At 44.6% G+C, this 115,343-nt stretch carries 105 protein-coding genes, 4 pseudogenes, 2 riboswitches and 1 other annotated feature (2 of these 112 running past the window's edge); of the genes and pseudogenes, 23 read left to right on the forward strand and 86 right to left on the reverse strand.

Features of this window, described 5'->3' with window-relative positions; all coding sequences use genetic code 11:
- Positions 1-208, reverse strand: the beginning of a protein-coding gene (locus M1E03_RS17660; RefSeq protein ID WP_020450499.1) for an aldehyde dehydrogenase family protein. The gene continues 1,250 nt to the left of window position 1, outside the view; 208 of the gene's 1,458 nt are visible here — the first part of the coding sequence; it begins with the start codon at positions 206-208; the stop codon falls past the left edge of the window.
- Between the two features lie 223 nt (positions 209-431).
- Positions 432-1,202 carry a hypothetical protein gene (locus M1E03_RS17665; protein ID WP_020450498.1) on the reverse strand — a complete coding sequence of 257 codons (771 nt, stop codon included), beginning with the start codon at positions 1,200-1,202 and terminating at the stop codon, positions 432-434.
- A 306-nt stretch (positions 1,203-1,508) separates the two neighbouring features.
- On the opposite strand from M1E03_RS17665, the gene M1E03_RS17670 reads away from it, so the two are divergent.
- Positions 1,509-1,847 carry an ArsR/SmtB family transcription factor gene (locus tag M1E03_RS17670; RefSeq protein WP_095292926.1) on the forward strand — a complete coding sequence of 113 codons (339 nt, stop codon included), beginning with the start codon at positions 1,509-1,511 and terminating at the stop codon, positions 1,845-1,847.
- Positions 1,834-2,052 (forward strand): hypothetical protein, encoded by a 219-nt coding sequence (locus tag M1E03_RS17675; protein WP_020450496.1) that lies wholly within the window; start codon positions 1,834-1,836, stop codon positions 2,050-2,052. Before M1E03_RS17670 ends, M1E03_RS17675 begins: the two co-directional genes overlap by 14 nt.
- Before the next feature lie 446 nt (positions 2,053-2,498).
- On the opposite strand, the gene M1E03_RS17680 is transcribed toward M1E03_RS17675, so the two are convergent.
- From M1E03_RS17680 to pdxR, 5 genes are all read right to left on the reverse strand, one after another.
- Positions 2,499-2,813 carry a DUF2178 domain-containing protein gene (locus M1E03_RS17680; RefSeq protein WP_105980793.1) on the reverse strand — a complete coding sequence of 105 codons (315 nt, stop codon included), beginning with the start codon at positions 2,811-2,813 and terminating at the stop codon, positions 2,499-2,501.
- On the reverse strand, positions 2,806-3,015 hold the full coding sequence (locus tag M1E03_RS17685; RefSeq protein WP_020450493.1) for a helix-turn-helix transcriptional regulator: 210 nt from the start codon (positions 3,013-3,015) through the stop codon (positions 2,806-2,808). The genes M1E03_RS17680 and M1E03_RS17685 overlap by 8 nt, the downstream gene beginning before the upstream one ends.
- A 144-nt stretch (positions 3,016-3,159) precedes the next feature.
- Entirely contained in the window at positions 3,160-3,879 is a 720-nt protein-coding gene (locus tag M1E03_RS17690; protein WP_003179658.1) for a YebC/PmpR family DNA-binding transcriptional regulator, read from the reverse strand.
- A gap of 119 nt (positions 3,880-3,998) precedes the next feature.
- Positions 3,999-4,916 carry a DMT family transporter gene (locus M1E03_RS17695; protein ID WP_023855789.1) on the reverse strand — a complete coding sequence of 306 codons (918 nt, stop codon included), beginning with the start codon at positions 4,914-4,916 and terminating at the stop codon, positions 3,999-4,001.
- 101 nt (positions 4,917-5,017) lie between these two features.
- A complete protein-coding gene (gene pdxR, locus M1E03_RS17700; RefSeq protein ID WP_026578912.1) occupies positions 5,018-6,439 on the reverse strand; it encodes a MocR-like pyridoxine biosynthesis transcription factor PdxR in 1,422 nt (473 codons plus the stop codon).
- Between the two features lie 136 nt (positions 6,440-6,575).
- On the opposite strand from pdxR, the gene M1E03_RS17705 reads away from it, so the two are divergent.
- A complete protein-coding gene (locus M1E03_RS17705; RefSeq protein WP_106071147.1) occupies positions 6,576-7,463 on the forward strand; it encodes a DMT family transporter in 888 nt (295 codons plus the stop codon).
- Between the two features lie 199 nt (positions 7,464-7,662).
- Here the strand turns inward: M1E03_RS17705 and M1E03_RS17710 are convergent, their stop codons facing one another.
- From M1E03_RS17710 to M1E03_RS17760, 11 genes and pseudogenes are all read right to left on the reverse strand, one after another.
- On the reverse strand, positions 7,663-8,583 hold the full coding sequence (locus M1E03_RS17710; protein WP_020450488.1) for a DUF5655 domain-containing protein: 921 nt from the start codon (positions 8,581-8,583) through the stop codon (positions 7,663-7,665).
- Between the two features lie 20 nt (positions 8,584-8,603).
- Positions 8,604-11,477 (reverse strand): AAA domain-containing protein, encoded by a 2,874-nt coding sequence (locus M1E03_RS17715; protein ID WP_020450487.1) that lies wholly within the window; start codon positions 11,475-11,477, stop codon positions 8,604-8,606.
- 178 nt (positions 11,478-11,655) lie between these two features.
- On the reverse strand, positions 11,656-12,414 hold the full coding sequence (locus M1E03_RS17720) for a class I SAM-dependent methyltransferase (protein ID WP_020450486.1): 759 nt from the start codon (positions 12,412-12,414) through the stop codon (positions 11,656-11,658).
- A 162-nt stretch (positions 12,415-12,576) separates the two neighbouring features.
- Entirely contained in the window at positions 12,577-12,699 is a 123-nt protein-coding gene (locus tag M1E03_RS17725; RefSeq protein ID WP_011197633.1) for a PhrK family phosphatase-inhibitory pheromone, read from the reverse strand.
- Positions 12,696-13,808: a Rap family tetratricopeptide repeat protein gene (locus M1E03_RS17730; RefSeq protein WP_458110541.1), complete on the reverse strand. Its 1,113-nt coding sequence runs from the start codon at positions 13,806-13,808 to the stop codon at positions 12,696-12,698. Before M1E03_RS17730 ends, M1E03_RS17725 begins: the two co-directional genes overlap by 4 nt.
- 263 nt (positions 13,809-14,071) lie before the next feature.
- On the reverse strand, positions 14,072-14,920 hold the full coding sequence (locus tag M1E03_RS17735; RefSeq protein WP_095292935.1) for a PRD domain-containing protein: 849 nt from the start codon (positions 14,918-14,920) through the stop codon (positions 14,072-14,074).
- Positions 14,921-14,949: 29 nt separating this feature from the next.
- On the reverse strand, positions 14,950-16,416 hold the full coding sequence (locus tag M1E03_RS17740; protein ID WP_161513113.1) for a glycoside hydrolase family 1 protein: 1,467 nt from the start codon (positions 16,414-16,416) through the stop codon (positions 14,950-14,952).
- Between the two features lie 5 nt (positions 16,417-16,421).
- Complete coding sequence (locus M1E03_RS17745) at positions 16,422-18,287, reverse strand: beta-glucoside-specific PTS transporter subunit IIABC (RefSeq protein ID WP_445604631.1); 1,866 nt, start codon at positions 18,285-18,287, stop codon at positions 16,422-16,424.
- Positions 18,288-18,752: 465 nt separating this feature from the next.
- Positions 18,753-19,866 (reverse strand): annotated as a pseudogene (locus M1E03_RS17750) (MrcB family domain-containing protein).
- 355 nt (positions 19,867-20,221) lie between these two features.
- Positions 20,222-22,168 carry a hypothetical protein gene (locus M1E03_RS17755; RefSeq protein WP_238548659.1) on the reverse strand — a complete coding sequence of 649 codons (1,947 nt, stop codon included), beginning with the start codon at positions 22,166-22,168 and terminating at the stop codon, positions 20,222-20,224.
- 302 nt (positions 22,169-22,470) lie between these two features.
- Entirely contained in the window at positions 22,471-23,652 is a 1,182-nt protein-coding gene (locus M1E03_RS17760) for a protein kinase domain-containing protein (protein ID WP_051303743.1), read from the reverse strand.
- Between the two features lie 458 nt (positions 23,653-24,110).
- On the opposite strand from M1E03_RS17760, the gene M1E03_RS17765 reads away from it, so the two are divergent.
- Positions 24,111-24,362 carry a hypothetical protein gene (locus tag M1E03_RS17765; protein ID WP_026578923.1) on the forward strand — a complete coding sequence of 84 codons (252 nt, stop codon included), beginning with the start codon at positions 24,111-24,113 and terminating at the stop codon, positions 24,360-24,362.
- Positions 24,363-24,415: 53 nt separating this feature from the next.
- Here M1E03_RS17765 and rlmD read toward each other — a convergent pair whose 3' ends face one another.
- Complete coding sequence (rlmD, locus tag M1E03_RS17770) at positions 24,416-25,798, reverse strand: 23S rRNA (uracil(1939)-C(5))-methyltransferase RlmD (RefSeq protein ID WP_458110542.1); 1,383 nt, start codon at positions 25,796-25,798, stop codon at positions 24,416-24,418.
- A gap of 48 nt (positions 25,799-25,846) precedes the next feature.
- Positions 25,847-26,761, reverse strand: a complete 915-nt coding sequence (locus M1E03_RS17775) for a diacylglycerol kinase (RefSeq protein WP_023855610.1) — start codon at positions 26,759-26,761, stop codon at positions 25,847-25,849.
- 199 nt (positions 26,762-26,960) lie between these two features.
- Between M1E03_RS17775 and M1E03_RS17780 the strand changes: the two genes are divergently transcribed.
- Together M1E03_RS17780 and M1E03_RS17785 are read left to right on the forward strand one after the other, a co-directional pair.
- Positions 26,961-27,914, forward strand: a complete 954-nt coding sequence (locus M1E03_RS17780) for a nucleoside hydrolase (RefSeq protein ID WP_145654457.1) — start codon at positions 26,961-26,963, stop codon at positions 27,912-27,914.
- A 13-nt stretch (positions 27,915-27,927) separates the two neighbouring features.
- Positions 27,928-28,470, forward strand: a complete 543-nt coding sequence (locus tag M1E03_RS17785) for a GNAT family N-acetyltransferase (RefSeq protein ID WP_130569466.1) — start codon at positions 27,928-27,930, stop codon at positions 28,468-28,470.
- A gap of 98 nt (positions 28,471-28,568) precedes the next feature.
- Here the strand turns inward: M1E03_RS17785 and M1E03_RS17790 are convergent, their stop codons facing one another.
- Together M1E03_RS17790 and M1E03_RS17795 are read right to left on the reverse strand one after the other, a co-directional pair.
- Positions 28,569-28,769 (reverse strand): hypothetical protein, encoded by a 201-nt coding sequence (locus M1E03_RS17790; protein ID WP_039073296.1) that lies wholly within the window; start codon positions 28,767-28,769, stop codon positions 28,569-28,571.
- A gap of 131 nt (positions 28,770-28,900) precedes the next feature.
- Positions 28,901-32,059 (reverse strand): efflux RND transporter permease subunit, encoded by a 3,159-nt coding sequence (locus M1E03_RS17795; RefSeq protein WP_023855607.1) that lies wholly within the window; start codon positions 32,057-32,059, stop codon positions 28,901-28,903.
- Positions 32,060-32,205: 146 nt separating this feature from the next.
- Between M1E03_RS17795 and M1E03_RS17800 the strand changes: the two genes are divergently transcribed.
- Positions 32,206-33,054: a TetR/AcrR family transcriptional regulator gene (locus tag M1E03_RS17800; RefSeq protein ID WP_020450471.1), complete on the forward strand. Its 849-nt coding sequence runs from the start codon at positions 32,206-32,208 to the stop codon at positions 33,052-33,054.
- Positions 33,055-33,178: 124 nt separating this feature from the next.
- The gene (locus tag M1E03_RS17805; RefSeq protein WP_023855605.1) at positions 33,179-34,261 is read left to right on the forward strand and encodes a glycoside hydrolase family 26 protein; all 1,083 of its coding nucleotides are present in this window, start codon (positions 33,179-33,181) and stop codon (positions 34,259-34,261) included.
- 72 nt (positions 34,262-34,333) lie between these two features.
- Here M1E03_RS17805 and M1E03_RS17810 read toward each other — a convergent pair whose 3' ends face one another.
- The 5 genes from M1E03_RS17810 to gatC form a co-directional block, all read right to left on the reverse strand.
- Positions 34,334-34,615, reverse strand: coding sequence for a hypothetical protein (locus M1E03_RS17810; protein WP_020450469.1), 282 nt, complete (start codon positions 34,613-34,615; stop codon positions 34,334-34,336).
- The gene (locus M1E03_RS17815) at positions 34,612-34,914 is read right to left on the reverse strand and encodes a DUF2089 family protein (protein ID WP_025810340.1); all 303 of its coding nucleotides are present in this window, start codon (positions 34,912-34,914) and stop codon (positions 34,612-34,614) included. The genes M1E03_RS17810 and M1E03_RS17815 overlap by 4 nt, the downstream gene beginning before the upstream one ends.
- A gap of 167 nt (positions 34,915-35,081) precedes the next feature.
- Positions 35,082-36,512 (reverse strand): Asp-tRNA(Asn)/Glu-tRNA(Gln) amidotransferase subunit GatB, encoded by a 1,431-nt coding sequence (gene gatB, locus M1E03_RS17820; protein WP_020450467.1) that lies wholly within the window; start codon positions 36,510-36,512, stop codon positions 35,082-35,084.
- A gap of 13 nt (positions 36,513-36,525) precedes the next feature.
- Positions 36,526-37,983, reverse strand: a complete 1,458-nt coding sequence (gene gatA, locus M1E03_RS17825) for an Asp-tRNA(Asn)/Glu-tRNA(Gln) amidotransferase subunit GatA (RefSeq protein WP_458110543.1) — start codon at positions 37,981-37,983, stop codon at positions 36,526-36,528.
- 22 nt (positions 37,984-38,005) lie between these two features.
- Positions 38,006-38,296 (reverse strand): Asp-tRNA(Asn)/Glu-tRNA(Gln) amidotransferase subunit GatC, encoded by a 291-nt coding sequence (gene gatC / locus M1E03_RS17830; RefSeq protein ID WP_003179590.1) that lies wholly within the window; start codon positions 38,294-38,296, stop codon positions 38,006-38,008.
- A gap of 441 nt (positions 38,297-38,737) precedes the next feature.
- Between gatC and putP the strand changes: the two genes are divergently transcribed.
- Positions 38,738-40,219 (forward strand): sodium/proline symporter PutP, encoded by a 1,482-nt coding sequence (putP, locus tag M1E03_RS17835; RefSeq protein ID WP_020450465.1) that lies wholly within the window; start codon positions 38,738-38,740, stop codon positions 40,217-40,219.
- 219 nt (positions 40,220-40,438) lie between these two features.
- Entirely contained in the window at positions 40,439-41,131 is a 693-nt protein-coding gene (locus M1E03_RS17840; RefSeq protein WP_020450464.1) for an MgtC/SapB family protein, read from the forward strand.
- A 262-nt stretch (positions 41,132-41,393) separates the two neighbouring features.
- On the opposite strand, the gene nagB is transcribed toward M1E03_RS17840, so the two are convergent.
- From nagB to M1E03_RS17920, 16 genes are all read right to left on the reverse strand, one after another.
- Positions 41,394-42,122: a glucosamine-6-phosphate deaminase gene (gene nagB, locus M1E03_RS17845; protein WP_229129499.1), complete on the reverse strand. Its 729-nt coding sequence runs from the start codon at positions 42,120-42,122 to the stop codon at positions 41,394-41,396.
- A 142-nt stretch (positions 42,123-42,264) separates the two neighbouring features.
- Positions 42,265-43,416 carry a YhfX family PLP-dependent enzyme gene (locus tag M1E03_RS17850; RefSeq protein WP_229129500.1) on the reverse strand — a complete coding sequence of 384 codons (1,152 nt, stop codon included), beginning with the start codon at positions 43,414-43,416 and terminating at the stop codon, positions 42,265-42,267.
- Positions 43,416-44,642, reverse strand: a complete 1,227-nt coding sequence (locus M1E03_RS17855; protein WP_075213008.1) for a phosphopentomutase — start codon at positions 44,640-44,642, stop codon at positions 43,416-43,418. Before M1E03_RS17855 ends, M1E03_RS17850 begins: the two co-directional genes overlap by 1 nt.
- The gene (locus M1E03_RS17860) at positions 44,635-45,783 is read right to left on the reverse strand and encodes an aminotransferase class V-fold PLP-dependent enzyme (RefSeq protein ID WP_316250808.1); all 1,149 of its coding nucleotides are present in this window, start codon (positions 45,781-45,783) and stop codon (positions 44,635-44,637) included. Before M1E03_RS17860 ends, M1E03_RS17855 begins: the two co-directional genes overlap by 8 nt.
- Positions 45,780-46,664, reverse strand: a complete 885-nt coding sequence (locus M1E03_RS17865; RefSeq protein ID WP_020450459.1) for a phosphotriesterase family protein — start codon at positions 46,662-46,664, stop codon at positions 45,780-45,782. Before M1E03_RS17865 ends, M1E03_RS17860 begins: the two co-directional genes overlap by 4 nt.
- Positions 46,665-46,690: 26 nt before the next feature.
- Entirely contained in the window at positions 46,691-47,992 is a 1,302-nt protein-coding gene (locus tag M1E03_RS17870; RefSeq protein ID WP_025810329.1) for a YhfT family protein, read from the reverse strand.
- 144 nt (positions 47,993-48,136) lie between these two features.
- Positions 48,137-48,496 carry a DUF2620 domain-containing protein gene (locus M1E03_RS17875; protein ID WP_020450457.1) on the reverse strand — a complete coding sequence of 120 codons (360 nt, stop codon included), beginning with the start codon at positions 48,494-48,496 and terminating at the stop codon, positions 48,137-48,139.
- Between the two features lie 12 nt (positions 48,497-48,508).
- Positions 48,509-48,874 (reverse strand): PRD domain-containing protein, encoded by a 366-nt coding sequence (locus M1E03_RS17880; RefSeq protein WP_020450456.1) that lies wholly within the window; start codon positions 48,872-48,874, stop codon positions 48,509-48,511.
- 95 nt (positions 48,875-48,969) lie between these two features.
- Entirely contained in the window at positions 48,970-49,896 is a 927-nt protein-coding gene (gene yhfZ, locus M1E03_RS17885) for a GntR family transcriptional regulator YhfZ (protein ID WP_262723273.1), read from the reverse strand.
- A gap of 193 nt (positions 49,897-50,089) precedes the next feature.
- On the reverse strand, positions 50,090-51,280 hold the full coding sequence (locus M1E03_RS17890) for a CamS family sex pheromone protein (protein WP_023855598.1): 1,191 nt from the start codon (positions 51,278-51,280) through the stop codon (positions 50,090-50,092).
- A gap of 15 nt (positions 51,281-51,295) precedes the next feature.
- The gene (gene ligA / locus M1E03_RS17895) at positions 51,296-53,299 is read right to left on the reverse strand and encodes an NAD-dependent DNA ligase LigA (RefSeq protein ID WP_023855597.1); all 2,004 of its coding nucleotides are present in this window, start codon (positions 53,297-53,299) and stop codon (positions 51,296-51,298) included.
- Between the two features lie 34 nt (positions 53,300-53,333).
- Positions 53,334-55,553: a DNA helicase PcrA gene (gene pcrA / locus M1E03_RS17900; RefSeq protein WP_025810325.1), complete on the reverse strand. Its 2,220-nt coding sequence runs from the start codon at positions 55,551-55,553 to the stop codon at positions 53,334-53,336.
- A gap of 59 nt (positions 55,554-55,612) precedes the next feature.
- Positions 55,613-56,299 (reverse strand): heptaprenylglyceryl phosphate synthase, encoded by a 687-nt coding sequence (gene pcrB, locus M1E03_RS17905; protein ID WP_020450451.1) that lies wholly within the window; start codon positions 56,297-56,299, stop codon positions 55,613-55,615.
- A 150-nt stretch (positions 56,300-56,449) separates the two neighbouring features.
- A complete protein-coding gene (locus M1E03_RS17910) occupies positions 56,450-56,761 on the reverse strand; it encodes a YerC/YecD family TrpR-related protein (RefSeq protein WP_003179568.1) in 312 nt (103 codons plus the stop codon).
- Positions 56,762-56,763: 2 nt separating this feature from the next.
- Entirely contained in the window at positions 56,764-57,753 is a 990-nt protein-coding gene (locus M1E03_RS17915) for a DUF3048 domain-containing protein (protein ID WP_267493501.1), read from the reverse strand.
- 25 nt (positions 57,754-57,778) lie between these two features.
- Complete coding sequence (locus tag M1E03_RS17920) at positions 57,779-59,518, reverse strand: adenine deaminase C-terminal domain-containing protein (protein ID WP_095292965.1); 1,740 nt, start codon at positions 59,516-59,518, stop codon at positions 57,779-57,781.
- Between the two features lie 125 nt (positions 59,519-59,643).
- Between M1E03_RS17920 and M1E03_RS17925 the strand changes: the two genes are divergently transcribed.
- A complete protein-coding gene (locus tag M1E03_RS17925; RefSeq protein ID WP_020450448.1) occupies positions 59,644-59,874 on the forward strand; it encodes a YgaP family membrane protein in 231 nt (76 codons plus the stop codon).
- 76 nt (positions 59,875-59,950) lie between these two features.
- On the opposite strand, the pseudogene M1E03_RS17930 reads toward M1E03_RS17925, so the two are convergent.
- From M1E03_RS17930 to M1E03_RS17945, 4 genes and pseudogenes are all read right to left on the reverse strand, one after another.
- Positions 59,951-60,122: pseudogene (locus tag M1E03_RS17930) on the reverse strand (transposase); the annotation flags it as partial.
- Positions 60,102-60,336: pseudogene (locus M1E03_RS17935) on the reverse strand (transposase); the annotation flags it as partial. The pseudogenes M1E03_RS17930 and M1E03_RS17935, both read right to left, overlap by 21 nt.
- A gap of 116 nt (positions 60,337-60,452) precedes the next feature.
- Positions 60,453-60,899: a DUF6376 family protein gene (locus M1E03_RS17940; protein WP_229129502.1), complete on the reverse strand. Its 447-nt coding sequence runs from the start codon at positions 60,897-60,899 to the stop codon at positions 60,453-60,455.
- A gap of 784 nt (positions 60,900-61,683) precedes the next feature.
- On the reverse strand, positions 61,684-62,907 hold the full coding sequence (locus tag M1E03_RS17945) for a cytochrome P450 (RefSeq protein ID WP_458110544.1): 1,224 nt from the start codon (positions 62,905-62,907) through the stop codon (positions 61,684-61,686).
- Positions 62,908-63,042: 135 nt separating this feature from the next.
- On the opposite strand from M1E03_RS17945, the gene M1E03_RS17950 reads away from it, so the two are divergent.
- Positions 63,043-63,621, forward strand: coding sequence for a TetR/AcrR family transcriptional regulator (locus M1E03_RS17950; RefSeq protein ID WP_324254422.1), 579 nt, complete (start codon positions 63,043-63,045; stop codon positions 63,619-63,621).
- A gap of 49 nt (positions 63,622-63,670) precedes the next feature.
- On the opposite strand, the gene purD is transcribed toward M1E03_RS17950, so the two are convergent.
- The 23 genes from purD to M1E03_RS18065 all read right to left on the reverse strand — a co-directional run bounded on the left by purD (position 63,671) and on the right by M1E03_RS18065 (position 88,446).
- Positions 63,671-64,939, reverse strand: a complete 1,269-nt coding sequence (gene purD / locus M1E03_RS17955; protein ID WP_229129505.1) for a phosphoribosylamine--glycine ligase — start codon at positions 64,937-64,939, stop codon at positions 63,671-63,673.
- Between the two features lie 13 nt (positions 64,940-64,952).
- Complete coding sequence (purH, locus tag M1E03_RS17960) at positions 64,953-66,491, reverse strand: bifunctional phosphoribosylaminoimidazolecarboxamide formyltransferase/IMP cyclohydrolase (RefSeq protein WP_020450442.1); 1,539 nt, start codon at positions 66,489-66,491, stop codon at positions 64,953-64,955.
- Complete coding sequence (gene purN, locus M1E03_RS17965; protein WP_035337045.1) at positions 66,488-67,075, reverse strand: phosphoribosylglycinamide formyltransferase; 588 nt, start codon at positions 67,073-67,075, stop codon at positions 66,488-66,490. The genes purH and purN overlap by 4 nt, the downstream gene beginning before the upstream one ends.
- Complete coding sequence (gene purM, locus M1E03_RS17970) at positions 67,072-68,112, reverse strand: phosphoribosylformylglycinamidine cyclo-ligase (protein ID WP_035337048.1); 1,041 nt, start codon at positions 68,110-68,112, stop codon at positions 67,072-67,074. The genes purN and purM overlap by 4 nt, the downstream gene beginning before the upstream one ends.
- A 124-nt stretch (positions 68,113-68,236) precedes the next feature.
- Positions 68,237-69,667, reverse strand: a complete 1,431-nt coding sequence (gene purF / locus M1E03_RS17975) for an amidophosphoribosyltransferase (protein ID WP_458110545.1) — start codon at positions 69,665-69,667, stop codon at positions 68,237-68,239.
- Positions 69,643-71,871 carry a phosphoribosylformylglycinamidine synthase subunit PurL gene (purL, locus tag M1E03_RS17980; RefSeq protein WP_020450438.1) on the reverse strand — a complete coding sequence of 743 codons (2,229 nt, stop codon included), beginning with the start codon at positions 71,869-71,871 and terminating at the stop codon, positions 69,643-69,645. The genes purF and purL overlap by 25 nt, the downstream gene beginning before the upstream one ends.
- Complete coding sequence (gene purQ / locus M1E03_RS17985; protein WP_035337050.1) at positions 71,855-72,538, reverse strand: phosphoribosylformylglycinamidine synthase subunit PurQ; 684 nt, start codon at positions 72,536-72,538, stop codon at positions 71,855-71,857. Before purQ ends, purL begins: the two co-directional genes overlap by 17 nt.
- A complete protein-coding gene (purS, locus tag M1E03_RS17990; protein WP_003179532.1) occupies positions 72,535-72,789 on the reverse strand; it encodes a phosphoribosylformylglycinamidine synthase subunit PurS in 255 nt (84 codons plus the stop codon). The genes purQ and purS overlap by 4 nt, the downstream gene beginning before the upstream one ends.
- 1 nt (position 72,790) lies before the next feature.
- On the reverse strand, positions 72,791-73,507 hold the full coding sequence (gene purC / locus M1E03_RS17995) for a phosphoribosylaminoimidazolesuccinocarboxamide synthase (RefSeq protein ID WP_035337053.1): 717 nt from the start codon (positions 73,505-73,507) through the stop codon (positions 72,791-72,793).
- A gap of 74 nt (positions 73,508-73,581) precedes the next feature.
- Entirely contained in the window at positions 73,582-74,877 is a 1,296-nt protein-coding gene (gene purB, locus M1E03_RS18000) for an adenylosuccinate lyase (protein ID WP_020450435.1), read from the reverse strand.
- Positions 74,874-76,016 (reverse strand): 5-(carboxyamino)imidazole ribonucleotide synthase, encoded by a 1,143-nt coding sequence (gene purK / locus M1E03_RS18005; protein WP_025810313.1) that lies wholly within the window; start codon positions 76,014-76,016, stop codon positions 74,874-74,876. Before purK ends, purB begins: the two co-directional genes overlap by 4 nt.
- On the reverse strand, positions 76,009-76,497 hold the full coding sequence (gene purE, locus M1E03_RS18010; protein ID WP_020450433.1) for a 5-(carboxyamino)imidazole ribonucleotide mutase: 489 nt from the start codon (positions 76,495-76,497) through the stop codon (positions 76,009-76,011). Before purE ends, purK begins: the two co-directional genes overlap by 8 nt.
- 136 nt (positions 76,498-76,633) lie before the next feature.
- Positions 76,634-76,736: riboswitch (purine riboswitch) on the reverse strand.
- 78 nt (positions 76,737-76,814) lie between these two features.
- The gene (locus M1E03_RS18015; RefSeq protein ID WP_020450432.1) at positions 76,815-77,012 is read right to left on the reverse strand and encodes an NETI motif-containing protein; all 198 of its coding nucleotides are present in this window, start codon (positions 77,010-77,012) and stop codon (positions 76,815-76,817) included.
- Entirely contained in the window at positions 77,012-77,533 is a 522-nt protein-coding gene (locus tag M1E03_RS18020) for a DUF2179 domain-containing protein (protein ID WP_369878949.1), read from the reverse strand. The genes M1E03_RS18015 and M1E03_RS18020 overlap by 1 nt, the downstream gene beginning before the upstream one ends.
- A 219-nt stretch (positions 77,534-77,752) precedes the next feature.
- Positions 77,753-77,941 carry a hypothetical protein gene (locus M1E03_RS18025; protein ID WP_020450431.1) on the reverse strand — a complete coding sequence of 63 codons (189 nt, stop codon included), beginning with the start codon at positions 77,939-77,941 and terminating at the stop codon, positions 77,753-77,755.
- 108 nt (positions 77,942-78,049) lie between these two features.
- Positions 78,050-78,805 carry a BAR domain-containing protein gene (locus M1E03_RS18030; RefSeq protein WP_020450430.1) on the reverse strand — a complete coding sequence of 252 codons (756 nt, stop codon included), beginning with the start codon at positions 78,803-78,805 and terminating at the stop codon, positions 78,050-78,052.
- Between the two features lie 217 nt (positions 78,806-79,022).
- Positions 79,023-80,345, reverse strand: a complete 1,323-nt coding sequence (locus tag M1E03_RS18035; protein WP_020450429.1) for an NCS2 family permease — start codon at positions 80,343-80,345, stop codon at positions 79,023-79,025.
- A 133-nt stretch (positions 80,346-80,478) separates the two neighbouring features.
- A riboswitch (purine riboswitch) is annotated at positions 80,479-80,580 on the reverse strand.
- A gap of 115 nt (positions 80,581-80,695) precedes the next feature.
- Positions 80,696-81,247, reverse strand: a complete 552-nt coding sequence (locus M1E03_RS18040) for a hypothetical protein (RefSeq protein WP_229129506.1) — start codon at positions 81,245-81,247, stop codon at positions 80,696-80,698.
- Positions 81,248-81,287: 40 nt separating this feature from the next.
- The gene (gene guaA / locus M1E03_RS18045) at positions 81,288-82,829 is read right to left on the reverse strand and encodes a glutamine-hydrolyzing GMP synthase (RefSeq protein ID WP_020450427.1); all 1,542 of its coding nucleotides are present in this window, start codon (positions 82,827-82,829) and stop codon (positions 81,288-81,290) included.
- Positions 82,830-83,017: 188 nt separating this feature from the next.
- Entirely contained in the window at positions 83,018-85,240 is a 2,223-nt protein-coding gene (locus M1E03_RS18050) for a DUF4129 domain-containing transglutaminase family protein (protein WP_219192613.1), read from the reverse strand.
- Positions 85,241-85,244: 4 nt separating this feature from the next.
- Entirely contained in the window at positions 85,245-86,456 is a 1,212-nt protein-coding gene (locus tag M1E03_RS18055) for a DUF58 domain-containing protein (protein WP_229129507.1), read from the reverse strand.
- Positions 86,456-87,418 (reverse strand): AAA family ATPase, encoded by a 963-nt coding sequence (locus tag M1E03_RS18060; protein ID WP_020450424.1) that lies wholly within the window; start codon positions 87,416-87,418, stop codon positions 86,456-86,458. The genes M1E03_RS18055 and M1E03_RS18060 overlap by 1 nt, the downstream gene beginning before the upstream one ends.
- 155 nt (positions 87,419-87,573) lie before the next feature.
- The gene (locus M1E03_RS18065; RefSeq protein ID WP_020450423.1) at positions 87,574-88,446 is read right to left on the reverse strand and encodes a cation diffusion facilitator family transporter; all 873 of its coding nucleotides are present in this window, start codon (positions 88,444-88,446) and stop codon (positions 87,574-87,576) included.
- A gap of 451 nt (positions 88,447-88,897) precedes the next feature.
- Between M1E03_RS18065 and M1E03_RS18070 the strand changes: the two are divergent.
- Both M1E03_RS18070 and M1E03_RS18075 read left to right on the forward strand, forming a co-directional pair.
- A pseudogene (locus M1E03_RS18070) lies at positions 88,898-89,242 on the forward strand (DUF4064 domain-containing protein); the annotation flags it as partial.
- Positions 89,237-89,815: a DUF4352 domain-containing protein gene (locus tag M1E03_RS18075; protein WP_458110812.1), complete on the forward strand. Its 579-nt coding sequence runs from the start codon at positions 89,237-89,239 to the stop codon at positions 89,813-89,815. The pseudogene M1E03_RS18070 and the gene M1E03_RS18075, both read left to right, overlap by 6 nt.
- 36 nt (positions 89,816-89,851) lie before the next feature.
- Here M1E03_RS18075 and M1E03_RS18080 read toward each other — a convergent pair whose 3' ends face one another.
- Positions 89,852-90,859 carry an acyltransferase family protein gene (locus M1E03_RS18080; RefSeq protein ID WP_229129508.1) on the reverse strand — a complete coding sequence of 336 codons (1,008 nt, stop codon included), beginning with the start codon at positions 90,857-90,859 and terminating at the stop codon, positions 89,852-89,854.
- A gap of 274 nt (positions 90,860-91,133) precedes the next feature.
- On the opposite strand from M1E03_RS18080, the gene M1E03_RS18085 reads away from it, so the two are divergent.
- Together M1E03_RS18085 and M1E03_RS18090 are read left to right on the forward strand one after the other, a co-directional pair.
- Positions 91,134-92,675: a multicopper oxidase family protein gene (locus M1E03_RS18085; protein WP_229129509.1), complete on the forward strand. Its 1,542-nt coding sequence runs from the start codon at positions 91,134-91,136 to the stop codon at positions 92,673-92,675.
- Between the two features lie 108 nt (positions 92,676-92,783).
- Entirely contained in the window at positions 92,784-93,656 is an 873-nt protein-coding gene (locus M1E03_RS18090) for an AraC family transcriptional regulator (protein ID WP_257475303.1), read from the forward strand.
- A 43-nt stretch (positions 93,657-93,699) separates the two neighbouring features.
- Here M1E03_RS18090 and M1E03_RS18095 read toward each other — a convergent pair whose 3' ends face one another.
- The 3 genes from M1E03_RS18095 to lepB all read right to left on the reverse strand — a co-directional run bounded on the left by M1E03_RS18095 (position 93,700) and on the right by lepB (position 95,928).
- The gene (locus tag M1E03_RS18095) at positions 93,700-94,344 is read right to left on the reverse strand and encodes an SDR family oxidoreductase (RefSeq protein WP_023855576.1); all 645 of its coding nucleotides are present in this window, start codon (positions 94,342-94,344) and stop codon (positions 93,700-93,702) included.
- A gap of 355 nt (positions 94,345-94,699) precedes the next feature.
- Entirely contained in the window at positions 94,700-94,963 is a 264-nt protein-coding gene (locus M1E03_RS18100) for a hypothetical protein (protein WP_033155046.1), read from the reverse strand.
- 416 nt (positions 94,964-95,379) lie between these two features.
- Entirely contained in the window at positions 95,380-95,928 is a 549-nt protein-coding gene (gene lepB / locus M1E03_RS18105; protein ID WP_020450416.1) for a signal peptidase I, read from the reverse strand.
- Between the two features lie 290 nt (positions 95,929-96,218).
- Between lepB and M1E03_RS18110 the strand changes: the two genes are divergently transcribed.
- From M1E03_RS18110 to M1E03_RS18120, 3 genes are all read left to right on the forward strand, one after another.
- Positions 96,219-96,476 carry a hypothetical protein gene (locus M1E03_RS18110; protein WP_023855575.1) on the forward strand — a complete coding sequence of 86 codons (258 nt, stop codon included), beginning with the start codon at positions 96,219-96,221 and terminating at the stop codon, positions 96,474-96,476.
- Positions 96,477-96,592: 116 nt separating this feature from the next.
- Entirely contained in the window at positions 96,593-96,901 is a 309-nt protein-coding gene (locus M1E03_RS18115; protein ID WP_020450414.1) for a hypothetical protein, read from the forward strand.
- A 94-nt stretch (positions 96,902-96,995) separates the two neighbouring features.
- Positions 96,996-97,988 carry a DUF4003 domain-containing protein gene (locus tag M1E03_RS18120; RefSeq protein ID WP_035337070.1) on the forward strand — a complete coding sequence of 331 codons (993 nt, stop codon included), beginning with the start codon at positions 96,996-96,998 and terminating at the stop codon, positions 97,986-97,988.
- 44 nt (positions 97,989-98,032) lie between these two features.
- On the opposite strand, the gene M1E03_RS18125 is transcribed toward M1E03_RS18120, so the two are convergent.
- Positions 98,033-99,052, reverse strand: coding sequence for a PD40 domain-containing protein (locus M1E03_RS18125; RefSeq protein WP_023855572.1), 1,020 nt, complete (start codon positions 99,050-99,052; stop codon positions 98,033-98,035).
- A gap of 56 nt (positions 99,053-99,108) precedes the next feature.
- The gene (locus tag M1E03_RS18130) at positions 99,109-99,489 is read right to left on the reverse strand and encodes an RlpA-like double-psi beta-barrel domain-containing protein (protein WP_020450411.1); all 381 of its coding nucleotides are present in this window, start codon (positions 99,487-99,489) and stop codon (positions 99,109-99,111) included.
- A 192-nt stretch (positions 99,490-99,681) separates the two neighbouring features.
- Between M1E03_RS18130 and M1E03_RS18135 the strand changes: the two genes are divergently transcribed.
- From M1E03_RS18135 to tyrS, 4 genes are all read left to right on the forward strand, one after another.
- Entirely contained in the window at positions 99,682-100,083 is a 402-nt protein-coding gene (locus M1E03_RS18135; RefSeq protein ID WP_206761178.1) for a hypothetical protein, read from the forward strand.
- Positions 100,080-100,646: a hypothetical protein gene (locus tag M1E03_RS18140; RefSeq protein ID WP_105980762.1), complete on the forward strand. Its 567-nt coding sequence runs from the start codon at positions 100,080-100,082 to the stop codon at positions 100,644-100,646. Before M1E03_RS18135 ends, M1E03_RS18140 begins: the two co-directional genes overlap by 4 nt.
- Positions 100,647-100,843: 197 nt before the next feature.
- A complete protein-coding gene (locus M1E03_RS18145; RefSeq protein WP_223254891.1) occupies positions 100,844-101,290 on the forward strand; it encodes a MarR family transcriptional regulator in 447 nt (148 codons plus the stop codon).
- Positions 101,285-101,502: a binding site (T-box leader), on the forward strand. Its footprint overlaps the gene before it by 6 nt.
- A 42-nt stretch (positions 101,503-101,544) precedes the next feature.
- Positions 101,545-102,798 carry a tyrosine--tRNA ligase gene (gene tyrS, locus M1E03_RS18150; protein ID WP_105980761.1) on the forward strand — a complete coding sequence of 418 codons (1,254 nt, stop codon included), beginning with the start codon at positions 101,545-101,547 and terminating at the stop codon, positions 102,796-102,798.
- Between the two features lie 215 nt (positions 102,799-103,013).
- Here the strand turns inward: tyrS and pgmB are convergent, their stop codons facing one another.
- The 10 genes from pgmB to amyS all read right to left on the reverse strand — a co-directional run.
- The gene (gene pgmB / locus M1E03_RS18155; protein ID WP_020450406.1) at positions 103,014-103,694 is read right to left on the reverse strand and encodes a beta-phosphoglucomutase; all 681 of its coding nucleotides are present in this window, start codon (positions 103,692-103,694) and stop codon (positions 103,014-103,016) included.
- On the reverse strand, positions 103,691-105,397 hold the full coding sequence (locus tag M1E03_RS18160; RefSeq protein WP_458110546.1) for a glycoside hydrolase family 13 protein: 1,707 nt from the start codon (positions 105,395-105,397) through the stop codon (positions 103,691-103,693). Before M1E03_RS18160 ends, pgmB begins: the two co-directional genes overlap by 4 nt.
- Positions 105,339-107,675, reverse strand: coding sequence for a glycoside hydrolase family 65 protein (locus M1E03_RS18165; RefSeq protein WP_458110547.1), 2,337 nt, complete (start codon positions 107,673-107,675; stop codon positions 105,339-105,341). The genes M1E03_RS18160 and M1E03_RS18165 overlap by 59 nt, the downstream gene beginning before the upstream one ends.
- Complete coding sequence (locus M1E03_RS18170) at positions 107,653-108,537, reverse strand: DUF1189 domain-containing protein (protein ID WP_458110548.1); 885 nt, start codon at positions 108,535-108,537, stop codon at positions 107,653-107,655. Before M1E03_RS18170 ends, M1E03_RS18165 begins: the two co-directional genes overlap by 23 nt.
- 4 nt (positions 108,538-108,541) lie before the next feature.
- Positions 108,542-109,393 (reverse strand): sugar ABC transporter permease, encoded by an 852-nt coding sequence (locus tag M1E03_RS18175; protein ID WP_023855564.1) that lies wholly within the window; start codon positions 109,391-109,393, stop codon positions 108,542-108,544.
- The gene (locus M1E03_RS18180; RefSeq protein ID WP_020450401.1) at positions 109,394-110,701 is read right to left on the reverse strand and encodes a carbohydrate ABC transporter permease; all 1,308 of its coding nucleotides are present in this window, start codon (positions 110,699-110,701) and stop codon (positions 109,394-109,396) included.
- A gap of 41 nt (positions 110,702-110,742) precedes the next feature.
- Positions 110,743-111,996 carry an extracellular solute-binding protein gene (locus M1E03_RS18185; protein ID WP_026578955.1) on the reverse strand — a complete coding sequence of 418 codons (1,254 nt, stop codon included), beginning with the start codon at positions 111,994-111,996 and terminating at the stop codon, positions 110,743-110,745.
- 94 nt (positions 111,997-112,090) lie between these two features.
- Entirely contained in the window at positions 112,091-113,854 is a 1,764-nt protein-coding gene (locus tag M1E03_RS18190; RefSeq protein ID WP_458110549.1) for a glycoside hydrolase family 13 protein, read from the reverse strand.
- A gap of 115 nt (positions 113,855-113,969) precedes the next feature.
- Positions 113,970-114,920: a LacI family DNA-binding transcriptional regulator gene (locus tag M1E03_RS18195; protein ID WP_020450398.1), complete on the reverse strand. Its 951-nt coding sequence runs from the start codon at positions 114,918-114,920 to the stop codon at positions 113,970-113,972.
- Positions 114,921-115,087: 167 nt separating this feature from the next.
- On the reverse strand, positions 115,088-115,343 hold the 3' end of the coding sequence (amyS, locus tag M1E03_RS18200; RefSeq protein ID WP_458110550.1) for an alpha-amylase. 1,283 nt of this gene lie beyond the right edge of the window; 256 of the gene's 1,539 nt are visible here — the last part of the coding sequence; its start codon lies beyond the right edge, outside the window; it ends in the stop codon at positions 115,088-115,090.

A 115,343-nucleotide genomic window follows, 5' to 3' on the forward strand; every position in this document is an offset into this window, starting at 1 on the left:
TTTTTTCATAGGGATTGACGTTATCCCATTTCTTTTTCGCCTCAAGCGCAGCTTTGTACGCCGCATCGACATCCTCCCGCGTCGCTTTCCGAAAAGAGGTAATCGTTTTATGGGTAAAAGGATTCAGATCGGCCAAGACGCTTTCACTTTGGCCGTCTCTCCATTCCCCTCCTATGTATTGACGGTTGAGGTCAGTTATTTGAATCATTCAGTCCATCTCCTATCAAACAGTTTTGGGAAAAGTTAGACTACATCTTATGTATCGGCAGTCTTTCAAGAAAATTCAATCTCATGAGTCTTTTGGATATAAAAAAAGATTTTACCGATAAATCGGTAAAATCCGGAATCGATCATCAAACTCTGTTTTCATAAATCTGAAACAGTCTGACATTTGTCTTTTCATCTTTTTTCAGCTGATGTTTAAGGCATGATCACTCAGTAAATTTGTAATTTTGATATACAACAGCAAATTTCTTTTTCTTATTTAGCTTATGTAACTTGATTGTACTGTATATTTCTGATGTAAAAGATGCATATATACCTGAAATACCTAGTTTCCATTTATACGAACCTCTTGCATTCATATCATACCCTACCTTTTCAGCTTTACCGTCAGGAACCGATGTAGAAGAACTTGTGATAATCATTAAAGGATCTATTCCAGATGTTCCACTATCGGATGCATACCTCATTTTCAATCCAAAATTCCCCACTGTATAGTGGTTTCGTAGCACTAAAGATCCTAATGTGATGCCAAGGGATTTCACACTAACCCTACATGTAAATCTTCTAGCACCATATTTTTTTTCGAGTACATTTCCTTTTGAAAAATCATATCCAGAAGTCTTTACTAATTCATCTTCAGTTGACTCTATAACATCGGAAGACTCTAATTCAATAGTCGTCCCCATGCCTAAATCTATTTCTTTATTTTCACCTAATTGAACATCAACTTCACTTAAAGTATTTTGTACTCGCTCTCCTACTTCTTCAAGATATTCAGTCTTCTCCTCATCAGTTGAATCCTCCAAAGCTTGGATAAACTTTTGTTTTTTAACTTGTTTTGATAAATCATCACTTTTATCAATTTCAAAAATTTTTTCTTCCAAACTTAAACCTTGCGTTTTTTCCTTTGCAATGGCAGTCCCATAGGCAGTAGGGAACACTAGCAAAAAGGATACTAATAATAAGAATCTCTTCATTCAAATCACCCTCCGAATAAAGTAATTTTTTTAGGTGTATTTAACTGGAATTCTATTCAACTATTGTTAATATTATCATGTATAATACTTAGAGACAATAACAAATCGGAAAAAATATACTTTAATTGCATTTATATTAAAATATACTTTTAATTTTATCTTTCTTCTCTATAAAATTTATTTTTTGATTAAAATGTGTTTTAAGATAATGCTCCTTTTTATGATTCACATAATATAACAAATGAATCATTTTTTTGAAAAAACACCTTTTTTTTTAGATGCACATGTGTTAAATTATTGTTACATATGAATAAAATAAATGAACCAAACCAATTAATCTTAATTGCAAAGGCACTTGGAAACCCAATTCGCTTACAAATTCTAACCATCTTATCAAAAGGAGGTTGCTATGTTAGTGAGCTTGCACGCAAGTTAGAAATCAATAGGACATTACTTTATTTGCATCTAACCAAGCTCGAGGAGACAGGAATTATATTTAGTGAAATGAAAGTTTCATTAGATGGTAAAGCTCTTAAGTACTATTATCTAAAAGAATTTTCCTTTACGATTGATAATGATTTAATCGAGAATTTGGGGAAACAACAATCTACAGAATGTAAGGAGACTAAAGATGGGGACAGTTGATATTATCACAATTTTAATACCAGTATACTATTTTGTAATGGCAGCACTTGTCATTGCGGGTATCGTTGCCTTAACAAAGGTTGTCAAAAGATATTTAAGGAACGGCAAATTGGCCGAAGAGAAATTGAGACTTGAAAACGAGGAAATAAAGGATATCAAGCAGCGGCTTGAGAAAATTGAAGCCATACTAAAAGACGTAGAATAAAAATTTTCCCAATTCAGTCATCTGTATGATGGGGATTTGTTTGCAATAATCTTCCCCTCAAGATGATATCCAGCTGAATGACTTGATTGGGTGACGGGCTTAATGGTTCGTTTTAATGTACCACTTTAGTGGCAAGCTCAAAGGTCTTTTCTTATTTTTGCTTCCTTTTCTTGACCTTTTCATCTACAAAGGATTCCATATATCCCTTAAATCCCCACGCGACGATATTATCTTCGATCTGATTTCGTATATATGTTTCTATTACTTTTTGTTTCTTCCTACTTTATCTACGTAATGTCCAGCACACCGAAAATACCGACTCGTATCTGTATTTCAGATTTGCGTGTCGATCGGAACCCTAGGCCTTGCCTCGGGTTTTCTTTTCCACAAAAAAAGATTTTACCGATAAATCGGTAAAATCCGGATACAAGGGGAACAGCACCATCTTAGTTTTTCTGTGCAAGGTAAACGGTTGTGATCAGCATTGATAAGCATTGCAGGATATATAAACCTGTTATTAAGAAAAATGAAAAGGATATCCCTTGGAAAATGATCACCAATGCCCAGGCCATTAAAATAGCCGCCATTGTAATGTTCCAGGAGAGCGCCTTAGCCTGATAATTAATTTTCTGCTGGCGTTCATCGAACAGCCTCTCTTTTTTTCCAATCCGTCTGTTTACACTGTATATAATTACGATCCCGAGCACGCCTATTCCTAAACCTGCTAAAGCGATCAGTGTGTTTGTCATCGTTTCAGTCAATATTTTCATCCCCCTCAAAAATAAATAAATCTTCAATCAGACATTCAAAAATTTGAGCCAGTTTATGCGCCAGAACAAGTGAAGGTTTATACTTCCCCTTTTCAAGGGAAATCACCGTTTGCCTTGACACATCGAGCCTTTTAGCCAGTTCTTCTTGTGTCATGTTCAGCGAAGTGCGCTTTTCCTTTATTAACGTTTTCATCTTTCCTCCATCGGAATGTAAAGTTTACTATACGTAAAGTATACTTAACAAAAAATCAGGTGTCAAGTTAACTTTACAAATAAAAAAAGATAGACAAAACAGACTTTCGCCTGTTCATCTATCTTTTTACTTCACGATTTCTTTTTACGCCCCTAAATCGACATTATGGTAAACTTGCTGAACGTCTTCCAAATCTTCCAGCGCGTCAATCAGTTTTTCAAACTGCGCACGCGCATCCTCAGGAAGGGCGACGTCATTTTGCGCGAGCATGGTCAGCTCGGCCACCGTGAACTCAGTGATACCGGCGTTTTGCAGCGCCTCCTGTACGGCGTGGAACTGATCGGGCTCGGCATAGACGATCACCGCATCGTCTTCTTCTAAAATATCACGGACATCAATATCCGCTTCCATCAATAATTCGAGCGTCTCATCAGCCGTTTTCCCTTCAAAGCCGATGACGGCCGTCGGATCAAACATGTAAGCGACAGATCCGCTCACACCCATGTTTCCGCCGTTTTTGCCAAATGTGGAGCGCACATCGGCAGCCGTGCGGTTGACGTTGTTTGTCAACGCGTCAACGATCACCATCGCTCCGTTCGGCCCGAAGCCTTCATAGCGCAGTTCGTCATAATTTTCTTCAGAACCGCCCTTCGCTTTTTCAATCGCCCGCTCAATAATCGCTTTCGGGACATTGTATGTTTTGGCGCGCTCTAGCACGAATTTCAGGTTCTGGTTCAGTTCGGGGTCGGGCTCTCCCTGCTTTGCCGCCACATAGATTTCGCGGCCGAACTTGGCGTAGATTCGGCTCGTATTCGCATCCTTGGACGCTTTCTTCTCTTTTATATTGTTCCATTTACGGCCCATGATGTAACCACTCTCTTTCAACATTGAATCTTTCATTCACAAAATCTATTATACCGCAGGGCCAGGCGATTTCATCAAATTGATGCATCGAATTTACGACATTTTTTTGGAAATCCGTCTTAAGATGCGAGTTTTCCGCTGTCTTTCTTCTGCTCTTTTTTCAAAACAGTAATGAAAATTCCTGCAATTACAAACACGATTCCAGTCAAATGAACCAGTGTGAATTGCTCCTTCAAAATGACGCCTGAGAGCACAACGGCCGATACGGGGAGAACCGAAGTGAAAATCCCGGAAACGCTCGCCGGCACTTTCGTCACGCCGTTGTACCATAAGTAAAAAGCAAGCACCGTAACAATCAGCGCGTAATAAAGGACATATGACCAATCAAGAAGCCCGGGCCCGCTAAAATCAAACGAGACAGCCTCAATGACCGCAAACGGCAGAAAAAACAAAAAACCGAACAAGGAAACAAACGCCGAAATCGCCAATGCGGAAATATGGGGCGACAGCAATTTTGCCATTAGCGTAAACATCGCTTCACCGATCACTGCGGCCGCGATTAACAGATTTCCCATCAATGCATAAGGGCTCCCCGCTTCGCCGCCGGCCCCGAACAGGTTGATCGCCATCACGCCGATAACGGCAAGTACGATACCGGCAGCCATTCTTTTTTCTATTTTTTCTTTTAATAAAAAGAAAGCCAAAACACCGACAGCCATCGGCGTCGTGCTCGTAATAATGCCGCTCTCCATCCCCGTCGTCAGCTTAACCCCGTAAAGCATGCAGATGCTGAACAGAAAGACACCCGTAAAAGACTGCAGCAAAAGAACAAAGACATCTTTTTTCGATAGAGCGGGAATACCTTTCTCAATCCAAAAAAGCAAGATCATTAAAACGGCAGCCGCGATAAAAAAACGAATGCCAGACGACAAAAACACCGGAATCGTCTTCACCATCAGCTTGCCGACAACAACCGAACTCCCGACGATCGCCATGGCGAGAGCCAGAGAAAAATAAACCGACATTTGGTTCCGCATGAGTTTTCTCCTGTCATAATGTATTTAAAATCCTTTTTAAGTTTAACAAAAATAAGGTAAAATTTATTTCTTTTGGAATAAATATTTTCAACTCTTGCACATCAACCAGACAGCATTTTAATCAGTCCGCTTAATTGCGTAATCCCTTTCTTCAGGTCTTCACAGGAAGCAAATGCATATGACAGCCTCATGTAATCGCCTCTTTCCTGCCCGTATATGGCCCCAGAATTAAAGAGAATTCCTTTTGAAAGTGCTTTGGCATAAAGAGTTTTCATCGATACCGGCGGCAATATCTTCAGCCAAATAAAGAAGCCGCCTGCTGGAACGCTCCATTCCGCGAGTCCTTCCAACTCTGTTTCTAACACATGCAACACAAAGCTTCTTCTTATTTTTAGCTGTTCTCTGACGTTTTCCAAATGTTTCTGGTAAAGCCCAGATGTCAGCCATTCGGCTGCGACTCTCTGAGACAGTGAACTCGAGCCGTAGTCCGTCTGCATTTTAATATCTGATAAACGTTCAATGACCGGCTCCGGGCCGACGATCCAGCCGATTCTTAATCCCGGGCTCAACGTTTTCGAAAAACTGCCAATGTATAAGACGCGGCCGTTTTTGTCCATCGCTTTCATTGGAGCAGGCGGCGGTGCATCAATCCATAATTCGCGGTATATATCATCTTCAATGATAGGCAGGTGGTGTTGTTCGCTGAAAGCCAGAATCTCTTCCCTCCGCTTTTTGGACATTAACACTCCGGTCGGATTTTGAAAACAAGGGTTGGTGTACAAAATGGCTCTCGTCCGCATGTTTGGCGTCATCTTGATGCTTTCTGGCATGAGGCCTTCTTCATCCATTTGCAGTCCGGCCATCCTCATTCCCGCAGATTGAAAGACATGCAGCGAATAAAGGTAAGACGGCTGATCAAGAAAAACGGTTGATCCGCTTTGCAAAAGCCCCATGGCGATTAACTGCAATGCTTGCAGCGCGCCGGAAACAATTAAGATGGAAGACGGGGAAGCGTGGATGCCGACCGTTTGTAAATAGCTGCTCAACGCCTCTCTTAAAGGAAGATAACCTTTCGGCTCCTCATACCCAAAGGCATCCATGTTATGAGCAACCTTCTCCATCATCTCCTTCATAATGTCCAGCGGAAACAATTCATTTGAAAGTTCGCCTTTGCTGAGCTGTATCAATGTTGAATTCGATTCAGATTGATTAATCTCCTGAACCGTTTTCCGGCTGGGCTGCTGGAATCCGGCTGCCACGTATTTATCCCAATCAGGGGTCGAATGTTTGGCCAACAATGTCCATGTATTGTTTATAACGATCGTGCCTTTCCCCATTCTGCCTTCTATTAATCCATCGGCTATTAATTCTTCCAAAGCTGTAATCACCGTGCTTCTGTTCACAGCGAAATGTTTGGCCAATGAACGCTGACTCGGAATTTTGGTGCCGATCGGCCATTCTCCATTTGCAATCTTCTCTTTTATAAATTGAATGATTTGTTTGTATTTTGGCACGCGGGGCATAAATGGATCTCCTTTTATCGATAAGTGGTTGGGTTTATATTCTCAAAACTGGTTGAAGCCATTTTACCAAACGTCCATTAAGATGGATACACACATTTAAACCGGTTGGTTTTTTTAAAAAGGAGATTGAAAAATGATGAAGAAACAGAGGATGTACATCATGTTGTCATACTGCCTGATGATCGGCTTTTGGGCTTCGGCTTTTCCGGGGATTCGAGTCGGGCTGGAGGATTATACGCCTCAGCACCTCACATTGCTTCGGCTGCTGTCAGGTTCTTCGGCTCTAATATTGCTGGCTGCTGCCGTCCGGATGCGCCTGCCGGAAGCAAAGGACATCCCCATCATTTTGCTGCTCGGTTTTTTAGGATTTTCCGCTTACCACACATTTCTCAATCAAGGCGAGGAAACGGTCAGCGCCGGAATGGCAAGCCTCCTGGTCACGACAACGCCTATTTTTTCAGCATTGTTAGCGAGGCTGTTTTTCGCAGAACGATTTGGTGCAGCGAAATGGCTCGGATCAGGGATCAGCTTTTTAGGCGTCATGCTTATATCACTCGGCGTCGGAAACTTTGAAAACACGGCGGCTGGGGTGTTGTTCATTTTACTGGCCGCGATATGTGAAAGCATCTATTTCGTTTTTCAAGAGCGCTACATTCAAAAATACGGTTTTATCCCTTTTGTTTCATACGCGATCTGGGGAGGAACGATCCCCATGCTGTTCTTTTTGCCCGGGCTTTTCGAAGAGCTTTCTCATGCTTCCACTCAATCTACTGCAAGTGTCGTTTATTTAGGATTGCTCCCTACAGTTGTCCCATATTTCGCGCTTGCTTATATCACCTCGTACAGAGGATCTTCAGAGGCCGCGATTTCGCTTTATTTAACGCCAGCCGCAACACTTTTCATATCATGGGTATGGATAGGCGAAATTCCCGCTTTCCTATCACTTGCCGGGGGAATCATAACGATAGGCGGCGTACTGTTTACATACAGAGGAACGAAAAATAGCATTTACAAACTCGAATAATTTAATTCTGCTTATCTCCAAGAAAACTAGAAAGGATGTCCGGACCCGGGGGCATCCTTTTTCAATGGAATGGGCGCCGCTTGCGAAAACGAAAATTTCCCAATGGATGCTGCAATCTCGTTTCATTTTTTAATCGATCAGTTGTCAGGCAAAGAATGGTTTCACATTAGAAAAAAGCCTTTTTATATGGAAAAGGCTCTTAAACTTTATTTTTCTCATAAACTTGTTTAACCAAATCAACGATATATTCGATATGTTTTTCATCATCGATTTGAATTTCATAATCACCGTTCCCCCAGTGGCCGGTGTTTGCGACATCCCTAAATAAATCCATGGGATCATCTAACTCGCCTCTTTTGGCATTTATCCAAATTTTTAAGCCCTTTTTTAAGAGAAGAACGTCTACCATGTTACGCTTATGAACAGTAAATGCGATATACAGCTTTGTTGCTTTGACAGATATGTTGTCACCCACATTTAAAATCTCTTCTTTTAACTGCTGGTATAGATCAATCACCTCATCAGGCTTACGGACTAGATGATCTTCTTCTGTGAAAACTTTGATTTCCCTGCTCACTTGTTCGATTGCTTCACTTTGATTCGAAATTGTGTTTATCGACCCCGATGCCCCATTTGGTCTAATAGGATTCATTTGTAGCAGGTCATTTTCATACCTTTTGATTTCCCACAATTCCATCGGCAAATCTCTAAAATTAATGGATTCCTTTTGGTGTGTAGTAAACTCAGGCGAAATAAAGATGACCCTTGATTGCGACCAATCGACACTGTTCCTTTTTAAAAGCTTCTCTTGATTTTCATTATATTCAAGAATAAAGTCAGCTTTATTATTAAGCATGATGGACAGATAAGCATAGCCTTGATCTATTACGCTGGAATGTTTCTTGTTTTTATATTCAATAATAACAAACGATTGTGTCTGGTCATCAAATGCTAGCGTATCAATCCGAAATCCGGCGACTCGAAACTCAGAGGCAATGAACTTGAGGCCTAATAATTGCTTTAAATTTTTTTCACATAGGTGCTGTATGTCTTTTTCTTTCTCAAACGGTATTTCCCGGATTTCTTTCATATCTTGATGGTGTAATTGAAAGAGATTCATGGCTGCGCTCCTTACCTTCATTAAGAATGAACAACGTCATTTTCTAAAAGCATCCTCTTCAACAATCCACTCGGTTTATTCGCGCTGTCTGATAAACAATTCATATCACCCATGACAAGGAAGCTGTCCTTTGCCCTTGAAACTGCGACGTTTAGAAGGCTTTTATTGGCGTCTATAAAAAAGCAGCCGTCATTTTTCCCGTACACCGTCGACATGATGATGACCTTTCTTTCGCCGCCTTGAAAGGTATGGACCGTTCCTACGTCGATAAACGGTTTAACATCGGGTGATAGCGCACGCTTGATGATGCCGACTTGCATTTTAAAAGGGGTGATGATGCCAATGAGACTTTTTGGATCATCTTCATGATATGCATTTCGGATGTTGTAGAAATGCTCATTGATCCATGTGGCGATGGCCCTTGCCTCTATTTCATTATATCGGCTGCCCGCTTTTTTGCTTGACTGGTATGAGTCAACCTGCATATGACCAAGAGGTGGAATCGATAATTGAACAAGCGGATTTTTCTTATCCTCTGCCGCTTTGCCTCTCATTGGCTCAAGTTTTCCTCTATACACCAGATTGTTGCAGTATTCAATAATTTCATCATAACAGCGCCTATGTTCGCTCAAAAACAAACCGCGTTGCTGATGTTTTTCGTATTTACAGCTTTTGCACGCTACCCTCATCACACTAGATTCTGACGTATTCAAGCCGAGTTCGCGAAGCTTCTCAAACTGTTCGATCGAAGTAATAACATCATTTGAAAGAGCTAATGAAATATCCAATGTTTCGTTGATATTCCACACCGGTTCAATCTGATAAACATCTCCGACAACAACTGCCCGTTTCGCAAGCGAAAATGAACATGCCGCAATCTCAGGAGTCACCTGTCCTGCTTCATCTACGATTAGTAAATCAATATAATTGTAGAGAAAATGCTCCTTCCCATTGTTATAGGCCAGCAGCATTCGCGGAAGCTGATAAAAAGTCATCACAAAACAAGGGGTCAACATACTTAAATTTGTATAAAACTGATTTAACACATTATCGAAATTTGTGCCTCTTTGTTTTTCCGACAGTCTTTTCTCTAAAAGCCATCTGCACTCATAGTAATGAACTGCTAGCCAAAAAGAGGCGTATTTTATGGTTGTATCTAAAAATTCATTCGCCTTATCTAAAGAAGAAAATGAACCAGGATATTTCTCAAGAATGTTCAGTGATATAAGTTCCACCATTAATTGTTTATATTTTGTGTTCAATTTGCTGACTTGTTGGTATGTCGCATCGATCTGCTTTATTTTTTCTCTCGTCTCTTTTGCTTTTTCGCTATACAGAGAGAGAATTTTATCGAGATTCATTGACTCATCAATAAATTCTTCATCCGGCTGAATAAAATATCTGACACGACTGACTAATTTGCTCTTGAAGAACGGCAGAAACTTGAATAAGCGAACAAAGAACGGCAAGTTTGAAAAGTGCGTCTGCCACTCTTTTATTCTTTGTTGTATCGATTGAAACGTGCTTTCCCACTCGGTTTTTTCCTCGGTCAATTGCGTCATGTATGTATCTAAAGAAACGCCTTTGGGAGCTATTTGATCATATTCGGAGAATAAGGATAAAACTTTTTGTCTGATTTCTTCAAGCGCTGTTAACCGATTTGAAATCGTATGCTCACATTGCTTAATATCAGTATGGTTTGTTTCAAAATATCGACTGCATTCTTTGAGCATCTTTTCGGTTGATCGCTCAATGTTCTCGTTGCTTTCAACTTCGTCAAAAAAGTTTTCTCCCCGAGGGTTCGTATATTGAAATCCTTTTTCTTGCGCCTCTTTCTCCTTGCTGCCGGACGGAAAATAAACAGCAAAGCTGTCGACTCCTTCGATCCATCGCTGCTCTAAATGATTGTTTTCCCATTTTGGTTTAATCTTTCCGAATGATTCAATAATATTGGTTACTGCCTGATTGTTTGTTGATGAAGCGACAATGACAGGAGGATCTTCCTTTTTTAATGCTCGTTCGACATAAAGATTGGCAACGAGCGACTGCAATAACGTCGTTTTCCCCGTACCCGGCGGACCGTTGACTGCAAGAATTTCTCCATCTTCCATATTGTTGAAATGGTTCAGGCACTCCCTTTGCGATGGCGACAAAGGATATTCCCCGCCCATTTGTCCGACATGCTTCTGCATTTCTGACATCCGGTTTGGAATAAGCGGCGATAAAGAAGTGAATTTTTGGTTGATAAAATTTTGATAAAGCTGCAGATGATTCGGCTGGCTGGATAAAAGGTGATCATATAACTTTAATATATTTCTGGTTGCATTGATGGAATCATCCTTAAAGATATAAACATTTTTCTCTAATTCTATTTCTTTAACTGTATTTGAAGTTATTTCGGTTTCTGTAACTGACTCATACATATCTTTTGCAAACTCAAAATAGCTTTTCCAAGTGAGGTTGCTTTCCAACCTCTGATAATTGTTGCTCATATATTCATCAAAGTCATTGACATAGCCGATCGCAAGCTCTTCGTCAATGATTGGATGAAGATGCTCTCTCGGAATCCATGGATATTTGTCTTCTGAAGGCAACAACATACCATTGGCAGTCAAAACTGCCGGGATATAAAGAATGCCGGTCATATCTTCAATATTTGTCTCAACCCTTTGCTGCACGTCGAATTTCGTCTTGATCGTCTTTGCCACAACGATAACATCGAGTTTACCGGAGACATTTTTGTGGTCTGAAAGAACCGCGTAGTACTTACTGTCTATCTTTCCTTGTATAAGGCTATTCAAATCTGAAATCATAAAACGACTGTTTTTAAAGTTGATTTTTAGTTTCGCAGCGACACTATCGCGAAAATACTTGGTTACAGTTTGGGATGCCATCGCTTTTCCTCCTGATGTATGAAAAAAACATAATACTGGTAATAACATTAAGTAGTAACAATTATATCCTAAATGAATATATGGATAAATAACTGGCTTTACAAAAATATAGGAAAATAAAAAAGGATGTCACCATATAATATGAGACACCCTTCATAGGCAAATCTTTGATCAAACTCTAAATCGCTTCCGCTAAAATCATAAACCGGTACTGTGTGACATCAAAATAACCCTTTTCTTCAATCATTTTATGAATCGCGTACAATTCATCCGTGTATTGATCCACTTCAAAACCGGGCGCCTGCCAGGGAATGGCTTTTAAGTAATAGACCAGAGCTCCAATATCATAAAACCTTTGAGTCGGACACTCTTCCCTGCTTTTTAAAACCTTAAAATCATGTTTTTCTATTTCTTTTAACGCTTTTTCCAAGTTCCAGTCCTTAAATTCTTCATTTAGCGGTACACCAAGTTTTTCATTGATTTCTTCGCAATCATGCCCGCCGACTTGCTGAGTGAGAAACAGTCCTCCTTTTGAAAGGATTCTCCTCACCTCTTGTGCTGAATATGACTCGTGTTTATTGATGACCAGGTCAAATTGGCCGGATTCAAATGGAAGATCTTCATCATCATCAATTTGGACGACCTGAACCCCTAAAGGCGTCAATCGTTCCTTTGCAACTGGCACATTGGGCAAATAGCATTCAGTAGCGTATGCTGACGAAGGAAACGGCCCCAATTTCGATAAAAATTCTCCGCCGCCTGTCCCCATATCGAGCATGGATTTGGAATCTTGAATAAGAGACAGAGCCATGCTTCCGTATGACCATGAAAGCAGGTCGCTTTTCATTCTTCCCGTATCGTCAATGAAAGAAAAATCCCAGCCGCTGAAAGGCTTATCTGCGTGTTTTAAATATGAAAGAAATGTTTTGTCATTCATAGTATCCCCCTCCAATTTTAATGTTTAAATATGTTTTAAACGATTGGAGGGCCTCTCGCGAATTTGGAAGGTTTTTATATTTCATGCTCTTGTAGATTCACTGTAATCGCACCCCATTTCATGGCTTTAAAAAAGAAGCCTGTAAAAGGACTTCAGCAAATATTAACCTCCAACCGGCAGCTCAGCTGTTTGAACGCCGCCTGACGCCTGATTGTGGCTTTGGGATAAAGCAGCTCCGCCTAAGACCATAGCAGTTAACGATAAGCAAAGAATCAATTTTTTCATGACAATACCTCACTCCCTAATGATCTCATTTTGTTTTCGGCTTTCATGAATATTTTAACAAATTCCAGCGCTTCCTTGAAATCTCCTTTTTTCTCAAAATAGCTTGAGATGAGCAATGAAAGGTCACAGACACCGTCTAAATCATTCATCTCGTCCAAGGAATCGATGTCGTCTTTGATGCTTTTAACGTTTTCATGGCAATAAAGCTCATACATAATATTTATTTTCTTTTCATAATGCTTATTCCCGTTTTTCTCTAATTCCTCCTGTCCTTTTTTATAATAGAACAGGGCCGCTTCTGTTTCGCCGATTTTGAAAAACTCTCTGATCAGCATGTAAAGCGAGTTGATATAGTAGCTTGACTCGCACCATTCGGGGTTGCTCAACGCATGCTGGACGGCGAGAATGCATTCCTGAGACCGGCCGGAATTGGAATACAGAATGCTGATATTGTGATGAAGCATCGCTTCTAAAAACGAATCGTCGATCTTTTTGGAAATTTCAATCGATTCTTCGAAATACTTCTCCGCATCTTTAAAGCGCTGCATCTGCATGTAATTTGTCCCCATCACAACCTGGGATATCGCCAGCTTTTTTTCGTACCCGTCATGCATTTTGTAAATATTCATCGCGTCTCTCGCATAATTGAGAGAAACCGCATTTTGCCGAAGAGACATATACAGCCAGGACACTTTAAAATAAAACTCGGCCGCTTCGATCTGATCGGGCACCTTCGCCAGTTTTTTCTCGGCAACCTTGTACAGGCTGATCGCCCGCTCAACATTCTTGTTGTACGCTTCATGCATCGCCTCAAAAAAGTAGAAATAGTAATCGATCATATGATCCGTCTGCTCGATGCACTCGATTTGCGAATCATTAAAGTAAGACTCCCGCGGCAGCCGCTCTCCCCTCGCATCATAAAGCATCATCCGATACCGCTCCTCAAGAAGCGAAAAATAAGCCAGCACATTCTGATCCTCTTCCATCCCGGAAAACATCGACTTCGCCTCTTCAAAAAGATGCTTTGCCTGCTCAATATCATGCTTTTTAATTGCCAAATGGAATTCGTTCAACACCCCCGCAACCACTTCTGAAGCGACCTTGCTCATGCCGAACCCCCTCTTTCTCTTTAAGATTGTTCTCTATCTGTAAAATGATCTTATCACATGTGTAAATTTTTGTAATGACCTTTTGTCAATTAGTGAGAGATTTTTGTCAACAATTCAATATGAGACTTTTCTCGACTGAGAAAAAAGCCTTTTTTAACTGTTGGTATAGATCAATCAAGTCATCTGGCCTATAAACAGAAATGCTCCTTCTTTTTCAAAAACAAGAAACCACTCGCCTTCCACAAAGGCAAGTGGTTCTTCATTTATTTTAATTGCTGATAAGAAATCAATCGATGAATATGGACTCCCAAGTATGTTAGTTCATCGTTCGGAATGACGATTCCGTGTACCTGTTTGATATAATCTTTGATTTTGAAAGCGACATCCATTGCTTGCGGATATAAATTAGCAATTTGCTCAAACAATTCATTCTCCTGATCTGCCAGCAATTTATCAGCGTAAAATCTTTCAACAAAAAATTTAACGTGTGTGATAAATCGGCTGTAATGGATATTTTCTTGATCCCATTTCATATTTAATGTGTACCGGACAAGATTGACAATGCTCCCGATCATTTTTGCATACTTCATTCCATTTTTTGATTCTGTTTCTTCACCTAATGCATTAATTAAGTGGAACGCAATATTTGCCGCTTCCTCTTTCGGTAATTGGATCCCCAGTTTTTCATTGATGAGCTGCAGTGCATAATTCCCTGCCTCAAACTCTTCTGTATAGTAGTTTTTAATTTCCCAGTAGACGCGATTCGTAATATTGATGTTCTTTTTATAACGCTCTACTGCAAAATTTAAGTGATCCATTAATGTGAAGTAAACGCCGGAATTTAGCTTTGTTTTTAATTTTTCTTCTGCATAATGAACAATTTGCTGTGTCAATTCAATAAATTCTTGCGGTATTGAATCCAACAGTTGAAGAAATTCTTTTGCCTTCATATTGTCTACTGGCATAAACACTTGATCAGCTTGTTTTTCTTCAATCATATGCCCAGGTTTTCGTCCGTAACCGATGCCTCTGCCGCATAAAACCATCTCCTGTCGGTTCTGATCTTCAGCCAGTACCACACTCGAGTTTAAAACCTTTTTTATTTTAAACATCGCCATCACCTTTTCATGAATGCGGTTTTTTAGTCTAATACTTCTCCATTTGACTCGATCACTTTCTTATACCAGTAGAATGAATCTTTACGTGAGCGCTTCAATGTCCCGTTGCCATCGTCATCTTGATCAACATGGATAAATCCATATCGTTTGGACATTTGAGATGTTCCCGCACTAATAATGTCAATGGATCCCCAGCTGGTATATCCGAAGAGATCTACACCTTCTTCAATGGCTTCTTTCATCTGACGGAAATGTTCTCTGAAATAGTTAATACGATAATCATCATGGATCGATCCATCGCTTTCAACAACATCTTTCGCACCCATGCCGTTCTCCACAATAATGAGAGGTTTTTGATAGCGATCATACAATTCAATGAGCGAAATTTTTAAACCGACCGGATCGATTTGCCAACCCCAATCTGTTGAAGGCAAATAAGGGTTTTTCACACCGCGAATCGTATTGCCATCTGTTTTTTCCAGCCCTTCTTGTGCAGATTCTGTCAGGGACATATAGTAGCTAAATGAAACGAAGTCTACCGTATGTTCTTTCAAAATGGCAAGATCGTCCGCTTCCATCTTAATATTGATATTTTTTCGTTCCAGCATACGTTTGATCAATGGCGGATATTCGCCAAACACTTGAACATCTGCATAGAAATAGTTATCAAGGTTTTGCTTCAGTGCGCGTTCGACATCATTCGGATGACAAGTGTGCGGGTAAGTCGTGAGTTTCGTTAGCATACATCCCACCTGACTTCCGGGAATGATGCGATGACAATCTGCAGTCACAAGAGCGGATGCCACAAATTGATGGTGCAATGCTTGATAAACGGTTTCTTCTACCTTCCCCTCTGGACAGCGGTCAGGAATGATTCCCGCTGTAATGAAAGAATGGCGGTGTATACTGTCTATTTCATTAAAGGTAAGCCAATATTTCACAACATCTTTATAGCGTTCAAAACACACATTGGCGAATTTCACAAAGAGGTTGATCACTTTTCTTTCAACCCATCCGTTGTATTTCACACTAAGTGCTAATGGCATTTCATAATGTGACAGCGTCACGATCGGTTCAATGTTATGTTTTTTCATTTCTTGAAACAGACGGTCATAAAACTGAAGACCTTTCTCGTTCGGCTCAGCTTCTTCCCCTGTCGGAAAAATTCGGCTCCATGCAATCGATATACGCAATGTTTTAAAACCCATTTCTGCAAAAAGAGCCAAATCTTCTTTATAGTGATGATAAAAGTCAATGCCTCTGCGCTTCGGATATTTTTTTACGTCCGGGTCTTTCATTGCGCGTTCAATGTTTTCAGAAGTAACAGCAAGGTGTCCTTCGTAATCTTCTACACTCAAATTCGAACGGTACATGGCAATATCTGCAACAGACGGTCCTTTTCCATCAACATTCCAAGCTCCTTCTGCTTGGTTTGCGGCAATCGCACCGCCCCATAAAAAATCTTTCGGAAATCCTTTTGTCTTTGTCATCATGATTACCCTCCTAATTGTGTGACAACCATCAACGTATCTTGACGATTGACCTGTTTTAAATGCGTTACTTTTATATCATATTGATCCGTATTCGTAATAACTGCTAGTGTAACTGGATCATAACCTGCTTCTTTAATTTTTTCTAGGTCAAATTGAATGAGCAGATCACCTGCTTTGACTTTGTCTCCTGCTTGAACCAAAGGTGTAAAGAACTTGCCCTCTAGCTGAACGGTGTCAATCCCAATATGGAAAAGAACCTCAACTCCGTTTGCTGTTTTCATGCCGAGCGCATGATTTGTTTCAAAGAGAAGTGAAATCTCGCCATCTACCGGTGCATATAGTTCACCCTTTGAAGGAATAATGGCAATTCCTTCTCCCATTACCTTTGAAGAAAATATGTCATCTTCTACATCAGATAGTGAAATCATTTGACCGATGACTGGACTTTTGAATGTCTCATCTGCGCCAAGTTTTTCAGCGAAAACACCTTGCTCTGCTTCTTTTTCCGTTTCTTCTGTCTTTCGATCTTTTCCTAAAATAAAGGCGGCAGCAAAAGCAACAACAAATGAGATGGCAAAACCGATAACTGCAAACATAAAGTTGCGTGGAAGCTCGTCAGATATGAACATCGACATACTTGCAAGCCCAGGTCCAACAAGAACAAACGCTTGAAGTCCGACAAGTCCAATGAAGATTCCGCCGATGAAAGAACCGATCATGACACTGCTAAGCACACGTTTATTTTGCAGTGTCACCCCGTATAATGCCGGTTCGGTAATCCCAAAGAATGCGGAAATCCCTGCAGAAATGGCAGTTGAACGAAGCACTTTATCTTTTGTGCGAAGGGCAATTGCGAAACACGCTCCGCTTTCAGCGAGATTGTGTGCAAGTGAAGCAGGCAAGTAAAGTGCTTCTTTTCCGAGATTGCCCATTGTTGTTACAGCGTACGGCACCATCGCTTTGTGCATCCCTGATGCGACCATAAATGGAAGGACTGCTGCCAGAATCGCAACCGCAACCCAGCCCACTTTGTCAAACATAGCAAGGATGATTGCTGTGAAGCCTTGCCCAGCTGTAAAACCGATTGGTCCCAGCAGCAGGAGAGTGATCGGAACTGTCATAACCAAAGACATCATCGGTACGAAGAAGATACGAATGGGTTTTGGCGAAATACGAGTAAACCATTTTTCCATCTGTGCATACAACAGAACAGATAAAATCGCCGGAAACACTTGATAGGCATACGCAATATTTTTCACATCGAATGAAAATAATTGAGCGCCTTCTGTCAGCATAGCCGTCATGTTTGGCAGAATAAGAGCGCCGACTGCCGATAATGCAACAAGCGGATTCACTTTTAGCTTATTGGCTGTCGTCACGGCTACCAGCAATGGCAGGAAGTAAAGCGGCGCATCGCCAACCATATTTAAAATCTGATACGTTTGCCCTTTGGCATCCATTAATCCGAATAACGAGAAGAGGAGGAGAAACGATTTTAAAATCCCTCCGCCCGCAATGGCTGGAACAAGCGGTTGGAAAACACCAACAATGAAGTCTAATAGTACAGTCCCCACTTTTCGCTTTTCCTTTGGCTGATTGCTAGACCCATTTTGTCCAGAAGGTGATCCGCCGAGAAGGCCGGTCAATTTCTCATAGACTTCAATGACATCGTTTCCAATTACAACCTGGCATTGGCCCGACATACGGACAGCGATGACACCCGGTGTTTTCTCAAGCGCCGGTACATCCGCCTTGTTTTGATCAATCAATGTAAAACGGAGTCGTGTCGAACAATGCTCCAAGTGGGCAATATTCTCTTTACCGCCTACATGCTGCAATACGTCTCTTGCTGTTTGTGTATAATTCATTGTTTCTCCCCCTTTTCTGAAACATGAGACCTATATTTAGGCAATAAAAAAAGGACCTAAACCGACAAATTAAAAAATTTATCGGTTTTAGATCCTGCCTGCATGACCAGTCACATGTCTAATTTATCAATATTGGATTTGATTAAAGTATATATCGGTTTGATGAAAGCGTCAACATTTATTTTGGTTTTTTGGAAAGAAGGAAATTTCTTGGTCGAATGGCCTGCAATTTATTCCTAGCTCAGAAGTGGTTGCGGGGGGTGTTGAACGAACTCCTTTTGGCAATTAAAAAGCATAAATATTGAACAGGCGAAGTCAATATTTTTCGATATGGAAGATAACCGGAATTACTTCTCGTTGCTTGAGGAACGGTATTACATGTGTAAATTTTTGTAATGGCATTTTGTAAATTAGGTTAAACATCAAAAAGCCTTGGTACGCTTGACCAAAGCTTTTAATCTGAATCTAAATATTCGATATTTCATATATTCGTTTAAGTTCTGAAAAGGTAATTTCAATTCCTACCTTTTTCAAATAATCCTTCCGCTGATCATACAATTTTTTCAACAGTTTTTCCTTCTCCTCATCTTGACCATAATGAATAAGACGATGACAGTGTGGGCATAGGCTTACCAAGTTTGCCAGTTGATCTAAGTCATATTTGAACTCCTCTTGCTTGGCGATAGGGATAAGATGATGACACTCAACATAAGGCATGTTGGTAGATTTAGAGATAAAAGTTTTGTGGGAATGGTCAATTTCACAAGTATAGTTTGAAAGCATCATAGCTTTTGAGGCAAGACTTGCATTTCTTGTCCATTGCCTTTGACCACCTTGATTAATGATAGGTTGCGGGCGTTCTCTCTTTTGATTGATTTCATATCCGACATTCGAATTCTCGGATATGATGAAGGTTTGAGCCGCTATCTGATACTCCTCTTCGTTAACCCGGTCTTCTAAAAATTGGCCGTCTTCCTGCAACAGAATAAAGTCATTAAACTGTTCTATCGATCGTTTTCCGATAAGACCTTCTATTTCTTTGTATGTAACTAATAAAGCTTGTAAATCACTTATGATATCTTCTGAACTTGGAAAATTGCTTACATCATAAAAACGACCACATACATGTCCTAACTCATATCCCCTTGCAAGATCACCTTCACCCTTTAAATCGATATTTGAAAGGTTCATATTTTGAGGGATGGTATTTAGTTTTTCTCTAATAATAGAAGCTGTTTTTTGGATTTTGGCCCTAGCTATTTTTGTTCCATACTTTTCTTTAAAGTAGGTCCATCCTTGATTCAAACTAACGTAAACACCGCTTCCATCTGCACTAAATAAGTAAACAATATAGTAGCCTCTTGTCGCCGAAGTCGTTAAGTTCTTTATAAATTGAAACCCAAGGAATCTCAGCCCAACGGCCTTTTCCAACAGAACCTGCTACATGATATAAATTAGGGTCTAATTCAGCCACTTTAAAAAGAGTGTCCTTTATTTCATGACAAATAAGCTGTAACAAAGGGTGCCGCTTAAATTCCTCATTTTTTGCTTGTTGATATGTTGATAAAACGCGCTTCATTTGTTCACTAATCGTTAGTTGATTCGAGATTTTGTGTTCTATTTTAATACACCTCTTTATTCAGTAGGACTTTATGCAAGAAATGGAACCTTCATATAACATTATAAGCCTCTCCAACCCAGGAGAGGCTTATGTTTTTAGATTTTTATTTATCTTTTTTGACAAGCACATCCACACATTACAAATTGAATGAGTGCTGACTGTAGAAAAATCAATCGTGATGTTTAGTGTTCACCCACATATATCTAATAATGATTTTGAAATTCTTACTTTTTGATTTGACCACACAATAAACCAACTAAAATTTTATCAAGTCCAGTTGCTCGTGACGCTCTACTGCCATTAAGATCTGTCTTTAGACATTAGCTTTTTTTAGTAGACTTATTTCAGCAGATGTACAAATATCATCATTAATTTTGATTAGTGATACAATAAATAATCGTAAAAATATCATGTAATTTTGGTTATGTAGCTTTTCATCGTCACTACTTTTGGGCTGTGTATGACTGTATCTGTTTCTTAAATCTAATCCGTTGTTGAATTGTGATTTGTTAAGAGTGTAGTTAAAATAGTCTTGTTCAGGTCTTGAAAGTAGCGTGGATTCAAAGATAATAACCTTTTTATCCTTAAGTTTATTAATAATTTTTCTTCCCGACTCCGAGTATCTCCAATAACTGATTACTTCATTAAAATATAGATCTTTAAGAATCATAATAAGGAGGACGTCATTAAATATAATATTTCCTTTTTCATCGGTAGCCAAATATTTATGGTCCAAAAGCCAATTAAGTTTAGGGGTATCATAATCGGGATAGTCGGTTATTTTTATTTTTTCATTTCGTACCAATTCAAAAAAGGTATCATATGTTCTTTTTACTTTTTCGTTATACCCCAAACCACTTTGATCGGAAAAAAGCAAAAGAGTCGCAGTATTAAACTCTTCGCCTTGACCGTAGACATATTTTCTTTTTACTAATGATGGAATATTTTTATATATAAGATGTTCAGAGCGAATTTCAAGCAAATCAAAGTCAATTTGTCCCTCTTGAACAAAGAGTGAAAATTGTTTAAGCACCGATTCTAATGCAGGCATAATATTGGTACACTTTTCAAGAAAGGTAGAATTTGCTGAAGGCATAGTTACTTTGAAATTGTGAGCATTCAACTCGTTAGCAAGATATTCTTCAAAAAACCATTCAACCACTTCTTCTAATCTTATGCCTATACTAAATAACTGATGGTAATATCCTTCTATTTGAAGTAATGATAAGATATTCTTTTGCTCAAAAACAATTCCTTTCATGTAAGCATTTTGGGAAGAAATAAAAAGCCGCTCTAAAACACCCATTTCGTTATATTTGTTCACTAAAGTGCATCTCATTTGATTATCAACAAAGTTAAACAAATAAATAAAATTATTTAATAAAGTAGGGTAATCATTATTATCTTCAAGCCATTTTGTGCTATATGTTGCGGTTATTGATTGGCCTTCTATAGTTAAAGTAGCTTCTTCATTCTGAGATTTGGAGAAGTTAACTGTTGTTTCCATAACCATTCCTGAATTCTCTTTGAAAATTTGTTTTTCTTGAACTTCGACTTTTCTTTTTGCTCTCAACAAAGTTTTCGGAGATATTTCAAGTTTATCTTTATTGCTTTGTATATTGGCTATAAGACTTAAATAATTAATGTTGGAGTCTTCACTATCAATGTAATTGCTAATAATAGTTTCCTTGTCAAAGGTACTTAATTCTTTCGGAAAATAAATAGGATCTTTTTCCCGAAAATGTTTTAGTTCGTATTTATACAAAAGAATTTCGGCGGATGAGGTATGCTCAAGCATATATTCCCTAATAATGCCACCAAAGTGCTCTGTAATGTTTTTGTATTTGAGTAATTCATATAGCGACACTTCTGTACTATACAAAATCTCCTTAAATCTTTCCTCAGCAATGCTTTCATACACATTAAATTTCTCGATTAATTCCCAAAAATCACTTTTGTAAAAGATATCAACATCAACATAGAGTGTAATAAGGCTATCGTTGGTTATGGCTTTAAAAAATTTAGCTACAGTCCCCAGAAATGTTTTCACTATTTTCTCGTAATGATTTATATCATCCGCAGCCCAATTTGTTAGGAATATTTTCTTGTCGAAATACTTCTTAACATTATATAGCTCAATTATGTCGTTAATATCCTGTGCTTCTTTTCCTGCTTCGTGTTCTTTAATGAGACTTTCACACATTCTTAGATTACGGCCAAATGTAATATCGTTTAATGAATAAAACTTTACCCTTTCCAATTACTTCACTCCTTCCTTGACAATTTTCAATTCCTATTAGATTCAAGAATAACCTTAAACTTATACTATTATTATAGGTACTTATTTTTGTTTATTCAGTGGGCATACACCTATAGTTATCTTACACCAAAAAGAAAAGTCGCTTATAAAACTATTATGCCTGTTAATCCATCAGGTAATATACCAAGTTTTAGAATTATAATAGGGATTATGAAAGTACCAAATTATTTATTTTTAAATATCTCTTTAATAATCAGTTCCTTATGCCCGTCCCTTCGCTCTCTATTTGCTTTAACTTCTAATTAAAAGCTTCTTATCTTAAAAAAATTATTACGGAGTTCCTCAACGTCTTTATATCGTTCGTTGATATTATCAGAAATACCTTTCATAACAAAATTTTCGAACTCTTCACTATTAAATGAACCTAATGTTCTTCTTCCAGTCATTACGAAATAAATTAATCTTGTTAGTGCATATGTCTCGTGTATTGCCTCATATTTATCAAATCCAATGACTTCTAATTTAGGGTCATTTAAAGAACCTTTAAACTCAGTGTTCTTACTTGTCAAAGTACTATCAGGTATTTTTACCAAACCAAAGTCAGAAACTTTTATGATGTCTACTCCCTCAAATTTTTTTATTAGAATATTCTTTGTACTTATATCTCTATGTAAGACTCCTTTACTATTTATATAAATAAAGGCTTGAAGAATTTGTCTCACTAGACTAATTCTTTTGTTTACATTCAATTTTTCATCATTTTTTGAAATGAAATCTTCTAGTGTTTCATCAGCATATTCCATAGTATACTGATGATTGTCTTCATCAAAATTGTAAACTTCAATAATATAAGGAGAATTTAATTTTTTCATCTCCTCAAACTCTCTTCTAAACCTCTCTAACTCCTTTTCATTTAGGTTTTTTAGTGCTTTTTTAATAACAAAAAATCGGTCGTAGTATTCATCCTTATACTTATACACTCTCGCATAAGAACCTTTACCAATCACCTTTGTTTGATATAGTGTCATTGCTCCCTTTCTAGGAATTTTGACAGCTGTACGGATATAAAATATAGGTTCATTTTCGATAATATTTACTTTCTCAAATTCACTAGGAATAGAACTCCCATTACTTTCTCTCAAGAAGTCTCTGCATTCGGTTAGTCGTTGCTTGTAATCCTGAGTTAAATCAAAATCTAATTCAGACCCCTTTAAATTCGATTGAATAGTTCTGACTTCATCAATTAGATAAATTAGTTCTCTGCTCTCATAAGCATTATAGTGTCCATTTTGTAGTCTGCTGTTTAAATATCTAAGTAACCGATTAAATTCATAGTGAAAAAGTGATAATAACCTCTGTAAACTAACAGGAAACGCTTCATAAAAATCTATATATCTGTTTATATTTTCATCACCAAATCTTTCAATTAATTCTTTTAATTTATTTATTGAATATATTGAGTTTCCTTTTTCAGAAGATATCATTTTCTTACTCCCTTTCTGTAATATGTAAATTTATATTAACAAAATATCAGATTACTTTCGACTAAATTGGCTAAATTTATAGTGTCATGTCATTCTACTTATTGACAATCCATCAGTGCCCAAATCCGGTATCTCCTCAGAACAAAACTTTTCCAAAATTTTAGGAGCGTACAACTGGTTTAAAAATATCAATCTCAATAAAGACAGATACCAACATTTTATTTAGGTGAAAAACTATATGTTCGTTCCCTCCCTTGCCTATATAATTTATGTCATGTACGTCAAAAAAGAGAAGTTTTTATATATTGTATTGTTTTACGCCGTATTGTTACTATAATGATTGTGTCATGGGGATAATATATTACAATTAAGAGGTTTTAACAGGAAGATCATTAGCAAACCTTCTCGACATATCGGAACAAACGACTTATAAGCTGTTCGAGAGGGAATAATTCTGGATGGTGTTAATGCAGGGAAATCTGTGCATTTGTGGGGGCTATGCCAAGTTTACAACCGCTCATTATCACTCCCATATCATTGAGGAAAGTATTCTTTTACAGACTGTTAAAGATGACCTCAGAGGTCTAATTAAAGACAGTCTAAAACTTCAAAAGCTTTACGGTCTTGCAGAAAAGAAAGCTAGTTCTGTAAGTTCAAACTTTGAAAAGGAAATTAAGCAAACTGAAAGACAAGTTTTAAAGCGGAAATAAAAGGAAAGGTTAAAATACATTACAACCTTTCCTCTTAGCTAAGTACATTTAATTCACTGTACCTTCAAAACCAACTTCGCCACACACTCCACATGGCTAGTATGCGGAAACATATCAACAGGCTGCACTTCAAGCGTCTCATACCCGCCATCCTCAAGCACCCGCAAATCGCGCGCCAAGGTTCCCGGGTTGCAAGACACATAAACCACACGCTTCGGCTTCATCTCCAAAATCGTCCGCAGCAACGCCTCATCGCAGCCTTTGCGCGGCGGGTCAACCACTAGCGTGTCAGCCGTAATGCCTTCCTCATACCATTTCGGAATCACGGTCTCCGCTTCGCCAACTTCAAACTCAGCGTTCTCAATACCGTTCAACTCGGCATTCCGCTTCGCGTCCTCAATCGCTTCCGGTACAATTTCGACGCCGTATACTTTTTTCGCCTGCTTCGCCAGAAACAGCGAGATCGTGCCGATGCCGCAGTAGGCGTCAATGACTGTTTCTTCGCCGTTCAATTCGGCGTATTCAAGCGCTTTGTCATAGAGCACCTTTGTTTGCTCAGGGTTGACTTGGTAGAACGATCTGGCGGAGATGGCGAATTTGATCTCTCCGATTGTGTCGTAAATGTATTCTTCTCCCCAGATGACGGTTGTTTCGTCGCCGAAAATGACGTTTGTTTTTTTCGGGTTGATGTTTTGGACGATCGATTTGACGTGCGGGAATGCCGCGGTGATCTCCTCGACGATTTTCGCTTTGTGCGGGAAGTCGTTTGTTCTTGTGATGAAGACGACCATCATTTCGCCTGTGACGGCGCCGTATCTGACCATGATGTGTCTGAGCCAGCCTTTGTGGCGTTCTTCGTTGTACGCCTTGATGCCGTATTTGCCGCAGATTTCTTTAATCGCTTGAACGACGCGGTCGTTTTCCGACTGCTGGATCAGGCATTCGTTCATGTCGATGATTTCATGGCTGCGCTGCTGGTAGAAGCCTGCGATCAGACCGCCTTCTCTTTCGCCGACAGGGACCTGCGCTTTGTTTCGGTAGTTCCACGGGTCTTCCATGCCGAGGGTCGGGTGGACGGTGATCCGGCTTAAATCGAGCTTGCCGATTCGCTCAAGCACGTCTTTGACTTGCTTCTGCTTGTAGAGAAGCTGGCCTTCGTAGTTGATGTGCTGAAGCTGGCAGCCGCCGCACTGCTTGTAGATCGGGCACGGCGCGTCTGTACGAAAGCGGCTTTCTTCTTTCAAGTCGATAAGGCGGCCGAAGGCGAAGCCTTTTTTGACCCGGGTCACTTTGATCTGAGCCTTTTCTTCAGGGAGTGCGTTCGGCACGAAAATCGGGAAGCCGTCGACTTTGGCGACGCCGGCTCCTTCGTGTGTTAAATCTTCAAATACGACATTGTAATATTCATTTTTTTGAACGGGGGCTTTTTGTTTCATCTTTTTCACCTGCTATAAGAAAAACTTGGCCAGCTCTTTAGACCAAGTTCAATCATCCAATTTTCTCGCTTTTTCTTTTGACATGACGACATCGATATGGCGGTAGAGGTTTTCGAATTCGCCTGGCAGTTCGCCGCCGTATTCGCCGTCAAGGTTGAGGAGCATTTTGTCTTTGACCGTCACTTTGACGCGGTTTGCTTTCGTGTAGATGATATGCTCGTCATTGATATGTTCGCCGCGGAGGGCAAGTCCGACAAGTCTGATGAATTCGGCGAGGTTTGCCCGTTTTAAAATAACGAGGTCAAACATGCCGTCATTCAAGCTTGAGTCTGGAGCGAGCTTCTCAAAGCCGCCGACGGAGTTCGTCAGCATGACGAGAAACAGCATCACTTCTCCTTCAAACAGCTTGCCGTCGTATTCGATTTCGACCTCGGTCGGCCTTAGCGAAGGAAGGAGCATTTCCATTCCTTTTAAATAATAGGCAAGATGGCCGAGCATCGTCTTCAATTTGCTTGGTACGTCATATGTCAGTTCGGTGAGGCGTCCGCCGCCGGCAATATTGATGAAATATTGGCCGTTGACGCGGCCGATGTCAATCGGACGGGCTTCTCCCTCTAGTATTGTGTTTACCGCCTTTAAAATATCCTCGCGCGGAATGCCGAGCGCTCTCGCAAAGTCATTCGTCGTTCCGACCGGAATGACTCCGAGCTTGGGACGGTGTTCCAACGGCGCCAGTCCGTTGATGACTTCATTTAATGTGCCGTCTCCTCCGGCCGCAACAATCAAGTCAAATTCCCGCTCAGCGGCGTTTCTGGCGGCCTGTACGGCATCCCCTTCCCCTGTTGTCGCATGGCAAGACGTTTCATAGCCTGCCTGCTCGAATTTCTGCAGAACTTGGGCAAGGTTTTTTTTGAAAATTTCGCGTCCGGAAGTCGGATTGTATATGATTCGTGCACGTTTCATGTTTTCATCATCCTATTAGAGTATCCGTATCATTTCTTTACCAACAACCTTTAATTATACTAGTTGTTGAAAAAATCGCAACAAAATGGGTTTTATTATTTGTTTAATTTTAGATAAAATGCCCTAATTCATGGTAAAAAAGACTTCAGGATCTAATTGATGTAAAATAATTAATATTAAGAAAAAAGGAGCTGTTGCTGTGAAAAAGCCCGTTTATTTTAACCATGACGGAGGCGTCGATGATCTCGTCTCTTTATTTCTGCTATTGCAGATGGAAGATGTCAAATTGATCGGAGCATCCGTCATACCGGCGGATTGCTATTTGGAGCCGGCTCTCAGTGCCAGCCGAAAAATCATTGACCGCTTCGGTTCGTACCAGGTCGAGACTGCGGCATCCGATTCGAGAGGGGTGCATCCGTTCCCGAAGGAGTGGCGCATGCACGCTTTTTATGTCGACGCCCTGCCGCTTTTAAATGAAAAAGGCGAAGTCCGGACCCCTGTGTCAGACCTGCCCGCTCACCTCCATCTCATTGAATGCGTCAAACAGAGCCCGGAACCGGTGACGCTGCTGTTCACCGGCCCGCTGACAGACTTGGCGAGGGCGCTTGAGGAAGAACCGGCGATCATCAAGCACATTGCCAAACTTGTCTGGATGGGCGGTACCTTCCTTGAGAAAGGAAATGTGGAAGAGCCTGAGCACGACGGGACGGCGGAATGGAACGCCTTTTGGGACCCTTACAGCGTCAAGACGGTGTTTGAACGCGATATTCAGATCGAAATGGTCGCGCTTGAAAGCACGAACCAGGTGCCATTGACAAACGATATCCGCTCCCATTGGGCAAGCCTCAGAAAGCATGTCGGGATCGATTTTATCGGCCAGTGCTATGCGATGTGTCCGCCGCTTGTCCATAACGAGACGAATTCGACATACTACCTTTGGGATGTGCTGACGACGCTGACACTCGGCACAGTCGATATGACACGCTCGCGCAGCGTCAAGGCGGTTGTCCATACGGAAAGCCCGCGCCAAGGAACGACAGAAGAGCATCCTCACGGCAGAATGGTCGAAGTCGTCGATCAAGTCGACAGGGATCAATTTTTTGCGTATTTTGAAGAGTTGATGAAAAAAGCCGACCACATTCCATCTTTATAAAAGGAGACTTTCCATGATCAAAAAAGGGACAAACATTTATATCAGGCCGCTCACGGCTGAAGACGCCGAGGCTTGCCTTGACTTGCAGAACGCAAACCGCCCGTTTTTTGAACAGTTTTCAATGGAGCGGAACGAAGAGTTTTATACAATCGAAGGACAACAGAAGAGGCTTCAAAGGTTATATGAAAATATGCAGAACGATGTAGATTATTATTTTGGCATCTTTGATCCTGCAAACGATACGCTGATCGGAACGATCAACCTTTTCCAGGTACTGCGCGGCTCCTTGCAAAGCGCCTTCATCGGCTATTTTTTGGATCAGAAACACAACGGCAAAGGCTACACGACAGAAGCCGTCAAGCTGATGGTCGAGTTCGCCTTTCAAGATCTCAAGCTCCATCGCATCGAAGCCGGCGTCATGCCCCGTAATCTTGCCTCGATCCGGGTGCTGGAGAAGGCGGGCTTTCACAAAGAAGGCATCGCCCGGAAAAACGTTAAGATCAACGGAAAATGGGAAGACCATCAGCTGCTGGCGGTAATCAATCCGCATGATTAACCGCTTCTTTGCGGGGCTGGAGAACGAAATCAGCAGCATTAAAAAAGCTTGTCGATGAAGATCATTTCAACCTTTATCGACAAGCTCATAACATGCTTTCATCTGCTTTTTGTCTCTTTCATGATGCTGAAAATGACTAAGGCGATAACACCTGCACATACAATATAAAATAAAACATCAGTCACAGGATTTCTTATATTTTTCAAGAGAAAAATGACTCCGATCAACACGATCGGTATGATCCAGGTGAGCCGCTTTACGGCATTGGGGCTTGGTTCGTTGTTTCCTTTCGATTCCATTCACTGCCTCCTCTGTTGCCTTTTTTAAACAAAGCATAACACAGGATATATTTGTTAAACACCGACGATCGTCTCATCAAAGAAAAAACCCCTTGGAAAGGAGCATTCCAAGGGGTTCATGTTTTATCGACTTACTCTTCTTTCATACCCGGTTTTTTCCGGCGGAATTTCGCCAGCACTTCGTATACGATCGGTACGATCAGAAGGGTAAGGAGCGTCGAACTGATCAAACCGCCGATAACGGTGACGCCGAGTCCTTTTGAAATGACCTGGCTGCCGCCTTCAAATCCGAGCGCCAATGGAATCAGGGCGCCGATTGTGGCGATGGCCGTCATCAGGATCGGACGGAGCCTTGTAGAGCCGGCTTCAAGGAGCGCTTCTCTCGTTGAGAGCCCTTCCGCTTCCTTATGGATGACGCGGTCGATTAAGACAATCGCGTTTGTGACGACGATTCCGATCAGCATCAGCATTCCGATCATTGCGTTCAGGCTGATCGTTTCTCCTGATACGTATAGTCCCACCAAGGCGCCGATAATCGTAAACGGCAGCGAGAACAGGATCGCAAATGGCGCCAGTGCTCCGCCGAATGTAATCACAAGCACAAGGTAGACGATCGCGACCGCCGCAAGCATCGCGAGTCCGAGTTTTGTAAAGGAATCTTCGATATCAGCGGATACGCCGCCTGTATCGATTGTGACGTTGTCAGGCAGCTCGATCTTGTCGATGTTTTTCTGTACGTCGACTGATACGGCTGTGACGTTGTCCGATGTAACTTCCGCCGTGACATCGGCATAGATTTTGCCGTCGCGTTTTGAAATCGTGTCAGATGTCGTGCCTTCTTTCACTTTCGCGACATCGCCGATTTTTACTTCCTGGCCGGTCGGAGTTGTGATTTTCTTGTTTTCTAAATCTTTGACGCTTTTATATGTTTCTTCTTCTGTTTTAATCGTGACATCAAGATCTTTTCCGTCTTTTTTCACGGTTGTAAGCGGCGCCTGCGATGTTTCTTTCATGAGCGCCTGAGAAATCTGTGATGCCGTTAACCCGAGTTTGCTTAATTTCTCCTGGTCAGCGACAAAAGTAAATTCGTCATATGTGCTGGACAGGCCTGAGTTTACGTTCTTCAGGTCTTTTTGGTCTTTCATAATCTTTTCGATCTCTTTTACAGTGCCTTTAATCTCTTTTTCTGAATCTCCGTACACATAATACGTTAACTGATTGTTATTGCCTGAAGAGCTGAAATCCTGGGTTTTCCATTCTCCGCGTTTGGATTGCTTCTGAATGTCTTTTAGGACGTTGTCTTTTTCTTTATCAAAATCAGGTGTGTCTTCCTCATATTTGATATAGAACAACGCGCCGTTTGAGCTTCCGCCCATCAACGGATTTCCCGCTCCTAACGTATATTGAACCGTATCGACGTGTTTGCGGTCCAATAGGACTTTTTCAGCTTTTTGCGCTTCTTTTTCCGCTTCTTTTTTCGTTTCTCCCGGTTCAGGAGTGTATGTGATTTGCACCATTTTATCTTTTGTAGCAGGCAAGTAGCTCGCTCCGATTAGCGGCACGAGGAACAAGCTTCCGACCAGCATCAGAACCGCGATGATCGAAGTGATCCATTTATGGCTGAGCGACCAATTCAACACTTTTTTGTAGAAGTTGGCCAGTACCCCAGGCTTGTGTTCTTTCGCCTTCACCGGCGCACCTGTCAACGACTTTTTGAAGAGGGTGTGCGCAAGCATCGGCACGAGCGTGATCGCGATCAGCAGGGATGCGGCAAGCGCGAATACAATCGTTAAGGCAAACGGCAGGAACAATTCGCCGATTTGACCGCCGACGAGTGCGAGCGGCAGGAATACCGCGATCGTCACGATCGTTGATGACATGATCGGCATGAACATTTCCTTCGTCGCTTCGCGTACGAGCGCTTTTCCGCGCAGCGGCTCATCTTTCAGCCTCATGCGGCGGTAAATGTTTTCAATGACGACGATCGAGTCGTCGACAACCCGTCCGATGGCGACCGTCATGGCGCCGAGCGTCATGATATTGAGCGTGATATCAAGCTGGTTCAAGACAAGCAGTGCGATTAACAATGACAATGGAATCGAAATGACCGAGATTAATGTTGATTTAATATCCCTTAGGAATAAGAGAATGATCACAACCGCAAAGATCGCTCCGAAAATCGCTTTGCTCAGCATCGTCTCGACCGACTCGGTGATCGGTTCGGCTTGATCGTATGTCGAGCTGTATTTGAAGCCTTTGTGGTCTTTTTTGAATTGTTCGAGTTCAGCTTTTACGTTGTCGGCTACCTCGACGGTATTGGCGTCGTTTGCTTTAATGACGCTGATGCCGATGCTGTCTTTACCATTGGTTCGTGAAATGGATTCGGCTTTTTTGACATCTTTAATCGTTGCGATGTCAGACAGCTTAACCGTCGGGATTCCCGCGCTTTGCTGAGCTTGTCCGGCGCTCTGTGCTCCGGCTTGAGCCTGCGCGCCCTGGGCCGCTTGCGCACTTTGCGCTCCGGCTTGCGCGCTTGCGCCTCCGGCAGACGCCGCTGGAATTCTCATATTTTTCAAGTCTTTAATTGTTTCGATATCGCCGCTGACGACGACCGATTTTTCTTCTTTCCCGAATGTGTACAACCCAAGCGGAGTCGTCACATCAGATCCTTGAATCACTTGCTTGACTGTATCCTCGTCAAGCCCATATTGCTTCAATTTGTCTTTTTTAAATGAAAATTCGACTTCTTCAACCTGCTGTCCGGAAAGCTGAACGGAAGCTACGCCTTCAAGGCCTTCAAGCTTCGTCAGGAGGCTGTCTTCCACTTTTTTCGTCAAGCTTTGAAGATCGTCTTTATCACTGGACACGCTGAGCGCGAGGATCGGGAAGGAATTCATGCTGTAGCGCGAAATGCTCGGCTCTTTCGCATTGTCCGGCAGATCGAGATTCGCCAATGCTTCAGCGGCTTCCGTCTTCGCTTTGTCCATATCCTTTTCATAATCGTATTCAATCATCACCGATGATGCGTTTTCATACGAAGTGGACGTCACAACGCTGACGCCGTCCAGGTTTTGCACGGCTTGTTCAACAGGCTTTGTGACTTCATCAGCTACCTGGCTCGGAGTGGCTCCGGGGTATGTCGTGCTGACGGTCAAATAAGGCATGTTCACATCAGGAATCGATTCCTGCTTCATATTTAAACCCGCATAAATGCCGGCAACCGTAACAATAATCGTCATCAGCCACACAGCGAACTTGTTCTTTAGTACAAAATTAATGATAGAATTCATTACGACCTCCATTGTGTATATCATTTTCAGAATACAGATTGACTGACTGGTCATTCTATACAATAATAAACTTCAAAAGTAAACAGCGTCAACTTATATATGTTAAAATTTATTCAATTTTAAAGAAGTGTTAAAGGGGTACATTCATGACAGAAAAAGAAGAAAAAATCATTAAAGCAGGCCTGCACCTGTTCGCGAAAAACGGGTTTGCTTCCACAACGATTCAGGACATCGCCAATGAATGCAACATCTCAAAAGGAGCTTTCTACCTGCATTTCAAGTCGAAAGAAGCGCTTTTGCTTGCAATCATTAAGTATTATATCGATCGAACGATGGAAAATATGAAGATCATTCAGCAAAAGAATTTTCCTCCGAAGGAAACGTTCAAGGAGCAGATTGCTTATCAATTCAGTGAGAGCAAGGAGCACCGCGACTTTATTCTCGTGATGATCAGCGAACATAGCATCCCTGAAAACAGCAAGATCGAAGAATATTTTAAAAATGTCAGCCAAAAATTCCACGAGACGTATAAAAACGCGCTGTCAGCAGCCTATGGGGACATTGTGAAGCCCTATCTGTCAGACTTGTCCGTGATCGTTCAAGGCATCGTGCAGTCTTATCAAAATTTGTTTATCTTTAATGAACTGGATATCGATTTTTACGAACTTGCGGATTTTATTATGAGAAGAATCGATGACATGATTGATGGCATGGTTCAAAACGGGGAGCAGCCGATCCTGGCCGGACGGACGTACAGCTATTACCGGAACGCCGGCAGTACGGCCGATAAACATACGATTTTGCGGGAGCTTGAAGATGCCAAACGTCAGCCGGCGCTGCCGGAAGACATTCTCATTACACTGGATGTGATCGAGGAAGAGCTGAGAAAAGATTCGCCCCGCGTCCCCGTGCTCCAGGGCATGCTGACAAATTTGGAGCATCAGGACAATGTCCAGCATCTCTATGGAATGATCACCCGTTTCCTTCATTCATAAAACAGCCTGATGGCTGTTTTTTTATTTCCCTACAATACGACGATCTGACCATGAATATTTTGGAAACAGCATGTATAATAAGATCGCTTAAGACAATCTAGATTTTTAGGGGGGTTTTACCTTAGTGAAAAAAAGCATCGTTTGCTCTATCTTCGCGCTGCTCCTTGCTTTTGCCGTTTCGCAGCCGAGCTACGCACACACCGTTTCTCCGGTGAACCCGAATGCCCAGCCGACGACGAAAGCGGTGATGAACTGGCTTGCCCACCTGCCCAATCGGACGGAAAACCGAGTGATGTCCGGGGCATTCGGAGGATACAGCCTCGACACATTTTCGCTGACTGAAGCCGACCGGATCAAACAGGCAACAGGACAGCTGCCAGCCATATACGGCTGCGATTATGCAAGGGGATGGCTGGAGCCGGAGGAGATCGCCGATACGATTGACTACAGCTGCAACAGCGATTTGATCGCATACTGGAAAAGCGGAGGCATACCGCAAATCAGCCTGCACCTCGCAAACCCCGCGTTTACTTCGGGTCATTATAAAACTCAGATTTCAAACAGCCAGTATGAGAGAATTTTAGATTCTTCCACACCCGAAGGAAAACGGCTTGAGACGATGCTGAGCAAAATCGCCGATGGCCTTCAGGAGCTTGAAAATGAAGGTGTGCCCGTTCTGTTCAGACCCCTTCACGAAATGAACGGCGAATGGTTCTGGTGGGGGCTGACGCAATATAATCAAAAAGACAGCGCGAGAATCTCCTTGTACAAACGGCTCTATGTGAAAATCTATGACTATATGACAAAGACAAGAGGTTTGGATCATCTGTTGTGGGTGTATGCACCTGACGCCAACAGAGACTTTAAAACAGACTTTTATCCGGGCGCATCATATGTTGATATTGTCGGGCTTGACGCTTATTTTGATGACCCGCACGCCATTGATGGCTACGATCAGCTCACATCTCTGAACAAGCCGTTTGCCTTTACAGAGGTCGGGCCACAGACGACAAACGGCGGGCTGGATTACGCGCGGTTTATCCATGCAATCAAAGAGAAATACCCGAATACGACGTACTTCCTGGCGTGGAACGATGGGTGGAGCCCTGCTGTGAATAAGGGAGCGGGCGCCCTCTATCTTCATCCATGGACGCTGAATAAAGGAGACATCTGGGACGGCGGTTCTTTGACGCCTGTTGTGGAATAACGAAAAAACCTTGGAGAATTATTCTCCAAGGTTTTTTAAGCAGCTTGTTCTGTCCTTTTGAGGCTGGTCCTGTTATTTAATATCCATGGCTTTCATAACTCTCATTTCTCTTTCCTGCTTTTTTTTCAAAGCTTCTCTGCCTTTAATCCATTCCCCCAGCAATAAAGCCAGTCCGCCAATAAGAGGAAGATAAAATGATGCGAAAGATTTTCCTTCATGAATGGATAATGCAACGAGAAAAATGATATAAGCTGTTGGCAGTATAGCTCCCCAAAAAGTACGATTTCTGGTCGATAAAAAATATTGAATTCCCAGTATTGCAAATCCGATCAGTAGTATATATATAGTATTCATTTATGAACACCCCGCTCTTTTTTATATTTCTCAATGATTAACTTTGCATTTTCCAGACTTATCTGATCATCGATAGCTAACTGTTTAATAAAATGAACAAAAGTCTCATTTTCCAATTCATCAATGAGTTGAATTTTTTGTATTAATCGATCCAACCTAACCCTAACTGTTGGATAGGATACTTGATAACTCTTTGCAATTTCTTTTAACGAACCAGATTTCAGCATAAAATTTTTAATAAATTCTACATCCTCTTCTTCTAAAGCCAATATCCATTCGGGTACATCTTTTCTTTCCATAGACAGCCCCTCTTATCAATAAATTCAAAAACAAAACTTAAATTAATGATAATATATATCTAAATAAAGTTCAAATAAATTTTAATTTTATTTATTTACATCTTTACACAAATAAAAAAAGGTCCCCAATATGAGGACCTCCATTTAAGTAGCATAAGTCTGTTTTTTTATCGTTTATTAATCTCTTCAAGAAGAAGCTTGTTGACCATCGGCGGGTTCGCTTGTCCTTTTGAGGCTTTCATGATTTGGCCGACAAGGAAGCCGATCGCACGGTCTTTTCCGTTTTTAAAGTCTTCGATCGATTGCGGATTGTTGTCGAGCGCTTCTGTGACAAGCTTTCTGAGCGTCGCTTCGTCAGAAATTTGCACAAGGCCTTTTTCTTTGACGATTTTTTCTGCGTCTCCGCCTTTTTCGATCAATTCTTTGAAGACTTTTTTCGCGATTTTCGATGAAATCGTGCCTTTTTCGATCAGCTTGACCAATCCGGCAAGGCCTTCAGGCGTGAGCGCAACATCCGCAAGCTCTTGTTGCTGAGCGTTCAAGTAAGCCGACACTTCACCCATCAGCCAGTTCGACGCCAGCTTCGCGTCTGCGCCTTTTTCGACAGCTGCTTCGAAGAAGTCGGACATTTCTTTTGTCAAAGTGAGCACTTTCGCGTCATAGGCAGGCAGGCCAAGCTCTTCGATGTAGCGCTTGCGGCGCTCGTCCGGAAGCTCAGGAATGCTGTCTTTCACGCGCTGTTTCCACTCATCGTCAATGTAAAGCTCGACAAGATCAGGCTCAGGGAAGTAGCGGTAGTCGTCAGATCCCTCTTTGACCCTCATCAAAATCGTCGTTTTGGACGCTTCATCATAGCGGCGCGTCTCCTGCTGAATGACACCGCCTGACAAAAGAACTTGCGCCTGGCGTTTTTCTTCGTGCTCAAGGCCTTTTTGAACAAAGGCGAATGAGTTCAGGTTTTTCAGCTCTGTCTTTGTGCCGAACTCCTCTTGTCCGATCGGACGGAGCGAGATGTTGGCGTCGCAGCGGAGCGAGCCCTCTTCCATCTTACAATCGGAAACGCCTGTATACTGAATGATTGATTTCAGTTTTTCAAGGTAGGCGTAAGCTTCTTCAGGCGTTCTGATATCGGGCTCGGAGACGATTTCAACGAGCGGTGTTCCCTGGCGGTTATAGTCGACAAGGGAGTAGCCGTCGCCTGTATGCGTCAGTTTTCCCGCATCCTCTTCCAAATGAAGGCGGGTGATGCCGATGCGCTTCGTTTTTCCGCCGACTTCGATTTCGATCCAGCCGTTTTCGCCGATCGGTTTATCAAATTGAGAAATTTGATAAGCTTTCGGGTTGTCGGGGTAGAAATAGTTTTTCCGGTCGAATTTCGTTTCTGTCGCAATTTCACAGTTGAGCGCCATCGCGGCTTTCATCGCGAAATTAACGGCTTCTTTGTTCAACACAGGCAGTACACCCGGATAGCCTAAGTCGATAACGCTTGTCTGCGTGTTGGCCGCCGCGCCGAATGGCGTTGGAGAACTGGAGAAAATTTTCGATTTTGTTTTGAGCTCCACGTGGACTTCAAGTCCGATTACCGTTTCAAAGTTCATGTTTTTTCACCCCTTACAGTTCAGGTTTTGCTTTATGGTGGTCTGTCGCCTGTTCGAATGCATGGGCGACGCGGTATACTGTGCTTTCGTCAAAGTGTTTGCCGATGATTTGCAGGCCGAGCGGCAAGCCGTTCGCCAAGCCGCACGGTACGCTGATTCCCGGTACGCCCGCAAGGTTGACAGGAATCGTCAGAATGTCATTGGCGTACATGGTCAGCGGATCGCTCGTTTTTTCGCCGATTTTAAATGCCGGCGTCGGCGTTGTTGGTCCGATGATAACGTCATAGTTTGCAAATACGTCTTCAAAGTCCTTTTTGATCAGCGTTCTGACTTTTTGCGCTTTTTTATAGTACGCATCATAGTAGCCTGAGCTGAGCGCGAACGTGCCGAGCATGATGCGGCGTTTCACTTCGTTTCCGAATCCTTCGGAACGCGTTTGTTTGTACAGGTCGATCAGGTTGTCGGCATTGTCCGTGCGGTAGCCGTAGCGGATGCCGTCGAAGCGCGCCAGGTTTGCCGACGCTTCAGATGAAGAAAGCAGGTAGTAAGTCGCCAGCGCGTATTTGCTGTGTGGAAGCGATACTTCTTCCCATGTCGCGCCAAGGCTTTCGAGCACTTTCAGCGCTTCAAGCACGGAATTTCTCGCTTCTTCTCCCACTCCTTCGCCGAGGTATTCTTTCGGCACGGCGATTTTAAGTCCTTTAATGTCGCCTGTTAACGCTGACAGATAGTCGGGCACGTCCACATTGGCGCTCGTCGAATCCATTTTGTCGACGCCTGAAATCGCCTGAAGAAGGTAGGCGTTGTCTTCGACAGATCTTGTGATCGGGCCGATTTGATCCAATGAAGAAGCAAATGCGACAAGGCCGTATCTGGAAACGCGTCCATATGTAGGCTTTAAGCCGACGACGCCGCAGAAAGATGCCGGCTGGCGAATCGATCCGCCCGTGTCAGATCCAAGTGAAAACGGCACTTCCCCGGCCGCAACCGCAGCCGCAGAGCCTCCGCTTGATCCACCCGGAACAGTTTCGAGATTCCACGGGTTTTTTGTCTTTTTAAAGCCTGAGTTTTCTGTGGAAGAGCCCATCGCGAATTCATCCATGTTCAGCTTTCCGATGGTGACCGCTTCAGCTTCGTGAAGACGCTCAACAACGGTTGCATCATAGATCGGGTCAAAGTTCTCGAGAATTTTGCTTGCGCACGTTGTCCGCAGATCCTTTGTTACGATATTGTCCTTAATACCGATCGGCATCCCGAAAAGAAGGCCGTGCTCATCACGGGTATCAAGCGCGTCGTCCAATTCTTTGGCGTATGCGCGGGCTTTTTCTTCATCAAGCTGCAAAAAGGCTTGTACCTTTCCGTCAACTTCGTGAATCCGTTTGTAAGATTCATCGACTAAATCTGATATGCTGATCTCTTTATTATGTATGAGACGTTTTAATTCAGATATTTTATGGTCAAACAGTGACATGTTTTCTCGCTCCCTCCTTTATTCAGTCCAAGATTGACGGCACGCGGATGTAGCCGTCTTTATGATCAGGCGCGTTTTTGACAACGTCCTCAACCGGAAGTCCTTTATCAGGGACATCTTCCCTCATGATATTCTTCATTTGCAATACGTGCGTTGTTGGTTTAACATTCTCTGTATCGACTTCGTTCAGCTCTTCTGCAAATGAAATAATGCTGTCAAGCTGTTCGGTAAACATCGCCGCTTCTTCGTCCGTAATCGCCAGTCTGGCAAGATGGGCGACATGCTTTACTTCTTCTATAGAAATACGCGACATACTAAAAACACCTCCAAGGTTATTCTCGCTTAGTCATAATACTGATCATATCAAATTTTAGCCTTCTAAATCAACAAAACCACGATCTTCGCCCCATTAGGCGGCTTTTATTTTATCGCACATGAAAAATTCAGTAAAATAGCCCGTACTAATATTCAGAATATTTTTACTTTATATAATATTTGTAAGCGTTTTCATTATGATGCTTATCAGAACCATCGCGCTCTTTTTCAATAAAATCGGATGTTTTTCACGGTTGATTGATGGGGAATAGTTTGATAGGTTAGGTAACTAAGTACGATCTAATCGGCAGCGCCTTAATTCCAATACTTGATTTTTCAAAGAGGGGGCCCTGCAATTTTCTTCGTACCGCAAGTCAGTATTGTCGAAAATTTTAAAGAGGTGATGCCACATTATTTTTAAAGAGGAGAGATATGAAACGTGAGTGTTGAAATATTTATTTCGTTAGGGATTTATTTTGCCGCGATGCTCTTAATCGGCTGGTATTCCTACAGAAAGACATCCAATTTGAATGACTACATGCTCGGCGGCAGAGGTCTTGGGCCTGCTGTTACGGCTTTATCGGCCGGCGCGTCGGACATGAGCGGCTGGATGCTGATGGGACTGCCCGGAGCCATGTATGTGACAGGACTTTCGAGCGCCTGGCTTGCCGTCGGTTTAACAATCGGAGCTTATGTGAACTACTTGGTTGTCGCTCCCCGGCTGCGCACATATACAGAAGTAGCAAACGATGCGATTACAATTCCGGATTTTTTCGAAAATCGGTTTAATGATACGACGAGAATCTTGCGCCTGGCATCAGCCATCGTCATTATGGTGTTTTTCACACTGTACACGTCGGCGGGTATGGTGTCCGGAGGAAGACTGTTTGAAACGGCGTTCGGCCTCGATTATAAAATGGGTCTTTTCTTAACGGCAGCAGTCGTGATTGCTTATACGCTGTTCGGAGGGTTTTTGGCCGTCAGTCTGACTGACTTTGTGCAAGGTTTGATTATGTTTATCGCTTTAGTGCTCGTGCCGATCGTTGCCTTTACTCAATTAGGCGGAATTACGCCGACTTTCAATGTGATCGAAGAAATCAATCCAAGCTTGCTCGATTTCTTCAAAGGAACGACCGTCATTAGCATTATTTCATTTCTCGCCTGGGGACTGGGCTATTTCGGTCAGCCGCATATTATCGTCCGCTTTATGGCGATTTCATCCGTAAAAGAGCTGAAGCCTGCGCGCCGCATCGCAATGGGCTGGATGATCATCTCCGTAATCGGCGCACTGCTTGTCGGACTGATCGGTGTGGCGTATGTCCATGAAACGGGTACAGCGCTTAAAGATCCGGAAACGATTTTTATCGTGTTCTCAAAAGTATTATTCCATCCGCTGATTACCGGATTTTTGCTTTCCGCTTTGCTCGCGGCGATTATGAGTACGGTGTCTTCCCAGCTGCTTGTCACATCAAGCGCCATGACGGAAGATTTTTACCGGACGTTTTTCCGGCGCAAAGCTTCGGATAAGGAACTCGTTCTTGTCGGACGTCTGAGCGTTCTGCTTGTCGCCGTCATCGCGATCCTTCTGTCTCTGACACCGAACAACACGATCCTTGATTTGGTCGGCTATGCGTGGGCCGGGTTTGGTTCCGCATTCGGACCCGCCATCCTTCTCAGCTTGTACTGGAAGCGGATGAACCAGTGGGGCGCATTGGCCGGTATGATCACAGGAGCCGTGACCGTGCTGATTTGCATTCTGACCGGTCTGCAGGAGAAGACGGGAATCTATGAAATGATCCCTGGTTTCTTCCTGAGCTTGATTGTCGTTTACGCTGTCAGCATGATCACGAACAAGCCGGCAAAAGAAGCAAGAGATATGTTTGAAGAAATGGAACAGACGCATGAGGAAGAACATTCTTAAATGATCAGGCAATGAAAGCCGCCGGGCGATATCCGGCGGCTTTTTTGCTCAGACGGAATTCTTTTGATGCCACACCGGCAATATAATGGTAGGAGTATTGGGCTTTCTTGCTGATGAATGGTTCCGCGACATCCCCTTCAAAAACAGTTGTAGATCCATAGCGTCTGTGAGAAAATCATATCAATCATATAAGATATTGTCGGAAAGGAGATCATGGGCATGGATTGGCATATTGAAACAGAAACACTGTTGAAGCTTGGCATCGCAACATTAATCGGAATGGTCATCGGTCTCGAAAGGGAGCTGAAAAACAAGCCGCTCGGCTTAAAAACGTGCATCGTGATTGCGATCAGTTCCTGTGTTCTGACAATGATCAGCATTGATGCGGCATACCATTTTCCAAAGTCGAACAGAATTATGATGGACCCTTTGCGGCTTCCCGCACAAATCATATCGGGGATCGGCTTCATCGGAGCGGGCGTGATCTTACGCAAAAGCAACGACGTCATTTCCGGCCTGACCACTTCAGCGATGATCTGGGGAGCAGCCGGCCTCGGCGTCGCCATCGGAGCGGGCTTTTATAAAGAAGCATTTGTCAGTCTCATTTTCATTTTAATCAGCGTCGAGTTTTTGCCGTGGATCGTCGGCAAAATCGGCCCGAACCGATTGCAGGAAAAAGAAATCCGCGTCCGCATGTCTCTGAATGACAAGGATAAACTGACGGATATCCTCAAGGAAATGAAAGCGAAAAAAATCCGGATTCATTCCGTCCGGATCGATGATATGCGCGATAATGAATTTCCGGTCATGGAAACGAAAATCATGGTTCATAAGAAACGGTATGTCACCGATGTCTATTACGATATCAAAGCGATCGACGGCGTCGTCGGCGTAAAATGCGATACGCTTTAAAAAAAGCAGCCCTTTGGCTGCTTTTTTTGTGAATCATAAATATGGACGGACGGTTCTATAGGATGATGCTTTCTCTCGCCTAGAGGATTTATTCAATTTCCTCTATTCTCCCCTTTTCAAATGTTCGAATAAATAATATGAGGACAAGCGTATATGTAATTCCTTACCAGCAGGGTGGAAATTTGCTATATTCAGTCGTTTTTTACTGATTGATCGCTAGGAGATCTCTTGAAATTTTTTTAATGTCATCAGCCGATGTCTGTTATTGAATTTTATTTAAGGCCGCATCATCTGCCATCACAATCACATCATTATGTTTCCTTAAAATTGAAGCAGGGAACTCTTGGGAGACACGGGTGCTGTTCAGCAGCCGTGCCAATGCTTCAGATTTTTCATTTCCAGACACGAGCAGAAGGATCCGCTTACTTTCCATTATTGTTTCAATTCCCATGGTCAATGCCTTTGTCGGTACTTCGTCCAAGGAACGAAAGAACCGGGAATTTGCCTGCCGGGTTGATTTATCCAAATCAACGATATGGGTTCTGCTTTTAAAGCTTGTCCCCGGTTCATTAAAACCGATATGACCATTCAATCCCATCCCCAATATTTGTATGTCAATTGCTTTTTCGGAAACAAGTCTGTCGTAACTGATGCATTCTTGTTCCAAATCTTCCGCCATCCCATTTGGGATATTGATATTCCTTTGCCTAATATCCAGATGTTTGAATAATATTTCATTCATATAATAATAGTAGCTGTTTTTATTTTCTTTAGCCAGTCCAACGTACTCGTCTAAATTAAAAGCAGTAACATTCTTAAATGATATTTCCTTTTGCCGATACTTTTTGATCAGGCATTTATACAAACCTAGCGGTGTCGAACCTGTTGCAAAACCGATAACAGGATTTTTTGAATTGTTAATGAGCTCAGTCATTAAATCAGCTGATTTTTCACTCATTTCTTCATAACCTGATACATGAATAATTTTCACGTCGTTCTCCTTTCCGCAAAATAACATGTCCAAGACGGACTACTGTATTAAACTGCACTGCAAAAAGACAAGGCATCTTCGCTACACCTCAGTAAGACAATCCATTATTCAAGAACTCCGATATTCCGCTGATAACGATCATTTACTCGATTACATTTCCTTTAGAATCAAATACACCGATAAGTTCAGGATCTTCAGAAACGTTTTTTAAGATTGCAATATGTGCATTCGTGACAAAGACTTGTGTACGAAAAGCAAATATTGCCGTATCGCCGACTTTTGCTTCAACTGTGTTTAATGCGCCATAATAATCAATATGATCAGGTGTCATTTCAATAGCTTGAACCTTCTTAAGATGATTTTTATTTGTTCCAACCAGCGCCGCTTTCATATGTGAACGCGGATAGAATCCACCCCCGAAAACATAAGCATGATGATTAGATATGTGGGATACTTCAGTTAGATATACCATTGCAGGTCTTTCCGCGAGTTTTTTCGTTGCATGAATGGGCGTCGTTCCAATTAAAGCATGACCGGGTTCGCCTTGAGTTGCACCATTTTCCTTCAACAATTTGATTGTTCCACAAGATGTTGCACTTGGCATATTCATCTCAAGCCTTTTATACCCTCTTTCCATTAAAAAAGATTTTACGGTTTGCATGGATGTTACATTCGGAGTAACTGTTGGAAGGCCGTCTTGAATCAATATACAAGGAAAGCTTGTTAAACCGGCAATTTCAATTCCTTCTAACTGTTCAATCGATTCGATATCCTTAACGATTTGTTCAAAAGTGAACCCTCCCTCTTGACCTTTATATATATAATCCTCTTTGTTTGCGATACGTAAAAACACTTTTTGTTTTCTTCCCATTTCCTTAGCTGCTCTACTAATGTTTCGAGCATTTGCAAGACTGAAAACCGTAACATAGTCAGGATGAAGCTTTAATATAGCCGGAATCATATGAATAGGTATTTGAACAAGATGTCCGACATGCCCAATTTTGATTCCATTTTGGCTGAGTGTGATTGCCTCCCACGGGTCTACAGCAACCGCTTTGTCAATTCCGCTTTCGGCGATAGCTTGTGCTACCAACGGATTACGGCCAAATTGCTTTGTCATAAAAAACAGTTCAATATCCTGTTTTCTGGCTTTTTCACTTAAAACTTTTGCATTTTTCTTGACAGTGTCCAAATCTAATACATAAGTGTTAGGTGAAATGATTCCCCGCTGATGAAAATCCAATGCAGCTTCTATTAATTTTTTATTATATTTTAATGTAGATTCCAAAAACATCAGTCTGTCTCCTCTTTTCCTTTTTGCATTAAATGAAGGAATGAACTGCCGTTTTCAGTATTGCGAAGCCCTAGATAATCAGCAGAAGTTGCAGCAATGTCGGATAGCGTTTTTCTTTCCCCGATATTTACGGGGGATAACTTTTTGTGATAAGCCAGCAAATACGTTTTTTCCCGTGTGTGTTGGTTATGGCCGATCGTAGGGTCATTCCCGTGATCTGCACTAATCATCAGCAGATCCTGATCTGTCATTTTCCGGAGAATTTCCGGCAAATATTGATCTACCATTTCAATCCGATTCGCATAACGCACAGGATTCTGTGCATGTCCGGCTAAATCGGTTTCTTGTACTGTGGCAGCAATCACGCCTTTTTTGACACGGTCCATCTCCTGTATAATATCCTTCATAACTTGTTCCGTATCTACACCCGGAAACCTATTTGCACCTTTACAATAAATGATGTCCTGCATTTTTCCGATAAGAGAAACTTCCATTCCCCCATTTTTCGCCAATGTTGGCAACTGCTTCTCGGGAGAGATACCAAAACCTAAGTGACGGACTTGATACCCTTGCTTGTATACATTAGATTTAGGCGAATTCACTCCTACTAATCCGTCTTCTCTTCTTTCAACTGACCTCTGCAAGTGTTCGGGTGTTACATTTTCTCCTCCAAGAACAATCACACGATTTACTTTAACATGATGACGGACACATCTTCCTATTTTCAACACTTCATCAAACGGAATATAATCCAGCGGAGCGCTTACATTATAAATTTGCCCGTAATCTGTTTCGATATTATCGGCCACGACTACTAAATCGTTTACTAATAGATACGGCAAATCTGAATTTGGTATGTTAACTTTATAACCCTGATCTTCCAAAGCGAGTTTAACATGATTGATATGTTCTGCAAAAGGAGCTAAATATGTCTTTTTAGGCTTTGTTCCCATGATTTCATTATGCCCTTCAAAACTGTCTGCTCCTTGATGCATCAGGTTCAAAACACCATAGCTGGCAATATGGTCTACATTTTTCAATTTAGGATGGTGCAAGATTTTGTTTATACCCAATTTTTCGAGATTCGGAATGTTTAAAGAAGGCACCGTATCAAGTATGTGATAGAAAGTATTAGCACCAACATCTAAAGGGTGATAATCGCTTGCATCTTCCATATAACCGACACCTAAGCTGTCTAATATTATGATAATGACTCTTTTATTCATTTATATCATCCCCTCTTGAAGGATTTACACTAAGATTTTCTGTGGCTCGGTGAACGGATATGTTTAGAATTCTTAAAATGGTCTCAGAACCGCTTCTTAATGGATTAATGCGGATCATTTTTCTGGCCAGTGATGGATCTGCAGATAAAAAAGTCCCAGACACTCTATAAAACATTGGTGCAAACTCGTATTTTGATTCAGCACCTACCGGATGGGGTGCCGCTCCCAATTCATTAGCATGATGAAGCACTTTTTCGGCAATTGGTTTAACAAACTCTACAAGTAAGACTTTTGATTGTGCATTTGCCAAATAAGCCTTTTTAACACCCTTAATGGCTCCATTATTAAGCGAGTGAACTAACTGATCATTGACACTTGCTTGAATTGCCAGCATAACCGGAGCATATATCAGACCCCTTAAAGCTTCTAAAGCTTCATAACCTTGAACTTGGCTTCCACCTGAATAGTTTAAATTTTCTATTCTTTGTATTAAATCATTTTTGCCTAAAATGACTCCAATACCTTCCGGACCTAGTAGCTTGAACAATGAAAAGGTGGACAAATCGGCTTTGACTTGCGCTCCAATCTTTTCTGCTTTCATCGCAGCATAGTTGTCATCCGTAATAATGACTAGACTAGAATGAATGGAACGAATTTTTTTTATCGTTTCAGCCAAATCGTAATGGTCATCTATTTTTTGCCTCGTATGCTGAATCAATACACCTTTTAACTTCGGGTGTTTGAGGATGGCTTTTTTTATTTGTTCAGAATCGTGAAAATCCGCGTATATTGGCAAGACCCCCATCGACTCTAACGTTGTTTTACTTGTTGGATATATAGGTGCGTCATGGACTAGGATCTCGTCACCTGGCTTTAAAAAACTCATAAAACCAAATCTCAATGCCCCTGTTCCTGCACCACGAACTAACATTGCTTTCTCTGTGCCAAAGAAATCGGCTAGTGTCTCTTCTATTTTTTTTGTGAATCGCGGTTTATTCATTCCTTTTACAACGCCTAAATCGCCAAGTGAAAGCAATTCTTCTCCTCGAAAATGTCTTGTGATGACATCCACCAACTTAAATTGTCTATGCATGGCTTCTTCAATAGATAGACTATATAGAGGATAAGTTTCCATGCTCATTCACTCTCCCCTTTCATAAAAGCGCGAGGATTTTTAATCAACATCTTATCAATTGATTCATCAGTTATTCCATAGGTTTGCAAGAGAGGGATAAACGTGTCTATCAAATATGAATAGCCCACCCCGCCTTTATATACCAAATGTGATTTTCTGGTGATGTCCATAGACAGCAGAACCTTGTCTATATACCCTTTAGCCTGTATCTTTTTCAACATTTCTGCCCGAACACGATCAGGCATATAATTTTCTTTACCTATTGTATCGAATTCTACATACACACCTTCTCTCAGCATTTTCAATATATAATCGGCATCTCCTGATAAATCAACATGCCCTATCACCACTCGGTTTAAATCAACTTCATGTTTTTTAAAAAACTCTACTTGTTCATGCCCTAATGTTCCTATGGAAGTATGGGTTGATATTGGTTTTTTTGTTTGCTTATGCGCCACAACAACCGCTTCAAATACTTTTTGTTCGGTTTCCGTCCATTTATTATAACTTGTTCCAATTTCACCGATCAGCTCGGCTTTAGCATCTGTTCCTCTAATTCCTTCAACAATCTCCATTACCATTCTTTCTGCCAACTTTTCTTTTGGTTCGCGAAACACATGGATCGGGTAAAAAGTATCTTGGTAGAAACCAGTTGAAAAGACAATATTAATGCCTGTTTCTTCTGCTACTTTTTGAACGTATGTAATATTTCTCCCCATTCCAATATTCGTGACATCCACAATATTGCGTACGCCCTTTTCGTATAAACTTTTAAATTCTCTAACGGTTTCAGAAAATACATCCAACTTACAATCCTCATTGTTTTTTACTTCGGAAAGGTCTATCGTTGTATGTTCATGCATATAGGTCATTCCGTCTTTCAACATTCGGAAACTTCCCCTCTTTCGATGATTTAGCCAACCTGCCATAAACCGACTGCATAGAGAAGATTGGCAACAATCCCCAACAATATAACTGCAATAGGGCCGACAGCCAATTCAACAAGTGGTTTTGATGCAATTCGGTTTATTAAATAAAATCCAATCACCCAGAAGAAGCCAATACCGGGAGCAATTTTTTCCCCTGCCATCGCACTGCCAATTAATATAGCCATTCCTAGAACATCTGACAGCGAAGTGCGAATATGCTCCCCCATCTCCCTTACACCAGGCAGTTTGTCCATACTTTTTGATACTGCGGATAATGATACGACCTCTAAATACATGACTAAAAAGCCCAACAGAAATGCTAAAATCGGTATATCCCTGAAAATAAGACCGATTGCAAATACCAAAGTGGTACCAGCTAAACCATAAACTCCTGTTACGATCGCAGTTGAAAAAACTAAAGGGATGAAGCCAATTCCACGTGCAAATGTAGCGATTGCCGCCTCTGTGTAAAGCTCTTTATTAATCAATGCTTGAGGCATTGCATCCACTGCTAAAATCAGCATGGATGATGTTAAAGAAACAAGTCCTCCCATAAGAGCTAATAACCAGCGGTTTTTTTTAATTCGATTTACACGCTCATTAAATATATTCACTAAATTTGCATTAGTAGATTCATCTCCGCCTCTAATTCTCGCAGCATAATAAATCATCATTAACATTCCTGCTAATAAAGCCATTCCTTCAGGACTGAGCGAAATTTTATATCCTGCCGCTTGAAATGTTCCAAACTTCTCGAATAAGAGATAAGAAGCCAAAGTGACGATTGCAGTGACGGCGGCTTTTTTTAAACCGTGCTGATATCCAACCGCTACAGCTGGAAATACTGTAAATGCAATAATAATAGGCTGACCAATAAGACTTAAAGAATCTATAAAATTTACGGGAAACATGCCAAATAAATCTACTACAAATTGCAGTCCTAAAACGATTCCAATACTATAAACGGCTCCAATAACCCCTGCAGTTACCATGCCTATTTTGTTTTCCGGAGTCCAAATGCCAATAATGTCACACGCCAATAAAATGCTGTGTCCAATAATGATTGTTGCTCCTATTGAAAGCGGAATACCAAACCCTATGATTAAGCCAAAACTTAATGCAAAACTTGTTGCAGCAAGCTCCCCTCTTGTCATTCTCCCCTCAAGGTATTCAGGCATAATCGGTCGCAAACCATCATTAAACACTGCTACTCCGCGATTTACTAGTATAGAACCTAATGCACCAACAGCCGCTATGACAAGACATTGAATTAAAGAAAGGTCCATTCATTATTCACCTCTATGATTTTCTCATCTTCTGTACATCATGTCATCCGTGCTTCTTAAATCATCCAGGAAAGCGCTTTCTTTAACTGAAAAAAATGTATACAGTTGAAGCCGGTGTAACAAAATATAAAGAAAAAAATTCATTTATTTTAATAAATAAGGAATTAAAATGTTTAATATATTTTGTGAAGACGAAGCTGTAAAACCAAAGGCAATTTTGCCGCTTTCTACTTCCTTCTCGATCTCTTCCTTGTTTTTTATGGTACTTGGCGAAGCCAAGGTGACGCATTTATCTTTGCCTAATAATGCAATTGCCATTGCAAGCGCACCACCGGATCCTGTTTCACAGGCGCCAATATAATAATCTACCTTATTGTTTTTCACAGCCATAACAGCGTCCAAATCACCTTTAACCAAAACTTCTACATTGCTTCCCCCAATTTCTTTAACAAGTTTTTCAATCGCTTGTTTTTTCAACTGTCCGCCTATTACGATTCTCACCATAATAAAACCCTCCTATTCATTAGATTCTATGACTTTATGAAGATGAAGATAAAAATAGACACGCTCACCTTCTGGAAGTTCTAAACCTGCCAGTGAATGTATAAAATCTATCACTTCTTCTATAGCATTTTTATATGGTGTTTCGTACACTTCATTGATGATGGCAATTGCAGGACTTTCTTCGCTTTCTCCCCTCTCAATTCTAGTTAAAGCCATCGCCATGTGCGTCCAAAACATTTCAGAGTCTTTGATCACCTCCTTTTTCAGCTTTTTTGATAAGAAAACAAATGTGTTCAAAGTTGTGTTGAAAGCATTTTTTGTAATCACTCGACTCGTTAGTAAAATAGACAACTTTTCTTCCAGCTGTATTTGGTTCACGCCAGTTCCTCCAATATACTGTATTTAGTATTTTAAATTTCAAATGCTGACCCATCGCCTCATGTATTGAATGACAAGTCGGATGGGCCGGCATTTTAGTAGCGCGGTATTTTCTCTCCTTTTTCTACACTTTTTTGAGTGTCTAATATTTGTTTCTCATTAACCAAATGCCACTTTTCTGCTATTTCTTTTTCTCTGTCTCCTTCAATAACAATAACGGCTTCAGTTGTATCCTTGGAAATTTTCTTGGCTTTCGGTGAAAAAAAATCGATTGCTTTAAACGTTTGAATCATTCTTTTGTCATCGGCATTCCAAACTGCTGCATCAATTTGTTTTGAAAGAAGCATATCGAAAAGCTGCATATAATTCATATTGACAAACTCAGCATTTTTATTTTCAAATTCAGCCAATGTTAATTGTTTCTGATCCAGGGACTCCAAATCAACACCTACTCTTACAACATCCTTACCTATTTCCTCATTTGGATGAGCTAAGAAGATTTTATGGGAAGATACATAACTGCTTTCCCCGAATTTCTTAAAAATTTTCAAATTTGGATATTCTGCTATGATATGATCTGCCGTCATCTTAGAAACAATTGCAAAATCACTTCTTTTTGTTCGGACTGCTTCAATTCGATTCACTCCGCCACGCATGTAGATCAAGTTAACTGTTTTTCCGGTTGATTCAAACCCTTCCACAATCCCTGTTGCCAGCCCTTCATATTTCCTTGAATACGGAAGTGGCATTGAGCCGATTAATGGTGCAATACCTGCAATCTCAAGTAATAAATTGTTATCCTTACTTACCAAAAACGTTCCTAAATGGCCTCTAGCCTCCAAATAAATCGCTTTCATATCAACCAATAAATTCAGCGCACTTTGGACAGTCCCCCTGCCGATGGATAACTTATGACAGTAGTCTGAGATGCGGGGAATTTTTTCACCTGCTTTGATATTCATCAATTCTTTAGCAATATTTTTAGCAGCCAAACCATTTTTAGAGTAAAATTTTTCCCACATAATTCATCTTCCTCAAAACAATATACTATATTCTGTATAATCAATTATAAGAGTTGTATCCTAATTTTGCAATAGTATTTTATTCAGAATACTATAAAAAAATATGTTGTTGGCGCACCGTGAATGAATGATAGGTCTCCTTATTCCTTTTTCCGCGTGACAAAAAGAAGCAGCCTAGAAGGCTGCTTCTTTTTTATGAATCATAAATATGGACGGTCGGTTCCTTGTCTCCCGGCTTTTTCAGGATAACGGCTTCCTGCCCGGCTGACGAATTAATGTTGATCTCAACGTTCAGTCCGCTTTTGCCGTAGTAATCCATCACTTCACCGGTCAAGAACTGGGTAAAGGCGATGACTTCGCTTTTGCCGTAAAACTGCATCGGGATGTTGATTTTCATGTCCTGCATTTGGTCGTCTTTATAGAGAGCCGTGCCGACAACCCCTGTGTAGTTTGGAAAATACGTGTCGACTTTGTTTTTAAAGCGTTTGAAAAGCTCCGCGTCATCCGGATGTTTCTCTGAACCTTCTGTTGAAGGGAAGAACGTGTACTCTTCATTGATTTTATCCCAGCCGCCGAGCTCGCTTGTCCCTGATTTCACATCGGTTTTGGCGATAAAGTTTCCAGGGACGATCGATGACTTAGGCGCCTGCTTGTAGAGCATGATGGTCAGCGGAATGTTTTTCAAATCATCCATGTTTCTGATCCGTTTCGCCACTTCCTCGGCGATTTTTTCGCCTTCCTGCCTCAGCTTTTTGTCGCTGATGGTCACTTCTTTTTGCGGGTCGCCGACATTTTCGCGGTAGTAGTAGACAGAGTTCAGCGCAAGGCCGATCACGACGCCGCCGAGCTCAATCGTATCCTTGTCTTTGCGGACGAGGTAGTCATGCTCAAGCATATGGGCGAGGTATACCGGGCTTTCTTCGTTTTGCTTCTCTGTTGACCCGCTTCCGGAAAGGGCGGGGTTCAGTCCGAGGTTTTTGAAGTTTTTATCGTCTTTCTCCGCTTTTTTCAGGTCGTCTCCCGTTTTTTTGCGGGCGAGCCAGCTCGTAACTGTATCCTCATCCAGGTATTGTCCTTCTTGAAAAAGGTAATCGTCAGTAGAAAATGAATCTTGCGCAAGGCGCATCATGCCTGTCTCAAATTCATCGATATCCAGCCGCGTATTCAGGCGTTCGGTCGTCAAGCCGCGGGCTTTCCCCGCCTTGAAAGGAAGAACCATTTTATAATAAGAATCGGAGATGTTGTATTTCGGAATGATGGCTTTTTCTTTCGACTTATCCGTTTTCTGCACCATCTCCTGCTCTTCTTCTCCCCCAAAATTCGGCGCACAGGCTGAGAGCATGAGCATACCCGCAGCAGCCGCCAAACATAATATCTTTTTCAATAGAAAACACTCCTCTTATTTCTTTAGCTCACTGATCAGTCTTGCTTCATCCCATACTTCGATGTTCAGCTCTTCAGCTTTCGCCAGTTTGCTGCCTGCCGCTTCGCCGGCAATGACGAGATCGGTTTTTTTGCTTACACTGCCTGTGATTTTTCCGCCGAGCGCTTCGATTTCCGCTTTCGCGTCGTTCCGCGACATTTCGTTGAGCTTCCCGGTCAGGACGATCGTTTTTCCCGCAAAATACGAATCGCTCGCTTCAGCGGCCGCTTTTTTCGGGCCCTTATACTCGGTGTTCACCCCGAGTTCTTCAAGCTCATCCAACAGCTTTAAAATCTCTTCTTTTTCAAAATAAGTGACGAGGGCGTCCGCCATCTTCTCGCCGATTTCATCGACTTCCACCAATTCTTCTTTTGTCGCTTTTTTGAGTCTGTCAAGCGTTTCAAAATGCATCGCCAGTGTCTTGGCCGCTTTGGCGCCGATGAAGCGGATGCCGAGTCCGAAGAGAAGCCGTTCCAATGAATTCTCCTTCGATTTTTCAATCGACTTCAATAAGTTGTCGGTCGATTTTTCCCCCATCCGCTCGAGATTGATCAGCTGCTCGCGCGTCAGCTTATACAGATCGGCGACATTGTGGACGAGGTCTTCGCGGAACAGCTGGGTGATGACGCGCTCGCCAAGACCGTCTATATTCATCGCGTTCCGGGAAACGAAATGGATCAGGCCTTCCCTGATCTGAGCCGGGCACTCCGGATTGATGCAGCGAAGCGCGACTTCTCCTTCAATTCTGACAAGCTCGCTTCCGCATTCCGGGCATTCCTTCGGCATGTTGAATTCTTTCTCTTCTCCCGTCCTCTGTTCGACGAGCACGTTGACAACCTCGGGAATGATGTCTCCTGCTTTTTTAATGACGACTTTGTCCAGCAGTCTGATATCCTTCTCTTTAATCAAATCTTCGTTGTGGAGAGAAGCTCTTTGGACGGTCGTTCCCGCCACTTTTACAGGTTCGAGAATCGCAGTCGGGGTTACTGCACCCGTCCGGCCGACGCTTAATTCAATGTCCAAAAGCGTTGTGACAACCTCTTCGGCAGGAAACTTGTAGGCGATTGCCCAGCGCGGGCTTTTTGCCGTAAAGCCGAGTTCTTCCTGCTGATCAAGGGAGTTGACTTTAATGACGATCCCGTCGATTTCATACGGGAGGTCGGCGCGTTTTGTCTTGAGCTCTTCGACGATCTCAATGACTTCTTCTATCGTGCTGCATTTTTTTCTTTCATGATTGGTTTTAAAGCCGAGTTCGTCGAGGAAATCAAGTCCCTGGCTTTGCGTTTCAACGCCCATTTCGTCAAGCTCCGCTATACTGTAGACGAAGATATCGAGATTTCGTTTCGCGGCGATTTTCGGATCGAGCTGCCTTAATGAGCCGGCAGCGGCGTTCCGCGGGTTGGCGAACGGCTCTTCATCCCGTTCGAGCCGCGTTTTGTTCAGCAATTCAAAGGAGCGCTTCGGCATAAAAGCCTCGCCGCGCACTTCAATTGAAAGATCGCGCTTCATTCGGAGGGGAATGTTTCTGATGGTCTTCAAATTTTCCGTAATATCCTCGCCCGTTGTTCCGTCGCCTCTTGTCGCACCTCTGACAAATACGCCGTTTTCATAGCGCAGTGAAACAGCAAGACCGTCTATTTTAAATTCGACGTTGTACTCAACATCTCCGACCGCCTGGCGGACGCGGCGGTCAAAGTCGCGTAGATCTTCTTCATTAAACGCGTTGCCGAGGCTCAGCATCGGCGTTTTATGCTGCACTTTTTGAAAGGCGTCCAAAACGGCTCCGCCGACGCGCTGAGAAGGAGAGTCCGGCGTTTTCAGGTCGGGGTGCTCTTCTTCAAGAGCAATAAGTTCCTTCATCAGCTTGTCATATTCGGAATCAGGCACGCTTGGGTCGTCAAGGGTGTGATATTCGTAGTTGTATTTGTTAATCAATGCATGCAGTTGTTCCACACGGCGTTTAGCTGCTTCTTTTTCCATTGGTTTCGTCCTTTCATTTCAGGTCTTTTGCCATTTATTGCTTTTCAATAGGCGCAAAGGCCGCGAGAAGACGCTTCACTCCGGTCGGGCTCGGGAAGGCGATGTCAAGCTCAGTCGATTCGCCGGATCCTTTGACGCTGACAACGGTTCCGACGCCCCACTTTTTATGGGAGGCTTTGTCGCCGACTGCCCAATTGACACCGTCGCCGCCGGTTTTGCTGTACGATGCAGCCGGCCGGGTAACCGGGCCTCTCCGCTCCGGCTTTCTTCCAAACGGCGTTTTCAGATCTTTTTTCTTCTCGTTTAGATTGTCCAATAATTCTTCCGGTATTTCCGCAATGAACCTTGATTCCGGGTTCATATTCGTTCTCCCGAACAATGTCCGCATCCGCGCGTTAGTTAAATAAAGTTCTTCCTCAGCCCTCGTGATGCCGACGTATGCGAGTCTCCGCTCCTCTTCCATCTCCGCTTCCTCCATCAGGGAGCGGCTGTGCGGGAATACCCCTTCTTCAAGCCCCATCAGGAACACGACCGGGAATTCGAGTCCTTTTGCGGCATGAAGCGTCATCAAGATGACCGCGTCTTGATTTCCGGTCTCTTCTTCCTTTTGATCAAGCTGATCGATATCGGCGATAAGGGCCAAATCCGTCAAAAAGGCGACGAGCGATTTATCTTCGCTTTGCTGTTCAAAGTTTTTCGTTACGGAGAGAAACTCGTCGATATTTTCAAGACGGCTCTGCGCTTCCAGGGATTTTTCCGCTTTCAGCATTTCGCGGTATTCGGTTTTTTCAAGGATTTCTTCCGTAAGCTCTGTGACAGATAAGTATTCCTGCATGTTCGTCAGGTTTTCGATCGTCTGTCTGAACTCGTCAAGCGCGTTCGCCGCTCTTGCGCTGAGACCGATAAAGTCAACCTGTCCGAGCGCTTCAAATAAAGACATTCCGTTCATATCGGCATAAGCCGCAATTTTATCGACTGAAGTCGCACCGACGCCGCGCTTCGGCACGTTTACGATCCGCGCAAAGCTGATATCGTCGTCAGGATTTGCGACGAGGCGCAAATACGCAAGGATGTCTTTGATCTCTTTCCTGTCATAGAACTTCGTGCCGCCGACAATGTTGTAGTTGATGTTCGCTTTCATCAGCGTTTCCTCGATGACACGCGATTGAGCGTTCGTCCGGTACAAAATCGCGATATCAGAGAAAGATCGTTTTCCCGAGCCGACGAGCTCCCTGATTTTGCCCGCGACAAATTGGCCTTCGCCAAATTCGTTGTCGCCTCTGAAGTAGGAGATTTTCGCTCCTTCGTCATTTTCGGTCCAGAGGTTTTTCGGCTTTCTGTTGGAGTTGTTCTGAATCACTTCATTGGCCGCGTTCAATATCCGCTTTGTCGACCTGTAGTTTTGTTCGAGCAGAATGACGCTTGCATTCGGATAGTCTTTTTCAAACGACAGAATGTTGGCAATGTCCGCTCCGCGCCATCTGTAGATCGACTGGTCGGAGTCGCCGACGACGCAGATGTTTTCGAAGCGCTGCGCCATTTTTTTGACGAGCAAATACTGCGCCCTGTTCGTATCCTGATACTCATCGACATGAATGTATTGGAATTTCCGCTGGTAGTATTCGAGCACTTCCGGCACCCGGTCAAACAGGATGATCGTCGTCATGATCAGATCGTCAAAATCGAGCGACTGGTTTTTCCGCAGTTTTTTCTGATAATCTTTGTAGACATCGCTGACGACTTGTTCAAAAAAACCGCCGGCTGTTTTCTCGTACTCTTCCGGGTCGATCAATTCGTTTTTCGCACTGCTGATCGATCCGAGTATGCTTCTGGGATCGAATTTTTTCGGATCGATGTTTCTTTCCTTTAAGATTCCTTTAATGACGGAAAGCTGATCTGACGTATCAAGAATCGAGAAATTCCGGTTGATGCCGATTCTGTCGATGTCTCTCCGCAAAATTCTCACACACATGCTGTGGAACGTCGAAATCCAGATGTCGTCCGCTCCCGGTCCGAGAATGCGTTCCACACGTTCTTTCATTTCTCTGGCCGCTTTGTTCGTAAATGTAATCGCCAAAATGTTCCACGGGGCAACGCGCTTCTCCGCCATTAAATACGCAATGCGGTGCGTCAATACCCGCGTCTTTCCGCTTCCTGCTCCGGCCATGATCAAAAGCGGACCGTCCGTCGTTTTGACCGCTTCCTGCTGCATCTTGTTTAATCCGCTTAATAATTGGTCGCTAATGTAATTCAATTCCGTTCACCGCCTATTCAAACATATGTTCTATTATAAACCAATCCGGTTCGTTGTGCTCATCCTTTTACGGCCTTTACCGTTTGCAGCGCATCTTCGAAATTCTCATAAATCGCGTTTCCGACGACGATCACATCGGCGTGCTCAGCCATTTTTACCGCCGTCTCCGCATCTTTGATGCCGCCGCCGTAAAACAGCGTCGTTTCCTGAAGCACCGCTTTTGTTTCCTTAACGGTCTCCGAATCCCCCAGCATGCCGCTGTATTCAAGATAAAAGACCGGGAGGCGGAAAAGATGTTCTGCCACGCGGGCGTATGCTTTAATATCCTCAATGTCAAGCTCGGTATCTGCGTTTGTTAAAGCGGCAGCCTTGCAGTCCTGATTCAAAATACAGTACCCTTCAACAACAATCTCATCAGGTGACATCAGCTCGCCGTATTCTTTCATCGCCTTTTTATGTAAGCCGGCAATCCAGTCGGTATCTCTGCTGTTGAGCACAGTCGGAATAAAATAGAGATCAAATCCCGGGACGATCGCGTCAATCGTCGACACTTCCAGGACGCACGGCACTAAAAAGCGGCGCACTTTTGACATCAGCCGAAGGACATCATCTTCTGTGACATGATCGCTTCCGCCGATCAAAACCGCGTCTGTTCCAGATTCGCACAGCTGTTCAAGCTGATCATCCGTAATATCTTTATTCGGATCGAGTTTAAAGACATGCTTCCACTCGGTAATATCGTACATAAAAAAAGCTCCTCCATTCGTTCTTACCATTTAAATATTATAACAAATTCAGCCCCTTTCGAAAAACGGATAACGAATAAACGATAAACGTGCAGAAAGCACAAAAAAACCGCCGGTGCTCAGTGCCCTGAGCCAGGCGGTTTCATGACATCATGAAGATGATTCAGATTGATTTGCTTTGACGCGGTCCAGCGCCATGATATAAGCGTCATTTCCGTAGTTCAGGCAGCGTTTCACCCTGGAAATGGTCGCGGTGCTCGCTCCGGTTTCCGTCTCAATTTTGTGATACGTGTTACCGTCGCGCAGCATTCTGGCTACTTCGAGCCGCTGAGCCAATGACTGAATTTCATTTATTGTGCATAAATCATCGAAAAAACGATAGCATTCTTCGAGATCTTTTAGTGATAGTATGGATTGAAAAAGCTGGTCCAGCTCTCTCCCGCGCAATTTATCGATCTGCATCTTTACACACCTTCTCCTTTGCTAATAGAAACCTTGCTGAGATCGGGAACGATATTGATCCACGTTTTTCCCGGCACAAACGGAACGGTCTTGCCGTCCGTCTTCGGTATAATCCGGCCGTTTTCGTTCTTCCAGCTGATCCGATGGACTTCCCCGTTTTGCAAAAGGAGCCCTTTTCCGCCTGAACGAAGGTCAATATCCCTTCTCCCGTACGCATCTTTCATATGATGTTCGGCTTCCGCTATTAGAATGTTTTGAAGAACAACAGGTTCTTCTGTTTCAAGGTCTGTTGTCAAAATACCGTCTGACTTTCTCACATAGCCTTCAACCTTTTTATCATAACCATATTCGACACGGTTTGTAACAGATTTTGTTCCGTAATCTAACCGTATAGAATAAAGCGCATCCGAAGGTTTGTCAGAGCTTGCTTTAAAAGTGAGCGGTTCTGTGCGGGTTTCGATGGCATATCCTTTGTCATCTGCTGCTTGCTTTACATTTTTATATGACGTGTACGAATTATGCGGCGCTTCCCGAAAATCGGCCCTCCAAAACAGGCTGCCGTCGTAATCCATTCCATTGATATGATCGGCGTCGCCGTTCAACAGGCGGCTTTTTGCACCCGGACTCCAGCCGTGATGCACCAAGAGGCTGTCAAAACCGAGAGCCAAATCAATGAAATAATCCCGGGCGCTGCGGACTGGGCCAACCGCTTCAGGCATGTCGCTTTGATAGATCGCCAACAATCGTGTGATCGGTCCTTCACTGAGAGCTTCAATGACAATGTCAGCCTTGCTTAATCCCGACTGCGGCCGTGCTTTTGAATGATTGTTCACCACAACGGCAATGGACCGCTGCCGAATATCTCCGTCCGCCTTCAATCCTGTCAGCGGATGAATGTTCTTTTCCTTTTCCTGCTGTTCCTGCGACTGGCACGATGCAAGCAGTAAAAGAGAAGCAAAACAAAGCAGTACTCTTACATATCGATTCACCATAGATTAGCTCCCGCTCTTTTATATTTTAACGCATTATCGATGGAAAGAGTACAGTTTTTTTCATCACATCAAAGATCCCTTTCGGCGTCACCCTGATATAAGGCAGATGAGTGCTTTGCAAAAAGAGCAGGGTGTAGATCGGGTCGTCAAACGTATAGCCTCTTTCAAACAAAAGCTCTTTTAACGTCTTTTCCCTTTCAAGCACCTTTTCATACATCTCATTTGATGCGCCGCCGCTTAAATGAAGAGGAATTTCGTGCAGGATTTTTCCGTTTTCCGCTAATACGATACCTCCCCCGATTTCTTTCATCCGCTTGAAGGCCAAAAGCATGTCTTCCTTGTTTTTGCCGACCGCGATAATATCTCCCGTTGTCGAATAGGAGCTGACGAACCCTTGGACGCGGGTTGCAAAGCCTTTCAGCATCGTATTGACACGCCATTTTCCATATTTGTCGAACAGCGAGAGATAGCTTTCATCATGGTCAAAAGAAAGCTGGTTGACAGAGTTGTCAATCTCAATCGTATAAGGCTCCATAATCACGGAATTCCTCATTTTTAAGCCGAGCGGCATGGAAAACTGCAAGTCATCCATCGTTAGATCATATGAAAGGTTCAGAGGGACAAGACCCCCTTTTTGCCAATCCGGAACTGTAAACGCATTCATATTTACGCCGCCTGATTTGATCAGCCGCCCTTTTGCCAAAACTGTCTCCGGATTCGGTTCATCAGGGCTATTCAAAATGTTGAGCGTTGCGTATCTGCCCGGTGCCACCACACCGAGGATATCCTCCATATGATAATACTTAGCAATATTAAACGAAGCCATATTATAGGCATCGATCAGCGGCACGCCCTCTTCGATGGCAATTTCAATCAGCTTGTTTGTCATGCCTTCTTTATAAAAGTTCGGCGTTGCACCGTCCGTTGTATAAAACATATGGTCATAATGGTGAAAGCCGTCTTCGTGCAGCTCGCGCAAAATCTTTCGCAAATCAGGACGGATGGAAGACTGCCTCAAGCCGACGTGGTATCCAAGTTCAAGCCGCTTCAGCACTTCCTTTCCAGTCATGGCTTCATGATCTGCATCAGCGCCGAAAAGCTTCATCTTCGTGAGCGTTTTTTCCGATGCCCCCGGAAAATGACCCTCGATCCGCTTTCTCCTTCTTTTCGTGCACTGCATGCAATGAAGGAGCAGATCATCGCCGTCCAAGAGGCGCGGCCAGCCTGTCATTTCTCCTCCCTGGATGACGTCCGGGTGTTCTCCCCAACGTTTTCGGTAATCGATCGATAAAATTTGATCTTCATTCAACACTTCAGTCTGCAAGTCATACCTTGACCACCAATAGTAGTGGACAGGCTGTTTTTTCAGTTCTTCCAATATAGAAAACGCTTTCTTTTTTCCGCAATGCAAAAGCAGAAACAAGTTGTCATTTACGAATGTCGTCGTTCCAAACTGTGACACATATTCAGCCAAAGTTTGGGGATTATAAATTTGAAAAGGATGGACATGCGGCTCAATATACCCGGGTACAATGTATTTTCCTTCACAATCTATTGTAGTTTTAACAGCCGTCTTCGGCAAGTCACGGCCGACGTAAACGATTCTGTCATGATGAATCCATACGTTTGCCAGAATCCATTGCTTTACATACGGGTTCAGTACAGAGGCATTTCGTAAAAGGAGCGTTGGCTGCAGCCTTGAACTTACAACATCAACTTGCGATCTGATGTGTTTATTTTTCCAAATTAAGGTGCGTTCGGACATTCACATACTCTCCTTTACATGTAATGATCCTATGTTAACACATTTACTATCGTCACGCATTACCAATCCGTTACAATTTTTCGAAAAAACACTTTATTTAATTATTTAAATAGGAGGAATGAAGCATGAAGCAAAACATCGGACTGTTTGACGCCGTTTTTCGCATTGCCTGCGGACTGACGATCCTGTCGGCGGCAGCGGCAAAGTTTACGAGAAAACCGTGGTGCAGAATGACGCTTTTCTGCATGTTTATGGGGGCGATGAAGGCCGCTTCCGGCATCTTGCGATTTTGTCCCATGACATATGTTTGCCAAACTTATATGAAGCAGCAGGGAGAAGCTGGCGAACAATCGTAAAAAGCACCTTTTATAGGTGATTTCAGACCGTTGACAAAATTCGGTTTTCTAAGGTCCTGCCTATTTTTTGTCCAGTTTATTTTGTTTTTTCGATGAAAAGGACGGCGATTAGGGCCTTTCTACGTCCATTCATGTCAGCGAAAACAAGCATCGCCTGCATGGACAATTTTTTCTTTCCCCACAGGGTTGTCCAGCGCAGGCCATGCTTGTGTTTTAAATCTGCAAAAAACCCGTTCGATGGTTTCGCGCATGTAGCGATGCCCAAACACGTATTGAATCAGAACCATTTTGATCAATACAACAGGATCAATGCTTGGACGTGCTTTTGAAGAATAAAGAAGGGCGACCTGAAAAATCCATGGCTTCTTCCATCTTCCTGACCAGATGATCTTCAGGGACAAGTTCGCTTAAGGCAACGACTTCAAGCTGTTCACGTTGATCTTTTGAGTGCTTGGACAACATAGTAAAACCTCCAAAACTAGATTCCACTCACATTTTTTTAAAAAAAGCTTGTCGATGAAGCCACTTTTTATGCTTTGTCGACAAGCTGAAAGCATCCCAAACCGGGATGCTTTTTTCTATTCGGTCAATTTTTCAATCTGGCCCATCACATCGCTGATCTGCTGAGCGCTTTGCACCAATTCTGACTGCTCCAGCTTCTCGACTGTTAATTTTCCTTCCTCAACACTTTTCAAAACATCCTCAGCGCTTTTTTGCAGTGTTTCATTATGCTTCTCGATGGTGTTATGAATCTCGGCTGCGGCATCGGGAGGGGTTAATTCATTAAAATCGGCTGCAGCCTGCTGGATAGACTCAAGCTGAGTTTCCAGCTTTTCTTTTGCACCCGTGTCGTTTACAGCCTGTTCAGCCAAGGAAGGCGCCTCCTCCGCAAATGTCTTCACTTCTTGGATATATCCGGCCGCTTCATTTGTATAGTTCAATCCGTCATTCACCTGATCAAGCATTCCGCATCCGCCTGTACCTAAAAGGCCCATTCCGGCAAGAACTATAAGAATTCTTTTCATTGTTTGCCTCCTTATCGTTTCTTTTTCATTTTTTCTTTCAAAATCGGAATTAATTTTTCTTTCGCCAAAGGCAGACCTTTCTTCACCAATTCACGCTTCAGCCATTTCCCGAGCTTAGACACGGTCAGTCTCCTTTCCCTTTTGATAAAAATGAAAAAACTCCACCGATTTGGTGAAGTGGATAAACAAAAAGACCTTCACCAAATCAGATTTGGCAAAGGTCTCGCTAACAATTAGATTGCCAGCAAAGCCGAGGATCTAGGACATCCCGTAATGACGACTTTACTGTGACAGCTACTCCCCTTTGGAGTATTCATTTTTATTACTTTCATTTTAAGGCACAAGGCTTATCCAGTCAAATTCCTGCTGGCCGGCTTATGAAAGAAATGCCCTGTCCGTAATAAAACACCTTCTTGGGAATGAAGGTGGCAGATTGTTGACGAAATCTAAAACGGTTTAAAGTTTTAGGATTTCGTCATCTTTTATAGGGGCTTTTTTGATATTGAATGAGGTCATTTTTGCAAATGCTCTCTTATACAATCTTCACATAAAATCAAGCCGTTGCTCTCCAGAAACCTTTTGACATGGGTGATTCCTGATAATCCGACGGGCTTGTCTATGTAATAAAATGTCTCGTCTTTTGATATTTGTTTTTTACACCTTTTGCAGGTTACATGACTCATATGCTTTCTCCTTCCCTATCACTGTCTTAATAAAATCGTACTAAAGGTTAGGCGATTTTTCCACCAACAACAAAAAAGCACCACTTCAGGCGCTTTTAAAATTAGTATGGCGCCGTTTTCCCCGCTGACTTCACCCGCAGACGGAATTGTTTCAAGCCGTACATGCTGCTGTCCGCCATCGGCGCGATCGCAAGCTTTTCCATCGAGGAATACTGCTTGAGGAGCGCCTCAAGAGCGATCGCCGCTTCCAGCCTCGCGAGCGGAGCGCCTAAGCAGAAATGGATGCCGTGGCCAAATCCGATATGCGGGTTCGGATGACGGTGAATATCAAATTCGTGCGCCCTCTCAAATTTCGCTTCATCACGGTTGGCAGAAGCAAGAAAAGCGACGACGCCTTCTCCTTTTTTCAAACTTACTCCTCTGATCTCGGTATCCTGTTTAACGAAGCGCACGATCATCGGCGCGGGCGCCCGGAAACGGACGGCTTCCTCGACGGCCTGCGGAATCAGTTCAGGATGCCTGGCGAGCTCGTCATACGCACCCGGTGTTTCGAGAATGCTGTAGACCGCATTTGAAATCAAATTGGTCGTCGTTTCATTCCCCGCCATCAAGAGCAGGTTGCAAAACGGAACCAATTCATCAGGAGAAAGCTTGTCCCCTTCTTGTTCGGCTTTGATCAAGAGCGAAATCAAGTCATTGCCGAGGTTTTGTCTTTTCTCTTCGATCATCTTTTCAAAAAACGCGGTCAGCTCTTCTTCGCCTTGATCCCTGATGTTTTTCCACTCGTTCACATCTTCTTGCCGATCGCTCTTCGGCAGGCTGACCAACACGTCGGACCATTCTTTGAAATGGTGCTTATATACTGAAGGAACGCCGAGCAATTCCGAAATGACGATGACGGGCAACGGATATGAAAAATTCTGTACAAGGTCGATCTCTTCCCTGCCGCGGATTTGAGCGAGCAGTTCATTCGTCAGTTCGCGAATGCGCGGCTCCCACTCTTTCATGACACGCGGAGTAAAAGCCTTGTTGACGATCGATCTGATTCTCGTGTGTTTCGGCGGATCCATGCTGATCAACGTTTTCGCAAACGTATTGCCGGTTCCAAGCTGATGGAACTGATTTGAAAAAAAGTCTTTGTCGCTGATCACTCTTTTGACATCGTCATAACGGAACACACTCCATACCTTGCTGTCTTCATCATAGTGAATCGGTGATTCGGTGCGCATTTTTTCATACCATGGAAACGGATCATACGGGTCTTGTCTGTTCTTTCCGTTAAGCAGCGCTTTCTGAATAGGATTCTGCTGTTTTGTTTGACTCATTCGCTTTCACTCCTTCGGTTCTTGTCAGCTGATTCATGAAGTTCAATATGTTAGTTTAAAATTAAAAGAACCCACCGGATCATTCAACCAACAAGTGGAAAAGAAGTGTCGAAAAAGTTTGAGGAGGCGGCTGAAGTGGCTGACAGCTACCGCGGGGACAAGCGGATTACAAAATCGAAAACAAGTTTAAAAAAAGCCTTGTTTGAACTGCTGGCTGAAAAAGAATGGGGAAAAATCTCTGTACAGGATATTACGCAACGGGCAAACTTGAATCGAACGACATTTTATCAGCATTATCAAGATAAATACGATTTGCTTCATCAAAATATGAGAGACATGTTTGAAGCGATGAAAGAGGATATTTTTTCGCCGCTTGATATAGATTGCAGCGGGGAAAAGCCTGAAGCGTACTGGTATGTGCTGCGCTTTTATCAGCATTTACAACAGAACTGCGATGATTTTGCGATTATCATCAACAGAAGATATGAGCTGAACATTAAGAAGCTGCTCAATGATTTTTGGAATGACAGCTTTTTGACGGGAATCAAAAAAACGGCAGCTGCCGATACTAACCGCTCAGTGCCTCTTGATATCCAGCGGCGATTTGTGATTTCCGCCTTTGCGGGCACAGCCGCATGGTGGCTTGAAAACGGCATGCCTTATCCGCCCGAATTGATGGCTGAATCGTTGATTAAAATGATCCAAAAAAATTGACGGCAAAAAAAGAGACAAAACGGGTGCTCCCGCTCTGTCTCTTCACCGGTTATTTCTGCGCTGCCTTGAGCGCACGCGCGCCGATATCCGTCCGGTAAAACAGCCCCGGTTTTCTTACTCGTTCCACCGCTTGATAGGCTGCTTCCCTGGCCGCTTCAAACGTCTCGGCAAACGCCGTGACATTGGCGACGCGGCCGCCGTTTGTCACAAACTGACCGCCGCTTTTTTTCGTGCCAGCGTGAAAGACGACGGTCTGTTCCATATCAGGCTCAAGCATGCCGATCGGCGTGCCTTTTTCATAGCTTTCCGGATAGCCGTCAGATGCAAGAACAACGGTGACTGCCGCCGTATCCTTCCACTTCAGCTCCACTTCTTTGTCCGCGAGGAGGTCAAGCAAGACTTGTACAAGGTCTGATTCAAGACGCGGCAGTACGACCTGGGTTTCCGGATCTCCGAATCTCGCGTTGAATTCGATCACTTTTGTTCCTTTTTCGGTCAGCATTAAGCCAGCATACAAGACTCCCGTAAACGAACGGCCTTCTTTAACCATCGCTTCGGCCGCCGGCTCCAAAATCGTTTTAACGGCGTCTTCAACGACCGCATCCGAAATCTGCGGCACCGGGGAATATGCGCCCATTCCCCCTGTATTCGGGCCTTTGTCTCCGTCAAATGCCCGCTTGTGATCTTGCGCGATCACCATCGGATACACTTTTTCACCTTTGACAAAAGCCATCAGCGAAAATTCTTCACCGCTCAAAAATTCCTCGATAACGACAGAGGCGCTTGCATCGCCGAACTTTTCATCTTCTAAAAAGTCATGCAGACACTGAACCGCATCTTCGGCTGTCATCGCGACTGTGACGCCTTTTCCAGCGGCAAGCCCGTCAGCTTTGATGACGATCGGCGCGCCTTTTTCCTCAACATACGCCTTTGCTTTTTCAAAAGATGTAAACGTTTCGTACTCTGCTGTCGGTATTTGATATTTTTTCATCAGATCTTTGGCAAACAGCTTGCTTCCTTCAATCACCGCTGCTTTTTTCGACGGACCGAACACCGGAAGGCCCGCTTCTTCAAATGCATCCACAAGCCCTTCGATTAAAGGGACCTCAGGACCGACAATCGTCAGTCCGATATTGTTTTCTTTTGCGAAAGCGAGAAGCCCTTCGTGATTGCCTTCGTCAAGATCAACGAGTACGGCGGTCCCGGCCATTCCGTCATTGCCGGGCGCCGCATATACAGTGCCGACAAGAGGGCTTTGCGCCGCTTTCCAGGCGAGCGTGTGCTCCCTGCCGCCTCTGCCGATAATCAATACGTTCACGCTGGTCACTCCCTTAATGTTTGAAATGGCGGATTCCGGTGAACACCATCGCGATCCCGTATTCATCCGCTTTTTGAATCGAATCTTCATCACGAACCGATCCGCCCGGCTGAATGATCGCCGTCACACCGGCTTTAGCCGCTTCTTCGACCGTATCAGGCATCGGGAAGAACGCATCTGATCCGAGCGCGCTTCCTTTCGCTTTCCCGCCGGCTTGCTCAATTGCGATTTTCGCGGAGCCGACTCGGTTCATTTGTCCAGCGCCGACGCCGATCGTCATATCGTCTTTTGCCAGGACAATCGCATTCGATTTGACATGCTTCACAACTTTCCAAGCGAGCTTCAAGTCAGCCCATTCCTGTTCGGTCGGCTCTCTTTTCGTCGGAATTGTGATGTCGGCGTCGTCAAAACCGTGCATATCCAGATCCTGAATCAAAAGCCCGCCTTGAACAGATGTCAGCTGCTTTTCGTTTTTCACAGGCTGATTGACATCAAGGGTCAAGAGGCGAAGGTTTTTCTTGGATGTTAAAATATCAAGCGCTTCTTGGCTGAATGCTGGCGCGATGATGATTTCCAAAAAGATTTTGTGAAGCGTTTCAGCCGTCGCTTTATCCACTTCGCGGTTCAAAGCGATGATGCCGCCGAAAATTGACGTTTCGTCAGCGGCGTATGCTTTGTTAAACGCCTCTTCGATCGTGTTGCCCGTCCCGACGCCGCAAGGGTTCATATGCTTGACGGCAACCGCAGCCGGCTCCGTGAACTCGCGGACGATTTGAAGTGCTGCATCCGCGTCTTTGATATTGTTGTAAGAAAGCTCTTTTCCGTGCAGCTGTTCAGCTGAAGCAATTGACCCTTTGACAGGGAGCGCACTTTGATAAAAGACTGCTTCCTGATGCGGATTTTCGCCGTAGCGGAGCGATTGCTTTTTCTCAAAGGTGACGGTGAACTGTTCAGGCTCTTTTTCGCCGGTTACCTTTGTTAAATAGTCAGCGATCAACGCGTCATACGCTGCCGTGTGGCGGAACACCTTCGCTGCCAACTCGCGTTTTTTCTCAAGAGAGACGCTGCCGTTTTCTTTCAAGTCGTTCAGTACAGGGCTGTAGTCGCGGGGATCGACGATGACCGCCACGTCCTGGTGGTTTTTCGCTGCTGCGCGAAGCATGCCTGGACCGCCGATGTCGATATTCTCAATCGCCTCTTCGAATGTGACGTCTTCTTTAGAAACCGTTTCTTTAAACGGATATAAATTAACAACGACAAGGTCGATCGGCTGAATTCCCTGTTCATTGAGCTGCGCCATGTGTTTTTCGTTGCCGCGGACGGCAAGAAGTCCGCCGTGAATATTCGGATGAAGGGTTTTCAGACGGCCGTCCATGATTTCGGGAAAGCCCGTCACTTCAGAAATGCCGATGACGTCAACGCCGTTTTCCTGAAGAAGTTTGCTTGTGCCGCCTGTTGAAATCACTTCAACGCCAAGCTCTGTCAATTCTTTTACAAAAGGGACAATGTTCGTTTTATCAGATACGCTGATTAATGCGCGTTTGATCGTCATTCCTTTTCACCTCTGCCATTTAGTTCAAGAAGCTCTTTGATTACTTCGGGATAAAGCTCATGCTCCAATTTGTGTATCTTTTCTTCAAGAGACGCGAGTGTTTCGCTTTTTTCAAGCTCAACGGCGCGCTGGGCGATAATCGGACCGGTGTCCATGCCTTCGTCAACATAGTGAACCGTGATGCCCGCCACTTTCACACCCGCTCTGTACGCCTGTCCGATCGCGTCGATGCCGGGAAACGCCGGCAGGAGCGACGGATGGATGTTGATGATTTTATTCCGGTAAGCCGACAGAAGCGTATCGCCGATCAGTCTCATGTACCCCGCCAGGACAATCCATTCTGCTCCGTGGAGGCGGAGCTGTTCAACGATCACTTGTTCAAAAGCTGCTTTATTTTCGAACGATTTCGGCTGGAATGCGAACGATGGAATTCCGGCTTTTTCAGCTCTTTCAAGCACTTTCGCATCGGGCTTGTCACAGACGACAAGAACGATTTTGGCATCCCAGTTCTCTTCTCTCATTCTTCTTGCGATCGCTTCAAAGTTCGTTCCGCTTCCTGATGCAAATACCGCGAATTTTCTCATGAAAGACCGGCACCGCCAAACTCAACGCCGCTTCCGGCTTTCACTCTGCCGATGAGATAGGCTTTTTCACCGTTGTTTTCGAGCGTTTGAATCACGTCTGTCATATCCTCTTCTTTCACCGCAAGGACAAACCCGATTCCCATATTGAAAACATTGAACATTTCCTCGGACTTCAGGCCGCCTTTCTCCTGAATGAACGGAAAGACAGGAGGGACGGGCCAGGAGCCGATGTCGATTTCAACACCGAGACCATCAGGCATCATGCGCGGCAGGTTTTCAATAAAACCGCCGCCGGTCACGTGCGCCATGCCTGCGATTTTACCTGATTTCACCGCTTCAAGGACAGGCTTGACATAAATTTTCGTCGGCTCTAAAAGCTCTTCGCCAAGAGGCCGTTCAAAAGGTGTATACGTCTCATCAAGGTTCAGACCGGCATCTTCAAGAAGAACTTTACGAACGAGAGAGAAGCCGTTGCTGTGAAGTCCGCTTGAAGAAAGTCCGATTAAAAGGTGCCCTTCGCTGATGTTTTCGCCCGTGACGATGCCATCTTTTTCAGCGGCTCCGACCGAGAACCCGGCAATATCGTATTCATCCTCTGTATAAAGACCCGGCATTTCCGCCGTTTCTCCGCCGACTAGCGCTGATCCTGACTGTACACAGCCTTCTGCGACACCTTTTACAATTTCTTCAATTTTGACGGGGTCGGCTTTTCCGACCGCAAGGTAATCAAGGAAGAACAGCGGCTCCGCTCCTTGAGCGAGCACATCGTTGACACACATAGCGACGGCATCGATGCCGATCGTGTCATGCTTGTCCATCGCAAAAGCGAGCTTCAGCTTTGTGCCGACACCGTCCGTTCCCGAAATCAGAACCGGCTGTTTGTACGGCAGTTCTGACAGGTCAAACATGCCGCCAAATCCGCCAAGACCGCCCATTGCGCCGATTCGCTTCGTTCTTTCCACATGTTTTTTCATTCGTTTTACGGCTTCATATCCGGCTTCAATATCAACCCCGGCGTTTTTATAGCTTTCAGACAACACAATCCACTCCTTATTCCGCGCTTGTCCATTCGTAATATTCAAAATCAAAAGAGCAGCCGCATCGCTTCTGCTGCCCTTTATTCATTTCAGGAGACGCGGCGCTTCAAGAGCGCCGGCCGGTTTATTTTGTCAAAACGGCTTCTTTCACGTGAGGAAGAACCGTATCCTGATAAATCTCGGTCGGGTATTTTCCTGTAAAGCAGGCCATGCACTGCCCGCAGTTTTCGTCTTCATACTGTCTTCCGATCCCGGAAAGGAGTCCTTCAATGCTCAAGAATGACAATGTATCGGCGCCGATTTCCTGACGGATTTCTTCCACTGAATGGGAGGACGCGATCAGTTCTTCATGCGTTGATGTGTCAATTCCGTAAAAGCACGGATGGGCAATAGGCGGGGAACTGATTCTGACGTGCACTTCCGTCGCTCCGGCTTCGCGCAGCATCGTCACAATTCTGCGGCTTGTCGTGCCTCTCACGATGGAATCGTCCACCATGACGACGCGCTTGCCTTCAACGACCCCGCGGACGGCTGACAGCTTCATTCTCACGCCCTGCTCCCTGAGCGACTGTGACGGCTGAATGAACGTTCTACCGACATAGCGGTTTTTAATCAGTCCGAGTTCGTAAGGAATTCCCGTCGCTTCGGCATAGCCGATGGCCGCTGAAATGCTTGAATCCGGAACCCCTGTCACCACATCTGCTTCAATGCCTGATTCTTCAGCAAGCTTTTTACCGAGATTTTTTCTCGCGCTGTGGACATTAATGCCGTTAATATTACTGTCAGGCCTTGAGAAATAAATGTACTCCATGCTGCAGATCGAACGGTTGATGTTGATGGAGAACCGCTCAGACTTCATGCCTTCATCATTGATGATCAGCATCTCGCCCGGTTCTACATCTCGCAAATATGTCGCGCCGACCACATCAAACGCGCACGTTTCAGAAGCGACGACGTACGCGTCGCCGAGCATTGCGACAGATAGCGGTCTGAGTCCGTTCGGATCAAGCGCCACGATCATTTCCTTTTCCGTCATGATCAGGAAAGCATAAGCGCCTTTCAGCATGGAAAGAGCGTTTTTGATCTGATCTTTCAGCTCGAAGTGGCCGCTTCTTTTAATTAAATGGGCGAGCACTTCCGTATCAGAAGACGTTTGAAAAATGCTGCCCTGGTTTTCAAGCTGCTGTTTCAGCTGAGTGGCGTTTACTAAGTTTCCGTTGTGCGCAAGCGCAAGGCTGCCGTTATTTTGCGAATGGAAAAGGAACGGCTGGACGTTTTCGAAGCCGCCGCCGCCCGCCGTTGCATAGCGGACATGGCCGATCGCTCCTTTTCCTGTCACCTTTTTGAGCTCGCCGTTTTGAAAAACTTCAGTAATCAGCCCCTGGCCTTTGTGGGCGGACATTTTTTCGCCGTCTGTCGCCACGATGCCGGCACCCTCCTGGCCTCTGTGCTGAAGGCTGTGAAGGCCGTAGTACGTAATTTGCGGTGCTTCTTCATGCCCCCAAATCCCAAATACGCCGCATTCTTCATTTAAGCTTTTGATTTCAGCAAGCATGGGATAGCTCCTTTCCATGCGCTTTCGAGCTCTTCTATCTGCGCATGAATCCATTGTTGTCCTTCCTGGCTTTGAACAGACAGCGCGCTGTCTGACGTTACTTCGCCGATGAGCTCGGCGTCTTTGACAAGCTTTTCGAACGCTTCTTGATGCTCTTTTTTCACAGAGACGATAAACCGTGATTGTGTTTCGCTGAATAACAATGCAGATTCGCCTGCAAGCGTTACATTGGCGCCGAGTCCTTGAGAAGATATGACGCTTTCCGCCAGCGCCACGCCGATGCCGCCTTCTGAGACGTCATGCGCGGACTGCACGAGCCCTGTGCGGATCGCTTTCAGAAGCGCTTTTTGACGCGCTTGTTCGACTTCCAAGTCGATGGCAGGCGCTTTGCCGTAAATCTTTCCTTCGGACAGTTTTTGCAGCTCGCTTCCGGCGAACTCAGGGAATGTTTCGCCGATGACATAAATCAAATCGCCCGCTGCTTTAAAGTGCTGGGTCGTAATATGGTCTGTATCTTCGATCAGTCCGACCATTCCGATGACAGGCGTCGGGTAGATCGCGCTTCCGTTTGATTCGTTGTAAAGAGAGACGTTTCCACCGATGACCGGTGTGCTGAGCACGTTGCACGCCTCGCTGATCCCGTCTGCCGCTTTTTCGATCTGCCAGAAAATCTCCGGCTTTTCCGGATTCCCAAAGTTGAGGTTATCCGTAACGGCAAGCGGTTCTGCTCCGGAGCAGACGATATTGCGGGCCGCTTCAGCGACAGCGATTTTCCCGCCTTTTTCCGGATCGAGGTACAAGTAGCGGGCATTGCAGTCCGTTGTCATGGCAAGCGCCTTTTTCGTGCCGCGAATCCGCAGGACGGCTGCATCAGAGCCCGGTGCGACAACTGTGTTCGTCCTGACCATGTAGTCATATTGGTCATAAACCCATTCTTTGCTCGCAATAGTCGGCTGCTTTAACAGCTCGAGAAGCGTTTCTTTCGCATCTTCGACTTTTGGTGCAGGGACGTCTGTTTCAAGGAATTCTTTATAATAAGCCGGAACTTTTGACGGCTTATGGTAAACCGGCGCTTCCTCTGCAAGCGCATCAACCGGAAGATCGGCAACCATTTCCCCGTTGTGGAAAAGGCGCAGCATCTTGTCGTCTGTCACGTGACCGACAGCCACAGCTTCAAGATCATACTTGTCAAAAATATCGATGATCTCTTGTTCGCGGCCGCGTTCGATGACTAAAAGCATGCGCTCCTGAGATTCGGAAAGCATCATTTCGTACGGCGTCATCCCTGTTTCGCGCTGCGGAATCAAGTCAAGGTTCATCTCGATGCCCGATCCGGCTTTGGATGCCATTTCCGCGCTTGAACTTGTCAGTCCTGCCGCACCCATGTCCTGAATACCGACCAAGGCGTCTGATTTGATGACTTCCAGACACGCTTCAAGAAGCAGCTTTTCCATGAATGGATCGCCGACTTGCACAGCCGAGCGTTTTTCTTCTGATTGGTCAGACATTTCCTCTGAGGCGAACGTGGCGCCGTGGATGCCGTCGCGCCCCGTTTTCGCACCGACGTACATGACCGTATTGCCGACGCCTTTCGCCTGCCCTTTTTTAATATCTTCATGGTTGATCAAACCGACACACATCGCGTTGACAAGCGGATTGCCTTCATAGCAGCTGTCAAACTGAACTTCACCGCCTACGGTCGGAATGCCGATGCAGTTTCCGTATCCGGCAATGCCCGCGACTACTTCTTCAAACAAGTACTTCACACGCGGTGAAGTGAGTTCACCAAACCGGAGAGAGTTCAAAACAGCGATCGGACGCGCGCCCATTGAAAAGACGTCGCGGATGATGCCGCCCACACCCGTTGCAGCTCCCTGATAAGGCTCAATCGCTGACGGATGGTTATGCGATTCGATTTTGAAGACAACCGCCTGATTGTCGCCGATATCGACGATTCCTGCGCCTTCCCCCGGCCCTTGCAGGACGCGTTCGCCTTTTGTCGGGAACTTTTTCAGGATCGGCTTGGAATTTTTGTAGCTGCAGTGCTCTGACCACATGACCGAAAAAATCCCGATTTCCGTATAGTTTGGAAGCCTTCCGAGAATCGATTCAATCATGGCAAACTCGTCATCGCTGACACCCATTTGCTGATAGAGCTTCTCTTCCTTAATTTGTTCTTGACTTGGTTCAAGCAGTAGCGACATGAGTTTCCCTCCAATTTTTCACGATAGATTGAAACAGTTTAAGACCGTCGGCGCTTCCGAGCAGAGAATCGACTGCGCGTTCAGGGTGAGGCATCATGCCTAATACATTGCCTTTTTCATTGACGACGCCTGCAATGCCGGCGACGCTTCCGTTGATATCCGTTCCGTATGTGAAAGCGATTTGGTTGTTTTCTTGTAATCCGGCAAGCGTTTCTTCATCACAGTAGAAGTTTCCTTCGCCGTGGGCGACCGGAATCGTGATGGATTCGCCTTTGCTGTAGGAAGATGTAAAAATCGTTTCATTGTTTTGGACGACAAGTTCAACCGGACGGCAAATAAATTTCAAATCTTTGTTGCGTCTCATCGCGCCCGGCAAAAGACCGAGCTCCTGCAAAATTTGAAAGCCGTTGCAGACGCCGAGCACCGGCTTTCCTTCTTCAGCCGCTTTTTTGACGGCCGGCATAATGTTTGCGAAGCGGGCGATCGCGCCGCATCTTAAATAATCCCCATACGAGAATCCCCCCGGAATGAGGATGCCGTCATATTCATCAAGACTTGTTTCTGTATGCCAGACGTATTCAGCTTCTTCGCCAAGCTCATCCTTGATCGCGTGGAACATATCGATATCGCAGTTTGAGCCCGGCAGCACAATCACCGCAAATTTCACTGTGCGACAACCTCCTCGACTTCGTATCTGTAATCTTCAATCACCGTGTTGGCCAAAAGTTTTTCGCACATTTCTTTGACGAGAACGTCAAGGTCGCGGTCCGATTTTTCGATGGTGAGCTCCATGTATTTGCCGATGCGGACGTCCTGAACTTCTTTGTAGGACATGCTGTGCAAAGCATGCTGAACGGCGCTCCCCTGAGGATCTAAAACACTCTCTTTTAAGCTGACATACACTTTCACTTTGTACATATTACATGCCTCCAAGTCTTTTGAATATTTCTTCGTATGCATCCGTCAATCCGCCCAGGTTTCTTCTGAACACATCTTTATCAAGCTTTTCATTCGTTTCTTTATCCCACAGCCGGCACGTATCCGGGGAAATCTCATCGGCCAGCAGGACCTCGCCGTCTTTATCGCGCCCGAATTCAAGCTTGAAATCTATCAATCTGACACCGCAAGCCGCGAAAATCGTCTGCAGCTCTTCGTTTACCTGTCTCGTAATCGATTTGATTTTCTCCACCTGTTCAGGCTCAGCCGCGTTTAAAATCCGGATATGGTCTTCTGTGATCAGTGGATCGCCGAGCGCGTCATCCTTGTAGTAAAACTCGATAATCGGCTGCTCCAGCTCCGTGCCTTCCGAAATGCCGAGCCGTTTGGACATGCTTCCCGCAACGACATTGCGGACAACGACTTCAAGCGGGATGATCGTCACTTTTTTAATGAGCTGCTCCGTTTCTGAAATTCGTTCAACAAAGTGGTTGTTGATTCCCTTCTCGTGAAGCCTTGTGAAAATCAGGCTGGAAATTTCGTTATTTAAACGGCCTTTTCCATCAATCTCGGCTTTTTTTTCTCCGTTAAAAGCCGTCGCCGAGTCTTTGTATTCGACAAACAACGTGTTGTCATCATCCGTCAGGTATATCTTTTTCGCTTTTCCTTCATATAAAAGTTCATTTTTCACAATATTCACAGAAGGCCTCCTAACCCGAATGTTGGAAATATTTCATCTTTTAGACCCCCGCCTGTTAAAGCGGGCGGTCGATTCTACGCTAAGCCTAAACGTTCAAAAATGTAGTCGACGTTTTTCAAGTGGTAATTGTAATCAAAGCAGTCGTTAATTTGTTCCGGAGACAGTCGGGACGTAATTTTTTCCTCAGCCTCGACAAGCTGGCGGAACGGCACTTGTTTCTCCCATGCTTCCATCGCTTTCGGCTGAACGGTGTCATACGCTTCTTCGCGCGCCATGCCGGTATCAATGAGAGCGAGTAGAACGCGCTGAGAGTAGATCAATCCGAGTGTACGGTCCATGTTGCGCTTCATGTTTTCAGGGAACACGGTCAAGTTTTTCACAATGTTGCCAAAGCGGTTCAGCATGTAGTTCAGCGCGATCGTCGCATCAGGCAGAATGATGCGCTCTGCTGACGAATGCGAAATGTCGCGTTCATGCCAAAGCGGTACATTTTCATAGGCGGTCAGCATGTAGCCGCGGATGACGCGCGCCATTCCCGTCATGTTTTCCGAACCGATCGGATTGCGTTTATGCGGCATGGCAGAAGAACCTTTTTGGCCTTTTGCGAAAAATTCTTCGACTTCGCGGGTTTCGCTTTTTTGGAGGCCGCGGATCTCAACGGCGAATTTCTCGATGCTTGTCGCAACTAGCGCCAGTGCAGCCATATAATCGGCGTGGCGGTCTCGCTGCAGCGTCTGTGTTGAAATCGGCGCCGGTTTTAAGCCGAGCTTCTCACATACGTACTGCTCGACGAATGGATCGATGTTCGCGTACGTTCCGACGGCGCCTGAAATTTTACCGACTTCGATGCCTTCTTTCGCCTGCTTGAAGCGTTCCAGGTTGCGCTTCATTTCTTCATACCAAAGGGCGAGCTTCAAGCCAAATGTCGTCGGTTCTGCATGCACGCCGTGTGTGCGTCCCATCATGACCGTATATTTATGTTCCTTTGCTTTTTCTTTCAAGATGTCAACAAATCTCTCAATGTCCTTGAGCAAAATATCGTTCGCCTGTTTTAATAGATAGGAAAGAGCTGTATCGACCACATCTGTTGATGTCAGTCCGTAGTGCACCCATTTTTTCTCTTCGCCAAGCGTTTCCGATACGGCGCGGGTAAATGCGACGACATCGTGGCGCGTGTCCTGCTCGATTTCAAAGATGCGGTTGATGTCAAATGACGCTTTTTCCCGCAAAACCTTCACATCTTCTTTCGGAATGACGCCGAGCTCAGCCCAAGCTTCACAAGCCAGTATTTCAACCTCCAGCCATGCTTGGAATCTGTTTTCATCCGTCCAAATCGCAGCCATTTCCGGTCTTGAATAACGTTCGATCATTGTTTTCGTCCTCCATCTCTTTCAATCCACTTTTCTGTCATCTTCCCGATCCATTCATTGTCGGGTGTTCTTAAAAATGTGATATGCCCCATTTTGCGGCCCGGTTTGACTTCATGCTTTCCGTATATATAAAGCTTCGCTTCTTTTAATAGTTCGGGATCTTCTTCAGCCATGTACACTTCATCTCCGAGAAGGTTTACCATCATTCCTTCCTTCAGAAGGTCCGTTTTGCCGAGCGGCAGTCCGCAGACAGCACGGATATGCTGTTCAAACTGGCTCGTTTCGCAAAGATCAAGGGTGTAATGGCCGGAATTATGCGGCCGCGGCGCTAGCTCATTGACGAGAAGTTCGCCGTCTTCTTTCAGGAAAAGCTCAACGGCCAGTGTTCCGACAAGCTGAAGCTTTTCGGCAAGCCTGAGGGCAAGTGCTGCCGCTTGTTCCTGAACCGCTTTATCGGCCCGTGCCGGGACGATGCTCTGGAATAAAATATTTTGTTTATGGATGTTCTCTGCCGCCGGAAAAACGGTTGTCTCTCCGTGAACCGATCTCGTCACGATCACGGACAATTCCATTTTGAAAGGAACCCAGCTTTCCAAAATGCATGTGCCGTGCTGTAAAAGTGCTGCGGCTTCCCCGATTTGTGCTTGTTGTTTCAGGACGTACTGCCCTTTTCCGTCATACCCGCCGCGGCAAGTTTTCAGCACCGCCGGAAGACCGAGCTCCGCTACGGATGCTTCCAGTTCCGTCCGGTCGTGAATGATTCGGTACGGGGCGACTTTGCAGCCCGCTGATTCAATCGCTTTTTTCTCGGTTTCCCTGTTTTGCGTAAGGAGCAACAGCTCGCTCCCTTGCGGAAGGTAAGCGTGCTCTTTCAGCCAGTTCAGCGCATCATAATCGATGTTTTCGAATTCATAAGTAATCACATCGCTCGCTTCGGCAAGCTTCCGTATCGCTTCGCGATCATTATAAGCAGCCGTAATTTCAAGGTCTGCGACCTGTCCGCACGGTGATGAAGGGACAGGGTCAACAACAGCGATTTTATAGCCCATTTGTTTGGCCGCGACCGCCATCATTTTGCCAAGCTGTCCGCCTCCGATAATGCCGATTGTCGCTCCCGGAAAAATCGTTTGTTTATACAAGCTGATCACTGCTTTCCAACACGGTTTTTCTGATGCTTTCCCTTCGTTCATCCAATCTTCCGGCAAGCTTTTCGTCAAAAGCTGACAAAATCTGCGCCGCAAGCAGTCCGGCGTTGACCGCTCCCGCTTTGCCGATGGCAACGGTCGCAACGGGTACACCGCCCGGCATTTGAACGATTGAAAGCAACGAATCGAGACCGTTCAGCGCTTTTGACTGAACCGGCACACCGATGACGGGCAGCGTCGTTTTGGCTGCGACCATTCCCGGCAGGTGAGCGGCTCCGCCCGCTCCGGCAATGATGACTTTCAAGCCTCTTTCCCGCGCCGTTTCGGCATATTCGAACATTAAATCAGGCGTCCGATGTGCGGAGACGACCTTTTTTTCGTACGGAATTCCCAGTTCATCGAGGATGCCGCAGGCATGTTTCATCGTTTCCCAGTCAGATGTGCTTCCCATGATAACACCAAGAAGAGGCTGCATATCTTTTTGTCCCACCTTTAGCTGTTATTCTTCGCATATAAAAAGCCCGGCATGTATTGCATTTGTAGGAAGCAACACAAACCGGGCATGGCGCGTGTATCGTCAGTTAGTCCGCTTCTCGCGATCTCCATGTCAGTTTATTGTCCACTTTCCTGCATAGTCCGATGATTTACGGTCATCGGGTAGAGACTTATGGGCCATATTCCCAAGATTATATGAGGATGTGTTTTCATGTCATGTTTATCTTAACAACGGACTGTGATAATGTCAACGACATTATCGAACGATAGTATATTTTGTTGTTCTAATGTTCGGGTTTAGAGTAATTTACCTTCGAATATAATTTTTCTTCCGCACGGAACAACCTGAATCGTTCCATTTTCCTTTGTTTCTTTGAAGACCGGCTCCTCCATTCGACGCACCGGTGTATAGCCTTCTTCCTGCATCTTCGTCAACACGGATTCGATCGTTTCGCCTTCCGTTACTTCAAAGCGCTTTTTTTTCGGCTTTGTCATTATTCTTTAATTCTCCTTTTCTTTACGGCTTTCACCCAGAATCCGCCGTGTATCGTCTTCGGTTCATAGGAAATGATAAATGCTTTTGAATCGATTGATTTAATCGTTTCGTACAGCTGCAGTTCGTATTTTCTCGGCGTCAAAATCTGCATCGCCGTTCTGTCTCCCTCAAGTCCGCCGACGACCCAGTGGGTGACGCCGTAGCCTTTTTCCCTGAGCTGTTTCGGCAAATCCAAATCAAGCTCTTTCGTAATGGCGTTAACGGTAATATAGCCCAAAGCGAGCTTTTCTTCAATTTTCGTGCCGACGATGATTCCGATTCCAAATCCGACCGCGTAAGCAATCACGTTTTGGATTTGATTTAAATTATCTAGAACGAGCCCCAGCCCGACGACGTAGACAAGCATTTCGATTGTCCCGATAAAAGCGGCGAGATACCGCTGGCCTTTAAGAGTCAGTATCATTCGAAGGGTTAAAAACGTTACGTATATAATATTGATAACCAGAATAATTCCAACCATGATCACACCATTCAATAGTGCTGAGTGAAGCAATTGAAATCCCTCCTTTAGATGCAAAGCAATCATATTCTACTAGAGAAATTCTCCATACACAATCCTGTAATGGCCCTGCTTCACCACAAAATTTTTCGACATTGCTCACTCCCATCAGTTTACCCTTTTTCTGCCGGTTTCAAAGCATTGAAACACAATTAAAAAAGACGTTCAAATGAACGTCTTTCAGAGCTGGTGCTTATGATCCCGCTGACGATCTCCAACGGATTCGCTCAGTTTGCGGTGCTCCTTTTCCAAATCGCTCAGCGTGTATGACGAGAGGTCTTTCAAATTGTCCAGCCGCCCTGATTTTGCAAGCTGCCTGATTAAATACTCCTTTTTTTGTTTTACAGCTTTTCGAAGAAAGTTAGCCATCGATCACTCCCCCATCTTATTGGTTAAAATATATATTATTCTTATGAGTCAACTCAGAATTAATGCGGAGAAAAAACCGGTTCTTCAAGAAGAACCGGCAATATCTCCTTAAACAGGAATAAGCGACGACAACAAGTATCCGCCTACCAGCTTCCATGTTGCCGCAACGAATACCAATTCAAGCAAAAAGACGGTAAACACACAGTACATCAGGTCAAACCGCGCTTTTTCGCTTTTTTCATAAATCGATTGAATCAGCGTAAAAGTCCCGAATGTCAATCCCATAAAGATGACGATCGAGAGAATCACCGTCGCGGCCGTGAAGTTGATAATCGCGAATATCATCCACAAAGCGGCGGGGACGATAAACGGAACCAATAGAGAACCGTACTTTGCCGTGATATCGAAAAATGAAACTTTATACCTGAGCATAAAATTCGATACAACCCAGCTCGATGCTGCCATCCAAAACATGAAAGCCATGCAATAGATAAACACAACCAAAAACACTTCCAGGAACGGCACTGACACGCCGAACCCGAGAATTCTCCCCCTGCCCGCAAGCAGCTGATAAAAGTTGCCGAGCGAAAAGAAAACGGCTAAAAGCGTCATTGAAATAACGGAATACTTAAAATAAGACCGGTCAAAATCAAGTGCGCTGCGCACCGGGGATTTTAAAATATCGAGCACAAAGCTGAAATAGCGGAACAAAGCGGCAATCACGCTCTCCATCACCGATTTGACTTTCGCCGCAGACGGATTCGTCTCCTTGCTTTTCTTCGCTTTTTTCCGGGAATTCCTCGACATCCTCGAAGCAGGTTCTTCTATATCATCTTCATTTCGTTTGTGATGTTCTTCAATCATATAAGCAACTCCTATTCTATTCAAAAGCTTTACATAAATGAAAAGCACTTTTATAAATTACATAAGCTGTGTGAAACAGTCAAGACAAACCTCTTTTTATCATAGATGCGGCAGCCCTTATATATGACGAAAAACGAAGGCGGAAGGTTCCGTTTTTAATGATTTGAAAATAAAAAAGGCTTGTCCAAATGAACAAGCCTTTTTCGCACAGCACACCTTATTTCAAGAAAATGAAATAAAGAATGAATACAACAGCCAATCCGTACATAATCGGATGGATCTCTTTTGCTTTGCCTTTAAAGATCATCGTGATCGGGTAGAAAATAAATCCGATCGCGATTCCGGTGGCGATGCTGTATGTCAGCGGCATCGCGATCATCGTGAAGAATGCGGGCACCGCAATCTCAAACTTCGTCCAGTCGATTTTGTTGAGATTCGCCACCATCAGCACGCCGACGATGATTAAAGCAGGCGCCGTCACTTGCGAAGTGATAACGCTGAGGACAGGCGAGAAGAACAGCGACAGCAAGAACAAAGCGCCTGTTACGATCGCCGCAAAACCGCTTCTCGCTCCGGCCGCTACCCCGGCACTTGACTCAACATAAGCGGTCGTAGTCGATGTACCAAGGATCGCTCCGGCAACAGTTGCGGAAGAATCGGCAAGCAAAGCCCTGCCAGCGCGCGGCAGTTTGTTATCCTTCATCAAACCGGCTTGTGATGCAACCCCCACCAATGTACCGGCCGTATCAAAAAAGTCGACGAATAAAAACGTTAAAATAACGACAAGCATCTGCACCGAAAAGATATCGTGAAGGTGGATAAAGGCTTGTCCAAATGTCGGTGCAAGGCTGGGAACAGCACCGACAATTTTGTCAGGAACATCAATCTGACCGAAGATCATGCCGACAATCGCCGTGAGCAGCATACCGAAGAAAATGCCGCCGTTCACGCGCAATACCATTAAAATGACAGTAATGATCAGTCCGAAAACAGTCAAAAGAACGGGACCTGAATGAATATTTCCAAACGACACAATGGTATCCGGGTTGGATACGACGATTTTGGAGCCCTGCAAACCGACGAAAGCGATAAACAGACCAATTCCCGCACCGACAGCCATTTTCAGCTCATAAGGAATCGAATTGATAATTTTTTCCCTCAAACCGGACAGCGAAAGAGCGATAAAAATTAGTCCGGAAACCATAACGCCGGAAAGGGCCGTCTGCCATGGAATCTGCATGTTCAGAATAACGGAGAATGCAAAGAATGCGTTAAGCCCCATTCCGGGCGCAAGGGCGATCGGATACTTCGCAAGCAGCCCCATGATAAAACAGCCGACAGCTGCTGAAACCGCTGTTGCCGTAAAGACCGCGCTTTGATCCATCCTCAATGCATCCGGGAAATTTTCCACCGACGCCAGAGAAAGGGTAAGCGGGTTGACGATCAAAATATATGCCATGGACAAAAATGTGGTAAGTCCGCCGATCATTTCTCTCCGGTAGTTTGTACCCAATTCTTCAAACTGAAAGTAACGCTTCAAAATGGTATACTCCTCTCGTTTGTCTGTCGCTTTTATTGTTTCAAAAACCTTTGCTTTTAAACAAAAAACGCCCCAATTGGCGGGACGCTTGACTACGGCATATTTCATACTGAAAAAATGTTTTTTTCACGGACAAAATATTGTATACAAGCGTAGTCAAGCTATTTACGGTAGCTTGGTAGAAACTTATGGGCCATATCCCCATGATTATACGACAAGTCTTTTTTGAATTACTATACTATTGTAGCAATATCTAACGCTGAACACAATACAAAAAAACGAACATTAATGATTTTAATGTTCGCTTCGTTCGTTGTTTTTTCCAGATTCTGACCGTGGTCTGCAGCGGGTTAATTCCCTGTTTTCTTCAATTCAATCAAGTGCACCTTGTGATCATTGAAATAAAATTCAAGCACCACGTCTCTTTTTTTATCCTGATATTGTATTCCGGTTTCATACCCTTCGACAAACCAAAGCTCTTTATATTCTTTTCCATATGCTTCGACCACTGTTTGAAGTGTATCGTTGATTTTGATGCCTTTTGCAATAGTCACGGTTTGAGCGGAAGAAATATTGAACAATAGCACAATTTTCTCCTGTTTATCTATTTCTGCTTTTACGCCTGACATATTTTTGGCTTTATATTCCACAACCCCTGTTCCACTTTTTACAAATCGATGGTCATTTTTAACGCTGTCGCCGATTTTTAAGCCTGCAATACTCTCGTTTTCCAGACTGACGGATGTAAAGTTCACCGTTGCAGCAAAATAAAAAATGAACGCAAGTACGGCGAACAGACAGAGGACGCCTGATAAGGCCATTCGGGAAATTATTTTTTTCTTGAGCAGAAACAGAGCTGTTGCGGTGATGAAAGCAATGAATATAACTGATTCCTCTCCCAATAAAAAACGCCCCAGCCTCATAAAGGCTGGGGCATTTGTCTTATTCCCACTCGATTGTTGCAGGCGGCTTGCTCGTAATGTCGTAAACCACACGGTTAATGTGCTTCACTTCATTGACGATCCGTGTCGAGATTGTCTCAAGGACATCCCAAGGAATTCTCGCCCAGTCGGATGTCATGCCGTCAATCGATGTCACGGCGCGAATGCCGATCGTATAGTCATAAGTTCTTGCGTCTCCCATGACGCCGACGCTGCGGATATCAGGAAGAACAGTGAAGTATTGCCAAATATCTTTTTCGAGATCAGCTTTGGCGATTTCTTCGCGGAGAATCGCATCTGATTCGCGGACGATTTCAAGCTTTTCATCCGTCACTTCTCCAAGAACGCGGATGCCGAGGCCTGGACCCGGGAACGGCTGGCGCCACACGATTTCGTCAGGGATGCCGAGCTCGGTACCGAGCGCACGCACTTCGTCTTTGAAGAGCGTATTCAGCGGTTCGATCAGTTCAAACTGCATGTCTTCCGGAAGTCCGCCCACATTGTGATGCGATTTGATCGTCTGAGCTGTCGCTGTTCCGCTCTCGATAATGTCGGTGTAAAGCGTTCCCTGTGCAAGGAAGTCAATACCTTTCAGTTTTTCCGCTTCATCGTCAAACACGTAGATAAACTCATTACCGATGATTTTACGTTTTTGCTCAGGGTCTGAGACGCCTTTAAGCTTGTTCAGGAATCGGTCTTTCGCATCAACTTTGATCACGTTCATGTTGAAGCCTTCACTGAACGTCTTCATCACGCCTTCCGCTTCGCCTTTTCGAAGGAGCCCGTGGTCTACGAAAATACAAGTAAGCTGGTCGCCGATCGCTTTATGGATCAAGACCGCAACGACAGAGGAGTCAACCCCTCCGCTCAAGGCGCACAGCACTTGCTTATCGCCGACTGTTTCGCGGATTTTCTGCATTTCAATCTCAATAAAGTTTTCCATTGACCATTCGCCGGCACATTCACAAACACCGAAAACGAAGTTTTTCAAAAGGTCGTTTCCGTATTCTGAATGGCGGACTTCCGGATGGAATTGTACGCCGTACCATTTCTTATCCTTCTTACTCATTGCTGAATTCGGGCAATGATGGCTTGTCGCATCAACGGTAAAGCCTTCTGGAACTTCAACAACTAGATCACCATGACTCATCCAGACGACCTGTTCGTTTGGAAGATCTTTAAACAGATCCGGTTCACCCTCGATATGAATGTTCGCTTTTCCGTATTCGCGCTGGCTCGCCGCTTCTACTTTTCCGCCAAGGTAATGCGTCATCAGCTGCATGCCGTAGCAAATGCCAAGAACAGGGATATCCAGTTCGAAAATCTTTTCGTCGCAGCGGAAAGATCCTTCGTCATAAACGCTGTTCGGACCGCCGGACAAAATAATTCCTTTCGGATTCATTTCTTTAATTTCCTCTGCCGTCAACGTATGAGGATGCAATTCACTGTATACACCAAACTCACGAATGCGGCGGGTAATCAGCTGGTTGTACTGACTTCCAAAATCCAACACAAGAATCATTTCATTTACTAACTTCGTCATGGTGTCACCTCTTTATCAAATTGTCTTTTTGCACAGAAAAAATGGCGGCAGACACACGGCCGTCCTGCCCCCATTCACGGGACAAGGCCCGGCTTGTCCGATAGATAAGCCGCCGAGCCTGCCAGCAAGAATATATAAGGGTTTTTAATATTCACTTATTCTAACAATACGACTGAAAGCGGTCAAGACTATCTCTTTTTAATTAAATTTTCCCATAACTCCGCCGAATCATTCCACAGCTTTGCGGCGTCTTCCTTTCGATACAAAGCCCGTTCATATTGCCGGGTCAAAGCTGTCATTTCACCGTTTTGAAAGCGTTCATCAACCGTCTTCGCAAACTCGCGCAGCGTCTGCCCTTCTTCTTTTTGCATGCCTTGGCGCTTCAGCTGGCGGAGCAGCTCTTCGTAAGCTTTGAAGAAAACCGCGCCATCACGCCGTTTTTTCAGCCTGTTGATGATGATGTGCGGCATCCATTTTGCCCTTGTAAAGTAAAGCACCGCTGTCAACGCCAGCAACAGACCGAGTACGGCCGCACCAGTCAAAAGGGTACGGTCTGCATCCCCGCTGCCGGCATGAGAACCGCCATTGGCATCACGCTTTGTCTGAGGTTCGGGCTTCTCTTTGTTGTGTTCTTTTACATCCTGCGGACGCTGACCTCCGTCGTTTTTCTTATCATCTTCTTTTTTATCAGAAGCCGCGCCAGATTGCCGGCCGCTGGACTCTTCAACGAGCTGCTCCGGATTTAAAAAGCCTTTCGTCGGTTCAAACGTAACCCAGCCTTGTCCTTCAAAGTACACTTCAACCCAGGAATGGGCATTGTTGTTTGTCACCTCGTAAATCGTCCGTTTCCGGTCTGCCGTCGTTCCTGCATATTCACCGGATGTATAGCCTTTCACCCAGCGGGCCGGTATTCCGGCCGACCGCAGCAGCACGATCATAGCTGTGGAAAAATTGTCGCAGTAGCCGATTTTCGTCTCAAATAAGAACTGATCGACATAATCCTGCTCTCCTTTAGGAACAGCCACATCTTCCGTTTCATAAGAAAACTCGGAAGAACCGAGATACTTCTCAATCGCTTTCGCTTTGTCATATATATTATCTTCGTCTTTCGTTAAATCGTGCGCCAATGTTTTCACGCGGTCGGGAAGGGAAGTGGGAAGCTGCAGATACTTCTCATGGCTTCTGCTCCATTTTCCCTCCGACTCAAAGCTGACCTTCCTCAGCTGATCAACATCAAAGACGGGTGATTTATAGGTGGCCGAATAGCTTTCCAGGTTCTGAATGTCCGCGCCTGTCTTGCCGGCCGGTTTTATTTTCTCTGTGTTTAAGTTCATGCGGAGCGGCACAAAGAAATTGTTGAGCTTGATTTCAGTCGTCCCAATCGGATACAGGACGTGATCGTACCGATAAGCCGGATCGATATCGACGATCGCTTTGCGCGTTTCGGTCTTCACGCCTTCGTCGTACCACTGGTAATCCAGCTCACCCTTGTCAAGCTGGATGGACGCGCCCGTTTTTTCGTCTTCAATCCAGCCTTTACCTGTATAGCGGCTTTTCGTTTCCACCCTGAAATAGCTTCGTTCATTTCCCTGCCACGTAAATACCCATGTATCGTCTTTTGAAAATGGCCCGCCCAATGCCTCATCATTCGTTCCATAGCCGACTTTGCTTTTGCCTGAGGAAGCAAAATCGCCTGTCGCAGCCGTCTGCAGAAACGGCACCGGATCAGGCCAGACGGGATCGGCTTTCGGCGAGACCGCGCCGATGCAAACGGCGGCGGCAGTCATCAATAAGAGCGGTGTAAACCATTTGGCAAACCGCGATCTTGAGGATTTTAACGCTTCTGATTCCCTGATCCGTTCCAAATACAGCAGGCCGAGAAGCAAAAAGCCGATCAGCACGATCCGGACGATCGCATATGATGCGTCAAACGGCGTAAATGTATCGATCACCGCGATATAAACAACGGTCATGATAAAAAAGAATAAAATTCTGCGCTGATAGATCACCCAGTAATGCAGCAAGTATACAAGCAGCCAAAGAAGGACGTAAAAGAGCAGCGTCCGAAACAACGGCGACATATCCCGCCACATGCCGGAGAAAATATAGGAGAAATTTTGATTTAAATCCTGAAAAAGCAGGGCAATCCATGAAGGTGAAAACACCGATCCTTCGTAAAAAATCGTGTGCAGCGCAAACAGAACGAAGCCAAGGCTGACCGGAAATCTGATAAACCAAGGGACCTTAAAAAATGTAAGCAAGAATACTAAGGCAATAAACAAAATAAAAAAGACGGTGTGCCCCGTATCAGTAAAATACTGCAAAGGACGCAGCCATTCCCACAGCAGCAAAAAGGTTAGGACATAAAAAAGCAATAAACCGAAACTGTTTCTTTTTCCCCCGGACAACATTTTCTCACCTCGCTTCAGCAAAACCCCGGGAAAAATGTTCCCCGTAAATGACGTTCACTTCAATCCCCCGCGCTTTTAATTGTTGGACAGCGGCGCTTTCCTCACTTGAGAGAGCTCCGCCTTTTTTCTTCACCAAACAAATGACGGGCAGTCCGCCGGAGAGCGGTTTCTTCAAAACCTGCACCAATTCGTTGGTAATGCGGCTTGTCACAATATATTTAACGGCTTTTCTCATATCCGGATGGCCAAATTCCCCCTCCAGCAGACTGTGAAACGGCTGGACCGCATCGCAATCGGCAAGCGCCAAGTAGTAAAACAGCTTTCTCAGATGCTCCTCCCCTTGCCGAACCGGGAAGACATTCCGCTCTTTTCCTGTGGAAACAAGCCCTGCATTCGTCCCGCTCCTCATGGCAGAACGAATGATAGAAGCGGTAAACGCGACGATCTCTTCAAAAGCATCAGAGGGAGACTGATCCATGAAGACGAGCAGGTCATCCCCTTTCGTCTGCTCAAATTCCTTCGTCATCAGCTGGCTGCGCCGTGCTGACGTCTTCCAGTCGACCCATGCAAACCGGTCGCCCGGCTGGTATTCCCTGATACCTGATGCCAGTGTGCTGTCCTTTCGGCGAAGCTCTGAAACGCGGCCTGCATGTTCATCATAAGAGCTTCCGCTGGCGCGGAAAGTAATCTCTTGATAGGAAGGCAGAACGAGAAAGGAGTCTTCCAATTGAATCTCGCATTCTCTTTCCAGCAGTCCGAGCGGATCACCTGTGCGGACCCTGATTTTTGCTAAACGGTGGTCTCCTCTCGGGACCGAATTGATCGTGTACGTCATCTTAATTTCTTTTTTAAACCAAGGAAAGAGAAACTGTTTGGCTTCTGCCGAACGCCCGTTTCTCCCCAGCGAATCAGGCAGACAGTCTTCCACGATCATAAACATGATCGGAAAGGGCCATTTTCTCTTTAGCACGACAAAAGCCTCCAATTGATCACCGGCTTTATACTGCCCGCGGCTCAGCCTCCGCTCCGCTGTCATGTTCTTCAGCGGATAAAAGGCAAGCATGAAAGCATAAAGCACAAAGGGAAGAAATGAGTAGAACAAAAACCAGCTGACAAATCCCCCTTGAAACATCGCATAGCAAAACGTTGAAGCAAACAGAAGAAACACGATAAACAGCTTCCATCCGTACTTCACAAGACCGATGCGCTCTCTCATCAGTTGCTCATCGGCCTTCTGACCGGAACTTCCGTTTTTGACATAATGTCCTGAAGAACAGCTTCAGGCCGCTTTCCTTCAAATTTCGCCTCTGACCGTAGAATCATTCTGTGTGCAAGGGTAAAAGGCGCCAAATACTGAATATCATCAGGAATGACATAATCACGGTTATATAAAAATGCAAACGCCTGAGCAGCCTTCATCAAGGCGATTGAGCCGCGCGGACTCACGCCGAGATAAACGGCGGAATGACTCCTCGTTTTTTGGGCGATCTCAACAATGTATTCTTTAATCGCAGCGTCTACATACACCTTTTCAGCCTCTTTTTGAAATGCGGCAAGCTCTTCTTTCTCTATGACAGGCTCAACTTCCTCAATCGGGCTGCGGTTTTCCTGAAGATCGAGCACTTGAAGCTCTTCGCGCACTGTCGGATATCCCATTCTCAGCTTGAATAAAAAGCGGTCAAGCTGAGCTTCCGGCAGCGGATATGTCCCTTCATACTCGACGGGGTTTTGTGTGGCCATTACAAAAAAAGGTTTTGAAAGCGGCATTGTCACTCCGTCTACTGTCACACTTCCTTCTTCCATCGCTTCCAGAAGCGCCGACTGCGTTTTCGGCGACGTTCTGTTGATTTCATCTGCGAGAATGATATCTCCCATAATCGGGCCTGAACGGTATTCAAATTCCAGTGTTTTCGGATTATATATGGAAACGCCTGTTACATCTGAAGGCAGTAAATCTGGCGTAAACTGGATTCTCTTAAATTCAGCGCCGGTTGACTTTGCCAGGGCGCGAACCATCATCGTCTTTCCGACGCCTGGAACGTCTTCCAGCAGGACGTGTCCGTTTGCAAGAATGGCAGTCAGGCTTAAAACGGCAATATCTTTCTTTCCTACCATTACTTTGTCAATATTATCAGCTACTTTTCCCAAAACGGGATGCAGCGTTTCTTCGTATGCCATCCTCTTCCTCCTCATTGCTGACGAATCGAATTTATTTAACTTTACCATAAACGATGTACTCTCAGAAAACAACTAACTGGAGGAAAATAGAGTTTTGTCTTTTTTTATTTCGAATTTCAGAGTGAAAAACAAAAAAAGCGGTCAGTGACCGCTTCTTATTTTTCTCCAGATGGCTCGATGTGAACATGGGAATGAACGATCGAGTGTTCCTCCTGCATTCTTCTCTCAATTTCATCGGCGATATCATGGCTTTCTGCAATGTTGAGGTCGGATCTCACTTCCACGATGATTTCCACGTGGATAGTGCTGCCCAAATAACGCGCTTTAACATCTTTGATTTTGCCGACGCCGGGAACTTTCCGAATCGTTTCTTTATACGTTGAAATATGTTTAATATCGAATCCGTCCGTCAAAGAATGGGCCGCCTCTTTAAAAATCCCCCAAGCCGTTTTGCAGATGATCAATCCGATGATAAATGCGGCTGCCGTATCGACCCAGGCAAGGTTAAATTGCGAAGCAAAGATGCCTGCGAACGTTCCGATGCTGACATAGGCATCCGATTTATTATCGGCGGCGGCTGCATAGAGGGCATGGCTGTTTACCTTTTTTGCCAGCCTTTTATTGTAGAGGAAAACCAAAAACATCACGACGGCACTGCCTGCCGCCGTCCAAGCCGCAATCATGTCCGGTGTCGTTTCTTTCGGATTAAACAGCATTTCACCCGAGCTGTACAGCACCTCAAGACCGACCACCATCATGATAAATGAAGCGATCATCGAGGCGATCGTCTCAGCGCGGAAATGTCCGTACGGATGGTCTTCATCAGGCGGCTTCTGAGAAATCCTGAGGCCGATCAGCACCGCTACTGAGGCGATAATATCTGTTGTATTGTTCAGTCCGTCGGCTCTGAGGGCTTCGGAGTGAAATAGAAGCCCGACGGCCAATTTAACAGCCGACAGTACAATGTAAGCGATGATGCTGACCCATGCCCCGGTTTCACCTTTTTTTAATTCATCATACCGTTCCATAAAAAGCTTCCTTTCCCATCCGTGTTTTCGCTTTTAATCATACAAAGCAAAACTTGAGTGAGTCTATAGAAACATGATTCACTTCTTGCAGAAATATAGTCAGAGTAGAACTTTTTTTATTTAAGGAAACAAATTTCAGTTGGGTCAAAACCGGTAAAACCCGCTCTGTATAAGGATTTTGCGAAAACCTCAATTTATTCACGCTGCATAGGATTAAAAGGTCGGCATCTTCTTTCTGAATATTTTTTCTTTAGTTCCCCTGCATGATTCTTCTAAAAAACATTAAACAAACCCAAAATTTAAACGATATTAAAAAAAGTCGAAAATAGTCCTTAAAACTCTGACAATATAAAATAATAGTAAAATAGTCACGAAAAATATATGGACTTTTTTCCTTTTTTGGATTAATATGTTTTAGACATTATGACATAGCTTATAAGGGGGACATCACATGTCAGAACAAACGAATTTTCAAGCCCCTGTCAAACGTACAGCAGAATTTGTACTGGGGTTACTAGGCGGTATTTTCGGGATTTTTGCAGGATTTTCAGGTTTATTATTCGGAGGATTAGGCGCCGCTTTAGAAGCGGATGGCGCCGGAGAAGTTATCGGATCTTCCTGGGCGGTTATTTTGCTGTCTGCACTGGCCATCGTCGGTGCATGTATCGTAAAAAAACATACTAAATTAGCGGGTACTTTTTATATCGCGGCTGCAATAGGAGGAACTGTCGGCGTCAGCCTGGCATATATCGTTCCGCTTATTCTGCTATTAATCGGCGGATGTAAAGCATTGTTCAGCGGCGAGAATAAAGGCCTTGTCTTTAAAAAATGGTGGTTCTATGTCACGATTATTGGATCCATCGTATTCGTCATGATATTCGCTTCAAGCGGCTCTTCTTCTCAAGAAAGCAAATCGTCCGGTAGCAGTGCAAAGACGACAGCCGCAAAAACTAGCGAAGAAAAAAGCAATGACGATGCCAAAGAAAAAACTGAATTTGGTTTAAATGAAACAGCTGATCTGGATGGCACCCAAATCACAGTGACCAACGTTAAAAAATCGATGGGCAATAAATTTATCAAACCAAAAAAAGGTAATGAATATGTGATTGCAACAGTTAACATAGAAAATAAAAGCGATAAAGATATTTCTTACAACCCGCTTGATTTTCAAATTCAAAACGAAGATGGACAAATTACGCATAATACTTATGCACTTTCAGATGATAACCAATTATCATCTGGAAATCTGACAAAAGACGGTAAGGTTTCTGGAACTATCGCTTTTCAGACAAAAAAGAGCAAAACATATAAAGTTATTTTCACTTCTAATTTTTGGAATGATGAAAAAATCACTTTTAACCTTCAATAATTCAAAAAAACTTGCAAAGTCTCCTTTGCAAGTTTTTTAATTGCATTTCTTCCGCCCAAGCACGATCGGATACCGGTTCAATAAAAAGATGCAAGGCACCATAACAAGCAATGTCATACCGGTGTAAAGCGCGCTCCATAACAGGGAACCGTATGTCTCATCAAGGGAAACCTGGGTAAAGTAGTAGACGACGGCTTTCAGCATCCTGATGACCGGGTAGTGCAGTACGAGAATGATCAGCGAGTTTTTGCCGAGGAATTGGAGTAGCTTCATTTTTTCGAGTTTAAAACTGCTGAAAATGACGCCTGCCGTTCCCAGAAATGAGGTCAGATAAAAGACCGCCATGTTTCCATACTCATTGGCCCTCATATCCACTCTGACGTTCAGGGTCTGTAAAAAGCCGACCGCGATGAATAAGAGAAGCGCTGGCAGCAGCGTTCTTCCGTCTCTCATCTCCCTCAGGCTATTTCTCGACAGAAAACCGGCCGAATAAAATACGATGGCGGTCAAGGCCACTTCAATATTCCACGGCAGCTTGATGCCCACAAATTGATCATTCAAATAGCCCAAGGCGGCCGACACCATTACGGCAATGACGATAAACAGCCTTCCTTTCCCCCATCTCTTCACGATAAAAAAAAGCATTTCAACGAGGAATAAGCATGTTAAAAACCAGAGCGCCGGGTTGTGTGTCAGCATGTAGTCATCAGGCATCGAATAAAAAATGCCTTTAAACGGTACAACCGGATCGACATCCGAACTCCCCGTAAACGTAAAATGCCTCTCAACGAGAACCCAGAATAAATAGGCAAGAACGGAAAAAATGAAGTACGGCAAAAGAAGCGTCTTTATTTTTTTAAGAAGAAATGATGTAAAAGTCATCTTCCCATCATGGTAAACGAGGCCGGACAGAAAGAAAAACAGCGGCATATGAAATGCGAAAATGAACGTTTTCAGCCAATCCGGCGTCGGTGTATGGCCCAACACGACCAATATAATTCCCACGCCCTTCGAAACATCAATCCACTCTATTCTTTTCTGCAATACGGGTATCTCCTTTCAGACCGCTTCGCCCCATAAGAAAGGGTTTACACATAATGTATCATCATCCCCGCCTTTCTTCCTCCGCGAAGCATGCCTTAAGGCAATTTTTAATCGTTAGGAAATATTCTGTTCATCTTCTTGTCATGATCGATTCTTTTTTTTAACATTCTCAGCACAAATTACATTTCTTATTCTCATCATGAGGAACCAGACCATGCAACCCGTCTTATAATGTAATGATCTTTTCATTAGAACAAAAGAGGACAGGTGAAACATGAAACTTGAAAAATTCGTTGACAAACTCCCCATTCCGAAAGTGCTTAAACCCCACAGCAAAAGCAAGGAAATGACCTATTATGAAGTCACGATGAAAGAATTTCAGCAGCAGCTCCACCGCGATCTGCCGCCGACCCGGCTGTTTGGATATAACGGGGTCTATCCCGGCCCCACCTTTGAAGTGCAAAAACACGAAAAAGTCGCGGTCAAATGGTTGAATAAGCTTCCGGATCATCATTTTCTCCCCATCGACCATACAATTCATGACGACGGCCATCATGAACATGAAGTCAAAACGGTCGTTCATCTGCATGGAGGCCGGACACCGCCTGATAGCGACGGTTACCCGGAAGCCTGGTACACTAAAGATTTTCAAGTCAAAGGCCCTTTTTTTGAAAGGGAGGTGTATGAATATCCGAATGAGCAGGATGCTACGGCTCTCTGGTATCACGATCATGCAATGGCCATCACAAGGCTGAATGTATATGCGGGGCTTGTCGGTTTATATTTTATCCGCGACAGGGAAGAGCGGTCATTGAACTTGCCGAAGGGAGAATATGAAATTCCGCTCTTGATTCAGGATAAGTCCTTTCATGAAGATGGTTCATTGTTTTATCCGCGGCAGCCTGACAACCCTTCGCCGGATCTTCCCGACCCGTCGATTGTTCCGGCTTTTTGCGGTGATACCATTTTAGTCAACGGCAAGGTATGGCCTTATGATGAACTGGAACCTCGAAAATACCGTTTTCGGATACTGAACGCCTCCAATACGAGAATCTTTGAGCTGTATTTCGATCATGACATCACATTTCACCAAATCGGCACAGACGGTGGTCTTCTGCAACATCCGGTTAAAGTCAATGAACTGGTGATCGCACCGGCTGAAAGATGCGATATCATCGTTGATTTTTCACGAGCTGAAGGAAAAACCGTGACATTGAAAAACCGGATCGGCTGCGGCGGACAAGACGCGGATCCCGATACAGATGCCGACATCATGCAATTCCGCATCTCAAAACCATTGAAGCAAAAAGATACAAGTTCATTGCCGAGAATATTGAGAAAACGCCCATTTTACCGGAGACACAAGATCAATACCCTTAGAAATCTGTCGTTGGGCGCGTCCCTTGACCAATATGGAAGACCTGTACTGCTTTTAAACAACACAAAATGGCATGAACCGGTAACTGAAACTCCAACCCTCGGCAGCACTGAGATCTGGTCGATCATCAATGCCGGAAGAGCGATCCATCCGATCCATTTACATCTTGTCCAATTTTTGATTCTCGACCACCGGCCGTTTGATATCGAACGGTATCAGGAAAACGGAGAACTAGTCTTTACAGGTCCGGCAGCTCCACCGGCACAGAATGAAAAGGGGCTGAAAGACACCGTCAAAGTACCTCCTGGCTCGGTGACGCGGATTATCGCAACCTTCGCGCCGTACAGCGGCAGATATGTGTGGCACTGCCACATTCTGGAGCACGAAGATTACGATATGATGCGCCCTCTTGAAGTAACCGATATTCGTCATCAATAAGAAAAAGCCTCCGCATTTGGAGGCTTTTAAAAAAGCACAAATCATCAAAAAAACCATCGCTTGATCCTGTACAATAAGATCATCAAATCGTAAAGGCTGTGGATGAATATGGATGATTACGAAAGAATTCAAAACGCGGTTCATTTTATCGAAGAACACCTTCAAAACGATTTAAACATTACGGATATTGCGGCTAAATCATGTTTCTCCCCATTTCATTTTCAAAGGCTTTTTCAGGCGATCTCCGGTTTTTCCGTTTATCAGTACATTCGCAACCGGCGTCTGTCTGAAGCTGCGCTTCTGCTTGAGAAAACGGACCGTTCCATTCTCGATATCGCAATCGATTTTGGCTATGGCTCACAGGAAGCTTTCGGCAGGGCATTCTCACAGTATTTCGGCATCACTCCGGCCAAGTACCGCAAAGCAAAGGTCAAGCTTGATTTTCAAACCAAAATGAATTTTCTCGAATATAAAGAAAGGATGACTGGAGATATGAACATCCCAAAGCCGCACATCACTCATTTAAACGATATACATATGATCGGATATGAGTACCGGACAAATTTAAACGAGGAAAAGTATTTCGAAGATATCCCGAAATTCTACAACGATTTCGGCAGAAATGGATACTTTATGCAAATCCCTCAAAAAACAGATCCGAATATGTGTTACGGGCTGTCATGCCGCTTCCAGGATGACGGAGGTTTCTCATTTATCATCGGGGAAGCCGTTCGCGAAACAGCAGCCGGAGAAGTGCCGGAGCCGCTTATGTATATGAAAATTCCCGGCGGCAAATACGCCGTATTTCATGTGCACGGATCGACCGAATCCGTGCAGAACACAAGAAGATACATCTATGGATCATGGCTGATGAATACCAATTACGAGAGAACAGAAGGACCGGACTTTGAAGTGACTGATGTGTGCCGTTCGGTGCCGCCCAACGAGATGAAGATGACCATCTATATTCCGCTTCTGTAAAAACGCCGGGGAACCTTCTGACCACAGGTTCCCCGAATCACTTTCATATCGATTTAAGCGCCTCGGCGGGCGTTTGATCACCCGAAACCAAATCGAATGAACGCCGGAATGTATGCTCTTCAGCGAGCGCCGCCAAGATGGTATCAGCCACATCTTCTCGCGGAATCGTTCTGCGCTCAAGGTTTTCCGCCGCTTTCACCCGGCCTGTACCCGGTTCGTTTAACAGGCCTCCCGGACGGATAATCGTGTAGTTTAATCCGCTGCCTTCAAGAATCCGATCCGCATAATGTTTGGCGACATAATACGGCTTTAACGCTTCACTCCAATTTTCACGGCGGTGTGCCTGCAATGTGCTGACCATAATAAAACGGCGGATGCCCGCTTTTTCGGCAGCTTCGATCGTTTTAACCGCCCCATCCAAATCCACCAAAAGCGTTTTATCAGCGCCCGTTTTGCCGCCTGAGCCGGCGGTAAAGACAATCGCGTCGCAGCCTTTCGCCGCTTCTGCGATGCTTTCCACGGTGCCTTCTAAATTAGCGAGCGCGGTTTCTATTCCCGATTGTTTCAAAGCCTGCGCCTGCTCTTCGTTTCTCACCATTGCTCTGACTTGATGTTCATCGCTCTCATTCAAGCTTTTCGTCAAACGGCGCCCGATTTGTCCGTTCGCCCCCACTACAAACACTTTCATCTGTTCATCCTCCTTGTTGTCCAGTTTCTTTTTTCATTATTTCACTGTACAGACAATGTTTCAAACCCCCGCTCTCCAAAATGTGCGAATGCTAAAAAGGCTCCCCATTATCACTGTAGGCAGCCTTTCAGATTATTGATAAAAAAGGTCGGACTTTTATAACCTGCCCTATTTTTATCCAATTCATTCTGTTTTCTGGTGATGAGAACCATTCAAGTCAAGCTTGCCGGATTTTCGAGATTTTGGCAGCAAAAGCATTAAACGTAAATTCACCTTTTCTCCGCGGGCCGAAAATAACCAACCTCTCTCCTATTCGAAAAAACCTCGCGCTGATGACAGTCCGGATTTTTCATGCCTAAAGCCACAAGTATGTTGCCAGTGCCAATAAAAGCAAATAAAGGCCGGCAATGAAACGAAACACACCCTTTTTTTCGGAAAAAGGAGGGTTGATTAACATTACAATAATAGTGGGCGCGAATAATACAATGAGAAAATATTTGTATTCTATAAAAAACGTACACACGGAAAGAAGAATAGAGATATAGAAAACTGCGATAAAACCACTTCCAAACTTTTTCTTCAGTTCTAGCAGCTTATCTCTCTGTTGTGTATTAAACATAATGACCTCCTATCAGAATTTATGTCAATCATCGCAGCAACAACGTAAGAATTGAAAATAAAAAAATCAAGATTACTCCTTAGAAAAGCTGAAACCTCTGATTTAGAACAACTAAAAAACTAACTTTTCAGAGAGAAAAATACAGTTATAGACGGTGTAAGTTATACTATTTTTTGATTCCATTTATCCCCCCAATAATATGTATAGTAAAAGTGAACAATATTTGTGCTTAAAGAATACCATACACTAAATTGTTAAATCGAGGATTTTTTAGTTATTATTGTTTCAATGATAAATTATAATCAACAATCAAACATGGCAATCCCTTTTTATTTAGAGAGCATCTGTGACATCCAAAACTGGGCGCTAACAACCAAAAAACTTCCCATTCGTATCATGGGAAGCCTTTTTCGTTTCTATTCTATTCCGCCGATCTCATTGAAAGGAAAATAACGGAACTCAACTTTGCCGACAACGGAGTCCATTGTAATAAATCCGAAAAAGCGGCTGTCCTTGCTGTTTTGACGGTTATCACCCATCACGAACAAGTGGTCTTCCGGCACCTTTTGTTTGCCGGTTAATTTCTCCAGTGTGAAATTATCTGTTAAATGTTCATGAAGCGTCAGCTTTTGTTTGTTTTTCTTTAAATAAGGCTCATCATATACTTTTCCGTTAATATAAAGGACATCGTCCTTCATTTCGATCGTATCCCCCGGGAGGCCGATCACCCTTTTCACATAGTTTTCATCTGAATCAGGCGCGTGAAAAATAATTTTATCAAAGCGCTGAATATCGCTGATTTTACTAACCATGACCATGTTGCCGTCCTCTAAAGTCGGATACATTGAATCTCCCAAAACAGTTGACGGCGTAAACAGAAAATAGCGGCAAACCATGACAAGCGCGGCGGCTATGACAAGTGTTTTCACCCACGATAAGATTTCTTTTTTTCTACTATTTTTCATAAGTACTCTCCTTCACTTTCGGATCGTTTCATTGGCATTCCGCTCCTTCTATCCTATCAGACTGTCCGCCTGAATGCTTTCTCGCAAGCATCGGCAGGCGCAGCCGTAAAAAAATAGTTGATACATAATAATATTAGCGGTTGAAACGAAAAATCCTTTTATTCAATGTTGAATTTTGTCAGTTGATCAGCTTATTTACGGCACAACAAACCATTACATATGCACAGGCAAAACGCCCCTCTTTATAATACATTATCATATCATGACCCAAAGGCGGTGATTGCCTCAAAATGAGCAGCTACGAAGAGTACTATGACAATTACGATCCATACAGCCCTGAGCGGGAAAAAGAAAGACAGTCAAGGAAAGCGCTGCGTTCGGCGGATACCGATAAAACGGATAAAACGGATAAAACAAATAATACGGATAAAACCGTTAAAACGGATAAAACCCGCAGCTCTGACGATGACCGGTTCAAATGCAGAAAAAGAAAGTGTTTTTCTGATGATGACGACGACCGTTTCAAGTGCCGCAGAAAGAAGTGCTGACCATTGATCTTTAAAGCCGATTCATATCGGCTTTTTTACATATACCACGGCTTCACCGTTCCAAGCCGGAACATTCATCCATTAGATGAATACCATAAATCTAAAAGGAGATGGAAATGAATATGAGTGTTCCGAAAGATGCCGTTTGCTCAATGCCCCATGATCATCAAAGGTCTTTGCACGATTTATGCCGCAAATACATGCACTATCACGTCGTGCTGAAAATGAAGGACGGCCGTTCCGTTCACGGGATCCTTGAAGGGGTGAACCGTCAGGAAGCATCTCTCCTCATTCCCGAAGACGTGACAGATGAAAGGCAGTTTTACGGCGGATACGGATATCCGCGCCGGCGATTCCGACGGTTCAGGAGCAGGATCTTCCCGTTTGTTATTATTGCCGCGCTGTATCCTTTTCCATATTATTAAGCAAAAGCCCGGTATGATGCCAAATCCATGAAACTTATTTTCCTTTGCTTCGTATATACAAAAACGACGCAAACCGAGGAAGGAGACAGATAAAATGGCATCTGCTAAACTGCAGCAGCGATTGGATCAATATAAAGCAATTTACTCTGAGTTAAAAAGCGATTTAAAATGGAAAGTCACAGATCAGCGGACATTGATGATGATTGCTTCCATGTATGTCGTCAACAAGCGGCCTTTTAATAAAGAACGGTTTTTAACGCTTAGTGAGGCCGTCAAACAGGCCGCCGGGACATTTTCGCCGTTAAAGTCGGCCCATCGCTATACATTCGCCGCTATGTTTGACGTGCGCTTCGAAGAACCTGAAACGCATATCAGACCTTTTTTCATTATTTACGAAAAACTGACCGGCAACGGATTCAAAAAAAGCATTTTCACCTACTTGTCCGCACTTATCCTTTTGACAAAATATCCTGATGAGCATGATCATGAAGACAAAATCAATCGGGCTTTGTCTATTTACAAAGGAATGAAGGACAAGCACGTCTTTTTAACATCGGCCGGCGATTACCCGCTCGCCGTGCTTTTGGCCGGTTCAGACATGGAAACAGGTGAACTGATCGACTATATCGAAGCGTTTTACCAAAAGCTGAACCAAGCGGGTTTTCGCAAAGGGAACGATTTGCAGTTTCTCAGCCACATCCTCTCGCTTTTGCCGGAGCGGGATTCCGATCAGCTTGTCGCCCGCTCCCTTCGGATATACGATGAATTGACAAAAAAGCATAGAAGACCGAAGCCTGTCCATTACCCGGAAATCGGACTGCTTGCATTGCTTGAGAACGGTGAAAAAGACATAGATGCCATCACAATCATGGCAGGCGCATTGAACAGCGATAAACTGTTCAGGTGGCAGAAAGACATGAATCTGAAAACGGCTGTCAATTTGTACATGAGCGAAAAAACGGAAGATCCGACGCTTCTGGAAACAGGACTTTATCAAACGCTTGAAGCCGTTATTCAAGCACAACAGACGGCAGCAATCGCCATTATGACGAGCTCGGCTGCGGCGTCTCAGGCAAACGGCTCATGATAAAACATCAGCCGGCACAGACTGTTTGTGCCGGCTGATGCTCATTATTCGTCAATAACGGAAAAGGTGTTGATAATTCCGTTTGTTTTTTCCCAGGCTTTGCTCACTTTTTTCGTATCCATATCATACGAATAAATCGTTCTCACCCTTGCTTCGCTCCCCGTTTCATCTTCAAGCAGCTTCGCATCTTTTGCTTCAGCGAGAAAGTAAAGTTTTTTCCCGTCTTTCGAGAATTGCGGTTGTGCTGAGTCGACTAATGAAAATGCCCGCTGATCTGAAATGATCGCTTTATATTTTTTCGTTTCGGCATCCATCGCATAAATCGACTTCTGATCATCAGCCGATTCTGTAAAGACGATCGTTTTGCCATCCGGCGAAATTGCCGTGTCATTGATAAATTTTGCGATCGTTTTCACCTGGTGCTGATCTTTCTCATCCGCCAGGGAAATGTTCATATTCGTCGGTTTGGGTGGCACTCCTTTGCTGTTCGCCTCATCTGTTTTTTGATAGTCTTCTTTCAATGAATAATGCAGTATAACGAATTGATTGTTCGCTTTGTTGTACTGATAGTAGCTGACGCTCTCGTCCTTGTTGTTTAACGATGGATAAATGACGTGAAACGCCTTTTGTTTTAAATCAAAGGAAGCGAGGTGAAAATTTCTCTCCTCCGCAAGGTTGTATCGCATGAACAGCTTCGAACCGTCCGCCGATAAACTGAGTCCGTCGACATATTCATCCCCTGAATATAGGGTTGTTTTTTCGCCCGACTGCAAATCCAGCCTGATCAAATGCTTCATATTGCTGTTATCGGTGTTCGTATAATAAAGAATGCGTTTTTTCCGGTCTAATGCCGCAGCCGGGTAATCCGTCATCTTTTCTTCATACAGCTTATTTTGATTTTCATAGTAAGCGGTCATCAGCTTCTGATCGGTTATCGATACGAGCAGGTCCGAACCGCCGCCCTTTGCCGGCTCCGCTTTTTCCGGGACGAAATAGCGGAAGGCCGCAAATGCGCCTGCGGCTAAAATGACGGCCGCCAACAAAAACACAAAGACTTTTTTCATATTCGCCCCCGCCAATTGAAAGAAGCAAGAAAACGATTTTCCTTGCTTCTTTTCTCCTATTTTTTATATGTATAATGTCCGGCTACCTTTCCTTTGCTTGTCGGAAATCCCAAAGCTCTAAAAGCTTTCGGGCTTACATCCAACACAGCGCCCGGCATTCTGCCGACATCATATTTATAGACTGTAATGACTTTCTTTGGTTTTGCTTTAGAATAGGCTCTTATTTTTGTGCCTTTTCTCGGAACATCGAAGCCCATCTTTGTGGCGCAGTCCCAATGGCCGAGCCTTTTGCCGTCAGCGCCGACTTTGCCCACGCCGTTGTACCAAGTGATGTAGCCGCTGACTTTTTTCGTTTTAGCACTCGCCTCACCGGCAAAATTGAATGCCAATAGCAAGCTGCCTGCCAAAACAAAAACAGAAAAAAGTATCTTCTTCATATAAAAATATCCTCCGTGAATGGGATTTTTTTCTGACATTCAAATTATACCTTTTTTCATAGAAATGGTATTTTACAGTTTGTTTACGTTTAAAATGCAATTATTACGCCCAGTTTTCTACCAGACTATCAAGAACAGATGACACCTTTGCCGGGATCGTTCGTATATAAAAGAGAAACCAAAATGAATAGGATGATCACAGTGAAAAAATCGAAACTGATCTCGTTATCCGCGGCTGCGATGCTTTTCGCCGTTCCCCTATCTGGATGTTCATCATCCGCTTCAGACCGTTCACAGGAGGTCTCAGAAGACCATTCCATTCAAAAATACGATCTCGTATGGTTTGATTACGTGAATGACAGCGAATCCGACAAAGCACCTTTACTGAAAGCATCATACGTGAAAAATGGGAAAGAAAAGACGGAGACTTTCAAAAAATATGTAGAAAATGTGGAAAATGTCGAACAGCCTTATATTAAAATCCGCGATCATGAAGCCTTCATCTACCGTCCCCCATACATCAAATATGACCAGGAGCCGCTTGAGGGCGTCGTCAAAGATAAAGTGGAACAAAAAAGCAGTGATGAACAATGAAGAAAAAAAGCGCTCCTCTTATTTTGATCATGGCGCTGTCTCTCTTGCTGCCTTTTGCTCAAGCAGAGGCAACAGGCAGCAATGGAACATCCGGAACCAAGGCTTCGAGTTCCTCGGCTAATAACAGCTCTTTAAAAACACGTCCGGGTTCAGTCAACCAGAGAATGCGCAGTTATATGAATCAGTCTGCGAGCCGACAATATTTAAACAAGAGCAGTCAGTTCAACGCCATCCAGCGGACACTGCCGTCCAATGCCCTGTACAAAGGGAGCATCAAGCGGACACTCAATCAAAATCCTGCTGGATCAGCCTTTTTGAATTACTACTTTCCATACTGGATGATCTTCCACGCGGGCGGATATACAGCAGAACAAAAAAGCATGCTCCGCACCGCCGGAATCAAAGAAAAAGCGCTCTCTGAACGAAAAGAAAAAAGATATTGGCTGTTGATTGAAGATCAAAACGGAAAAGAACATGCCGTCCTCGTCTCGAAAAAACAGTATGACAACATTCAAAAAGGGGATCGGGTTGAAGTGCGCCGCAAACAGATCACCAAAAAATAGCTGAAACAAGAGCCGGTCATCATCATGATGCCGGCTTTTCTCGTCATATCAAAAAAGGGCTTGCATGGATGAAAACCATCTGTTAAAATTCGTTTCATAGCTAATGATTCTGAAAATAAAAAGGCAGGCGTCACGATTTGGATAGATCCCCCCATCTTCGACAGGAAGAACACGACACACTCATCAAGCTGAAACGCATGCCGATCGAGTCCTTGAATCTTGAAGCCATTTCGGTTGCCACCAACCTTTACCGGTCAGCGCAAAAGCTCCGCGTCAAAATGGAGACCGAGATCCTTTCCTCATATCAATTGTCATGGACGGCTTTTTCGATTCTTTACGATCTATGGGTATGGGGCAGACTTGAAACGAGAAAACTCGCTGAACTGTCAGGCATTTCAACAGCCACTGCGAGCAATGTCATTAAAACGCTTGAAAAAAAGAACTTTTGCGGAAAAAGCACGGATCCGCGAGACCGCAGACACGTATACGCCGAGATCACCCCTGAAGGAAAAGCCGCTATTGAAGAGCTCTATCCGGCGTTCCACAAAGGGGAAACAATGCTGATCAAAGGCATGACAAAAGAGGAGCAGAATACATTGATCGAGCTCCTTCGAAAAGTGAACGACAATCTTCATAAACCATAAGCAACGACGGGAACAAGTAGCGGGCTGTCTCCCTGTTCCAGAGAGCCGGCGGCTGGTGCGAGCCGGTACAAAGGCAGACGCGAATTACCTCCCCGAGCTTTCTTTGTGAACCTTCAAGTAGCAAAGAACGGGAAACCGTTATCTGAAATAGAGCGGAAGACGGAGGTCTTCAACCAGGGTGGTACCGCGTGCATTTGAGCCACGTCCCTTATCGGGATGAGGCTCTTTTTTTATACAAAAAAGGAGGAGTTATCATGCAGCAACAACAATTTGATCAACTGACAACTGCCGAGAAGCGGGAAGTCGAAAGGCAGCTTCACTTATATATGAACGGAGCGGAGGAGGTCATTCCCCCGGAAGAACTGCGGGCAAAGCTGGCCAAATCGATTTTGACCGGCGAACCGCTGAAAATTAAACTTGGTCTCGATCCGTCGGCGCCTGACGTTCATTTAGGCCACACTGTCGTCTTGAATAAGCTGCGCCAATTTCAGGAAAATGGGCATATCGTCCAGCTCCTGATCGGCGATTTCACAGGAAAAATCGGCGATCCGACAGGAAAATCCGCCGCAAGGAAACAGCTGACGGACGAAGAAGTCCGCCGCAATGCCGAAACATACTTTCAACAGTTTGGAAAAGTGCTTGATCAGAACAAAGTCGAGCTTCACTACAACTCAAAATGGCTGAAACGATTAACCTTGGAAGACGTCATTACGCTCGCGGGCAAAATTACCGTCGCCCGTCTAATGGAACGCGATGATTTTGAAGAAAGAATTGCCATGCAAAAGCCGATTTCGCTTCATGAATTCTTTTACCCGTTGATGCAGGGATATGATTCGGTCGTTCTCGACAGCGATATCGAACTGGGCGGAACGGATCAGCATTTTAACGTGCTCATGGGCAGACACTTTCAGGAAAAGTATGGAAAAGAAAAACAGGTCGTCATTCTCATGCCGCTGCTCGAAGGACTTGACGGGGTTGAAAAAATGTCGAAATCAAAGAACAATTACATCGGCATTGATGAAGACCCTCATGAAATGTTCGGAAAAACGATGTCGCTTCCGGACAGTTTGATGAAAAAATATATCCATCTTGCGACCAACCTGGAGGCGGAAGATAAAAAACGACTTGTCAAAGATTTGGAAACGGGGGCCGTTCATCCGCGAGATGCGAAAATGCTTCTCGGGAAAATCATCGTCAACATGTATCATGGAAGCGAGGCGGCCGAAGCGGCCGAACAGCAGTTTAAAAAGGTTTTTCAGCAAAACAGCGCGCCGGACAATATAACGTCTGTACACTGGCAAGGTGACGGAACGGTGCCTGTCACCGATTTATTGGTGACGCTCGGACTCCTCCCTTCCAAAAGCGAAGCCCGCCGAATGATCCAAAACGGTGGCGTTAAAATCAACGGCATCAAAGCAGAATCGATTCATGCGGATGTGGCGGTCGAACACGGTATGATTATCCAAGTCGGCAAACGGAAGTTTGTCAAATTGCAAATGTCTCAATAAACATTCAGCCTAATCATCCTTTTAAAAGGATCGATTAGGCTGTTTTTCATGAAAAGCGCAGGCGTTAGAATTTGCAACAGGTCGGTATTCAATCGCCTGATGGTTTCGATTCGAAAAGCATATCCGAACGGCCTCCCGAACACCTTGATCTTAATTTTGCCTTCACCTCTCTGATTGCAAATAAGGCCGCCAGCGGCGGCCTGCCATTTTACGATTCATTTGTCTTCTCTTATGCAGCAACAGCGCTGCCATCCTTCCTTCAGCAGCTCAAATGTCAGCTCGTTTGTGTCGGGCACGATCAAATCAGCCCCGCTCAGCGATGTCTCATCACCGACTCCCACCGCAAACATCCCTGCGGATTTGATCGCGGCGATCCCGGCTTCAGCGTCTTCGATTGCTGCACACTGAGACGGAGGCACACCGAGCAGCGCTGCGGCCGTCAAAAAAATTTCGGGGTCCGGCTTTCCGCGAGCAAGCGCAGCCGGGTCAACGACAGCATGAAATTCGTCCATGAGCCCGAGCCGTTGCAAAATAGCGGGCGCGTTTCGGCTTGACGAAGCTAACGCGATGCTTACATTTTCCCTTTTCAATTCGGCAAATAGCCCGGCGATTCCCGGCAACAGGTCATGCGGTGTCAAGTTTTGGATCAGCTGTTGGTAGTATTGATTTTTCCGGCGCATGATCTCTTGTTTCTCCGCCTCCCGATACGTTCCGGCCGCACCGCCGTGAATCAAAATCGTGTTAAGCGACCGCTCTCTGTCGATTCCTTTCAGTCGTTCATTAAAGCTCCGGTCAATCTCAATGCCGATTTGTTCGGCAGTATGTTTCCAAGCGAGATAATGATGCTCGGCCGTATCCGTGATCACGCCGTCCAAGTCAAAAATGACCGCTTTCATAATGTCGAACCCTTTGCCCGGCTGATCATCATAAAAGCTTCATAGGGTTCCATGTCCATGCTGCCGCTTATATCAAGCCGATCGCGGGCGTAATTGGATAACAGCACATCCCACTTGTCTTCAAGCAATTCCGGCGGAGCATGAAACAGCGCCTTTTCTTCTGACAAATTCACGGCGACTAACAGCTTTTCGCCCCGGTATTCACGGATATACGCAAAGATTTGCGGATCATCCTCAAGCAGCAGCTGGTAATCTCCATGTACGATAACTTTATGTTGTTTGCGCAGCCCGATGAGCTTCTGATAATAATAGAAAATCGAATCTTCATCTGAGAGCGATTCCTTCACATTGATTTCTTGATAGCGGGGATTTACCGCCAGCCAAGGCTCTCCATCTGTGAAGCCTGCGTGTTTTCCGTCATCCCATTGCATCGGCGTTCTCGCGTGATCCCGCCCTTTTTTCGCCACGGCTTTTCGAAAGTCTTCCTCTGTCATCGTTTGATTTTCGAGGACAAGTTCGCGGTATGCGTTTTTGATTTCGAGATCATCATACATCTCGAGCGGCATTTCACTGTTTGTCATGCCGATTTCTTCTCCCTGATAAATGAACGGGGTTCCCTTCATCCCGTGCAAGACCGTTGCAAATGCTTTGGCGCATTGTTTGCGCAGTTCGCGGTCATTGCCCCAGCGGGATATGACCCTCGGTTGATCATGATTTTCGAAATAGAGCGTGTTCCAGCCGACATTCATTAAAGCGGCCTGCCACCTCGTCATCGTCTTTTTTAAAGCGATCGGATCAAACGGCTTCATCTGCCATTTCCCATTCGGCGAATGTTGTTTTGTATCGATGTCCATATGTTCAAATGTAAAAATCATGTTCAGCTCATGTCTGCTTGGATCCGTGTATTTTATCGCTTCTTCAACATCTGAGCCGTTTGCTTCGCCGACCGTCATGCAGTCGTAACGGGACAGCACTTCCCGGTTCATCTCTTGTATAAATTCGTGCAGACGGGGGCCGTTTGAATGATAGCGGCCGACTACATAAGGACGGCTGTTATCTGTTTCATAATCGGGAAAGTCGACGTATTTGGAAATGGAACCGATCACATCCATCCGCCAGCCGTCAACGCCTCTGTCCATCCAAAACGTCATCAAATCGTATACTTCCCGGCGAACCGCTTCATTCTCCCAGTTTAAGTCAGGCTGCTTTCTCGAAAAGTAGTGAAGGTAATACTGCCCTGTCCGCTGATCGAATGTCCACGCCGATCCTGAAAAGATCGATCCCCAATTATTCGGTTCTGAACCGTCCGCCTTTGGATCTTTCCAAAAATAATAATCACGGTAAGGATTGTCCTTTGACTTGCGGCTTTCGGCAAACCAGGCATGTTCATCAGACGTGTGGTTCACGACAAGATCCATGATGATTTTCATTCCGCGTTTATGCACTTCATCAATCAATTGAAACATATCATCGTTCGTCCCGAACTTTTCGTATATGCTTCTGTAGTCGCTGATGTCGTAGCCGTTGTCATCTTGCGGGGAATCAAACACAGGACACAGCCAGATAACATCGGCTCCGAGGCTTTTAATGTAATCGAGCTTTTGAATCACGCCCTGCAAATCACCGAATCCGTCTCCGTTGGAATCATAAAAACTCCGCGGGTAAATTTGATACACGACTGCCTCTTTCCACCATTGGCTCATCGGGCATCCTCCTTTCATACCGTCCGTTCAGTGCGATTTGCTCTCCATAAACTGTCATGGAAAGCGGTTCTCCTTTTACAAGGTTGAAGGCGACGCTGTTTTCCTCTACCTGCACATTGATTAGCCGGTTCCGATAATTGATGTTGAACGCATAACCGTCCCATTCCTTCGGCAAAAACGGAGCAAACGACAGCGTCTCATCTTGGGTCCGCATGCCGGCAAATCCTTGCACGATCGCGAGCCAGCTTCCGGTCATCGATGTAATATGAAGCCCTTCCTCTGTGTCATGATTGTAATTATCCAGATCAAGCCTCGCTGTACGCTTATACAGTTCAAGCGCTTTCTTTTCCATTTTGAGTTCAGCCGCCAGCACCGCATGGACAGACGGCGAAAGGCTCGATTCATGAACCGTCATCGGTTCATAAAATTCAAAGTTGCGCCGTTTTTCTTCCGTCGTAAATCGATGATTAAAGAAATAAATGCCTTGCAGAACATCCGCCTGCTTAATAAAACTGGAGCGGAGAATTTTGTCCCATGACCAATTCTGATAGAGCGGGCGGTCATCCGGTTCAAGCTCATCCGCTGCCTGAAGCTCTTTATCCAGGAATGTATCATGCTGAATAAAAACATTTAATTCCTCACTGTATGGATAGTACATTTTCGCAATGATATCCTTCCACCTCTCGATTTCGGCTTCCCGTATATCAAGCCGGCGGCGTTTTTCCTCCGGGAGGACAGCGAGGTTTTCGAGCGTGTACTCAAGCGTCCACGACGCAATCAAATTCGTATACCAGTTGTTGTTGACATTGTTTTCATATTCATTCGGCCCTGTAACGCCGTGGATCATATATTTGTTGTTACGTTTTGAGAAGTGGACACGGTCAGCCCAAAATCTGCTGATTTCGACGAGAACGTCTATCCCGTATTCTTTCATATAGTCACGGTCGCCTGTGTAATTGACATAATTGTAGATCGCATAACAGATTGCGCCATTGCGGTGAATTTCTTCGAAGGTGATCTCCCATTCATTGTGGCATTCATCGCCTGTGAAGGTCACCATCGGATAAAGGGCTCCCTTCAGCCCCAGTTTGGCCGCATTCCGTTTAGCTGCCTCCAAATGATGATATCGGTATAAAAGCAGATTCTTTGTCACCTCCGGCTCGGCCGTCGCCAAATACACAGGAACGGCGTACGCCTCAGTATCCCAGTAGGCGGCTCCTCCGTATTTCTCGCCCGTGAATCCTTTCGGCCCGATGTTTAAGCGCGAATCGGTTCCGTAGTATGTCGAGAAAAGCTGAAAGAGGTTGTACCGGATGCCCTGCTGAAGCTCATCATCCCCTTTAATTTCAATGTCAGCCTTTGCCCACCTTTCCATCCAATGTTCGGTATGCCTCCGCTTCGCTTCTTCATATCCCTGCTGAAGAACATCAGCCAAAAGCGCCCTGCCCTTTACTAAAAGCTCTGCTTCTTCAAAGTCCCGGGACGTTGTGACAATGATCAATTTTTTTAAAGAAGCCTTTGTTCCCGGCTTCACTTCGTAACAGAAGCGGTTTTCCGCGTACATCGCATCCGTTTGAAAATGCTCGCTGACATATCCTTCTGTCACATTGCACATTGAAGCAGCCACCGTAAAACGCGGCGTTCCAAACGGATTCTCAATCGTTTTCGTCACAAGATGACCGCGATGAGATTCGGCGCCTTTCACTTCTTCCTGCCAAAACCGCTCTTCGAAATTGGCATCCTCATTTGCGACATGGCCATCAAGATAAGGGACAAGTGTAATAACAGCTTCATCGGTCAGGCATTCCGCTTCATAATGAATCGCGCACAGCTGCTGGACATCAAGACTAAGAAAGCGCTCCGACGAAATTTTGACAGCCTTTTGATTCACGCGAACGACAGCGCTTCTCCGCAGGATGCCTTCCTTCATATTAAGCTCCAATTCAAACGATTCGATGCCGTTTTGATTGAGGTCGACTTTTTCGTCGTCTACATATACATCAATTCCGATGAAATTCATCGCATTGATCACTTTCCCGAAATATTCGGGATAGCCGTTTTTCCACCAGCCGACACGCGTTTTGTCCGGAAACCAAACCCCTGCAATATATGTGCCTTTGAGACTTTCGCCTGAATAGCTTTCTTCAAAATTCCCCCTGATCCCCATATAGCCGTTCGCCAAGGATGTCAGACTTTCCTGAAGCCGCTTATGTTCTTTTTCAAATTGGTTTGTTTTGATTTTCCACTGGTCGATCTCAAATAGCCGCTGATTTACCATGATTTCCTCCTGACTGAAGATTTTCGTTGTGATGGCGGGTTTTGAATATATGCCTGAAGATGAAAGAGACCATCAAAGCGCTTCCGCACGAATGGATGAGCAGCATCATGATGAAGTCAAAGCGGATCATACCAAAAGCCATTGCAGCCGCTGCCGGAAGCGCTGATCCGCACACCGCCGCTGCGGCCGCTTCCTTAAACGACCTTATCCCGGTCATGTTGGATTTTTTGGAGATCCAGATGCCTCCCGTCAGAACGGCCGTTACAAAAAGCGAAATGATGAAAACCGCGGAACAGGCCAGCATGATGATAAGCGGCTTATATTGGGCAAACCACATGGCACCGATAAAATCCCCTACATGATCGGCATCCAGATCATTCAGCCCGGCCTTTGCCGGATAGCGGACAGAAAACCCCGCTCCGCTTTGATCGCTGATGATCAGATGATCTGACTGAAAGATGAGCGCGTTTTGATAGCCGCCTTCCGCCTTTATCCGGCCGTTCTCACCGCTTGTTTTCAATTCATGCTTCAAATCGACCGCCAGCAAGGTTTTCTCTTTCTCCACACGGTACAGCTCGTCTGCGCCTGTCAATCTCCCGTTTGTCAATTGGTAGCCTTTTAATTGTTTGATGAATGCCGCGTCAGCCTTATGAACAACGTTTGGGAGCAAATTCCCGGCGTTGAAGCGGTCCATTTTCATCAACGCAATCGACACGGGCGCCGTTAAGCAAGCTGTCAAAAACATAAACAGAAAAGAAATTTCGAGCCAGCTGAATGTATGTTTGCAGCGCATGACGCCCGCCGGTGATGCCGCTGCTTTAAGAAAGCGGACGATCAGCTTTTCGTGTCTCATGTCGTTCATCGGTTTATCCCTTCGTTCCGCCGGATGTCAAACCGGACACAAAGTTCTTTTGGAGAAAGAAGAACAAGATGCAAATCGGCAAAGCCGCAAGAATCGCGCCCGCTGCAAACAGCGCGACTTTTTGCTGCTGCGGATTGGAGATGAATGTCTGCAAACCGACGGCGATGGTCAGGCTTTCCGGCGAGCGAAGCAGAAATTTCGCCAGCAGATAGTCGCCGAACGGCCCCATAAACGCCCACAGCGCCTGGACAGCAAGCATCGGTTTCACAAGCGGCAGAACGACCGAAGCAAAGATCCGCAGGTGCCCCGCTCCGTCAATCCGCGCCGCTTCATCGATTTCTCTAGGTACTGTATCAAAGTAGCCCTTCATCAGCCATGTGTTCATCGGAATTCCGCCGCCGATATAGATTGCAGTTAAAAACCAATATTGGTCCAAAGCTCCGATCAGCATGGCCAGGACGTAAAAAGCGGTCAGCGCCGCCATCGTCGGCACCATTTGAATGATCAAAAAGAAAATGAGACTCTTTTTTCGGCCCGCAAACCGGTAGCGGCTGTACGTATAGCCGGCAAGCGTCACAATCGTCACCTGGAACACCATGACAGACAGCGCGATCACAAGCGTATTCCCGTACCAGTTGAGGTAAAGCGTCTCTTCAAACAGCCGCTTAAAGTGGTCCAATGTCCATTGGCCCGAAAAATCGAGTGTAAAAGCCGCTACATTCCCGACCCGAAATGCGGATGATGCCGTGATCAAAAGCGGATAAATAATCACGATGCTTAAAAACGTCAAAAATATATAGGTCAAAACCTTGTTCAGCATCCCGGTGAACCGCGTATTTTTGAAAATCCCTCTCATCTACATGACCTCCTCATTGCCAAAGGCATTCGATTTCTTAAAAGCAATCAGGGAAACCCCGATGACAATGAAAGAAATGAGCAGTGTGACAGCAGCCGCCACGGAATACTGCGGCGACGTTCCCGTCGTCAGCTTATAGATCCAGGATATTAAGATGTCGGTTGACCCAGCTCCGGCCCCCGCACTCCCCGGACCGCCCTCATTAAATAAATAGATGATCGAGAAGTTATTGAAATTAAACGTATACTGGGTAATCATCACCGGTGCGGTCGCAAATAAAATCATCGGCAGCGTAATGTGTTTAAAGCGCTGAATAAATGTCGCGCCGTCAATTTTTGCCGCTTCATAAAGCTCTCCGGGAATCGCCTGAAGCACCCCTGTCACCATGACATAAATGTATGGAAAACCGAGCCACGTCTGAATCATAATCAAAGCCGTCTTTGTCCAGAACGGATCGGTCTTCCATGCGACAGCCGGGATATCGACGAACGGGAGCTGGTTCAAAAGCGGGATCACTTGGACGTTCATCGCGCCCGCCGAGTCATTAAAAATGTTGGCAAAGCTCATAATCGTAATAAATGCCGGAACGGCCCACGGAAGCAGAAAGATGATTCGGAACATCCGCTTGCCTTTAATAAAGTTTTGATTGACGACCAACGCTGTCACGATGCCGAGAACAATTTGCAGCGTTGTCGCACAGATCGTCCAGATGATCGTCCAGCCCAGTACATCGGCGAATGTTTGCCGATACGAGCCAAGGAAAAAGATATTCATGAAATTTTTAAAGCCGACCCAGTCGATGAGACTGTTAGGCGGAATATGATAAAAATCGTAGTTTGTAAACGCGATAAACAGAGTCACCAGCACCGGAAAAATAATCACAAACACCATCATGAGGTATGCCGGCAGCGTAAATAAATACGGAAACCCTTTGTCACCTGCATTTCTGATCATGTCCCCGGCCGTCTCGCTGATTTTCAAACCCGCCGCTTTCATCGCGGCGGTCTTCCGGGCATCATACAGATTAAAGATGTAAAACATCAGAAAAACGAGCGTCAATATCAATTGCAGCGTGCCCTCTATCAACAGAAACAGCGAGTGATCTTCTCCCGGGACAGTCCCCAGCGTCGCGAGGCCGATCAGCGCCTGATAACCGAAAACCGCTAACTCACAAATAAACAAGCCTGTGATGACAAGAAAAAGGATCCCCTTTGAAAACTGCCGGTTTGCAATCTGGCCAGCACCGGGAATAATCGATAACAGCGCTGCCTTCCGGCTCCGTTTTGCAAGTGTTTGGTCTTTGTTCATTTTTTTCGCCCTCTATTCTTCCGGACGCTAAAACCGCCGTTTTATTTCACATACTTTTCTTTAATGTTTTCTTTAATTACACGGACGGCATCATCCGCTGATTGCTGTGCCGATTTTTTCCCTGCTGCCGCGTCAAATATCAGGCTTTCTGCACCTGTCCACACCTCGGCCATCTCCGGAATGTTCGGAGTCGGAGTCGCCGTTTCGTATTGTGTGATGACCGCCGACGTCAGCTCGCTTTTTTGCTCCCCTGCTTTTTTTCGTGCGGCGAGGTTGGCCGGAACTTCGTTCGTATCTTCATAAAAACGGTAAGCATTTTCGTCATTTGCGGCATATTGCAGCCACTTTTCAGCAAGCTCTGCCTCTTTCGTATATTTAGAGGCGACCCAGCCTTTTCCGCCTGCAAACGGGGCATATTCTTTTCCGTTTGGCAATGTCGGGATTTTCGCGGCACCGTAGTTCAAACCGGCTTCTTTATAATTGGAAGCCGACCATGGACCTCCGATAACAGCAGCTGCTTTTCCGTCCATAAAGGTCTGCTGGATAAAATCGTCAGCGCTCGTATTGTCCTGCATGCCTTTCGGCCAATATTCACTGAACCATTTCTCGGCGTATTCCACCGCTTCCACGGCCCCCTTGTTGTTCAGACCGATGTCTCCGGAATCCGTGCCGTCAGCTCCGAATACATATCCCCCGTATCCCGCCATTAAACCGTATGACATGTAAAAGTCCGTCCACTTTGCGAGAAAAGCGGTCGATTTTCCTTTTTCCGAAGAAAAAGCGAACCTCTTGTCTTTTGTTAAATCCTCAAGCTCGTTAAAGGTTTTTGGCGGCGCTTTTAACAGGTCTTTGTTGTAATAGAGTACGAGAGTTTCAATAACAAGCGGGATTCCGTAGACTTTTCCGTCAACTGTTACTTGCTGCATTTCTTTGTCGCCGAAGCTTTTAGTCTCAGACGGTTTGACTTCCAGCAAATGCCCTTGCTGTCCTAAGCCGCCGATACGGTCGTATGCCGCAAGCATGACATCGGGCGCATTGCCTGCCGGGCCGTCAAGAGGAAGCGCTTCAAGCTGATCGAACATTGGCTTTTCAACAATTTTGACTGTCACATCATTCTCTTTTTCAAAACCTTCCTTTATGCTTTCAACGTAAGGTTTATAGACCTCTTCTACAGACACGGTCAGCACTTTTTTCCCGCCGTTGCCCCCCGTTTCCTTTGAACTTGAACAGGCGGCAAGACCGAACAGCAGAACTGTCGCCAGCATCGCTAAAAATCCTTTTTTTAAATGTTGCATCTTTTTTCCCCCTTCTATCTTAGAATCTGAGACAATTGTAATCCTCGATAGAAAGCGGTTACAATAGTTTAAATTCTGTTACCGGTAACAGAATTTAAACCGCCCCCAAAATGAAAAACCCGCCTGGCTGTATGTCGACCGCATCATCATGATGGAGCGCTTCTTCCGACCACGCATCATATATTCTTTTGTCGCTTGCAATCTTCAAATCCCGCAATCTGACACGGCGCACCTCGCTGCCCTGGTGGAAGAAGTAGATCAGCTCTTTTCCTTCATCCGTTCGGGAAAAACTGACAAAATCATTTTCGTCGTCAACCAGCCTCCACTCGAGCGTTCCATATGTCAATACATCATTTTCTTGTTTTCGCAAAGCGATCAGCCGTTTCATAAATGTGAGCATCTCTTGATTCTGTTTCTCTTCTTCCCAAACCATGCACTTCCGGCACAATGGGTCATCCCCGCCGTCCAGCCCGATTTCGGTTCCGTAATAAATGCACGGCGAGCCTGTCTGAGCAAACATAAATGCCAAAAGAGAGCGTACTTTTTTCTCATCTCCTCCGCATCTTGTCAAAATCCGCTTCGTGTCATGGCTGTCCAGCAAATTAAACATCACCTCATTGACCTGCTTCATCCCGCTCATGAGATGCGAATTGATGCGGCTCGCCATTTGCGAAGCTGAAATCGATCCGTCTGCAAAATAGTCAATCATCGGTTCTGTGAACGGGTAGTTCATAACCGAATGAAATTCGTCTCCTCTAAGCCACGGATCAGCCTGATGCCAGATTTCGCCCAATATAAAAATGTCGGGCTTTTCTGCAGTAACGGCTTGACGGAACTTCTTCCAAAACGCATGATCGACTTCATTCGCCACATCCAAACGCCAGCCGTCGATATCAAATTCGCGTATCCAGTACAGCGCGATATCAAGTAAATAAGCCTGAACTTCCGGGTTGGCGGTATTGAGCTTCGGCATCTCGGGCGTAAACGCAAATGTATCGTAGCCGCCTTCTTTAACAGGGAAAGAATGAACATGAAACCAGTCTTTATAACGGGACTTTTCACCGTTTTTGACGACATCCTGCCACTCTCGCGAAGCGCTGCCGATGTGATTAAAAACAGCGTCAAGCATGATCTTCATTCCCCGCTCGTGAAGCCGGCTGACCAGCGTGCGAAAGAGTTCCTCATCGCCAAAATGCGGATCGATCGAGCAATAGTCCAATGTATCGTATTTATGGTTGGAAGGCGCGGCAAAGATCGGCGTCAAATAAATGCCGCCTACCCCCAAGTCTTCCAGATAGTCCAGTTTGTCTATGATCCCCTGCAAATCCCCTCCGAAAAAATCGTCCACCTCGGGGTCCTTGCTTCCCCACGGCAAAGCGTTTTCCGGAGACAAATCCTCTCGGCCGCTGGCAAAGCGCTCCGGAAAAATTTGATACCAGACGGTTGATTTGACCCAGTCGGGTGCATTAAACGTATCTGCCTCATGAACAAACGGAAATTTAAAACAGTACTTGGCCATATCTGCCGCTTTTCCGGCAAACGGACAGGCACCACTGCTTCCGTAAAAAGTGTCTTGACCATCAGCGCCTGTAAGGATAAACCCGTATTGCAGACGCCTGAATGGAGGCGCCACTTCGGCAAACCAGTAATCATGCGTGCTTGTCGCGGCAATTTTCGCCATCGCAAGGTCGTTCGCTTTCCATGTGCGGCCGGTGTATTCGTAAGGATCTCCCCAAATGAAGCGTACGTGATCGGCGTCATTCTTTTTTGTACGGATTTTGATGTGCAATGTCCTTCCATCGTAAGAATAGGCATCAGAGCTGAAAGGCTGATGATGAATCGCTGCATATTCCATCATGTTTCCCCCTTTTTGGTTGTCCGGCTGTGATAAACCGGCTTTTATTCTGAAATTATCATGACGGCATAACAGGAACAATCATTTTCAGCTTGTTACCGGTAACAGAATGAGACCCTTACAAAGTCGATTCCCGGACAATAAGTTCCGGCTCAAAAAATTGATTGCCTTGCGACGCTCCGTCTTCATTGATTTTTTTCAGCAGGATTCTGGCGCAAGCCTCTCCCATTTCAACAACAGGCTGTCTGATCGTCGTCAGGCGAGGCGAAGCGATCCGGTCGAGAAACACCCCGTCATAGCCGGTAACTGCGACATCTTCCGGAATTTTTTTGCCGAGCGATTGCGCCGCGCGGATGACCCCGAGCGCGATGCGGTCGGAAGCGCAAACCACGGCTGCCGGTGCATCAAGGGATGCCAGCACTTCCAGTGCGCGTGCTTCACTTTTTTTCGAACTGTTTTCCATCCGGAAAATCGCCGCTTTTTTCAGACTGCCTTCCATCGCCTGAAGGTAGCCTTTTTCCCTTGACCGTTCAAAGGGTTCATCCAAATCAATTCCAAAAAAGACGACATTGCGGACGCCCAGCCCAATGACGTGGCGTGTTGCCATATAGGTACCTTTTTCATTGTTAACATCAATAAAATCATAGCCCATTTCATTTTGGCCAAATACAACGACAGGCTTTTCAAATACTTTAATCAGCCCTTCAAAATCGGCTTTTCTCAATCCCGTCGCTATAATGCCGTCACACTGGCCGATATTGAGAGATTTCCTTGTGACAAGCTGCAAAGCATAATGGTGACGGTCCAGCTCGCGGCTGATTCCCGTTAACAGGTTCATATAATAAGGTTCAGTCGTATCCATTTCTTCCAGTATGAGCAGCTTGACGACCTGTGTTCTGTTTTGAACGAGCGCTCTTGCTGCATAGTTCGGTATATAATTGAGCTCCTTCATTGCGGAATGAACAAGCTTTTTCAATTCATCCGTCACAGTCTCAGGATGATTGATCACCCGCGATACCGTCATTTTCGATACATTTGCTTTCTTTGCTACATCAGATAACGTTGCCATTTCATCCCCGCCTTACCTATACGATTCAAACTGTCAGCTAGTCCTTCCTGAGGGCTGATGACACCTTGTTAAAATTAATTATAAGATGGAATCAAAGAAATTTTATAAGAAGGAGAAAATAAAAAAACGGATCTCCTTTAGGAAATCCGTCCTATCACTCTTTTCTTCTATCTTTGAACATAGATCGAAACCGATCCGCCGTTTACGTGAAACTCTCCCCAGCCTTCTGCATTGATGACAACAGAATCGGAACGGTTTCCGGTGATGTCATGCCATGTCTCACCGGCGTTTTGCCGGCCGACATACATTCGCTTTGTCCCGCCGGGTCCGTCTGTTATTAACGCCGCCAAACCGGAATTTGCAACCGAGCTGTCGCCTTCCCTCGTCCAGCCGACAATGTTATGATGATCGAAATAATCATGC

Source organism: Bacillus sp. PK6-013 (genome assembly GCF_054161445.1).

What these genes read in the sequence shown, in the direction of transcription:
- M1E03_RS17665 (WP_020450498.1), bottom strand. Translation starts at nt 1,202, where the DNA reads ATGAAGAGATTCTTATTATTAGTATCCTTTTTGCTAGTGTTCCCTACT.
- M1E03_RS17670 (WP_095292926.1), top strand. Translation starts at nt 1,509, where the DNA reads ATGAATAAAATAAATGAACCAAACCAATTAATCTTAATTGCAAAGGCA.
- M1E03_RS17675 (WP_020450496.1), top strand. Translation starts at nt 1,834, where the DNA reads ATGGGGACAGTTGATATTATCACAATTTTAATACCAGTATACTATTTT.
- M1E03_RS17685 (WP_020450493.1), bottom strand. Translation starts at nt 3,015, where the DNA reads ATGAAAACGTTAATAAAGGAAAAGCGCACTTCGCTGAACATGACACAA.
- M1E03_RS17690 (WP_003179658.1), bottom strand. Translation starts at nt 3,879, where the DNA reads ATGGGCCGTAAATGGAACAATATAAAAGAGAAGAAAGCGTCCAAGGAT.
- M1E03_RS17695 (WP_023855789.1), bottom strand. Translation starts at nt 4,916, where the DNA reads ATGCGGAACCAAATGTCGGTTTATTTTTCTCTGGCTCTCGCCATGGCG.
- pdxR (WP_026578912.1), bottom strand. Translation starts at nt 6,439, where the DNA reads ATGCCCCGCGTGCCAAAATACAAACAAATCATTCAATTTATAAAAGAG.
- M1E03_RS17705 (WP_106071147.1), top strand. Translation starts at nt 6,576, where the DNA reads ATGAAGAAACAGAGGATGTACATCATGTTGTCATACTGCCTGATGATC.
- M1E03_RS17710 (WP_020450488.1), bottom strand. Translation starts at nt 8,583, where the DNA reads ATGAATCTCTTTCAATTACACCATCAAGATATGAAAGAAATCCGGGAA.
- M1E03_RS17715 (WP_020450487.1), bottom strand. Translation starts at nt 11,477, where the DNA reads ATGGCATCCCAAACTGTAACCAAGTATTTTCGCGATAGTGTCGCTGCG.
- M1E03_RS17720 (WP_020450486.1), bottom strand. Translation starts at nt 12,414, where the DNA reads ATGAATGACAAAACATTTCTTTCATATTTAAAACACGCAGATAAGCCT.
- M1E03_RS17725 (WP_011197633.1), bottom strand. Translation starts at nt 12,699, where the DNA reads ATGAAAAAATTGATTCTTTGCTTATCGTTAACTGCTATGGTCTTAGGC.
- M1E03_RS17730 (WP_458110541.1), bottom strand. Translation starts at nt 13,808, where the DNA reads ATGAGCAAGGTCGCTTCAGAAGTGGTTGCGGGGGTGTTGAACGAATTC.
- M1E03_RS17735 (WP_095292935.1), bottom strand. Translation starts at nt 14,920, where the DNA reads ATGTTTAAAATAAAAAAGGTTTTAAACTCGAGTGTGGTACTGGCTGAA.
- M1E03_RS17740 (WP_161513113.1), bottom strand. Translation starts at nt 16,416, where the DNA reads ATGACAAAGACAAAAGGATTTCCGAAAGATTTTTTATGGGGCGGTGCG.
- M1E03_RS17745 (WP_445604631.1), bottom strand. Translation starts at nt 18,287, where the DNA reads ATGAATTATACACAAACAGCAAGAGACGTATTGCAGCATGTAGGCGGT.
- M1E03_RS17760 (WP_051303743.1), bottom strand. Translation starts at nt 23,652, where the DNA reads ATGATATCTTCTGAAAAAGGAAACTCAATATATTCAATAAATAAATTA.
- M1E03_RS17765 (WP_026578923.1), top strand. Translation starts at nt 24,111, where the DNA reads ATGGTGTTAATGCAGGGAAATCTGTGCATTTGTGGGGGCTATGCCAAG.
- rlmD (WP_458110542.1), bottom strand. Translation starts at nt 25,798, where the DNA reads ATGAAACAAAAAGCCCCCGTTCAAAAAAATGAATATTACAATGTCGTA.
- M1E03_RS17775 (WP_023855610.1), bottom strand. Translation starts at nt 26,761, where the DNA reads ATGAAACGTGCACGAATCATATACAATCCGACTTCCGGACGCGAAATT.
- M1E03_RS17785 (WP_130569466.1), top strand. Translation starts at nt 27,928, where the DNA reads ATGATCAAAAAAGGGACAAACATTTATATCAGGCCGCTCACGGCTGAA.
- M1E03_RS17790 (WP_039073296.1), bottom strand. Translation starts at nt 28,769, where the DNA reads ATGGAATCGAAAGGAAACAACGAACCAAGCCCCAATGCCGTAAAGCGG.
- M1E03_RS17795 (WP_023855607.1), bottom strand. Translation starts at nt 32,059, where the DNA reads ATGAATTCTATCATTAATTTTGTACTAAAGAACAAGTTCGCTGTGTGG.
- M1E03_RS17800 (WP_020450471.1), top strand. Translation starts at nt 32,206, where the DNA reads ATGACAGAAAAAGAAGAAAAAATCATTAAAGCAGGCCTGCACCTGTTC.
- M1E03_RS17810 (WP_020450469.1), bottom strand. Translation starts at nt 34,615, where the DNA reads ATGAATACTATATATATACTACTGATCGGATTTGCAATACTGGGAATT.
- M1E03_RS17815 (WP_025810340.1), bottom strand. Translation starts at nt 34,914, where the DNA reads ATGGAAAGAAAAGATGTACCCGAATGGATATTGGCTTTAGAAGAAGAG.
- gatB (WP_020450467.1), bottom strand. Translation starts at nt 36,512, where the DNA reads ATGAACTTTGAAACGGTAATCGGACTTGAAGTCCACGTGGAGCTCAAA.
- gatA (WP_458110543.1), bottom strand. Translation starts at nt 37,983, where the DNA reads ATGTCACTGTTTGACCATAAAATATCTGAATTAAAACGTCTCATACAT.
- gatC (WP_003179590.1), bottom strand. Translation starts at nt 38,296, where the DNA reads ATGTCGCGTATTTCTATAGAAGAAGTAAAGCATGTCGCCCATCTTGCC.
- M1E03_RS17840 (WP_020450464.1), top strand. Translation starts at nt 40,439, where the DNA reads ATGGATTGGCATATTGAAACAGAAACACTGTTGAAGCTTGGCATCGCA.
- M1E03_RS17850 (WP_229129500.1), bottom strand. Translation starts at nt 43,416, where the DNA reads ATGTTTTTGGAATCTACATTAAAATATAATAAAAAATTAATAGAAGCT.
- M1E03_RS17855 (WP_075213008.1), bottom strand. Translation starts at nt 44,642, where the DNA reads ATGAATAAAAGAGTCATTATCATAATATTAGACAGCTTAGGTGTCGGT.
- M1E03_RS17860 (WP_316250808.1), bottom strand. Translation starts at nt 45,783, where the DNA reads ATGAGCATGGAAACTTATCCTCTATATAGTCTATCTATTGAAGAAGCC.
- M1E03_RS17865 (WP_020450459.1), bottom strand. Translation starts at nt 46,664, where the DNA reads ATGTTGAAAGACGGAATGACCTATATGCATGAACATACAACGATAGAC.
- M1E03_RS17870 (WP_025810329.1), bottom strand. Translation starts at nt 47,992, where the DNA reads ATGGACCTTTCTTTAATTCAATGTCTTGTCATAGCGGCTGTTGGTGCA.
- M1E03_RS17875 (WP_020450457.1), bottom strand. Translation starts at nt 48,496, where the DNA reads ATGGTGAGAATCGTAATAGGCGGACAGTTGAAAAAACAAGCGATTGAA.
- yhfZ (WP_262723273.1), bottom strand. Translation starts at nt 49,896, where the DNA reads ATGTGGGAAAAATTTTACTCTAAAAATGGTTTGGCTGCTAAAAATATT.
- ligA (WP_023855597.1), bottom strand. Translation starts at nt 53,299, where the DNA reads ATGGAAAAAGAAGCAGCTAAACGCCGTGTGGAACAACTGCATGCATTG.
- pcrB (WP_020450451.1), bottom strand. Translation starts at nt 56,299, where the DNA reads ATGTACGATATTACCGAGTGGAAGCATGTCTTTAAACTCGATCCGAAT.
- M1E03_RS17910 (WP_003179568.1), bottom strand. Translation starts at nt 56,761, where the DNA reads ATGCAGATCGATAAATTGCGCGGGAGAGAGCTGGACCAGCTTTTTCAA.
- M1E03_RS17915 (WP_267493501.1), bottom strand. Translation starts at nt 57,753, where the DNA reads ATGGTGAATCGATATGTAAGAGTACTGCTTTGTTTTGCTTCTCTTTTA.
- M1E03_RS17920 (WP_095292965.1), bottom strand. Translation starts at nt 59,518, where the DNA reads ATGTCCGAACGCACCTTAATTTGGAAAAATAAACACATCAGATCGCAA.
- M1E03_RS17925 (WP_020450448.1), top strand. Translation starts at nt 59,644, where the DNA reads ATGAAGCAAAACATCGGACTGTTTGACGCCGTTTTTCGCATTGCCTGC.
- M1E03_RS17940 (WP_229129502.1), bottom strand. Translation starts at nt 60,899, where the DNA reads ATGAAAAGAATTCTTATAGTTCTTGCCGGAATGGGCCTTTTAGGTACA.
- M1E03_RS17945 (WP_458110544.1), bottom strand. Translation starts at nt 62,907, where the DNA reads ATGAGTCAAACAAAACAGCAGAATCCTATTCAGAAAGCGCTGCTTAAC.
- purH (WP_020450442.1), bottom strand. Translation starts at nt 66,491, where the DNA reads ATGACGATCAAACGCGCATTAATCAGCGTATCTGATAAAACGAACATT.
- purN (WP_035337045.1), bottom strand. Translation starts at nt 67,075, where the DNA reads ATGAGAAAATTCGCGGTATTTGCATCAGGAAGCGGAACGAACTTTGAA.
- purF (WP_458110545.1), bottom strand. Translation starts at nt 69,667, where the DNA reads ATGCTTGCTGAAATCAAAAGCTTAAATGAAGAATGCGGCGTATTTGGG.
- purL (WP_020450438.1), bottom strand. Translation starts at nt 71,871, where the DNA reads ATGTCGCTACTGCTTGAACCAAGTCAAGAACAAATTAAGGAAGAGAAG.
- purS (WP_003179532.1), bottom strand. Translation starts at nt 72,789, where the DNA reads ATGTACAAAGTGAAAGTGTATGTCAGCTTAAAAGAGAGTGTTTTAGAT.
- purB (WP_020450435.1), bottom strand. Translation starts at nt 74,877, where the DNA reads ATGATCGAACGTTATTCAAGACCGGAAATGGCTGCGATTTGGACGGAT.
- purE (WP_020450433.1), bottom strand. Translation starts at nt 76,497, where the DNA reads ATGCAGCCTCTTCTTGGTGTTATCATGGGAAGCACATCTGACTGGGAA.
- M1E03_RS18015 (WP_020450432.1), bottom strand. Translation starts at nt 77,012, where the DNA reads ATGACAAAGCCGAAAAAAAAGCGCTTTGAAGTAACGGAAGGCGAAACG.
- M1E03_RS18020 (WP_369878949.1), bottom strand. Translation starts at nt 77,533, where the DNA reads ATGGTTGGAATTATTCTGGTTATCAATATTATATACGTAACGTTTTTA.
- M1E03_RS18025 (WP_020450431.1), bottom strand. Translation starts at nt 77,941, where the DNA reads ATGGCTAACTTTCTTCGAAAAGCTGTAAAACAAAAAAAGGAGTATTTA.
- M1E03_RS18030 (WP_020450430.1), bottom strand. Translation starts at nt 78,805, where the DNA reads ATGATTGAAGAACATCACAAACGAAATGAAGATGATATAGAAGAACCT.
- guaA (WP_020450427.1), bottom strand. Translation starts at nt 82,829, where the DNA reads ATGACGAAGTTAGTAAATGAAATGATTCTTGTGTTGGATTTTGGAAGT.
- M1E03_RS18050 (WP_219192613.1), bottom strand. Translation starts at nt 85,240, where the DNA reads ATGTTGTCCGGGGGAAAAAGAAACAGTTTCGGTTTATTGCTTTTTTAT.
- M1E03_RS18055 (WP_229129507.1), bottom strand. Translation starts at nt 86,456, where the DNA reads ATGAGAGAGCGCATCGGTCTTGTGAAGTACGGATGGAAGCTGTTTATC.
- M1E03_RS18060 (WP_020450424.1), bottom strand. Translation starts at nt 87,418, where the DNA reads ATGGCATACGAAGAAACGCTGCATCCCGTTTTGGGAAAAGTAGCTGAT.
- M1E03_RS18065 (WP_020450423.1), bottom strand. Translation starts at nt 88,446, where the DNA reads ATGGAACGGTATGATGAATTAAAAAAAGGTGAAACCGGGGCATGGGTC.
- M1E03_RS18085 (WP_229129509.1), top strand. Translation starts at nt 91,134, where the DNA reads ATGAAACTTGAAAAATTCGTTGACAAACTCCCCATTCCGAAAGTGCTT.
- M1E03_RS18090 (WP_257475303.1), top strand. Translation starts at nt 92,784, where the DNA reads ATGGATGATTACGAAAGAATTCAAAACGCGGTTCATTTTATCGAAGAA.
- M1E03_RS18095 (WP_023855576.1), bottom strand. Translation starts at nt 94,344, where the DNA reads ATGAAAGTGTTTGTAGTGGGGGCGAACGGACAAATCGGGCGCCGTTTG.
- M1E03_RS18100 (WP_033155046.1), bottom strand. Translation starts at nt 94,963, where the DNA reads ATGTTTAATACACAACAGAGAGATAAGCTGCTAGAACTGAAGAAAAAG.
- lepB (WP_020450416.1), bottom strand. Translation starts at nt 95,928, where the DNA reads ATGAAAAATAGTAGAAAAAAAGAAATCTTATCGTGGGTGAAAACACTT.
- M1E03_RS18110 (WP_023855575.1), top strand. Translation starts at nt 96,219, where the DNA reads ATGAGCAGCTACGAAGAGTACTATGACAATTACGATCCATACAGCCCT.
- M1E03_RS18115 (WP_020450414.1), top strand. Translation starts at nt 96,593, where the DNA reads ATGAATATGAGTGTTCCGAAAGATGCCGTTTGCTCAATGCCCCATGAT.
- M1E03_RS18120 (WP_035337070.1), top strand. Translation starts at nt 96,996, where the DNA reads ATGGCATCTGCTAAACTGCAGCAGCGATTGGATCAATATAAAGCAATT.
- M1E03_RS18125 (WP_023855572.1), bottom strand. Translation starts at nt 99,052, where the DNA reads ATGAAAAAAGTCTTTGTGTTTTTGTTGGCGGCCGTCATTTTAGCCGCA.
- M1E03_RS18130 (WP_020450411.1), bottom strand. Translation starts at nt 99,489, where the DNA reads ATGAAGAAGATACTTTTTTCTGTTTTTGTTTTGGCAGGCAGCTTGCTA.
- M1E03_RS18135 (WP_206761178.1), top strand. Translation starts at nt 99,682, where the DNA reads ATGATCACAGTGAAAAAATCGAAACTGATCTCGTTATCCGCGGCTGCG.
- M1E03_RS18140 (WP_105980762.1), top strand. Translation starts at nt 100,080, where the DNA reads ATGAAGAAAAAAAGCGCTCCTCTTATTTTGATCATGGCGCTGTCTCTC.
- M1E03_RS18145 (WP_223254891.1), top strand. Translation starts at nt 100,844, where the DNA reads ATGCCGATCGAGTCCTTGAATCTTGAAGCCATTTCGGTTGCCACCAAC.
- tyrS (WP_105980761.1), top strand. Translation starts at nt 101,545, where the DNA reads ATGCAGCAACAACAATTTGATCAACTGACAACTGCCGAGAAGCGGGAA.
- pgmB (WP_020450406.1), bottom strand. Translation starts at nt 103,694, where the DNA reads ATGAAAGCGGTCATTTTTGACTTGGACGGCGTGATCACGGATACGGCC.
- M1E03_RS18160 (WP_458110546.1), bottom strand. Translation starts at nt 105,397, where the DNA reads ATGAGCCAATGGTGGAAAGAGGCAGTCGTGTATCAAATTTACCCGCGG.
- M1E03_RS18165 (WP_458110547.1), bottom strand. Translation starts at nt 107,675, where the DNA reads ATGGTAAATCAGCGGCTATTTGAGATCGACCAGTGGAAAATCAAAACA.
- M1E03_RS18170 (WP_458110548.1), bottom strand. Translation starts at nt 108,537, where the DNA reads ATGAACGACATGAGACACGAAAAGCTGATCGTCCGCTTTCTTAAAGCA.
- M1E03_RS18175 (WP_023855564.1), bottom strand. Translation starts at nt 109,393, where the DNA reads ATGAGAGGGATTTTCAAAAATACGCGGTTCACCGGGATGCTGAACAAG.
- M1E03_RS18180 (WP_020450401.1), bottom strand. Translation starts at nt 110,701, where the DNA reads ATGAACAAAGACCAAACACTTGCAAAACGGAGCCGGAAGGCAGCGCTG.
- M1E03_RS18185 (WP_026578955.1), bottom strand. Translation starts at nt 111,996, where the DNA reads ATGCAACATTTAAAAAAAGGATTTTTAGCGATGCTGGCGACAGTTCTG.
- M1E03_RS18190 (WP_458110549.1), bottom strand. Translation starts at nt 113,854, where the DNA reads ATGATGGAATATGCAGCGATTCATCATCAGCCTTTCAGCTCTGATGCC.
- M1E03_RS18195 (WP_020450398.1), bottom strand. Translation starts at nt 114,920, where the DNA reads ATGGCAACGTTATCTGATGTAGCAAAGAAAGCAAATGTATCGAAAATG.